This is a genomic window from Nesterenkonia aurantiaca (genome assembly GCF_004364585.1).
Taxonomy (GTDB): domain Bacteria; phylum Actinomycetota; class Actinomycetes; order Actinomycetales; family Micrococcaceae; genus Nesterenkonia; species Nesterenkonia aurantiaca.
This window is the reverse complement of the sequence record NZ_SOAN01000001.1, coordinates 547,040-659,529: the sequence shown is the minus strand read 5'-3', so window position 1 is coordinate 659,529 and position 112,490 is coordinate 547,040. Positions and strand designations below refer to the sequence as shown.

The following is a 112,490-nucleotide window of genomic DNA, read 5'->3' as shown; positions in this document are numbered from 1 at the left end:
CCACGCTGCCCAGCCGCAGCCAGGCCAGCGTGGTCAGCACGCCCAGGCCGAGCAGGCCCATGGACTGCGCCAGACGGGAATGGGGAAGCACCGTGCACAGCACCGAGGCGAGCAGCCCCACGCCGAGGACCAGGTCGGCCGCGGGCACCCCGCCGGTCACGAGGGAGTCTCCGGGGAGTCTGGGGATTCTCGAGTCGGTCGCGTCCGCGGGTCGTCCTGGCGCTCGCGGGAAGGCTCGGCGGCGTCCAGTCCGCCCAGCACATGCGCCGAGATCGATGCCGCGGCCAGGGCCAGCACCCAGGCCAGCGCCAACACCGCGGCGCCGGTCCAGCTGCCCAACAGCAGCGCGACCCCGGCGAGCACCAGGCCGAGGCCCAGATTGTCGGCCTTGGTGAGGGCATGCAGTCGGCTGCGCAGATCGGGGAAGCGGATCAGCCCCAGAGTGCCCACCGTGAAGAAGAAGGCGCCGGCGAGGATCAGCGTCAGCGCAAGCAGCGCGGGCAGCTGGCTCATGCCGCCGCCTCCGCGCCGGGCGGTGGGATGCGCCGGGGCAGTCCGGCGCGCACCGCGGCCGCGACGGCAGCCGTACCGGTGAGCACCAGCGCCACGTCCAGGTACCGGGAGCCGTCCTCGGAGAGGGCGGCGAGCACCGCGGCCAGGGCGGCACCGGTGGTGCCGGTGAGCAGGACCACCAGCAGCCAGTTCCCCGCCAGGCCGCGGCGGGCGAACACGCTCAGAGCCAGGACGTAGTTGGCGAGCAGCACTGCGAAGACGCCCAGCAGCACCACGTCGATCATCACCGCTCCTCATATGTCAGGAATGTGTCCGGGGTCGGGGGTGCGGCACCGGCCGTGCCGATCGTAGACCAGCCGGGCAGACCAGCCGCGCCGACCAGCCGCGCCGACCGCACCAGCCGAGCCGACCCCACCAGCCTAGCGATCTGATTCCGGCGGCCAGGACATACACTGTGCCTCTGTGACCTGTCTCTCAATTGGGGCGGGTTCATGTGGAGTTCACGTGCTGTCATCCTTGACTTCAGTGGTGTGGCTAACATGAGGGCAGTAAAGACTGGAAGGAAGCTGGATGAGCTCTGCTGTGCAGACTGAGCAGGAACGGACGCGTGTTCGCGCGCACCGAAGACGGCAATCGAAGAACTGGTCCCTGTTCCTGCTCTTCGCCGGGCCGAACATCCTGCTGATCCTCGCGTTCATCTATTACCCGCTGTTCTCCAACATGTACTACTCCACCCTGGACTGGCGGCTGGGCTCCTCCAGCGCCACCCAGATCGGGCTGGAGAACTATGCCGCCTTCTTCACCTCCGACTCCGGACTGGAGGTCTGGCGGGTCACGGCCATCTTCACCGCCGGAGCGGTGCTGGGATCCATGATCCTGGGGCTGTTGATCGCGCTGGTGCTGAACAAGAAGATCCCCGGCAAGACCGCGGCCCGCACCGCCGTGTTCTCTCCCTATGTGCTCTCCGGGGTCGGGGTGGCGATGGTCTGGAACTTCATCTTCGACCCCACCCGCGGTGGCCTCTCCCACATCCTGGGATTCTTCGGGGTCAGCTCCCCGGAGTGGTACCTCAACGAGGACTGGTCGCTGTTCATGGTGATCATCGTCTATGTGTGGAAGAACCTGGGCTACTGCGCCGTGGTCTTCCTGGCCGGACTGCAGTCCATCCCGAAGGACCTGATCGAGGCGGCGACCATCGACCGGGCCGGCCCGATCCGCCGGTTCGTCTCGGTCACGCTGCCGCTGCTGACCCCCACGGTGTTCTTCCTGCTGGTCACCAACATCCTGTTCTCGATGACCAACGCCTTCGACATCCTGCGCACCATGACCCCGACCGGTCACGGCACCAACACCATCATCTTTGAGATCTACCTGCAGTCCTTCGGCGCCTATCAGCGAGCCGGATACTCCGCGGCCATCGCCGTGGTGCTCTTCTTCACCCTGTTCTTCATCACCGCTGTCCAGCTGCGCTTCGTCGAGCGGAAGGTGCACTACTCATGAGCCTGACCCGATCGCGAACCCCCAAAGATGATGCGCAGCGCCGCGGCATCGCCCCCGAGGACAAGAAGAAGCTGACCAAGGCCGAGCGCAAGCAGATGCGCCGGGGCAGCTGGCTGGACGCGTTCAGCCGGCAGAACCTCGCCGACACCATCCTCACCGGATACCTGCCGATCTTCGTGGCGCTGATCGTGATCGTGCTGCCGCTGGCCTGGATGGTCTCCTCCAGCTTCAAGCCGCCGACCGAGATCGTCACGCTGAACCCGACGCTGCTGCCGCAGGACCCCACCCTGGACAACTTCGGCAATGTGGTGGATCGAGTGCCGCTGCTGACCATGTTCGGCAACAGCATCTACGTCACAGTGGTGGGCTCCAGCATCAAGGTCCTGCTGGCCGTGACCACCGCCTACGCGCTGGTCTTCATCAAGGTGCCCGGACGCAACTTCATCTTCCTGGGCATCCTGGTGGCCCTGATGGTCCCGCCCGAGGTCTCGATGCTGCCGAACTACCTCACCATCACCGGCCTCGGCGGCCGCGACACCCTCTGGGGGATCATCCTGCCGGGGCTGGGGACCGCCTTCGGCACGTTCCTGCTGCGTCAGCACTTCATGGCCCTGCCCAAGGAGATGTTTGAGGCCGCCGAGCTCGACGGCGCCGGACACTTCCGCAAGCTCTTCCAGATCGCGGCGCCGGTCTCCATCCCGGCCATCGCCACCGTCGGGCTGGTCACCGTGGTCAACGAGTGGAACAGCTTCCTGTGGCCGCTGGTCATCACCGGCAGCGCCGAGAAGATGACCCTGCCGGTGGGCCTGAACCTGCTGCAGTCGGTGGAGACCCAGGCGGGCAGCTACGGGATCCTGATGGCCGGCGCGGTGATCGTGATCGCCCCGATGCTCATCATCTTCGCCGCGCTGCAGAAGTACATCGTCGCCGGACTGACCCAGGGCTCCGTGAAATGACCCCATTCGAACTGCTCTGCGCCCTCGCTCGGCCGCGCGCCACCTAGACCTCCCTGTCACAGATCCGAATCATTCACCGCACCACAAGGAGCACCTGATGAAAAAGCTGAACAGCAGGACGACGACGGGCGTGGCCGCCCTGAGCATCGCCGTACTCGCGCTGAGCGCCTGCGGCCCGGACACCTCCGGCGAGGAACAGGAGGCCGGAGAGGGCGTGGACTGGACCGAGGTGGAACCGGCAGAGGAGATCGTCTTCTGGTCCAACCACCCCGGTGGGTCGGTGGATCAGGAGGAGGAGCTGATCGCCGCCTTCGAGGAGGAATCAGGGATCTCGGTCACCCTGGAGAACTCCGGCGCCACCTATGAGGAGACCTCCCAGGGGTTCCAGACCTCTCAAGGCACCGGGGCCACCCCCGACGTCGTCGTGCTCTCCGACGCGACCTGGTTCCCCAACTACCTCAATGACTCGCTGCTGGCGGTCGATGAGGTGCTGGAGGCTGCTGAGGTCGACACCGATGGCTATGTGGAGGCCCTCTACGAGGACTACGTCTACGAGGACGCCCACTACGGCGTGCCATATGCCCGGTCCACCCCGATCTTCTACTACAACGCCGACCACTACGAAGAGGCCGGCATCGACGCTCCCCCCGAGACCTGGGAAGAGGTCGGCGAGGTCTCCCAGCAGTTGATGGAGGCCGAGACTGCGAGCTCCGCGTTCTCCTTCCCGCCCCAGGAGGAGTACCCCGCCTGGTGGATGCAGAACCTGATCTGGGGCTATGGCGGATCCTGGTCTGACGAGTGGGACTTCTCCCCGGTCGCCTCCGAGCAGACCGTGGAAGCCATCGAGTTCGCGCAGGACGCCACCGGTGACTGGGCCTCGGTCTCCTCCGGGGACCCTGCCGATGACTTCGGCTCCGGCGCCACCAGCCAGATCGTGCAGTCCACCGGCTCGCTCGGCGGCATCCTGGACACCGCCGACTTCGAGGTCGGCGTGGCCTTCCTCCCCGGCGGTCCCGAGGCTGAGGGCGAGACCCCCACCGGCGGTGCAGGTCTGATGATCTCGGCCGACTCCGAGCCCGAGGAGCAGCTGGCCGCAGCGATGTTCATCGGCTTCATGACCAACACCGAGAACACTGCGATGTTCTCCGAGGCCACCGGGTACATGCCGGTCCAGCAGGACGCGGACATGTCCGCCGTCTACGAGGAGACCCCGCAGTTCCAGGTCGCCGTCGAGCAGCTGGAGCGCGCCCGCTCGCAGGACAACGCCCGGGTCTTCCTGCCCGGTGGTGACCTGGAGCTTTCCCAGGCGCTGCAGGGCATCCTGACCAACGATGTCGATGTGGCCGAAGAGATGGAGTCCGTACAGTCCTCACTGGAGGAGCTCTACGAGCGGGATCTGGCCTCTGAGCTGGAGTAATCACCGCAGCACCTGCCTCACACAGCACCGCCGCCCGACCCGCCGGGTCGGGCGGCGGCTCTGTGTGGTGGCTCTGTGTGATGGCGGTCTCTGTGGATTCGTTAGAGTCAGACCATGAGCGAACAGACCCCACACCAGAACACCAGCTTCTCCCTCAACAGTGCCGGCACCGGTGACCGGACCGGGGATCAGGCCAGTGATCAGACCGGTCACGGCTACCTGGCGCTGCCCGAGAGCGGCTCCGGGCCCGGGGTGATCGTGATCCAGGAGTGGTGGGGACTCACCGACCACATCAAGGAGGTCACCGACCGGCTCGCCGGAGCCGGCTTCGTCGCCCTGGCCCCGGACCTCTACGGCGGCTCGATCACCCACGACGGGGACGAGGCCGGAGAGATGATGTCGAAGCTTCCCGCCGAGGAGGGCGCCCGGCTGCTCGCCGGCGCCACCGATCACCTGCTGGGGCTGGATGCGGTCACCTCGGCCACGGTCGGGACCATTGGCTTCTGCATGGGCGGCGGGTTCGTGCTGGCCATGGCCGCTCAGCAGGGCGAGAAGGTCTCCGCCGCCGTGCCGTTCTACGGAGTTGGTCAAGGTGTCCCGGAGAGCTGCGCCGGGATCACCGCAGCCGTCCAGGGCCACTACGCGGAACACGACGAGAGCTACCCGGTGGAGCGCGCCCGCGAGCAGGAGGAACAGATCCGCGCCGAGTCCGGCGCGGAGGTCACCTACTTCTACTACGACGCCGGCCACGCCTTCCACAACGACACCAATGCTGTGGGCACCTACGATCCAGGCCTGGCGCGGCTCGCCTGGGACCGCGCAGTGGAGTTCCTCGGGGAGAAGGTGGCCTGATTCACTGCTGGGAGCGCCTCCAGTTTGTTCCGACCTTCTGCATATGCAACCGGGTGCGGTCAGCGCGGAAGAAGTCGTGGGCATACTCCACCGGGGTGTCACGTTTGTCGTAGGTGATCCGGTGGATCTCCAACAGCCCTGCTCCCTCGGCGATCTCCAAGACCGCTGACTGTTCTGCGGTCGCCGTCGTCGCCTCCACGGTCTCTTCGGCTCGGTCCACGACGAGCCCATGGTCCCGAGTCAGCAGTGCATAGAGGGATCCGGTGAGATCAGCGGCCAGCAGTCTGGGGAATCGGCGTGCCGGCAGCACCGAGGTGTCCAATGACCAGGTGGCGGCCCCGGCCCGGCGCACCCGCACGAGGCGCAGGACCGGGGCCGTCCCGGGCAGCTGCAGCGCACGCTGTTCCTCGGCGAAGGGCTGCGAGAGTTCGGCCCGGAGGACCTGGGTCTCGACGGTGAGCCCCTGGTGGCGGACCATGTCGGGGACTCCCTGAACCGTGTTCAGGTGACGTTGGATCTTACCGTCGTCGGCGAATACTCCGCCGGACTGGCCTATGGCCCGCCGGACCTGATGCTCGGTTTCAAGCTGGTCCAGCGCCCGGCGCAGGGCGCTGCGCGGCACCTGGAGCTGCTCCGCGAGGCCGCGCTCGGTGCCCAGGCGCTCGCCGGGACGGAATCGACCGTCTCGCAGAAGCCTGAGCAGCTGGAGATAGACCACCTCTGTGGGTGCCGGGATCTGGGGGGATCGGCTCATCAGCTCAGTTCGACAGACACGGGCGTACTCAGCTCAGAGCCTTCAGCGAGACGTCCAGCGCCTCCGAGGCCCAGTCGATGTCGGTGTGGGTGAATGGCAGCGGGGGGCGCAGCTTCAGCACATTGCCGTGCGGTCCGGCCACCGAGGTCAGGACGCCGCGCTGGCGCAGCTCCTCAAGCAGGTTGAGCGCGAGCTCGCGATCCGGTTCCTTGGTCGAGCGGTCCTTGACCAGCTCGAAGCCGATGAAGAGTCCTGCACCCCGAACATCTCCTACCGAGTCGTGGGCGTCGCCGAGCTGGGCGAACCGTGTGAGCGCCGCAGCTCCGAGCTCCTTGGCGTGTTCCTGCAGTCCCTCCGCGCGGATCACGTCCAGGACGGCCTGGGCGGCCGCCATGGACACAGGATTACCCCCGAAGGTGTTGAAATAGGGCACGGTGTCGCTGAAGGACGCCAGGACATCGGCCTTGGCGAACAGACCCGAGACGGGGATCCCGTTTCCCATGGGCTTGCCGGTGGTGATGATGTCTGGCGTCACTCCATGCGCTGCGAAACCCCAGAACTGGTCCCCGGTGCGAGCAAAGCCTGGTTGGACCTCGTCAGCGATGAACACCCCACCGGCGGAGTGGACCGCGTCGACAGCCTCCTTGAGGTAGCTGCCCGGCAGGACCCCGTCGGAGGAGAAGATCGAGTCGGCGATGAAGCCGGCGAACCTCACCCCCTTGGATTCCATATCGGCGATCGCGGCGCGGATCCTCTCCGCGAACCACGCGCCGATCTCCGCCACTCCGGTGCGGTACCTGTCCGGGGCCGGGAGCAGCCAGACGTGTTCGCCGATGGGCTGCCCGCTGCCCAGGGCGGGGGAGACCGACGAGCTGAGCTCAGAGTTGCCGTGATAGGCCTCGGTGGTCGCGATCAGTCCGGTGCCACCGGTATGAGCCTTGGCGACTCGCAGTGCCAGGTCGTTGGCCTCTGAGCCGGTGCACATGTACATGGCCTTGAAGTCCCCGGCGTCCAGGTACTGCGGCAGCGTGGCCAGGAGGTCATCGGTGTAGTCGAGGATCCGCTCATGCAGGTACCGGGTATGGGTGTTCAATCGCAGCATCTGGGAGTGGACGGCCTGGGCCACAGCAGGATGGGCGTGCCCGATCGACGCGACATTGTTGTACATGTCCAGGTACTTCTGCCCCTCAGCGTCCCAGAGGTACTGGCCCTCACCGCGGACCAGATGGACTGGCTTGCGGTAGAAGAGACGGTAGGAACCACCCAGGACGTCGTCCCGCCGCTCGGTGAGTCTGCGTGTCTGCGGATCCAGATCCGCGGCGTGCTCAGCGCGGAAGCTGTTGTTGTCCATGATCGTGGAACGCAGGGCCATGAGAGTCCTTCAAGGTTGAGACCGATACGGGAGGCACCCAGCCCTCCGATTCGTCGTGGTGCCTCCATCGTCTCAGCCCCTCCCGGCACCGACCGCGTCGGCAGGTTTCGAGGGCGTTAAAGAAACCCCGGCGTTGGTGAATGGTTCGTTACGCGCAGCCGGCTGCATGAAAGGCCTGTTAAACCTCTCCCGCAATCCGGCTTTCGCAGTGCTTCTTCAGGTGACGGCGTGGCACAGTGAGGGAGGCACCCAGCCCTCCTCGCCCGCATTCGAGGAGAATCCCTTGCAGAACAACACCACCATCAAATCCCCCGTCGCGATCGAGGCTCCCACCGCACCGGCGGTGCCCGTCGCGAACCAGGCAGTCGCCGTCGAGCCGTTCACCACCTTTGCCACGCTGAGCCGAGGTGAGCCAGCCCCGCAGTGGCTGAGCCATGAGGTCACCAGTGCCTGGGGCCTCGACCCGAGCCGGACCGAGCTCGTTTTGATCGCGGTCTCTGAGAATGCGACCTTCCGAGTCGATGTCGACGCCCGCCCGCATGCTGTGCTGCGGGTCCATCGACCCGGGTACGTGGATCCCGCCCAGATCCGGTCCGAGCTGCAGTGGGTGCGGTCCCTGGGCGAAGACGTGGACATCAGAGTCCCTGAGGTGGTCCCACGGGCCGACGGCGCGCTGCTGCACACTTTCAGCCGGGATTCTGCCGATGGCGCCCCGGCGGGGGAGGCCCCGTGGCATATGGTGGCGTTCGCCTTCGTACAGGGCGCGGTGCTCGAGGACATCGTCGGTGTCCTGCCCGATCCGTCCTCCTACTATCGACGCATCGGCCGAGCCACCGCGGAGTTCCACGGCCACGCGGAGAACTGGCAGCCGCCCTCGGGATTCGACCGCTTCCAGTGGAGGATCCAGGACATGATCGGGCGGTCCAGCCGCTGGGGTGACTGGCGGGGCGCCCCGATGCAGACCCAGCAGCATCAGATCCTTCACGCGGCAGAGGCGGCAGCCGTGAAGCAGGTGCAGCTCAGTGCCCCCACGCGCCAGGGGTGGGGTCTGATTCACGCGGACCTGCGGCCTTCGAACATCATGATGCACAACGACCGGCTCACCGTGATCGACTTCGACGACTGCGGCTACGGCTGGTTCCTCTACGACTTCGCCTCGGCGCTGTCCTTCATCGAACACGAGCCCTACGCCGGGCGGATCGCACGTGAATGGATCATCGGATACCGAAGCGTCCGTGAGCTCACCGCAGAGGATGTCCGCTTCGCCTGCGCGCTGAGCATGCTTCGCCGGCTGACGATGCTGGGCTGGACCACCACGCATCGCCGTGACGCCCTGCCTCCCGAGATCTGGGATGCACAGCTGCCGGGTGCCGTGGAGGTGGCGCAGCGCTACCTCGAGTCCCCCACCTGGCTGCTGGACTGACCCGAGCCGGCGCAGTCAGCCGGTGAAGGCTTCGATGATCTCTGGTATCTCCCGCAGATGCCGGCGGAGCACCTCGATGGCTCGGTCGGCGTCGTGGTCCTGCAAGGCTGCAAGCAGCTCGCGGTGCTCCTGCTCGATCAGCTCCAGGCGCTCAGTGGCCTCTACCAGGGTGCGCACTGACAGGCGGGTATGCCGGGGACCCAGGGACTCATACATCTCCGCGAGCACCGAATTGCCCTGATGGCGGACCAGGTTCAGGTGCAGCATCTGGTCCATCTGGGCGAAGCTGCGCCACTGTTCCTGGCGCCCCGCCTCCTCCATGTCGTCAAGTAGCTGGGCCATGCCCGGCGGCGGACCCTTGCGGCGGCGACAGATCTTCGCGATCGCGTCGGACTCGACGACGAACCGAGCCTGATAGATCTCGCGCAGTTCACGCGAGCTCATCACTCGCACCTGGGCGCCCCGGCGGGGCACGAGGTCGACGTACTTCTCGGCCTGGAGCCGATGCAGGGCCTCTCGGACCGGAGTTCTCGAGGTGCCGACCTCGCGGGCGAGCGTCACCTCATCGAGGAACTGCCCCTCGGCGACGTCGCCGGACAGGATGGCAGAGGCGATCCAGGCATATGCCCGATCCCGGGCACTCGGCAACGTTTTTGAGGAATCTGTGTCGTTTCTCTTGTGTGGTGGCACACACTCAGTCTAACGTAGTTCCACATGTTGCACTCTCTTTGTATACAAGAAACACACAAGAAACATGCACGTGGTGTATTAGAGCTTCAGGTCCACGAGAAACTCACTGCGGAAGGAACCGGATGAATCGACACACACAGGAGGCTGGGCTTCACGGGGTCTGGCTCTCCGAACCATCAGCCTCCACGGTGGAGGTGGCCGCGATGGCCGGATATGACACGGTTGTGCTCGACGTCGAGCACGGCTCCTTTGATCTCACGGCACTCAACTGGCTCCTCCCCTTTATTCGGGCCAAGGGCATGGAGGTGATCGTCAAGGTCCTGGGCCCTCAGCGTGAAGCCATTCAGCAGGCCCTCGATCTGGGAGCCAATGCTGTGGCCATTCCGCATGTGGAGTCCGTGGCACATGCCGAGCAGGTCTGCGGCTACGCCAAGTTCCCACCACTGGGTGATCGCTCCTTCGCCGGAGGCAGAGTCTCCAGCTACCGAGGCTTCGATGACGCCTGGGTCGCCGAGCAGGACGTCCGCACCCGGTGCTATCCCATGATCGAAGACGCCTCAGCCTTCGCGGACATCGAGCAGATCCTGACGCTGGACTCGGTGGACGGGATCTTCATCGGGCCCTCGGACCTCTCGCTGCGGCGCGATCGCGGTGCCTACACCGCCGGCGAAGGCGACTTAGCCGACATCGCATACCTGGCGGATGCCGCGAACGCGGCGGGCAAGCCGTGGATCCTCCCCGCCTGGAGCCCGGCAGAACAACAGCTGGCAGCAGAGAAGAACGCGCACCTGATCATCGCCACCATGCAGTACGGTGCCCTGCTGGCGGGACTCTCCGGCGCCAGCTCGGCGCTGCACGAGATCCAGGCCCAGGCCGGAAAGTGAGCACCATGTTGAAGACAGCCATCGCCCAGTTCACCCCTGGTGCGGACAAGGATGCGAACCTCGCCTCAATGGAGACGATGATCCGCCGAGCCGCCGACCAGGGCGCTGAACTGATCGTCCTTCCCGAGTACGCGATCTTCACCGTTCCCACGATGGACGACCGATTCGTCGACAGCGCGGAGTCACTTGACGGACCGGCAGTCACACGGCTCCGGGAGGTTTCTCGGCAGCTGAGGGTCACTCTGGTCGCCGGGATCAATGAGAGCGCCCAGGACGGCCGGATCTACAACACTCTGGTGGGCCTCCAGGAGGGTGAGATCGCCGCGGTCTATCGCAAGACCCACCTGTACGACGCCTTCGGCTATAAGGAGTCTGACCGGGTGCTCGCCGGTGCGCTGGAGGCTCCTCAGCTGATGTCCGTGGGCGGATTCACCGTGGGCATGCAGACCTGCTATGACCTGCGCTTCCCGGAGGTGACCAGGACCCTGGTGGACGCTGGGGCCGACGTTCTGGCGCTGCCCGCAGAATGGGTCCCCGGCCCGCTCAAGGAGTTCCATTGGAACACCTTGATCCGGGCTCGCGCGATCGAGAACACCATCTACGTGTTGGCTGCGGATCAGGCCGCGCCCACTGGTGCTGGAAACAGCGCCATCCTCGACCCGATGGGCAACACGCTCGCAGGCGTCGGGGAGTCCGAAGGTCTCGCGCTGGCGGAGCTCTCGCACCAGCGCCTGGAAGCTGTCCGTCTGTCCAATCCCGCACTGTCACTGCGCCGCTATCGCGTCGCACCGATGAATGGATGAGTCACATGAATATCACTCGCAATGGCACACGTCCCACCTCCAGCGTCCTATGGCGCAGCGCCGCGATCGGCGCGGTCGGCGTTCTGGGGCTCTCCGCCTGTGGCGGAGGTGATGGGGGTGGGGAGACCTCGACGGACGAGACCTTCACGCTGACCTACACGACCTACTCCAACGACACCTCCGATCAGTCGATCACGGTGCAGCGTTGGGCCGAAGAGGTTGAGGAGCTCACCGAAGGCGGCGTCACGGTCGACTTCCACTACTCCGAGAGCCTTGTGGGGGCGGAGGAGTCCCTTCAGGCCACTATCGATGGTCGCGCGGACATGGCTCAGGTCGGTTCGCTCTACGCCGCCTCGGATCTGCCGATGTACACCATCTCCGAGCTGCCCTTCGAGACCGACAATCCCGAGGCCCAGATGGTCGCCCTGGATCAGCTCTACCAGGAGAACGACGCCTACCGCGGGGACTTCGAGCAGCAGGGCGTCCAGCAGCTCTTCCCGCTGCCGATCGGCATCGCCGTGGTGGGACTCAACGAGGCAGCAGAGGCCCCCGATGACCTTGCGGGCCTGAGCATCCGCTCCGGCGGAGTGGTCTCTGAAGCCATGATCAGTGTGGGGGCGAATCCGGTAAGCATGACCGCCACGGATGTGTATGAGTCCATGGAACGAGGCGTCATCGACGGCTATACCTCTCTGGGCATCGCGAATCTCTCGACCTTCGGGCTTTCGGAGAGCACCTCACATGTCTTGGAGCCGGGGATCGGCTCGTACGCCTCCTCGGTCGTGGTGGTCAATGCCGAGCTGGTCGAATCCATGCCCGAGGCGTATCAGGAGGCACTGCGTACCGCGAGCGAGAACGCAGTGGGCTACGGGTTGGATGAACTCGACACTCTGGGCAACCAGGCCTGCGAGGAGCTGCAGAACTCCGGCACCGAGTTCTCCAGCTTCACTCAGGAAGACGTGACGGCGTGGCAGGACGAGGCCGGCATCGCCGAGGCCTGGGTATCTGATCAGGGCGGGGACGCAGAATCCGTGCTCGAGGACTACCGCCAGTTCATCGACGAGACCACGGAGAGTTCCGACTACTCGGATCCGCTGGTCGCCTGCATGGGCGAGTGACGTAGTCGATGAGCGCCTCACTGCCACGCCCAGCTCGCTGGGTGGCCTCTGCCTTCAGTGTCATCGCCGGTCTCTGCCTGCTGGCTCTCGTGCTGCTGACCGTCGCTGACGTCGTCAGCCGTAACGTCCAGGGTCGTTCCATCCTGGGCACAGTGGAGATCTCCACGGTGCTGTTGGTGGCCGTTGCCTTCCTGGGGCTCGGCGCTGCCGAGATCACAGGCAAGCACGTGTCAGTGAGCCTCATCGAAGCGCGACTTCCGCGCCTGGGCCGGCTGGTGTTCTCGGTGCTGCGCATTCTGCTGCTGGCGGCCGTCGGCTCGCTGCTGATCCTGGGGCTGACCGAGGTGTACCTCGGCGCGGTGCAGCGAGGGGAGACCACCAATGGTGTTCTTGGCCTTGTTACCGCGCCGTGGAAGTTGATCTTGGTGATCTCTTTCCTCGTGTTCTTCGTCCTCGCCCTCTGGCGAGAAGTTCACCAGTTCCTCGTGCTGCGTGGAGCCCGTTCCGTGAGTGGAGTGACGGCATGACAGCCGAAACGATCGTGGCACTGATCACCGTCCTGATCGTCTTCCTCGGCATGCTGGCGATCCGCCTCCACGTGGGGCTTTCCCTGATGATCGCCGGCGCGCTGGGCATCGTGATGCTGCTCAGCACCGATGCGGCGCTCAGCACGGTGGCGAATCAGCCATACTCCACCGCGGCCAGCTACACATTGACCGTGATTCCGCTGTTCATCCTGATGGGAGTCTTCGCGGTCAACGCGAGGCTCGCTGAGGCTGGGTTTGACGCGGCCTCCCGGGCGCTGGTGAAGGTCCCCGGCGGACCTGCCCTGGCATCCTTGACCGGGTCGGGGTTCTTCGCGGCCGTGACCGGGTCGAGCGTGGCCACTGTAGCGACGATGGCACGGGTCTCCACAGACGCGATCCTTAAGGCCGGATACGGGATCCGTCTTGCCGCAGGTGTGGTGTGCGCCGGCGGCACCCTGGGCGTGTTGATTCCACCGTCGATCATTCTGGTGCTCTACGCGGTGGTCACTGGTGTCAGCATCGGACCGATGCTACTGGCAGGCATCGGGCCGGGTCTGTTGACGATCCTGGCCTACGCGCTCACCATCGTGGTGCTCGTGCTCGTCGGTCGTCGCAAACAGGCCCCGACCCAGGCGTCCGTCTCAGCCTCGTCTGCTCCGGCCCCCGACCTCGGCAGCGACCCTGCCGAGGTCGGGGACTCGGGTGCTGCTGAAGTCCCGGCTTCCCCGGCAGCACGCCAGGAGAAGCCGCGGTTCGACGTCATGGGGCTCCTGTTCCTCGCGGTCATCTTCCTGGTCTCGATCGGCACCATCTATATGGGCGTCGCCACGCCCACCGAAGCGGCATCCTTCGGCGCCATGGCTGCCCTGCTGATCCTGCTGATCCGGACGCGGCCGCCCAGGTGGCTGAGTGTGATCCGAGAGTCACTCACCGAAGCAGTGGGGCTGACCGCGATGACCTTCCTGCTGATGGTAGGCGCAGGTGTCTTCACCTACTTCTTGGCCTTCTCCGGTGTCAGTCGTGCACTGGTGGACACTGTGGTGGACGCGGACATGTCACCCTACGTGGTCCTGATCTGCTGCTTGCTGCTCCTGCTGCCGCTCGGCATGTTCCTGGACGGGGTGTCGATGATCCTTATCGCAGCACCCTTGCTGCACCCCATCCTCAGCGCCTACGGCTTCGAGGAGATCTGGATCGGCATCCTGGTGGTCAAGGTGGCGGAGATGGCGCTGATCACTCCGCCGGTGGGGATGAACGCCTTCGTATACTCGGGCTCGGTGCCGGAGGCGGGACTGGGCAGGATCTTCCGTGGCATCGCCCCGTTCATCATCGCTGACGTGGTCGTGGTCGCAGTGCTGATCATGGTGCCGGAGATCGTGACCTTCCTGCCGGAGTATTCGGCTGCCAAATGATCGGCAGCTGAGTCCTCACCAGGAGCTCCTGACTCGGTCAGACCCGCGCAGCGCTTCCATCGCTGCGCGGGTCGAACCCTGCCTCGACGGAGCCGTCCGCGGCGATGCTGATCGCCTGAGCGTGCCCCATGATCTCCGAGAGTTCGCTGAGCACCTGCACGGAATGCCCCGCAGATCTGAGACGATCCGCAACGTCTTCGGGCATGGGCTCGAGCTGGACGGTGTCAGGATCATCCTCCAGGGAGAAACGCCCGTCGAGCATTCGGGGGGCACTGATCGCATCCTGCGGGGTGTCTCCTCGCAGCAGGTTCTGCAGCACCTGGAAGATGAACTGCGGCTGCCCATCGGCGCCCATGGAGCTCAGCACAAATCGCGGGACGCCATCCCGGAGGGCCAAAAGACACATGAGGGTGTGCATGGTGCGCTTCCCCGGCTCCAGCGAGTTGATACGACCGGGTTCGAGGGAGAAGTAGTGACCGCGATTGTGCAGCAGCACACCCGTGTCCGCGGGCATGAACAGCGAACCGAAGCCGTAGTAGATGCTCTGAATGACCGCGCAGGCATTGCCCTGCTCATCGCGGGTCACGAGCCCGACGGTGTCCCCCTGAGGCGGGTAGTCCGTCATCGCGAGTGCCGGCGTCTGCGGAACCTCTCCGGCCAACGCCGCATCGACGAATGCGAGAGTGTCAGGATGGAAGAGCGGATCGCCCAGGTATCGATCACGGAACTCGAAGGACTGGCGCTTTGCGCTGATGAACCTCTCGAAGTACTGCGCGTCGCGTGGGTCCGCGGCGTTGCCCGCAAGTCGCCGGAACTTCTCGAGCATGAGAAGTGCAGTGACGCCTTGGCTGTTCGGCGGAGGGACGAAGAGCTCATGACCATCGATCCAGGATGAGAGGGGCTCCACCCACTCCGGTGCATAGGCGTCCAGGTCTTCTGCGCGAAGTGGGCCGCCTTCAGCGGCGATCGAAGCACCAATGGCGGCGGCAAGGTCTCCGCGGTAGAAGGATGCACCTGCGTCGGCGGCGATGGAGCGAAGCGTGCGTGAGAGGTCGGGATTGCGCAGCGTGTCACCTTCCCGGAGCCATACGCCCCGAGGCTTCAGGATCGCGTGGAGCGGGGTTCCCTCGACGATCTCAGGTGCAGTCTTCTCGATCCACCGGGCGACTCCCGCCGAGACCGCGACGCCGGACTCGGCGACCTGTGCCGGGCGCTCCAGAGCGGCGGCAAGTCCATGGGCGCCGAATCTGTCGAGGGCCGCGGACCATCCGGCGACAGTGCCAGGAACCGTCACAGATCCAGGGCCTCGAGTCGGCACCGATTCGAGGCCCTGTTCCCGGTAGAACTCGGGAGTCGCCAGTGCTGGTGCCGGGCCGGTGGCATTGAGGCAGTGGACTGATCCCGTCGAGGCCTCGAAATAAAGCATGAACATGTCGCCACCGACCCCGCACATGTGAGGGTAGGCGACTGAGAGCATCGCGTTGGTGGCCACTGCGGCGTCCATGGCGGTGCCTCCGGCTGCCAGAGATGCCCGCCCTGCCTCGGTGGCCAGTGAATGGGGGGAAGAAACCGCAGCGTGGTGGCGCTCAGACATTCTGATCCTCCAGTGTCTTGCTGGCTTCGTGAATCATCTCTTCGACGAAGCTGACGTGATCGAGCATGGCCTGGCGCGCCTCTTCGGGCTTCTGATCCCGGATCGCCTCGAAGATTCGGCGGTGGTCCGCGATCGCGGACTCCGCAGCGATCACTGGTTCGAAGGACATCTCGCGACTCTCGTGAGTGATGTCCGAGAGCGTGGTGACCAGTTCGACGAGGGTGTGGTTATGCGTGGCGCGGGCAATGGAGACATGAAAGGCCTCGTCGAAGTCGATGACGCGTCCGTGGTTCTCGTGACAGCGCTGCATCGAGTCGATCCAGTGCTGGAGTTCCAACACGTCCTCCTGGGTGCGACGCTGCGCTGCCAGTGCGGCAGTGGAGGGTTCGACGATCCGGCGCACCTCGATGGGGTCAGAGGTCATCAGCTCGTCGACGGAGGCCCGCGTAGAGAAGGCCACGAGCTGGGCTCGAGCTCGACCGGTCTGCCCGAAGCGCTCGCGCTTGCGGACCGTGACGACCCCGAGGCCCTCCAGGAACGTGAGCGCCTCGCGCAGGACATTGCGGCCCACTTCGAACTGTTCTGTCAGTTCGCGCTCTGTCGGCAGCTTCAGTTCAGAGGATCCAGAAGAGGCGATGACCTTGACGAGCTGTTCGGCCACCAGGCGTGGGAGGGCCTGAGACTGGGCCGGCGTGATGCGGAAGTCCTGCGTTTCTGTCATGTAAATACTCCTTGTCGTCTCCGTAAAACCGCTGGGAATCGATTGTTTGAGTCACTGAGTCCCTTTATCCTACAAGAGGACGACCCGATAATCCATCACTCTCCGAAAGGTTCCGGCACCATGTCAGTACTGAAGAGATCAGCCCAGACCACCGTCCTGGCCGGCATATCGGCCTTGGTGCTCAGCGCCTGCGGACAGGGAGAAGCGACCTCGACCGATGTCGAAGTGGAAGTCGAGGTGTCTGAGGAGGCACTGGTCAGCGAGGGAAACCTCACCGTGTGTGCCGCCCTCTCGATGGGGCTGCCACCGAATTACCACTACGACGAGGCCAATGAGGCCACCGGCATGGAGGTCGAGCTGGCCGAGCAGCTTGCCGCACGAATGGGCCTGGAGACGGTCTGGGTCGATGTCCCCTTCGCCTCGATCATCCCGTCGCTCCAAGCGTCGCAATGCGACACGATCATCTCCTCGCTCTATATCCGTCCGGAGCGCGAAGAAGTCGTCGATTTCGTGCCGTACATGTGGCAGGGCCAAGGGATCGCCGTCTCCGCCGAGAACGAGGCTGGCATCACCGGACCGGATGACTCGCTCTGCGGTCACAGCGTGGCCACCACCATCGGCACTACCGCCGAGCAGAATATGGATGACCAGGCGGACGCCTGCGCCGAACTGGGCGCGGACTTGGAGGTCGTGAAGTTCGACAATGCCACCAACGCCGCTCAGAGCGTCACTTCGGGTCAGCAGGTGGCCCTGGCCTCCGAGACTCCCACGATCTCCTACCGGGAACAGCAGACCGATGGCGAGCTGGTGCTGACCGGAGATCCCTACGGGATGATCCAGGTCGGGGCCGCTACTCTGCCGGAGAACACGGAGCTCTCTGCTGCTCTGGAGACAGCGTTGGAGGCGCTTCAGGAGGACGGCACCTATGAGGAGCTGTTGGGTGACTACAACCAGGCTGATATGAACATCGCCGAAGACTTCTGAGGTCGACATGCAGTTTGATCCTGAGTTCTTCACAGAATCGCTCTTCAGCCCTTCCGCCCCCTTCCTGCGCGGCCTGATGATGACGGTGGCGGTGTCCGTGATCAGTATGACCCTGGCTCTCTTCGTGGGGCTGCTCGTCGCGATGATGGCCCGCTCGCGCTTCTTCGCTCTGCGCACAGTGGCGGGACTCTACGTGTGGATCCTCCGGGGGACTCCGCTGCTCGTGCAGCTCGTGCTCCTCTACATGGGCTTCTCCGCGGCAGGGATCTTCGCCTTCGAGACGGTGAGCATCGCAGGGATCTCGATTGCCGGAGCTGTTCAGGCCGCCGTCGTCGCGCTGACTCTCAATGAGAGCGCCTACGTCGCTGAGATCGTTCGATCGGGTCTCGAGACGATCCCCAAGGGACAGGTGGAGGCCTCCCAGATTCTGGGGATGACGGCGATCTCTACGATGCGGTGGGTGATCCTGCCGCAGGCGATCCGAACGATGGTGCCGCCGTTGGGCAACACCTTCAACCAGCTGATGAAGAACACCTCGATCTTGAGCGTCATCGGGGTCCAGGAGATGTTCCTGATGACCCAGTCGATCAGTTCAGCAACTTTTCGGACGTTCGAGATCTTCTGCGTGGCGGCACTGTACTACCTGCTGCTGACGACCATCTGGACCGTCATCCAGTGGTACATCGAAAGGCACTACAACCACAAGGTCGGACTCCCCTACGAGATTCCACTGGTCAGCTCCACGGTGCGCGTGCTGCGTTCCGGCAGGGCTGGCTTGGCCCGGTCACCCCGCGAAGAGACGCCCAAGGAGGTTCTCACCCCATGACCGCACTGCTGAGCGAAAAGACGATCTCCGGACCCGTGATGTACGCCAAGGAGATCACCAAGACCTATGGGGACAAGACCGTTCTGCACGGGGTCAGCGCCCAGGTCCTTGAAGGTCAGGTTCTCACCCTGGTCGGGCCCTCCGGATCAGGTAAGACGACGCTCCTGCGCACGTTCAACCGGCTCGAGGAGCCGACCTCGGGCGAGATCCTGCTCGACAGCAAGCCACTGGGGAAGCGCTCGCGCTCCGATGGCGGCTATGGCGATGATGTGCAGCAGCTCCGCTTGGATCAGCAGAGAATCGGCTTCGTGTTCCAGTCCTTCAATCTCTTCCCCCATATGAGCGCCGCGGAGAATGTCTGGCACGCGCCCGTGAGGGTGAAGCGGGAGAACAAGGCGGAGGCAGTGGGGCGCGCGCATGAGCTGCTTGGACGAGTGGGTCTCGCGGATCAGGCCGACCAGAAACCGGCGACGCTCTCGGGGGGTCAGCAGCAACGTGTCGCCATCGCACGGGCGTTGGCCATGAGGCCCCGGCTGCTGCTCTTCGATGAGCCCACAAGTGCGCTGGACCCCGAAATGACTTCCGAGGTGCTTCGAACGATCCAGGGGCTCGCCGAAGAGGGGGTCACCATGGTGATCGTCACCCACGAGATGGCCTTCGCGAGGCGAGTCTCCGATCGCGTGGTGGTCATGGAGGCCGGCCGGATCCTCGAAGAGGGAACCGCTGAGCAGATCTTTTCGCACCCCGAGCACGAGCGCACCAGGAGGTTCCTGTCCTCTTTGGAGTAACCAGGCGACGCCGCTGAGGGCCTTGTGTCGTGCACGTAAAGACTGTAGGGCAGAGGTGTAAAACCTCGCACGGAGGCTTCCCCGCGGACCAGGATCCATGCACAGTAAACAGTGATGACTGATCAGAAACTACGCCCCGTTGAGCTTGAGGAAGGACGCCCCATGAATCCACAGGCAGCCCAGACCGCAGTGAAGTCGCTGACGGCCACCCATCCCCTGGAGCCGCTGGCGCCCGAGGAGATCAGCAAGGCTTCGGCCATTCTGAAGCAGCACTCCGAGTTCACACCGGAGCAGCGTTTCGTCTTCATCGAGCTCAGGGAACCCTCCAAGGCGACGGTCCGGGCCTTCGAGGCTGAGGCCGGCCCCTGGGAGCGCGAGGCTTTCCTGCTGCTGCGCGATCATGACCGGCACCGCACCCTTGAGGCCATCGTGAATCTCAGCACCGACGCCGTGACCAGCTATCTCGAGATTGAGGATGCACAGCCGCCGATGACAGAGGAGGAGTTCTTCGCCTGCGAGGAGATGATCCGGCAGGATCCTCAGGTCCAACAGGCTCTGCGTCGACGCGGCGTGGAGGACTTCTCGAAGGCCATGGTGGACAAGTGGGCGGCCGGCTACGTGATGGCAGAGGATGCCCCCAGCCAGCGCCGGATCGCGCGGCCGATCGTGTTCATCCAGGGTGAGGATGACGCCAACGCCTATGCCCGCCCTGTGGAGAACCTGATCATCACGGTGGATCTGGACAGCAACGAGATCCTCGAGGTGAAAGATACCGGGGTGGTCCCGCTGCCCCAGCGGAAGGGGAACTACACCGCGGATCGGATCACCGACCCGGAGAACTCCCCGCATTTCGAGAAGGTCCGGGACCGGATGAAGCCGATCCACATCACCCAGCCGGAGGGGCCTTCGTTCACGATGCAGGGAAACGGGCTGGAGTGGGCGAACTGGAACCTCCGGGTAGGGTTCACCGCGCGCGAGGGGGTGGTGCTGCACAACATCACCTATGACGACCGCGGCACCGAGCGGCCCGTCCTGTACCGGGCGTCGCTGGCGGAGATGTATGTCCCCTACGGCGATCCGGGCGACACGCACTGGAACAAGAACGTCTTCGACGAGGGCGAATACGGGCTCGGCGGCCTGGCCAACTCCCTGGTGCTCGGCTGTGACTGTCTCGGTGAGATCACGTATCTGGACGCTCACCTGTGCGATCAAGACGGCGAGCCGACCAAGATCTCCAACGCGATCTGCATCCATGAGGAAGATTCCGGAATCGGCTGGAAGCACACGGATTTCCGCACCGGGCTGGGGGAGGTGCGCCGCAATCGCCGCCTGGTGGTCTCCTACTTCACCACGGTGGGCAACTACGACTATGGCTTCTACTGGTACCTCTATCTCGACGGCTCCATCGAATTCGAGTCCAAGCTGACCGGGATCCTGTCCACGGGAGCCTATGAGCAGGGCGATGAGCCCAAATACGGCAAGGTCATCGCTGAAGGCCTCTACGGCCCCAACCACCAGCACTTCTTCGCGGTGCGTCTCGACATGAACGTCGACGGGCCCAAGAACAACCTCTACGAGCTGCAGGCGGAGGCGGCAGCCCCGGAGGACAATCCCTGGGGCAACGCCTGGTATGAGTCCAAGACGCTGCTGAGATCAGAGGCTGAGGCCCAGCGGCTGGCGGATCCCACTCGTGGCCGGTCGTGGGTGGTGACCAATGCCGAGAAGAAGAACCGGCTTGGCGGAGATATCGGGTACAAGGTCGAGCTCGGCGGAAGCCTCGCGCTGCCGATGGCGCAGCCGGGGTCGCAGCAGTACGCCAGGGGCGCCTTCGCCCGACGACACCTCTGGGCCACGAAGTTCGCGGAACGTGAGCGCTACGCGGCCGGTGAGTATGTGCCGCAGAACCCGAGTTCAGGAGGGCTGCCCGAGTACGTCCAGCAGGACCGATCACTGGTGGGTGAGGATCTGGTGCTGTGGCCCGTCCTCTGCGCACACCATGTGGTGCGTCCAGAGGACTGGCCGGTGATGCCTGTGGCGACGGTTGGTCTACATCTGAAGCCCTCGGGCTTCTTCGACGGCAATCCGATGCTGGACCTCCCGGCGGAGCAGAGCTCAAGCTGCCACTAGGAGATGCGTGATGACGGTACAGACGGAGCCTCCGTCGCTGCAGTGGATCCGCTCGAGAGTGGGCGCCCGGTCCGTTCTGCAGGGGCGCCGCGCGCTCGCAGTCCTGGGAGTCTTCTCTGCAGGACTGCACCTGATGATGCTCAGCCATGGTCCGCTCCTGCTGAGCCTGCTGATGGCGGCTCTCGCGTTCGGGTGCCTGCTCTGTGCCGGTCGGCTTTGGCGCGGGCACTCGGAGCGCACGCTGACCATGATCGCAGGCATGAACCTCGGGATGCTGTTGGTGCACGCCGTGATGATGGCCGGCCCGGGTGCCCTCGCGGAAGCTGGTGCGGTGAGCCTCTCGACCCATCACGGCGTGTCCGAGGCCGTGTCCGGAACAGCTCTGCTGCCGACTCATCCCGCCCTCTTGATCTCTGCCACCGCCATCGCGGCGCTCGAGGTCCTCGGCGCACTCTGGCTGAAGCGGCTCAGGCTAGAGCGAGGTGTTGTCCGGGAAGGCGATGGCTGAGAGAAACCGGATCGGCAGCGTGACCAGCGCGGTCGGGCCGTGCGGCGCCTCGCCGTCGAACTGCAGCGAGTCCCCCGGGCAGAGGGTGTAGGTGGACATCCCGTGGCCGTACTGCATCTGCCCCTCGAGCATATAGATGAACTCGGTGCCGGGATGCTGGAACAGCGGATACGCGTCGCTGTCCTGGCTCAGCGTCACCAGAAGTGACTCCAGGCGCTTGTGCTGTCCTCGCAGCGAGCCCAGAAGCTCATAGGCGTGACCCGCCTTGGTGCCGTTGCGGGTGATGTTCGGACCGGCTCCAGCTTCGGTGAACACGGCTTCGCGCTCGGCGTCGGCGCCGCGAAAGAGCGAGGTGACCGGAACGTCGAGCCCCCGTGCCAGAAGGCCCAGGGTGGAGAGGCTGCAGGAGGTCTGCGCGTTCTCGATCTTGGAGAGCATCGCTTTGGACAATCCGATGTTCGCGGCCATGTCCGAGACCGAGAATCCGTGCTGTGTCCGCAGCGCCCGGACGTTGAATCCGATGACCTCGGCAAGGTTGTCCGCCGCGAGCGGTTCCGAATGTTCTCGGTCTCTGGCGCTCCCTGCAAGGTTGCGCAGCAGCTTCTCGGACTCCTGCGCCGGGTCGGCCGACGGGTCATCGAGCTTCCGGGAAGATGATTCAGGAGTCATGGACTCCATGATACTGATCGTTTCCTGACAGGAGACAGGGTGTCGCGCTGGGCCACGGTGAGTCAGCTGTGCAGCTCCTGACCCACGTCGCGAAGGACACGCAGGAACAGCTGCGCCGCGGGGGAGAGTTGACCCTGGGCGAAGGCCGCGTACATCCTGGTCCTCGGTCGTCCGGAAAGGCGTGCCAAGGAGACGGTGGACGGCGCGAAAGCCGTCACCGACTCAGGAAGCAACGTGATCCCCAGCCCGGCCGCCACAAAGCCCAGGGCGGTCTCCTGCTGGATGATGCGGGTATAGACCGGGGGGAAGTTCAGACCGTGGAAGATCGGCTGGATCTCCGAGGCGTACCCGGGCATCTCTCGCGGGGGGAAGAAGATCAGCGGTTCCTGGATGAGCTCCTGCGCGCATACTTCGGACCTTTCGGCGAGCGCGTGATCGCCGGGCAGGCAGACCATGATCTCTTCCGCGAGTATCTCCTCGGTGCGGAGCTCCGTCGCGCCCTCCTGTCCCCGGAGGATGCCGAGGTCCAGTCGTCCTTCGCGCAGCTGCTCGGCCTGTTCACTGCTGGTCAGCGGTTCCAGGTGCAGCGTCACGCCGGGCGCAGCGTCCCGGAACATTCGGATGGTGCGCGGAAGAAGCGCGTAGCTGGCAGAGCTTACGAATCCCAGGCGAACATGGCCGGCCTGCCCTTCGGAGACTCCTCCGAGGCCTGAAGCCAGCTCATCAGCACCGTGGAGCACCTCTGCCGCGCGGCGATGAAAGTCTCGACCGAATCCGGTCAGCGTGACCGCACGCGTGGTCCGGTTCAGCAGCTTGTGCCCCAGCTCGTGTTCCAGCTTCTGGATCTGCGCGCTCAACGGCGATTGTGAGATGTGCAGACGTCGAGCGGCCCGCCCGAAGTGGAGTTCCTCTGCCACTGCGACAAAGTACCTGAGCTGTCTGAGTTCCATGGACCCCCCCTCATTATCCTCTATAACAGTCTAATCATCTGATAATTGGTATTGGACCGGCACTGAGTGGGCTCGTACCGTGGAACTATGCACACCTCACGCTACGCAGTGATCGGGGCTGGTCTCGCCGGCGCCTCTGCGGCCTGGCAGCTCGCGACCGCCGGGCATGACGTCACGATCCTCGAACAGCAGGGCTCCCCCGCGGGGAGCATGGGAAGCTCGCATGGTTCGGCGCGGATCTTCCGGTATCCCTATCCGGATCAGCACTACGTGGCACTGGTCAGGCGGTCGGCGTCCCTCTGGGCGGAGCTGGAGACTCAGCTGGGTCAGAAGCTGATCACGCCCACCGGAGGCGTGGACTTCGGGGAGAGGCGCAACCCGGAGCTGCTTGCCAGGATCTTGGAGAAGGAGGGCATCGAGAACGAGGTGCTCTCCTGCAGTCAGGCCGAAGAGCGGTGGCCACAGCTGGCGTTCGACTCGTCGGTGCTCTGGCAGCCACAGGCCGGGGTGATCGACGCGGAACGCACCGTCGAGGGAATGGTCCAGCTGGCCGTCGCCGCGGGGGCAGAGGTGAAGCTCTCCTGGAAGGTGCAGGCTGTCACCCGGTCCACGCAGGGGTATAGGATCCGGAGCGGCTCGGGCGAGACGGTGGAGGCTGAACGGGTGGTCGTCGCCGCCGGCGGCTGGCTGCCTGAGCTGCTGGCCGCAGTGGACCTGCCGGAGGCCTTCCTCAAGTCGCTTCCACAGTTCCAGGTCCGGCAGGAGCAGGCCTATCACTTCCCCTACCGTGATCCCACCGTGAGCTGGCCGGTTCTGGTGCACAAGACCGACGCCATTCAGACGTATGGACTGCCCGGAGGGCGCGACGCCGACTTCCGCGGTCATAAGCTGGCGGAGTACAACGGAGGCAAGGTCCTCCCCTCTGCCGCGCAGCAGGATGGGGTCGTCGACGAGGCCAACCGTCGGCGCGTGATCGCCTACGCCGCGCGCCATCTCCCCGGGGTCGTGCCCGAACCCTACGCCGAGACGACCTGCCTCTTCACCAGCACCCCGACGGATGACTTCGTCTTCGACCGCTGCGAAGGCATCACCGTGGTCTCCCCCTGTTCTGGACACGGCGCCAAGTTCGCTCCGCTGATCGGGGTGCTCGCCGCCGCCGCCGCCTCGGCAGCCAGCGACGACGCCGGCCGCGCCGTTCTCCCCGAGCGTTTCCTGACGCCCTGGTCGACCCATTGAGGAAAGGACATCCCCTATGACAGCAGTGCAGATGCTCGCAGCGATCTCCGAGATCGGCCGAGACCAGCAGCGCGGCGGATACAGCCGCCCGGTCTTCTCCGAGGCCGAGCTCGAGCTCCGTGCCTGGTTCACCCGAGAGGCCGCATCTCGGGGCCTGGACGTCGAGGTGGACCGCAACGGCGCTCTCTGGGCATGGCTGGATGCCCCGCACGGGAAGCGCCAGGACGTCGTGATCACCGGCAGCCACCTAGATTCGGTGCCGGGGGGAGGGGCCTATGACGGTCCTCTCGGAGTGGTCTCCGGCGTGGACGCCTTGGCGCGGATCAAGGAGCGGGGCCACCCTCAGCGGCGAGCGCTCGCCGTCGTCGTCTTCCCGGAGGAGGAGGGGTCGCGGTACAACCAGGCCTGCCTGGGCTCCCGGCTCATGGTCGGGGAGCTGGATCCGCAGAAGGCCCGGGCTCTGACCGATGCGGAGGGTGTGACCTTCGCGGAGCTCGCCGCTCGCCATGGACTGGACCCGGAACACCTCGGGGCGGACCCCGAGCGAATGCAGTCCATCGCCGCTTTCGTGGAGCTCCACGTGGAGCAGGGCAAGGGTCTGGTCCACATGAATGCGCCCGTGGCGGTGGCCACCAGCATCCTTGGCCACGGACGCTGGCACCTGCGACTCGAAGGTGAGGGTAACCACGCGGGGACCACTCCGATGGACGACCGCCGCGATCCCATGGTGGCCGCGGCGCAGATCATCCTGGCCGTCCGTGAAGAGGCGGCAAAGATCCCAGACGCTCGCGCCACCATCGGCAACCTGATCCCAGTCCCGGGCGGGACCAACGTGATCGCCTCGGCGGTAGACCTGTGGATGGACGTGCGTCACCTCGACGACGCGGTGGTCCGCCGCCTGGTGCGGGCGATCGAGGCGCGCACCCAGGCGATCGCAGCCGGGGAAGGCTGCAGCGCCGTGATGAGCGAGAACTCCTATTCACCCACGGTGACCTTCGATCGGCAGCTGCAGCAGCGGATGCAGGAGCTGCTGCCCGGGGCGCCGCTGCTGCCCACGGGAGCAGGACACGATGCTGGTGTGCTCTCTGCCTATGTGCCATCGGCCATGCTGTTCGTCCGCAACCCTGGAGGCGTCTCTCACGCCCCGGCGGAGCACGCGGGCGATGCGGACATCGAGGAGGGCGTCCTGGCGCTGGTCACCGTGCTGGAGGACCTGAGCCGATAGCCCGCGCTGTGCGGGGAAGCACCTGGACAGCTGCCACGGTGACCGAGCCGGCGCCGGCAGCGTGGACAGATCCGAGGTGGTGCGCCAGGCCGTCGCGAGCCTGGACTCCGGAGCGGGCGCGCGTGGTGGGAAGGATCGCCTCCATCTCGCGCACCGTTCTGCCATCCTGCAACACCAGTGATCCCTCGAGGACCAGCACCGCCACCAGGTGATGCCGGGGAAGGGTGAGGCTCCCCGCGGCACTCAGGATCTGAACCTCGCCGCGAGCCTGCCCGCGGGCGACCATCAGGTTCAGCGCCTTCTCCGGTCTGCCTTCGCTGAGCGTGGCGGAGACCTCCGCCTCCCCGGGGAACCGCCGCGACACACCCCGGGTGACCCACGTGGTCTCGCCCTCGACGGAGAGCGTGATGGGCCCGGTGGACATCAGCGTGAAGACCCTCTCCACCCCGGGGAAGGCAGAGAAGTCTGCGTCGCCCTGCAGATCCGCCTGACTCAGCCGCCAGCAGAGCGTGTCACCGTCCTCCGCGTGCCCCACCGCGATCTGACGGGTCAGTCCCTGGTCATTGCGCCACGGGGTCGCCGGCAGGCTGGCGACCCCGTGGATCTCGTAGTGCGACACGGTCCGGATCAGTACCCTGTGGCGGCACCGGGAATCCAGCTGGTCCCGGCAAGCGGAACTCGCGCCATGGCCGAGCTCTCCACAGTCAAGGCCACCAGGTCCTCCGGCTCCAGGTGCTGGATATGTGATTTGCCGCAGGCGCGGGCGATGGTCTGCGCCTCCATGGTGATCACGCCCAGGAAGTTCGCCAGCCGCCGGCCTCCGGCTTCGGGGTCCAGCCGCATCTGCAGCTCCGGATCCTGCGTGGTGACGCCGGAGGGGTCGGTGCCGTCCTGGTAGTCGTCGAAGTACCCGGCCGCGGAGCCGAGCGCCTCATAGTCCTTCGCGTAGCGGGGATCGTTGTCACCGAGCGCGACCAGAGCCGCCGTGCCGATGGAGACCGCATCAGCGCCCAGCGCCATCGCTTTGGCCACATCGGCGCCGTGCCGGATTCCGCCCGAGACGATCAACTGCACCTCACGCTCCATGCCGAGTTCACGCAGCGCCTCCGCGGCCTGCGGGATGGCGGCCAGCGTAGGGATGCCCACGTGTTCGATGAACACCTCCTGCGTGGCTGCCGTGGAGCCCTGCATGCCGTCGACGACGACGACGTCGGCTCCGGCGTGGACCGCGAGCTTGGTGTCGTAATAGGTGCGTGAGGCTCCGACCTTCACGTAGATGGGCACCTGCCAGTCGGTGATCTCGCGGAGCTCCTGGATCTTGATGGTCAGGTCATCCGGCCCGGTCCAGTCGGGGTGGCGGGAGGCGGATCGCTGATCGATCCCCTCGGGGAGGGTGCGCATCTTCGCCACCCGGCTGGTGATCTTCTGACCGAGAAGCATCCCACCGCCGCCGGGCTTGGCGCCCTGACCGAGCACCACCTCGATCGCGTCGGCCATGCGCAGATGATCCGGATTCATCCCGTAGCGCGAGGGCAGGTATTGGTAGACCAGGTGCTTGGACTGACCGCGCTCCTCATCGGTCATGCCTCCGTCCCCGGTGGTGGTGGAGGTCCCCACCGCGGAAGCGCCGCGCCCCAGGGCGTCCTTGGCGCGTCCTGAGAGGGCGCCGAAGCTCATTCCGGCGATCGTGACCGGGATGTCGAGGTGCATGGGCCTCACCCCCTGTTCCGCGAAGCGGGTGCCGAGCAGGACGTCGGTTCCGCAGCGCTCACGGTAGCCCTCCAGCGGGTAGCGCGACATGGAGGCGCCCAGGAAGAGCAGATCATCGAAGTGGGGGAGCCGGCGCTTGGAGCCGCCGCCGCGGATGTCATAGACACCGGTGGACGCCGCCCTGCGGATCTCGGCCATCGTGGTGCGGTCAAAGGTGGCGGATTCGCGGAGTCCGTGAGCCGTGGCCTGTTCAGTCATGTCGTGGTTCTTCCTTCCAAGGGGACTGCAGGAAGCTCAGTAGCTGTCCGCATTGTCGACGGTGAAGTGATAGAGCTGACGCGCAGAGCCGTAGCGGGTGTACGCACTGGTGTCGTCCTCCGGGTAGCCGGCGCTGGCCAGCAGCTCAGCCAGCTCCTGGTGGTGCTCGGGGCGCATCTCCTTCGAGGTGCAGTCCGCACCCAGTGAGGTCACGCTGCCTCGCACATAGATCCGGGTCTCATAGATCGAGTCCCCCAGGGCCTCGCCCGCGTCGCCTCTGACCACGAGCCGGCCCGCCTGGGCCATGAAGGCGCTCATATGCCCCACGCTGCCGCCGACCACGATGTCCACGCCCTTCATGGAGATCCCGCAGCGCGCCGCGGCGTCCCCCTCGATCACCAGCAGCCCGCCGTGCGCCGTGGCGCCGGCTGACTGGGAGGCGTTGCCGCTGACCCGCACGGAGCCGCTCATCATGTTCTCAGCCACTCCGACCCCGGCGTTGCCGGCGATCGTGATGGCGGCCTGCTGGTTCATCCCTGCGGCGTAGTAGCCCACATGACCTTCGATCGTGATCTGCAGCTCGGCGTTCACGCCTGCGGCGAGGGCGTGGGCCCCCCTGGGGTGCAGGATGGTCTTCGCGCCGGAGACTCCCGGAGCATGCAGCGCACGGTTGACCTCGCGCAGCGAGGAGCTCTCGAGATCGAAGGTGGTGTTGTCAGTCAAGGTGTTCATGCCGGGGAGACCTCCTTGCGGGACCAGGCGTAGATCTTGTTGGGTTCTGGTTCATAGAGCCGGGCAGAGTCGATGCCGGGGAGGTCGGTGAGCGCCCTGTACTCACTGGCCATGGCCACCCAGCCGTCGGTCTCGGCGATCACCGCGGGTTTGCACGCGATGGCGTCGCGGACCACGGCGAAGGAGTCGCGATTGGAGACCAGCAAGGTGTAGAAGCCGTCGAACTCCTCGCTCAGCGAGTGCACGGCCGCTTCAACCGTGGAGCCCTGACGCATCTGCTCGGCGATGAAGCGGGCGCCGACCTCAGTGTCGTTCTGTGAGTCGAACTGGACCCCTTTGCGCTGGAGCTCCCGCCGAAGCGTGGCGTGGTTGGAGAACGATCCGTTGTGCACCAGGCACTGGCCGTCTCCCACGGCATAGGGGTGGCATCCGCCGGGGGTCACGGCTGACTCCGTGGCCATCCGGGTATGACCCACACCCTGCCACCCCTGGGCACCCCTGAGTCCGAACTCCGCGGCGAGGTCACGGGGATGACCCACGCCCTTGAGTACAGCGAGGTCCTGCCCGAATCCTGCGATGAGGCAGCCGGGGGCGACGTCGAGGATCGCCTGCTTCAACAGCTCGACATCGATGGGCGCACTGACCAGCTGTGTGGCGCCTGCCTGCTTCACGCTGACCCGGGTTCCGAGATGCTCAGACACGGCGCTGATCAAGTCCTCGGCGGTCTGATCGGCTTCCAGCACTGAGACCGTCACTGTTCCCGGCGGAGACCACGTCGGGTCCCCGTAGACAGCAACCCCCGCGGAGTCGGCCCCGCGCTCCTCCATCTCACAGAGCATCGAGGTGAGCAGCTCGCCCAGCCGCGGGTACAGCTCCGGATTTCGTAGATGAAGTCCGACGATTCCACACATGGCGGTTCCCTTCTTGTAGCAGTGGCAGGCTAGATGGCGGTGAGGTAGCGCTGGATCTCCCAGTCGGTGACCTGCGCATGGTATTGGTAGAACTCTTCACGCTTGAGGTTGTTGTAGTACCTGCCGACGCCGGGATCTACGGTGTTGAGCACGTCCAGGATGGTCTGGTCGGCTTCCAAGGCTTCGACGGCGTCCACCAGCGTCAGCGGCAGGCAGGGTGAAGATTCGCGCTCGTCTCCCGGGGTGCCCGGGTCCTTCTTCTTCTCGATCCCATCCAGGCCGGCTCCGATCAGAGCGGAGGCTGCGAGGTAGGGGTTCGCTGCCCCGTCGCCGCCGCGCAGCTCCACGCGCTGGTCATCGGGCACTCTGATGTAGTGGGTGCGGTCATTGCCGCCGTAGGTTGCCGTCCGCGGCGCCCAGGAGGCCCCCGAGGTGGTGGCCACCGCGCCGGTCCGCTTATAGGAGTTCACAGTCGGGGCCAGCAGCGCCTGCAGGGCGTTGGCGTGTTCCAGCAGGCCCCCCACGAAGTGGTAGGCGTCCTCCGAGAGGCCGAGTCCGTGGGCATCCTGGGCGGAGTGAGTCTCACGCGGAAAGACTGGGGTTCCCTCCGAGGTCAACGAGATGTGGAAGTGCAATCCGGAACCGGTGCGGTCGGCGAAGGGCTTCGGCATGAACGTGGCGATCATGCCGCGCTTCTCGGCGATCATGGTGATCAGGTAGCGCAGGGTCACTACCCGGTCAGCAGTGATCAGAGCTTCGTCGTAGTGGAAGTTCTGCTCGAACTGGCCGTTGCCGTCTTCGTGATCATTGGCGTAGTTGCCCCACCCCAGGGCGTTCATCGCCTCGGAGATCTCCGAGAGGTGACCGAACATCCGGGTGACCCCACGAGCGTCGTAGCAGGGCTGGGCGTGGTTGTCGCCGTCGTCCGCAGTCACCAGCTGACCCTCGGCATCCCGCTTCAGCAGGAAATACTCGACCTCGGCGCCCAGGTGGGGTTCGTACCCCTCGCGGCGGCTTTGGCAACCATGTCTTTGAGGATCACGCGCGGCGCGTAGCCCCAGGGTTTGCCCTCCACGTGCGGATCGCAGTGCACGATGGCCAGGCCCTCACGGATGAATGGGACCGGGGTGAAGGAGGAGGAATCGGGCATGGCCATGATGTCCGGGTCCTTGGGTTCCTGTCCCATGGCTCCGGCGGCGTAGCCGGCGAAGCCGACTCCCTCGTTGATCAGCTGATCGACCGCTTCCACCGGCACGAGCTTGGCGCAGGGCTTGCCGTTGAGGTCGACGAAGAGCGCGAGGATGAACCGGGTCTGGTGCTGCTCGGTGAGCTCCTTCAAGGACGGGGAGGCCATGGAGGGTCCTTTCACTGTTAGGAATCAACGTACACCCAGAGTAAACACCCTGATTGTTTCGGTCAGATGAATCACTGATCTCGGGCGTGAAAAAGGTGGGGGTGCGTGCAGGGCGCACACACCCCCACCTCTGGAGGGACCCTCCCTGACAGTGTCTGAGAGGGAGGTCTTCTTGGGGGTGGGCCTAGATCGCGTCCGGGCCGTGTTCACCGGTGCGAACTCGCACGAGGCCGGTGAGCGGAGACGCCCAGACCTTGCCGTCCCCGATGGAGCCGGTCTTGGCTGCGGCGACGATCGTGTCGATGACGGCCTCAGCCTCCTCCGCCGGGACGATCACGTCGATTCGCGTCTTCGGCAGGAAGGTGGTCTCGTAGGTCTTGCCGCGGAAGACCTCCTTGCGACCCTTCTGTGAGCCGTACCCCTGGACATCCATCACGGTCAGCCCGCCGACCCCCCTCTCCGCGAGGGCTTTGGTGACCGGCTCAAGCTTGTTCCGCTGGATGACTGCGGTGATCAGTTTCATGGAGCGGCTCCTCAGTTGTAGTCGTAGGCGGTCTGGCCGTGCAGCTTGAAGTCGAGATCTTCCTCGTCCTCGTTGCTCACCCGGATGTTCATGGTCTTGTCCATGACCTTGGCGATGATCCACGTGACTCCGAAGGCGTAGATGCAGGTCACGCCGATAGCGATGAGTTCGCCCCAGAGCAGGGAGATGTCGCCGCCGAAGAAGATGCCGCGGATCGGTTCGTCGTTGGTGTAGGTGGCCCATCCGAAGAAGACCACGAACATGGCGCCGACGATACCGCCGACTCCATGCACGGCGAAGGCGTCCAGCGACTCGTCCACGCCCAACTTGGCCTTCCAGGTGCAGGCCCAGGCGACGAAGGCGCCTGCGATGAAGCCCAGTACCAGGGCGCCGAAGGGGTCCACCGCGTCGGCGGCCGGGGTGATGGCCACCAGGCCCGCGATGATCCCGGAGCACATTCCCAGCACGGTGGCCTTGCCGTCGCGGAACTTCTCGAAGGCCATGAAGCCGAGCATGCCGGTGCCGCCGGCGAAGAGCGTGGTCATGATGGTGTACTGCGCGACGTAGTTCGCACCGCCTGCGGTGCCCCCGTTGAAGCCCATCCACCCCATCCACAGGATGCCGGCTCCGAGGAGCACCAGGGGAAGGCTGTGGGGTCGAGTCTGGAGGTTCCTCCGGGGCCCCAGTGCGACAGCGAGGCCCAGCGCTCCGAAGCCTGAGGCCATGTGGACTGCGGTGCCGCCTGCATAGTCATGGAAGTTCACGTTCGCACTGAGCCAGCCATCTCCGAAGACCCAGTGGCCCAGCGGGAAGTAGACCAGGGTGGCCCAGATGACCGAGAAGACCATCCACGCGGAGAACTTCATCCGACCCATGGCCCCCGACGCGATGATCGAGACCGTGATGCAGGCGAAGAGGGTGAAGAACGCGAGATCCAGCGTCTCTGCGAATCCACCGTCGACTCCGACCTCCTCATGCCCCACCATGCCGAAGTAGTCCAAAGGGTTTCCGATGATTCCACCAAGTGATTCACCCACGACCATCCCGTGGCCGAAAAGAACATAGATGATGGTGACAGTTCCCAATGTGGTCATCACCATTGCAAACATGTTCAGCACGTTTTTAGTACCTGACATTCCCCCGTAGAAGAGGGCAAGACCTGGGAACATCAGAAGAACAACTGTGAGAGCGGTCAATATCCACGCTACATCTGCGAGTTCCTGCATTTCAGCCATCAGTGCGGATCTCCATTCAAGGGCGAGTGGGTGCGAGGGTGAGAACGGCGTGTCGTCGCATTAAGCAACGTATTACGACAGTAAACAGTGGCGTGTTTCGTTCAGGTGACAGCTGAGGAAGCTTTGAGTAAAAGGCGCATTTTGAGCTTTAACGAGATGCTCGCCCGTCTGTCATGCGCTTGAAACCTGGAGGGGTCCACCATGGGAAGACGCCGTTTCTGCTTGGGAATCACCGCTGTCCCCGTCTGGAGGTTCGATGCCGCAGGTCCTGGATCACACCAGCATTCCGGCCTGGGCTCTGGAGCCCACGGTGCAGTCGGTGGACGCCCGTGCCGCTCAGTGCACGATTCTGTCCTACGACGCGGCCCGGGTGGCTGGGGAGTGGGGCAGCAGTCTCGATGCCCAGGGTGTCCGACACCGGGTTCTGCCGTTCACCCCGGCCGGCTCGTTCGCAGCGGGATCTCAGCGAGAGCGTGATGTCGCCCTCGCCGAGGAGCGGCGGACCCTGGCGGTCGAAGTGGAGCGCGCCGTCGTCGGTTGGAGGCTGTTGATCGCAGGTGCGCTGGCAGACGTCCTTCGTGTTCGTGCGCTCGCCCTGCAGTCGGGCCTGATGGACGCGGAGATCGTCATCGGGACCACCAGCGTGAAGGTCATCCCGGTGACCTGTGCTCACTGTGAGGCCACCACGGTCACCCAGGCAGCAGCTGCACAGGTGATCACCTGCGGGGGCTGTCAGCTCCCCCTGCTGGTGCACCATCACGTGTCTCGCCTGAAGGGCGCCTTCCTGGGGTACAAGAACGACGCTGAGGTCTCGGTGTCGGACAGTGAGGGCCCACGATGACCACGCTGCAGCTTGAGGTCACGGCGATATCCGATGCCTCTGCGCAGGTGCGGACCCTGACCTTGGCCCGACCGAACCGCTCGTGGCTGCCCTCCTTCACGCCGGGGAGCCACCTGGTGCTCGAGTGTGGGCCCTCCGTCAATGCCTATTCGCTGATCGGCGACTCTCAGATGCCGGTCAGCTACACCGTGTCGGTGCTCAGGCTGCCCACTGGCCGAGGAGGGTCCAGCTGGCTGCACGAGCGCCGGCCGGGGGACTTCGTCACCGCCCGGCCTCCGCGTTCGATGTTCCCACCGATGCAGAACGCCCGCAGACACCTGCTGATCGCCGGTGGCATCGGTGTGACCCCGATCCTGTCCCACCTGCGGGCAGCCGCCCGTTGGGGACACCAGGCGGAGGTCCTCTACTCGCACAGGCCCGGCGTCGGCGCCCATCTCGAGGAGCTGCGTGAGCTCGCCCCAGGATCTCTCCGGTGCTTCACCCGGCGTGGAGAGTTCCTCACCGCCCTGCAGGAGAGCCTCGGGCGGCAGCCGATGGGAACCCATCTGTACTGCTGCGGACCGGAGGCCTTCATGGATGCGGTCTGTCGTGGGGCTGAGGAGTTGGGGTGGCCGGAGGGACGCATCCACACCGAGCGCTTCGGCTCGGATGCCCTGGATCCCGGGGCACCCTTCGAGGTGGTCCTCCGCGACTCACAGCGCACCGTCACCGTAGCGCCGGGACGAAGCATGCTCGAGGCGCTCGAAGAGACCGGCATCCCGGTTCCGAATCTGTGTCGACAGGGCTTCTGCGGGGAGTGCCGCATCCCGGTCACCGCCGGCACGCCGCTGCACCGAGATCACTACCTCGAAGACCAGGAGAAGGCGGCCAACGACTCCCTGATGTGCTGCGTCTCTCGGGCGCAAACGGATGTTCTGGAGGTTCCGCTATGAACACCGTCGTGGCATCTGACCTGGTGAGCACGTTTCCCTTCCCCTTTCCCCAGGACACCTATCGATACTCCACCAACGTCGAGCGCGCCGCTGCTGCGGTGGAGACCTCTGCCGGGCAGTGGGGTGAGGGCGTCGTCCACATCGACAGCGAGTATGCCCGCGAGCTCGCTGAACGTCAGGCCGTCCTCGCCAGGGACCCCTCCCGACTCCAGGTCCTGCCGCATATGCGCCCCGCCGCCTGGGACGCGATGCTCACGATCATGCGGGAACTGGCGTTCGCCCACCCGGAGCAGATGACGCTCGGGCGCGAGGGTGAGGCCTTCGTCTGGACCAACCGCCTGCTGGGCATCGAAGAACGGTTCACCTACGGAGACGACGCGACCCTCCCCGCGGAGCCGCTGAAGTTCATCGGCGCCCAGGTACAGGAGGACATCGCTCTGCTCGATCAGCGCGAAGGTCAGCTGTACGTGGACGCGGGGCTGGTCACCTTCGCCGCCGACTGGTCCTTCGGCTTCGACGTGGGCATGAGCTTCCTCGAGATCCACGGACCGGTGCCACGCGTGCATCAGGCCGGTGTGATCGCACGCGCGCAGAAGTTCCTGATGCGCCTGCAGGCAGATGAGCCCTACCGTCGGACGAACTGGTCACTGACGGTAGGACGCCGACTGGACGTCTCCACAGAGACCTATCCCGAGTGGGGGCCGGATCGGACCCGGATCCTCACCGTGGACGACGACGCCTTCGGGGCTGAAGTCCATCTGCGGGTGGAGGTCCAGCATCTGGTGCGCCTGCCCGAATCCGGCTCTGTCATGTTCCTGATCCGCACGTACCTGCTGCCCCTGGAGGCCATTGCAGAGGTCGAGCCTTGGCGAGCTCGACTCCGTGCGGTGCTGGCGGAGCTCCCTGAGGACATGGCTGACTATAAGGGTTTCATCGGCTACCGCGACCGTGCCGTGCAGTGGCTCTCCGACCGGGTGCTGGACAAGGACTGAGGCGCGGTATGCAGGTCTCGATCCTCTGCCGATCGGAGTTGTTCGCCGCCCGGCGCGAGGGTGAGGCATGCCGGCCAGAGGATGTCTTCCAAGGCTGGACCCGCCACGACCGACTCGGGGTCGTGATGACCGCCCCCGTGGGCGCCGGCATCCTGATTCAGCTCGGGGCGGCCCTGTCCTGCGAGGCGGCTCCCAGTCCCCGGCGTGATCCGTATCCACCTCTGTTCCTCTTCCATCTCGGGCGAGCCTCGGGGACTTCTGCGCCATGGAGGCCTGGCCTCCGAGGCGCGAGGTCTTCCTGCCGGCAGATCCCTAGGAGTTGCTCGGCGCGCTCGCCGATCGCGGAATCACCCGCGTGCTGCTTCCTGAGGCTCCCGAACCCCGAGTCGTGCTCGCGGCGCCGTCGGCGGCGCGAGAGCTGCCTTGGGTCCAGCTTTCACCCAGCGGCTGGACCGATGCATCTCATCTTCGAGAGCAGCTGGAGTCTGCCTACCTCTACTCGCCCGAGGGACGGACCGACCGCACGGACACCACCCTGAGCAGCGACGACGCAGATGGCGAAGTCATGGTGGAAGACGTCCCGGAGCCCACCGGTGCCACCACGGGTTCGCCAGCCGTGATGATGAGGCGCTGCTGGAGGTCGGGGCAGGTCTGAGCTCAGGGGCACCACCGCGATCCAGGCCTACCGGTGACTCTCACCGGACCAGGTGTTGGCCCTTTTCGTCAGCCAGGCGGACACCCGCTGAGACCTTTTGGCACTCACAAAGAAGCAATCCACTCAGGAGGAACCATGGAACAGCAGCTGTTAGGCGACATGACCAAGACCGGATCCATCCACAAGGTGACCGGGGCCAAGGCGAACATCCCCTCGATGCAGGAGCCCGGAGTCGAGGCGTTCATCGGTGATGCCCTGATGAACCCAGCGGGTGCCCGGATGTGCAGCGGGTTCTTCGAGCTCAAGGCCGGGGAGCCGCTTGAGTACGAGTACACCTATGACGAGATGAAATACGTCGTCAAGGGCCAGTTCAAGCTGACCGACTTGAAGACCGGCGAGCAGGTGGTGGCCAACGAGGGTGAGATCCTCTTCTTCCCCAAGGGCACCCCTGTCCTGTTTGAGACGGACGACTATGCCTTGGGATTCTTCACCGGTGACCGTGACTTCGCGGCGTAGGCCGCGAGGCCGCTGAGGAGTTCCCAGCGACATTGCGCATAGCAGTGATCGGCGCCCGTCCGAGCGGTAAGGCACAGCTCCGCGCTTTCGCCTCGGCCGCGGCAGAGGGCCTCGAGATCCCCGAAGTGGTCTGTTTTCGGGCGGGGGTCAGGGACTGGGTGCGATTCTCCACCGTCGTGCGCAGCGTTGTCCCGCAGAACCCGGGAGGGGTTCCTCGTCACGTCGGAGCACCTCCCCACTCAGGTGGAGTCGGCAGAACACTTCGACGACGCCGTCGTCGCCACGGGGCACTTCTGATTCCCCAATGTGACGCTCTTCGTGGGGATCGAGTCCTTCCCCGGATCGGTGGTCCACGCGCATGTCTTCCGCGGGGCGGAGGGCCTGGACGGGAAGGACGTGCTCGTCGTGGGGTCCAGCCACCGGACCGAGTCGCTGGGCTTCGGCGCGGCCGCCCTCCCTCGAGGAGGGGCCTCTGCTGGAGCGCTTCCAGGGGCGCACTGCGCAGTTCCGCGACGGGAGAACGCGTGGCTTCGACGCCGTCATCCTGGCCACGGGCTACCGGCGTCACTTTCCGTTCCTGGAGCGGGAGATCAGGCTGCAGAAACCGAACACCCAGGCTCTACAAGGGTGTGCTCTCTGAGGAGGTCCCGCACATCCATTACCTGGAGATGCAGGATCAGTGGTTCACCTTCAACATGTTCGACGCCCAGGCATGGCTGGTCCGGGACCTCGTCCGGGACCGTCTGGAGCTGCCCGGGTCCCAGGAGCGTCGTCGGGACGTCGAACGCTGGCTGGCCCGGCTGGACCGGATCCAGACGGTGCGCGAAAACGTCGAATTCCAGGCGGACTAGATTCGGGGCCTGATCGAACTCACGGACTATCCGATGTTCGATCTCGCTGCTCTCGTCGAGATCTTCCTGGAATGGAAGCACGACAAGACGGAGAACATCCTCACCTACCGAGATCGATGTCATCGCTCCGTCATGACGCAGACTCAGGCGGTCCCGCACCACACTGCGTGGGTGGATGCGTTGGATGACAGCTCGGCCGAATATCTCTGGGCAGCCGAGGTTCCGTCCTCCCTATGATCCGTAGACTGGCCCGATGAGACTGGGAGCCATACCGGGTGCGACGCCGGACAAATGGGTGACGCGCTGGCGCGAGCGGTACCCGGACTTCGCGCTGAGCGTGGACCGCTTCGACGAGGCGGGTCAGCTGGAGCGGCTGCGTGCCGGCACCGTGGACGTCGGCTACATTCGGTTTCCCGAGGACACGCCGGCTCCCACCGGTGAGGACCTGCACAGGGTCTGGCTCTACCGCGAGGCCCCAGTGGTCTGCGCCTCCCGCGATCATTGGGTGGCCGCCGCCGAGAGCTCAGTGACCTGGGAGGAGATCGCCGCGGAGCCGTTCTTCGACCCGGAAGAGATGCGCCCCGCAGCAGAGCCGGAGCAGACCACCGCCGCCGAGGACGTCCACACACCCAAGCAGGGAGCCGATCTCGCGGCGGGTGAGCGGATGGCACTGGAGGTTGTCGCCTCAGGTGCCGGACTGGTGCTCCTGCCGAACTCGGTGGCCCGGATGCTGGCCCGCCGGGACATCGTGATCCGCGAGATCGAGGGCATTCCCGGCTACGACGTGGGCCTGGCCTGGCTCCGCGAGGCCGACGGTCCGGTGATCCAAGAGTTCATCGGGGTGGCGCGCGGGCGGAAGCCCGGCAGCGGCCGCAGCGAGATCAGCAGCGGCGTCGAGCCGAAGTCCGCGTCGAAGTCCGACTCGAAGTCCGGGTCGGCCTCTGGTGCGAAGCCCGAGTCGAAGCAGAAGCCCAGCCCTAAGCGGGCAGCTGCTCGCGCAGCGCCCGGGCGCTCGCGGCCGGGTCAGAAGCCTGGGTCACGGCGCGGACAACCACCACGCGGTCGGCGCCGGCCGCGGTGACCTCGCCGATGTTGGTCTCATCGATCCCGCCGATCGCGAAGAAGACCTTCGAGCTCTCCAGGCTCGCCGCCTGGGCGGGCAGCTCGAGTCCGACGGCGGCGCGGCCCGGCTTCGTCGGGGTCTCCCAGATCGGCCCGGTGCAGTAGTAGTCCAGGCCGATGTCGGAATCGGCCTCCTGGACCTGCTCGATGCTCTGGCAGGAGCGGCCGATGACCACATCGTCGCCCAGGACCATTCTGGCCTCTTCCGTGGTCAGGTCATCCTGGCCGACGTGGAAGACGTCGACCCCGGTGATCAACGCGACGTCGGCGCGATCGTTCGCCGCAGAGAGCCCGCCGTATTCATTGGCGACCTGGCGCAGCAGGGTCAGCGCGGCGATCTCGGTCTGCACCGCCACACCCTTATCGCGAATCTGGATGATGTCCACGCCGCCGGTGTAGGACGCGACGAAGAACTCGCGCATCGCGTCGAAGTCCAGCTCATCCACCGGCCCGGCCTCCGGGCGGGTGATGAAGCGTTGCAGGTCGGTGCAGACGTAGAGCCGGGCCGAGACCAGGCGATCACGGCGCAGGTGGCCCATGTGGGAGGGGTGCGGAGTGTGTGCCATGGCCTCAGTGTCCTTCATGTCTCCACAGTAGGGCACCCCTGGGGGCTGTGCAGCGACTCAGATCCGAGATCGCGGGGCAGGCCAGGACTCAGAGCTCCGGCCAGGACCCATGTCAGGTCCTGGCCGCAGCGTTTATTCGCCTTCAGCTCGTCGGCCGAGGCCGGGTGTTCAGGCCTTGGAGACCAGGGTCAGGAACGCCTGGTTGAAGTCATCAAGATCATCGGGGGTCCGGGAGGTGACCAAGCGATCGCTGACCACGGCTGACTCGTCCACCCATTCGGCGCCAGCATTGGTGAGGTCAGTCTTCAGGGATGGGTAGCTCGTGACCCGGCGGCCCTTGACCTGCTTGATGTCGGTGAGGATCCAAGATCCGTGGCAGATCGCAGCCACGGGCTTCTCGGCGGCGAAGAACGCGGAGACGAAGGTCTTGGCGTCCTCGTTGATCCGCAGGCTGTCAGCGTTCAGGGTGCCGCCGGGCAGGACCAGCCCGTCGTAGTCGGCTGCTGAGGCGGAGCCCAGCTGGACGTCGACGTCGAAATGGTCCGAGTGGTTCCAGTCCCCCTCCATCGCCTGCAGGGACTTCTGGTTGGGGGAGACGATCTTGGCGGTCCCGCCGGCGGCCTTGATGGCGGCGATGGGCTCCGTGAGCTCCGGCAGCTCGACGCCGTCGGTGACCAGCAGTGCGATGGTCTTGCCGGTGATCTGTGGTGAATTCTCAGCCATTATGATGCTCCTTGGAATCGGTGGTCAGGTCCATGAGGGCCCGCTGCACCTGTGGAATCTAACCGGTGGCGCTGGTCGATGGCAACGCGCCTCCTGCACGCGAGCTGAAGGTGATGCGCGCTCGCGCGAGCCTGGGTGCTCGCCTGAGCTGGCGTGACGAGGGTCAGAGGACCTGGGAGATCTGTGCGAAGTCGAAGCGCTCTCCGCGCGGGTACTGGGCGTCTTCGTCGGTGCTGGGGCCGTGGCCCACGTTGAGCACCATCAAGGTCTTCCAACCCGTGTCCGCGTGGACCTCGGCGTCGACCCCTGGGGCGTCGAGTCCGGCCATCGGCCCGACGTCGAGGCCGAGGGCGCGCAGTGCCACGATGAAGTACCCGGCCTGCATGAAGGCGTTGTCGCGGCCCATCTTCTCGCGGAACTCGAGGCGCCCGGCGAACTTCTCGCGCAGCCCCTCGGCCTGGGGGTAGAGCGTGGGCATGTGCTCATGCCAGTTCGGGTCATAGGCGAGGACCACGGTCAGCGGTGCCGCGTAGGTCTTCTTGCCGTTGTCGCCCTTGAAGTGCTCGACGACGGCGTCGCGCCGTTCTCCGGGGTTCAGCACGGTCAGGCGCATCGGCTGGCAGTTCATGGAGGTCGGAGCCCAGCGGGCATCCTGGTAGGCCTGCTGGATCAGCGCCAGGTCCACCGCGCCCTCGGAGAAGAGGTTCGTGGTGTGGCGGCCTTCGAAGAGTTGATGCATGGTCTCGCGGTCCACTGCTGCAGTCGCCGTGGGCATGTGGGCTCCTCGTGCTCGTCGATGTGCGGTTGAAGATGCCGGTTGCGGCACTATCAACACCAACGCCGAAGGCTTGGGAGTTCTTCCCTCCGCCGCTCCATCCCGCCTCTTCCTCATCTATCGCATGCCTATGCCATGTCCCATCGCTATTCGCGGAAATAACGATGGGACATGGCATAGCGATGCGACAGACGGGCGGGGCCCGGTTGAGGGACGGGCGGGCGTCGGGTTTGGGTGCGGGTTTGGAGCGTGGCCCGGGAGGGCGGCGCGCGTGACCCCGGCGCACCTGGTAATCTCGAACCCTGGCCGCAACCGGCCAGAATGCGGGCGTAGCTTAATGGCAAAGCTTCTGCTTCCCAAGCAGACGACGCGGGTTCGATTCCCGTCGCCCGCTCTGTGAACACCAGGGCGAACACCGCAGTCGTCGGCGCTGGCGTGATCGGGCTTCTGACCGCCTGGCAGCTGCGTCTGACCGGACATGACGTCACCGTCATCGCCCCTTCCATCGCCCAGGACGCCTCCTACGCCGCCGCCGGAATGCTGGCTCCGATCAGCGAGGTCCAATACGGCCAGGATGATCTCTGGCCGATCATGAGCGCCTCCCGCGCGGAGTATCCCCAGTTCCTCGCCACGCTCTCCCGCGCCACCGATGTGCCCACCGGATATCGCGAGAACGGCACGCTGCTCATCGCTGCCGACCGCTCCGACCGGGACGCGGTCGCCGAGCTCGCGGTGGTCCAGCGAGAGCACGGCATGGAGGTCATCGCGCTGACCAGCTCCGCGCTGCGCCGCCGCGAGCCGGGCCTGGCGCCTGGACTCTCCAAGGGCTGGGACGTCCCCAGTGATCATCAGATCGACCCGCGCCAACTGGTGAGCGCCACCCAGGCCGCGCTGGAGGCCGAGCTGGACCCGAGTCAGTTCCCCGGCGCCGGGGCCCCCGCCCGCTGGCTCACCGGCACGGTCACCGCCATCGACGAGTCAGCGGCCGCAGCTCCCGCCGCACCCAACGAACCAAACGCCCCGGCTCCGCGCTTCACCCTCACCATCCAGGACGGCGCGGCGCACCCGTTCCGCGCAGTGATGCTGGTGCCTGGCCTCGGCTACTCCGAGATCACCGGCCTGACCGAGGACTGCCCGCTGGACCTGCGCCCGATCCTCGGCGACGTGCTGCGCCTGCAGGTCAACCCGGCGCAGCTCATGCGCGGGGAATCCCACATCCTGGAGGCCACCGTGCGGGCGAAGGTCAACGGCCGCTCGGTCTACCTGGTCCCGCGCGCCGACGGGGGACTGGTGATCGGAGCCTCCACCCGCGAAGACAGCCTCACCGGCACCCACGCCGGATCCGTCCAGGAGCTGCTCAGCGACGCCGTCGCCGTGCTGCCCGCGGTCAAGGACATGGAGCTGACCGAGATCACCACCCGCGCCCGCCCAGGCACCCCGGACGAGCGGCCCTTCCTCGGGGAGCTGCGCCCCGGACTGGTGGTCTCCACCGGTTACTCCCGCCACGGGATCCTGCTCGCCCCGCTGGCCGCCCGGCTCGGCGCATCCCTGCTGGGTCCGGGATGGCTGGGCCCGGAGCCGGAGCCGGAGCCGGAGTCGGAGCCGGAGCTGGAGCCGGAGCCGCGGGAGCCGGCGTCGCCGGAATCCGCGGGGGAGCTCAGCGCAGCGGACCAGCAGCTCCTTGCGAGCATGCGGCTCACCCGGCACCGGGGCTGACTCACTAGACTGGACCAGGCCCGCGTCGCACCGGCGGCGCGTCCCTGGATCGGACCAGGAACACACCCGGCCCGGGCTGTGTTGTGCCAAGACCACCCGCACCTGATGACATGGAGAACCATGCTCACCGTCCGCATCAATGAAGAACCCGTGACGCTGCCCGAGGATGCCACCGTGGTGGACGCCGTCGCCGCGACCACCGGGCGCAGCCTCAACCCCGACGGCACCCCCGCCGACGGCGGAAGGCTCGGCGTCGCCGTCGCCCTCGACGCCGCCGTCGTCCCGCGCAGCCGCTGGTCCGCCACCACCCTGACCGGCGGCGAAGACCTCGAGATCGTCACCGCCGTCCAGGGCGGGTGAGAAGAGAGCCTATGAACACCCCACTCGCCACAGCAGACCTGCCCACCGTTCAGGTCGGTGACTACACGCTGAACAACCGCCTGATCATGGGCACCGGCGGCATCACCGACCTCGACGCGCTCGAACGCGCCCTGCTCGCCTCGGGCACCACGCTGACCACCGTGGCCATGCGCCGATACAGCCCCGAGACCAAGACCTCGGTGTTCTCGATGTTGGAGCGACTCGGCATCGACATCCTGCCCAACACCGCAGGCTGCTACACGGTCAAGGACACGGTGCTCACCGCCGAGCTGGCCCGCGAGGCGCTGGAGACGAACCTGATCAAGGTCGAGGTCATCGCCGATGAGCACACCCTGCTCCCGGACGTGATCGAGACCCTCGAAGCCACCGAACAGCTCGCCGACCGCGGATTCATCCCGATGGTCTACACCTCCGACGACCCCGCCGTCGCGCTGCGCCTGGAACAGGCCGGCGCCGCCGCGGTGATGCCGCTGGGGGCCCCGATCGGCACCGGCCTGGGCATCCTGAACCGGCACAACATCGAGCTGATCACCTCCCGTGCCAGCATCCCGGTGGTCCTCGACGCAGGCATCGGCAGCGCCTCCGAGGCCGCCCTGGCCATGGAGCTCGGCTGCGACGCGGTGCTGGTCGCCTCCGCGGTGACCCGCGCCCAGCGCCCCACCGAGATGGCCACCGCGATGCGGATGGCCGTGCACGCCGGATACCTCTCCGCGCGTGCGGGCCGGATCCCGCGACGCGAACACGCCCTGGCCTCCTCCGGCATGGACGGCCGGATTTCCCCGATCGACGAACTCACCTGAGGACCCTGCCCCACGATGAATGATCTCTCCCAGTTCTCCCGCTCCCAGATGGAGCGGTTCCAGCGGCACTTCTCCCTGGACGGCTTCGGTATCGAGGCCCAGGCGAAACTGCTGAACTCCCGCGTGGTGGTCATCGGCGCCGGGGGTCTGGGTGCCCCGATCCTGACCTACCTGGCCGCCGCCGGGGTGGGCACCATCGAGGTGATCGATCACGATGTGGTGGACCGCTCCAACCTGCACCGTCAGGTGATCCACTCCGAGGGCAGCATCGGGGAGCCCAAGACCGCCTCCGCCGCGGCGGTGATGCGCGGGCTGCACCCCGAGATCGTCATCCATGAGCACCGGGAGCCGATCACGGCCGCCAATGCGCTGGAGCTGATCAACGAGGCCGATATCGTGGTGGACGGCTCGGACAACTTCACGACCCGCTATGTGGTCGCCGATGCCTGTGAGATCGCCGATAAGCCGATGGTCTCCGGGTCGATCCTGCGCTTCGCCGGCCAGGTCAGTCTCTTCTGGGCCGGTCACGGTCCCGCCTACCGTGATCTCTACCCCGAGGCTCCCGACGCCGGGGAGGTCCCCACCTGTGCTCAGGCCGGGGTGCTCGGCGTGCTGCCCGGGGTGATCGGCTCGATCATGGCCACCGAGACGATCAAGTTCCTCACCGGCATCGGTGAGACCCTGCTGGGCCGGGTGTTGATCTATGACGCGCTGGATGCCAGCTTCCGCGAGATCAGCCTGCACCCGGATCCTGAGCGGGTGCCGGTGACCAGCATCGGCGCCGACGTCGCGGGACTCGGCGGGTTCAGCGAGGATGCCCCCGCCGCGGCAGCCGCCCCAGCCGCCCCAGTCGCCCAGGCTCCTGCCGCCCCAGCCCCGGACGCCGTCGAGCAGCCTGAATCGGAGCCCGCAGCAGATCAGCCCGCCGACGTCGAGGACCTCGACTTCAACCCCTTCACCGGGGATCCCAAGCTCGCGGACGAGCTCACCCCGAAGGAGCTGCGTGAGCTCATCGACGCCGGAGCGATCGGTGGGATCGTTGATGTCCGGGAGCCCTGGGAGCACCAGATGGGCACCATCGAGGGCGCGGTGAACGTCCCGCTGCGCGATCTCTGGGCCGACGACGCCGGAGTCTCGGGCCTCGAGGATGACGCCGGAAGACCTGTGGTGCTCTACTGCAAGATCGGGGTCCGCTCCCGTCAGGCGCTGGAAGTGCTGCGCCAGCGCCACCCGCAGGCGCAGCTGCGCAACCTCATCGGGGGCTATGAGCTTTACAGACAGCTCTAAGCCTTCCCCGGTGCGGTACTTTAGTAGCGTGAGTGCATACCTGGCGGTCATCGGAGAATGCCTGGTAGATGTCGTCCATTCGGAGACATCTGCCCCTAAAGCGCACGTCGGGGGCTCGCCGTTCAATGTCGCGGTGGGACTCGCCCGGCTGGAGCACGACGTGGTCTTCGCCGGTCGCCGCGGCGACGACGACTACGGCCGGATGATCGCGCGCAGCCTGCGAGCCCAGGGCATCACCGCCCTGCTCGACGCCGACGCCTCCCCGACCTCGGTGGCTCGGGCCACCTTGGACCCCACCGGGCAGGCCAGCTACGAATTCACCCTGGACTGGACGCTTCCCAGCGCCGAGGAGCTGGAGAACAAGTTCTGCGCCCTGGCCCGGGAGACCAAGCCTGCCGCCGCAGGCCCGGAACACGCAGGCCCGGAACACGCAGACTCGGAACACGCAGGCCCGGAGCGCGGTGACCCGGTCCAGGCCGGTCCGCTGGAGCACCTCCATGCCGGCTCGATCGGGGCGATGCTCCAGCCTGGCGCGGAGACGGTCAAGGGGGTGCTGGATCGGGCGCGGGTCGTCGCGACCATCTCCTATGACCCGAACTACCGCCCCACCCTGGTGCCCAACCGCGAAGAGGCCCGGCGGCAGGCCGAGGAGTTCATCGCCCGCGCCGACGTCATCCAGGCCTCCACCGATGATCTCGATCTGCTCTACCCCGAGCGCAGCCACCGCGAGACCATGGAGGCCTGGATGCAGCTGGGGCCCGCCCTGGTCACCGTCACCCGCGGGCCTTCCGGGGCGATGGGGCTGACCCGAGCCGGCTTCGCCGAGCAGGAGGCCTTCTCCATCGAGGTGGCCGACACGGTCGGCGCCGGGGACTCCTTCATGGCCGCCACGCTCTCCACGCTGCGCGGAATGCATCTGCTCGGCGCCTCCCGGCGTGAAGCGCTGCGGGAGATCAGCACCGACCAGCTGGCCACCGTGCTGCGCACCGCCGCCCGTGCCGCGGCGATCAACTCCTCCCGCTTCGGTGCCCAGCCGCCCACCGCGGACGAGCTTGCCCAGGCGCTCGAGAGCTGAGCCGATGACCGAGCTCTCCTTCCCCGCCTCCGTTCCGACGCTCACCGGCGGACCGGTGCACCTGATCGCCAGCGACATCGATGGGACCATCCTCAGCTACACCCACACCCACTCCGGCACGGTCTCGATGCGCACCGTCGAGGCGTTTCAGGCCGCCCAGTCGGCAGGGGTCCGGGTGGTGCTCGTCACCGGACGCCCGGTGCGCTGGCTCAAGCACATCAGCCAGACCCTCGGGGCGCCGGGGACCGTGATCGCCTCCAACGGAGCGGTCATCTACGACCTCGCCGCCGACCGGCTGATCCACGAGTCCGCGCTGGACGCCGAGGCGCTGTTCAGCGTCAAGGACATGATCAGCCAGATTGATCCCCGCGCCTCCTTCGCGGCCGAGACCCTCCAGCACCTGCACATGGAGGAGCCCTTCATCGCCGGCTCGCTGTTCTTCGAAGCCGACCGCCGCCGCGCCGCCGGCGTCACCGAGGAGGACCTGCGGCTCGGACCGCTGGACGAGACCCTGGAGCGCGACGGGCTCAGCAACGCGGCCCAGACCCCGGGAAGTGACGTCACCAGCGCCCACGTGACCGACCGGGTCGTGAAGCTGCTCTGCAAGACCGACACCATGGCCCCGGATGAGTTCCTGGGCCGGGTCCAGGGGATGGTCGGGGACCTGCTCACCGTCACCCATTCCGCTCCCGGGGTGAGCCTGCTGGAGCTCTCCGCCCCCGGGGTGAACAAGGCAGCCGGCCTGGCCCGCTACGCCGCCTCCCAGCAGATCGATCAGGAACGTGTCGTCGCCTTCGGGGACATGCCCAATGACATCGAGATGCTCCGCTGGGCCGGCACCTCGTGGGCCGTCGGCTCGGCCCACCCGGAGGCGCGCTCTGCTGCGAACCACACCGCAGCCTCCTGTGACGAGGACGGCGTGGCGCAGGTGATCGAGAAGCTGCTCGCCGGAGAGCTCTAGATGCCCAGGCTCTACCGCCGGCCCGCCTACCGGGATGTTCCGTACCTGTTGAACTCCCGGCCCGGCCCGCTGCACCATCGGCCGCTGGCCTTCGCGCACCGCGGCGCCGATCCGCGCCGGGAGAACACCATGGGCGCGTTTCGCCACGCGGTCGAACTCGGCTATCGCTACCTGGAGATCGACGTCCGCACGGCCGCCGACGGCACCCTGGTGGTCTTCCACGACGAGGAGCTGGACCGCGCTACCACCGGAAGTGGCCGGCTGAGCGAGAAGACCTGGGCGGAGCTCGCCGAGCTGCGGGTAGGCACCGGAGACGACGTCAGCGAACCTCTGGTGCGCTTTGAGGAGCTGCTGGACGCCTGGGACGACGTCCATCTCAACGTCGACCTCAAGGACGCCGCCGCGGTCACCGAGTTCGTGCGTCTCGTGGAGGAGCACCAGGCTCACGACCGGGTGCTCGTCGCCAGCTTCAACGATGCTCGACGCCACCGTGTCCGACGTCGGCTGACCCGGCCGGTCACCGCCTCCGGTGGCTGGGCGGCCACCGCGCTGATCGTGCTGCTGGGCCCGCTGGGGCTGATCGGCCGGCTCGGCGGTCGCATCGCCGAGATCGACTGCGTACAGGTCCCGGTCTCCCAGGGCCGGGTCCGGGTCGTGACCCCGCGCTTCGTGCAGCGCTGCCACCGGGCGGGCCTTCAGGTCCACGTCTGGGTGGTCGATGAGCCTGCCGAGATGCGCGAGCTCTTGGACATGGGCGTGGACGGACTGATCACCGACGACGCCGAGGCGCTCGCCGAGGTCATGCGGGAGCGCTCCGTCTGGCCGCAGCGCTGATCCACTCCGGAGGGCAGGTCAGCGCAGGTCGGTGCAAGCCTCACTCCCAGGTCGGGTCGTGTGTGTCGATGCCTTCGATGACGGACTGGATCTCATCCAGCTGCGCCTGGCTGCGCTCATGGCCCGGAAGCACCTGCGCCCAGCCGTCCACCGCGACGTCGCCGAAGTTGTGACCGTGGCTGGGCGGCACCGCCTCGCTGACCAGCATGTCCGCCACCAGATGCATGAACGTGACACCGGGGATCCAGCGCATCGAATCGCTGACATCGGCGCCGCGTCCACCGGAGTCCGCTGGCCCGCTCAGCCATTCGGGGGAGCGATAGATCACCGCTGGATCCAGCCAGGTGATCGGGTCGGTGGCGTGCTGGAGATAGCCAAGGCGAGGCTCTCGCCATGAACCCTCCGGCGCGGCGAAGTCGCCGGGCTTGGACTGCCAGCGCACCCGCTCTCCGTCCCGATAGATCGGCTGCCAGACGGGACTCCCGGGATCCCGGTTCGCCTGCAGGGTTCGCCACGGCTCGGAGGTCGCCGGCGGACCGGTGAACAGCGCCGCGTCGGTGCGCGCCAGCAGGTCCTCCAGACTCTCGAAGCTGCCAGACATGCCCAGGGCGCCCAGACTCAGCCCGTAGACCACCAGCCGGGGCCGCTCCGCCTCGGGCAGCGCCTGCCACCGCGCGTGGACCGCGTCGAACAGCGCCTGGCTCGAATTCTGGGGAAGTTCGGGGTCGAACAGGAACGAGACCCAGCTGGGCTGCACCGAGTACTGCATCGACGCGGCGGCGGTGTCCCCGGCATAGAGGTACTCCAGAGCCGCGATCGCCTGCGGCTCGAGCCAGCCGGAACCGGTGGGCGTGGCGACGAGCAGCACCTCACGGTCGAACCCGCCGTGGCGCTCGAGCTCCTCGACGACCAGCTCCGCCCGGGCCTGCATGTCTGCTCCCTGCGACAGTCCGGCGTAGGCCCGGACCGGTTCCTCTGCCGAAGTGCCGGTGACCTGCGCGATATGCGCCGCGCTGGGACCGCCACCGGTGAAGGCGCGGCCCTGTCGGCCCAGCCCGTCCCAGTCCGCGGCCGATCCAGGTCCGCCGGAGCGGCCGGGCAGCACCGGGGGCGAGCTGCCCTCAAGCGTGCCGGCATCGCGGTCCTGATAGATCCGCCCGACGACGCCGAGCCCACCGCCGATCAGGCCCAGGACCAGGGCGAGCACCGCGGCGACGGCCGTGGTCCGCGAGGCCCAGCGGGTCCGTCGCGCGGAACCCCCTCGGCGTGCCACCCAGCGTCCCACCGCGTCGCGCAGCGCGGTGATCGCCTTGGCGATCCCGAAGACCAGGAGCATCGTCGTGGCCATGCTCACCAGGAACGCGGCGTGCCCGGGGCCGTCGACCGGTTCCATCTCCACCAGTTCGCGGACCTCGTTCTGCCAAGAGACCACCAGCGCCCCGTAGCCCATCACGTAGATGAACAGCCCCACGCCGATGGCAGCGGCGAGGCCCCCCGCGCGAAGCGGTGAGCGCCCTTCCCGCCCGCCGCGAGTGGAGTCGGCAGGAGCGTCCGGGCCTGCCATCGACCTGGGCCATCTGCCGGAGAGACGCCGAGCCAGAGCCCGGACCGCGGCGCGCACCGCGAACCCGAGCTGGAAGCCGACCATGAACCACAGCCCGGCCATGACGCCCTGGAAGACCGTCGGGCGGGGCACCAGCGATGGAGTCAGCGCGAGGGAGGCCAGTGCCAGGGCGCAGATCAGGTGGATCAGGTGTGCTCGCAGGAAGGCGGCACCGCGTGCAGAGAGCTTCGCCATGCCGTCCACCTCTCGGTTCCCGATCCACCACGGCGCGGCCCTGGACCGGGCTGTGCCGGCCCACCACGTCGATCCGTGAGCGAAGTCTAAGCGTGCCAGGGTCCATTGCGGCAGAGCCGGGTCTGACCTGGCGAGGCATTGCCTCACCGGCGCTGATCTGGTCCCGCAGGAGGAGGCCCTGCCCAGGCGCGGCTTCTAGACTGAGACTGTGAATCCCTTCAACTCCGCGGTCGCGCTCCGCCTCCTGACCGAGAGCAACCCCGTCTGGGCCTGGGCGATTGCGGTCACCGCAGTAGGGCTGCTGGTGGCGGCACTGATGGTGCTGGTCCAGGACTCGGGCAAGACCGGCAGACACACCACGATCTGGGGCGCGGTGATCTTCCTGCTGCCGATCATCGGGCCTGCGATCTACCTGGTCTCGGAGACCGTGCGCTACCGCCGCGAACATGGCCGCCCGGAGAAGGGCATGGTGGAGAAGTACGCGCCCGAGGAGGTGGCGCAGCGCCGTGAGGAGGCCCGGCGAGCAGCCGGGCAGGAAGCAGCCCGGCAGGAAGAAACCGGGCGGGAAGAAGCCGGGCAGGAAGAAGCCGGGCCGGCGGAACGGGGCAGAGGCCGCGATGCCGCCGCTGACTGATCCCCAGGGGGCCAGGACCCGCACCCGGCAGCGGTTGATCGATGCCCTGGTCAAGGTCTTGCCGCTGCTGGTGCTGATGCTGTTCTCGCACTCCGGCGGCAGGCGCTCCTTCAGCGAGATCGGGATCGAGGTCCCCTGGTATGCGGGGATCATCGTCGAGACCCTGTGCATCCTGCCGCTCGCCTTCTCACGCACCAACCCCGGAGCGGCCGCCGGGTTCATGGCGGTCTTCTGCGCCGGGCAGCTGGTGATCGGCGCGGCGCCGGGAGTCTCCGCACTCGCCGTGCCGCTGGCGGTCTATGCGTGCGCGAAATACGGCACACCGCGCGTCTCTTGGAGCTATCTCGCCGTGGCGCTGCTCGGGGCCGCGGCACTGGGCGCCTATTTCGTGTACCTGGACCTGTACTACATGCAGCAGTACGACTATGGCGGCGAGTGGACAGACTCGCTGGGCGGAGCCGGACTCACCGGCGGCTTCGCCGGCGCCATCGCTCTGGTCTTCTGGCTCGCCGGGCACCTGGCCGGCCGTCGTCGTCGAGAGCTCGAGGCCATCTCGGAGCGCAACCAGCTGCTCATCCGTGAGCGGGACCAGGAGGCGCGGCTGGCCGTCGACGCCGAGCGGATGCGCATCGCCCGGGAGCTCCACGATGTGGTCTCGCATTCGATGTCGGTGATGATCGCCCAGGCAGACGGCGGAAGGTACGTGCTGCAGCAGCACCCGGACCGCGCCGAGGCCGCCTTCGCAACGATCAGCGATACCGGACGCGAGGCGCTGACCGAGATGCGCCGGATGCTCGGAGTGCTGCGCGAGGAGGAGGGTGCCCTCCAGAAGCGCCCCGCGCCGGGAGTCGACGACCTGCCCCAGCTCATCGACGATGTCACCGCCTCGGGCCTCCCGGTCCGACTGCACATGCTCAGCGAGTCCATCCCCCGGCTGCCCGAGGGTGTGGGCCTCGCGGCCTACCGGATCGTCCAGGAGGCGCTGACCAACACGCTCAAGCACGCTGGCCCGCAGGCCCAGGCCGAGGTCTGGGTCGCCACGGCGGCGGAGTCCGAGCCGGCACTGATGCTGGAGATCCGCGATTCCGGCCTGGGTGAGGCGACGGCGGACGACGGCGCCGGCTCCGGACTGCTCGGCATGGCCGAACGGGCCCGGCTCTATGGCGGCACTGTGACGACCCGGGCGCACGCGGGCGGCTTCGACGTGCTGGCCCGCTTCCCGCTGCGCACTGCGGCAGCCGCATCGCCTGGAGGGTCCGCCGCTGAGGCGAATCCTTCGAACCATGGCCGGGAGAACCCATGATCACCGCTCAGAATGCCTCCTCGAACCCCGAGGAGAACCCCTCCTCCAACTCTAAGCAGAACCCAGGGCAGAACACCGGATGGGGCGCTGCAGCGGAGACCGGACCGGCGAAGATCCGGATCCTGCTCGCCGATGATCAGGCGCTGCTGCGCGCCGGGTTCGCGATGGTGATCGACTCGCAGCCGGACCTGCAGGTGGTGGAACAGGCCGCCAACGGCCAGGACGCGCTCACCGCAGCCGGCGTGCACCTTCCCGATGTCGTGCTCATGGACATCCGGATGCCGATCATGGACGGACTCGAGGCCACCCGGAGGATCACCGAGGATGCTGCACTGTCGAAGACCCGGGTGATTGTGCTGACCACCTTCGACACCGACGAATACGCCCTGGAGGCGCTGCGCGCGGGGGCCTCCGGCTTCCTGCTCAAGGACGTGAAGCCCGAGGCGCTGCTGGACTCCATCCGCACGGTCACCACCGGCGGAGCGGTGATCGCCCCGACCACCACCCGCAGGCTGCTGGACTCCACTCTGCGCGAGGGTGGCCGACGGCGCAGCCCCGATGCCGGGCAGCAGCAGCGGCTGGATCGGCTGACCAATCGGGAGCGGGAGATCCTGCTGGAGCTCGCCACAGGAGATTCCAACACCGAGATCGCCGCCCGGCTATTCGTTTCCGAGGCCACCGTGAAGACCCATGTGGGGCAGGTGCTCGCGAAGCTGGAGGTGCGCGACCGGGTCCAGGCCGTGGTCTTCGCCTACGAGACCGGGCTGGTGGCCTGAACCGGCGCTGCCGCCGAACTCCCGCACCGCCGCAGCTCATCCTGCAGGATGAGGTCCGGACCGGCCTGTGGTCCGATGTGGGAGCACCCCGCCCGTTCGTAGTGTGAAGTCCATGATCACCACACTGACTCCCGCGCTGCGCGCCAGGGCGCTGAACAAGACCTACGGCGCCGAGGACGCGGCGGTCCACCCGCTGCGCGACCTCTCGATCGAGTTCCCCGCCGCGAGGTTCACCGCGGTGATGGGGCCCTCCGGCTCCGGGAAATCCACCCTGCTCCATGTGCTCGCCGGACTGGACACCGCCGACGACGGCGAGGTGATCCTGTCCTCGGAGCGCGGCGAGACCACCTTGACCGGGCTCAACGAGAAGCAGCTCACCCGGGTCCGCCGCGAGAGCATCGGGTTCATCTTCCAGGCGTACAACCTGGTCCCGGCGATGACCGCCGAGGAGAACATCCTGCTCCCGACCAACCTGGGCGGCGGATCCGTGGACCGTACCTTCTACGAGCAGGTCATCGACCGGCTCGGGCTCGCCGACCGGTTGAAGCACCGTCCCTTCGAGCTCTCCGGTGGTCAGCAGCAGCGCGTGGCGGTGGCCAGGGCGCTGGTGGGTCGGCCCGCGGTGATCTTCGCCGACGAGCCCACCGGCAACCTGGACCAGACCACCGGCGCCGAGGTGCTTGGCCTGCTGCGCACCGCGGTGGACGAATTCGCCCAGACCGTCATCATGGTCACCCACGACGCCAATGCCGCCGCCCAGGCCGACCGCACCGTGCTGCTGGCCGACGGGCGAGTGGCCGGGACACTCGAGAGTCCGACCGCGGCACAGCTCGCCGCCGCGCTGATCGAGGCTGGCCGATGAGCCGCAACCCGGTGCTGCGGGTCAACCTGCGTTCGGCGGGCAGGAAGCTCTTCGCCGCCGGCGCCGCCGTCGCCATCTCCGTGGCGTTCATCGTGGCAGGAATCCTGATGCTGGACTCCTTCACCCGCGGCCTCACCCAGCAGATCGAGGCCGAGGCCGCCGGCAGCGACCTGATCATCGAGACCCACTGGGTCTCCGGCTGGGACGAGGAGACCCAGGAGCCGCTGCGCGAGGACGTGGCGCTCGCCGAAGCGATCCAGGAGCTTGATGGCGTGGCCGTGGCCGACGCCATCGGATCCGGCTACCTCAGCGAGCTGGCCGAGGACGGGAGCTCCACGATCGGCTTCCAGGTGGGCGAACAGTCGGCGACCCGGGCCGGTGAGATCGCTCAGGGGCGTGAGGCTCAGGCCGCGGACGAGGTCGTGATCAGCTCGGCGGCGCTCGAGGGCCGAGGTCTCGAGCTCGGCGACACCTTGACCGCCCAGGAGTTCGTCTACGCCGAGGGCGCGGAGGAGGGCGCCCCGGAGGATGCGGAGCCCACCGTGGTGGAGCAGGACTACACCGTCGTAGGCGTGCTGGACACCCAGGGTGCACCACGCGGCTACCTCACCGGCGCAGGGATGGAGCGGATGCCCGCCAGCCCCTCGCCGGAAGAGATCCGGGTGCAGCTCGCTGCCGAGGGGGAGGCCACTGCGGTGCAGTCTCAGATCCAGGAGCTGATCACCGAACAGGCCGCGGGCATGGATGAGGATCGGGCCACCAGCCTCACCACGCTGCAGGTGCAGACCACCGAGGAGATCGTCGATGCCCGCATGGCCCAGCAGTCGGGAAGCGCGAACGGGCTGGCCTACCTGGCCATCGGCTTTGGCAGCATCTCGGTCTTCGTCTCCGGGCTCGTCATCTCCAACACGTTCCAGGTGCTCGTCGCCTCGCGAGCGCGCACCCTGGCGCTGCTGCGCGCCATCGGTGCCACCTCTGTGCAGCTCAAGCGCGCGACCCTGCTCGAAGGCGGCCTGCTGGGGCTGATCGGCGGCGCGGCCGGCGTCGTGCTGGGCGCCGGCGCGGCGCTGGGCTTCTCGGCCATCGCCCGAGCAACCTTCGCCCCGGACCTCCCGCTGGCCACCCCGACGGTGCTCGCCGTCGCGGTGGGGCTCGGACTGGGTCTGGTGGTCACGGTGCTCTCCGCCCTGCTCCCGGCGATCAAGGCTGGACGCGTCTCACCGATGGCCGCGCTGCGCCCGGTCGGGCTGACCCCGGCAGCGGGGCGGCCGTCGAGGGCGCGCATCGTCATCGGACTGGTCCTGACGCTGGGCGGGTTCGCCGCGGTGCTGACCGCCGCGCTGCTCGCCGCAGGGGAGAACGTTCCACTGGGCCTGCCGGCGCCGCTGGTCGGGGTGGCCGGCGCCATGCTCGGCTTCTGCGGAGTCCTCGTGCTGGCCCGCCTGGTGGTGCCGCCACTGGTGGCGCATGGTGGCGCACTCCTGAGCAGGCTGCCCGGTCTGCGGGTCAACGCCCGGCTCGCCGGACGCAACGCCCAGCAGGTGCCGGGACGCACGACGGCGACCGCCTCGGCCCTGCTGGTCGGGGTCACCCTGGTGGGCACCATGATGGTGGGGGCCTCCACGGCGCAGACGGTGCTCTACGACGAGCTGGCCGAGCGCTACCCGGTGGAGGCTTCGGCGTCTGCGGTGGGTGAGGAGCTGGAGGCAGACCTCGCCGAGAGCGACCTCGTCGAATCCTTCAGCAGCGCCGCGGGCACTCCCGCCACGGTGGCGGGCGAGCTGGGCAGCACCGAGGGTCGAGTGATCCTTGTCGATGACGAGACCTTCGCAGAGGTGGCCCGCACGGAGGGCCTCGCTCCGGGCTCCGGTGAGGCGGTCCTCGCCCAACAGTTCAACGGTCAGGTCTTCTCCGGTGACGGTGCCGAGGTGGAACTCACGCCGTATGGGACGGCCTCCTCCGGTGCCAAGGACCAGGCGATCACCGTGGAGGCCTCCATCGCCTCATGGCTTCCGGCAGAGACGGTGCTGATCACCGCGGGATCCCTGCCCGGTGACGATCCGGCCCAGGCGGCATCTCCCTGGGCCTTCAGCGATGCGCAGGGCATCACGCTGATCCGTCTCGCCCAGGGCGTCGGCCCCGAGGAGTCCTACGGTCTGGCGGGGCTGCTGGAGGATCACACGGAGGAGTTCAACGACGTCGGGGCACTCATGCGTGCCAGCTACTCACAGACCATCGACATGGTGCTGCTGATCGTGCTGGTCCTGCTGGGAGCCTCAGTGCTGGTGGCGGTGATCGGGGTGAGCAACACGCTCTCGCTCTCGGTGCTCGAGCGTCGCCGTGAGGCAGCCCTGCTCCGGGCCGTCGGCATGAACCGCCGCTCGGTGGGGCAGATGATCACCATCGAGGCGCTGCTGCTGGCTTCAGCGGCGCTGTTGATCGGCACCATCCTCGCGGTGTTCCTTGGCTGGGCCGGTGTCGCCTCCATGGTGGCGCGCGAGGACTGGGCCGTTGCGGTGGAGATTCCGTGGCTGCGGCTGGTGATGCTGTGGGGGATCACGCTGCTCGCCGCCGCGCTCGCGGCGCTGCTCCCGGCTCGGGCGCTGTCGAAGGTGGAACCGGCCGCGGGACTCAGCGAGGACTGAGCTTCGATCCGGTGCACTGCGGCGGCGCTGGGGAGTCGCCGGGCACAGCAAGAGGGCGGGACCCGAATACTCGGATCCCGCCCTCTCAGGTGTTGCTAGATTCAGCGGATCACGTCACCAGGATCACGATGATCACGATGAGGAGGATGGCGGTCAAGCTGATCGGGAGGATACGTCCCATGTTTTTCTGCCTTTCGATAATGATGTGTCTGGTCGATCATAAGGTGTTTCGCTAACGTCTGCTGACGGCCCGGATGATGAAGAAGATTCCCACCACCACTAGGATCGCCAGAACGATGTTGAAGAACAGGTTTAGAACGATGCCAAACAGCCAGAGGGCGATCCGAAGGACCACCAGCATCAGCACGATGGAAATGACAATAGACAGTGCTCTATTGGCCATGAGTCCCACCCTACGGGGTTTTACCTGTGCAGTTGCTGGATGCCAGGGCGTCGACCCCCGGCTCAAGGGCGGTCAATCCTTTTTGACCTGGGGTGATGCTGGGTTCAATCAGTCTTCAGCGTCTGCCAGGGCTTCCACGTCGGAGAGTGATGCGTGGGGTGTGTGGTCAGGGACATAGCCGTTGAGGCGCAGTCCGTTCTCGATATCGAACAGGTGCACATGGTTCGGGTTCGGTTTGATCGTGACCCGCTCGCCGCGCATCGGGGGACGGCGTCCGTCCACCCGGACGATGAAGGGCTGGAAGGTCTTGATGCCGTCGGGAGTGCCAAAGATGAAGGCGTCGGCGCCGAGCTCCTCGACCAGGTCCACGGTCATCTGCAGGCCGGTCCCGTCGGTGCTGAGCTCCATGTCCTCGGGACGCACGCCCAGGGTGACCTGATCGCCGTGAGCCTTGTCCAGGTGGCCGTCGGGGATCGGGATGACGTCCTGGCCCACCACAACGCCCTGGCCCTGGATCTTGACCTGGAACAGGTTCATCGCGGGGGATCCGATGAAGCCGGCCACGAAGACGTTGGCCGGGTTGTCGTAGAGGTTGCGCGGGGAGTCCACCTGCTGCAGCACCCCGTCCTTGAGCACGCACACCCGGTCGCCCATGGTCATGGCCTCGACCTGGTCGTGGGTGACGTAGACGGTGGTGGTCTGCAGCTCGCGGGTCAGTGCGGCGATCTGCGTACGGGTCTGCACGCGCAGCTTGGCGTCGAGGTTGGACAGCGGCTCATCCATCAGGAACACCTTGGGGGAGCGCACGATCGCGCGGCCCATGGCCACGCGCTGACGCTGGCCACCGGAGAGAGCCTTGGGCTTGCGCTCCAGGTAGGGGACCAGGTCCAGGATCTCAGCGGCCTTCATCACCCGATCGGCCCGCTCCTCCTTGGAGACCCCGGCGATCTTCAGCGCGAAGCCCATGTTCTCGGCCACGGACATGTGCGGGTAGAGCGCGTAGTTCTGGAAGACCATCGCGATGTCGCGATCCTTGGGTGAGACGTGTGAGACGTCCTCACCCCCGATCATGATGGCTCCCTCGTTGACCTCTTCGAGGCCGGCGAGCATGCGCAGCGCGGTGGACTTGCCACAGCCGGAGGGTCCCACCAGGACCAGGAACTCGCCGTCGGCGATCTCGAGCTGAAGCTGATTGATGGCCGGTCGCGCGCCCGGAGTATAGATCCGGCTGGCGGAGGCATAGGTCACAGAAGCCATGATGATATGTCCCTTTCACGGGCAGGTACGTGCCCGACGATCCGTAGTGAAGGTGATTGTGGTGACACAAGACTCACGTGTGATGGGTCACATGTCTTGTGCATCACATCACAGCTCCCGGCAGAAGTCCAAAACCGGATCTTCGCCTTCCACCTTCCAACCCTCCAGCCGTCCTGGTCGGCCCGCAGAGCGTCACGGCCTCCCAGGTGGATCACCCCACACACGACGACGGCGCCGGTCCGCCTCATCCACGTCAGTTCTGCGTGGTTCAGGTGGGCCGGCGCCGTCGTGCGCAGCGACTCGGCGCAGCGAAGAGCTCAGCTGTTCAGCAGATCAGGCGTTCTCGTCCTCGAGGATCAGCGGGTAGACGCCGTTCTCGTCGTGGACCTCGCGCCCGGTGACCGGGGGGTTGAAGACGCAGACCACGCGGATCTCCTCCTCCACCTCGACCCGGTGCTTCTCCTGGCCGTCGAGCATGTAGAGGAAGCCATCGGTGATGGTGTACTTCTCTCCGGTCTCCAGGTCGGTCAGCGTGCCCTTGCCGCCCACGCAGTAGACGGCTTCCACGTGATTGGCGTACCAGAACTCATTGGTGGTGCCGGCGTAGAGCGTGGTCTCATGCAGTGAGAAGCCGACCTTCTCCTTGGCCAGCACCATGCGCCGGGAGCGCCAGTTCTCCTGCTGGATGTCGCGGTCGGTGCCGTTGAGGGCGTCGATGTTCAAGGTGTACACGCAGATCTCCGATCAGTGGCGGCTCAGGTTGCGGGGGTGAAGGGTTTACCGGGGTGCTCGCAGGCGGGAGGGCTCTCCGAGGTTGCCGGTGGCCGCGAGGAGTGACTCCTCGATGATGGCCAGGCCCTTCTGCAGATCTTCGGACTCGATGTTCAACGCGGGCATCAGTTTGACGACCTCGTCCTGCGGTCCGGAGGTCTCCACCAGCAGATTACGCTTATACGCCTCGGCTGCGACCTTGCCGGCCGTGTCGGGGTTGGGGAAGTGGATGCCGGTGAGGAATCCGCGGCCCCGGATCGAGGAGCCGGGAACGTGTTCGGCGATCCGCTTCAGTCCCTCGTTGAGCTCGGTGATGCGCTCGGCGAGCTGGTTCTGGAAGCTGTCGTCGGCCCAGAAGAGCTCCAGCGCGCGGGCGGCGGTGATGAAGGCGAGGTTGTTGCCGCGGAAGGTGCCGTTGTGCTCCCCGCCCTCCCAGACGTCGAGCTCGGGCTTGAACAGGGTCAGCGCCATGGCCAGACCGTAGCCGGAGATCGACTTGGACACGCAGACGATGTCCGGGTAGAGGCCAGCCTCCTCGAAGGAGAAGAACTTTCCGGTGCGTCCGCAGCCAGCCTGGACGTCATCGACGATCAGCAGGATCTTGTGCCGGCGCAGCAGGTCGGCCAGCGACTTCAGCCAGTCCATCCGCGCGGCGTTGAGGCCACCCTCGCCCTGGACCGTCTCCACGATCACCGCGGCGGGCTTGTCCACGCCGGAGCCGGAATCCTCAAGGATCTTCTCCAGCCACAGGAAGTCCGGCATGTCGCCGTCGAAGTAATCGTCATAGGGGATCTTCGAGGAGTTCGTCAGCGGGATGCCGGCGCCGCGGCGCTTCATCGAGTTGCCGGTCACCGAGAGTGCACCCAGGGTCATGCCGTGGAAGGCGTTGGTGAAGGACAGGATGTGCTGGCGGCCGGTGACCTTGCGGGCCAGCTTCAGTGCCGCCTCCACCGTGTTGGTGCCTGTCGGGCCGGGGAACATGACCTTGTAGTCCATGTTGCGCGGTTCCAGGATGACCCGCTCGAATGTCTCCAGGAAGCGCCGCTTGGCCGGGGTCTTCATGTCCATGGAGTGGGTGACGCCGTCGTTGGCGACATAGTCCACCACCAGGTCGCGCAGCTCGGGGTGGTTGTGCCCGTAGTTCAGGGCACCGGCACCGGAGAAGAAGTCCAGGTAGCGGGTGCCGTCCTCGGTCCACTGGTAGGGGCCGGAGGCCTTCGCAAAGGTGGCGGGCCAGTTCATGCAGTAGCTGCGGACCTGGGATTCGCGTGTGTCAAAGATGTCTGTAGCCATGGTGCTCATCTGTCCTTACGTTCCGGGGAAGTCGGGCGGGATAGTCACTCGGAGCGACGGCGTGGCCGCCTGAGGCGGCGCAGCGAAGCGAGCGTGCTCAATAGATGTCTGTCGGTCAGCCGGTCAGTTCAGCGGAGCCACCGTGTAGAGGTCCTCGGCGGCATGGACCTCGCCAGACTCGTCGGCTGAGGGGAAGTCGGCTTCGGTGAAGAGCGCAGCAGTGGTGATCTCGGCTCCCTTGTCTCGTGCCAGGCCGGTGAACAACGCGATCGAGGCCGCGTTGTCGGAGGTGATGGTCGTCTCCAGTCGGCGCGGGGCGACCGAGTCCACCAGGGTGCCCAGCATCCGGGAGGCCAGTCGGCGGCCGCGGAAGCGGGAGTCGACGGCGACCTGCCAGATGAACAGGGTCTCTGGGTCGCTCGGACGTCGGTATCCGGAGATGAATCCCGCGGGCACTCCGTCGACCTCGGCGATCACCGAGGTCTCGGCGAAGTCCCGCACCCACAGGATGTAGGCGTAGGGGGTGTTCACATCCAGCACGCCGGTTCCGGCGGCGAGCCTCCACAGGGAGGTGCCGTCAGCCACGGTGGGCGTGCGAATTTCAACTCGTTCCGAGCCCGTGGAGGCGTCGGTGGAGTTCTGGGCAGGGGTATCTGCGGTCTCAGGCATCGACCTCCACAGTAGTGAGCCAACATTGAGATTCAACCGAGAACTTCGTGAATACGTGGTGAAATCCCCACCCAGCGGGCTCGGAGAAGTTTAGTCCGAGGGTTATCCGTGCCGTTGCATCCCAGGCGTACCAAGGGCACTGGAACATGGCCGACTTCTTCACGATGAAATACTGCGAATGTAATTATCATGTGATCCAATTTATGAATGTCTAAATACTGGAACGTGATGTGCCCCATGCTCAGGACCTGCGCTGACGGTGCTCAGGTGAAGCTAAGGTGGCTGTGATGACTACGCAGAAGAAGAGCCGCCTGCCAGGTTTCGGCTGGACGCTCCACGGTGACGGCAAGACGGTCCGACCCGGCGCGGTGGTGACCCCCGACGAGCGGCTGGGCTGGCTGCAGACCACCGGCGTGGGCATGCAGCACGTGGTGGCGATGTTCGGGGCCACCTTCCTGGTGCCGCTGATCACCGGATTTCCGCCCTCGACCACGCTGTTCTTCTCCGGCATCGGGACCGTGCTGTTCCTGATCATCACGGCCGGTCGCATCCCCAGCTACCTCGGATCCTCCTTCGCCTTCCTCGCCCCGGTCGGCGCCGCCACGGCGCAGTACGGGATGTCGGGAGCCCTCGGCGGGATCTTCCTGACCGGACTCGGACTGACGGTAGTGGGCCTGATCGTGCACTTCGCCGGGAGCCACTGGATCCAGCGGTTGATGCCTCCGGTGGTCACCGGCGCGATCGTGGCGCTGATCGGGCTGAACCTGGCGCCGGCCGCCTGGAACAACGTCAACGAGGCGCCGGTGACCGCGACGATCACCATCGTGTCGATGCTGCTGGCCGGCGTGCTCTTCCGTGGGCTGCTCGGTCGGCTCTCCATCCTGCTCGGCGTGGTCATCGGCTACCTGGTGGCTGTGTTGCGCGGCGAGGTGGACTTCTCCGGCATCGGCTCCGCCGGTTGGATCGGCCTGCCAGAGTTCACCACTCCGACCTTTCACATCGGCGTGCTGGGCCTCTTCATCCCAGTGGTCCTGGTGCTGGTGGCCGAGAATGTCGGGCACGTGAAGTCCGTGGCGCTGATGACCAAGCGAGACCTCGATCCTGTCACCGGACGCGCCCTGATGGCCGATGGTGCCGCGACCATGCTGGCCGGCACCGGCGGCGGTTCCGGCACCACGACCTACGCCGAGAACATCGGCGTCATGGCCTCCTCCCGGGTCTACTCCACCGCCGCCTACTGGGTGGCTGGTCTCTTCGCGATTGCCCTGGCCCTGTTGCCGAAGGTCGGCGCAGTCATCGCCACCGTGCCGGTCGGGGTGCTCGGCGGGGCCGGCACCGTGCTCTACGGCATGATCGGAGTGCTTGGGGTGCGTATCTGGGTGCAGAACCGGGTGGACTTCGCGAACCCGATCAACCTCGCCGTCGCCGGTGTGCCGCTGATCATCGCGATCGCGAACTTCACCATGGTCTTCGGCGAGATCGTCTTTGAGGGGATCGCGCTGGGCAGCTTCGCCGCCCTGGCCATCCATCACGTGATGAGCGCGATCGCGCGTTGGCGAGGCACCGACGTCGGCTTCGCCACGGAGGACGAGGACGCCCTGGCCACTCCCTTCAACGCCGAGGACCTCGCCGCCCAGGCCGATCGCCACCCACCCGCCGCCGAGCCGGAGCGGCGCGACGGTTAGATTTCGACGCGGCATCGGTTGGCTGTGAATTCCCTGGAAAGTGTCTAATCGGAGTGACAGTCCTGAGCACGGTCGGTAGCGTGACCAGAGACCTGTCCGCCGACGAAAGGAGTCACCCATGGGACTCGATGACAAGACGAGCAACAAGACCGAAGAAGCTACCGGCTCCGCCAAAGAAGGCTTCGGCAAGCTGACCGGCGATCGGGAGACCGAGGCCGAAGGCAAGGGCCAGAAGAACCAGGCGAAGGCGAAGGATGTCGCTCAGGACGCGAAGGACAGCGTCAAGGGCTTCGCTGAAGGTCTGAAGAAGAACAACTGAATCTGACCTCACCGCCGCGCTCACTGCGGAGTTGAGAGATTCCCAGCGCCGGGTTCGATGCATCGAACCCGGCGCTGTTGTATGCGCTGGCGCCCCTGAGGGCCGGCCCCCGGCGAGGTCCCTGGCCCTTCAGCCTTGCGTCATGGTGCCGGCCAGAGCCAGCAGCTGCTCTTCCGACCCGGTGCGTCCGATCAGCTGAATCGACCAGCTCAGCCCTTCGGCGTCGGTGTGGGTCGGGACGTTGATCGCCGGGAGTCCCATCACGTTGACCACCGAGCTGTACGGGGTGAACCTGCACTGCTCCCGGTAGTTCTCCTCCGGTTCGAGGCTGGCGAACCAGCCGATCTCAGGCGGCGCGTAGGCCAGCATCGGCGTGGCCAGAATGTCCCAAGGGCCCATGAAGGCCTCGGCGTCGGTGGAGAAGTCCTCCAGGGCGGCGATCGATTCCCGGGTCTGCTCCTCCGGGCGATCCTTGGCGAGCTCGATGAAGTAGCGCGTCAGCGGGGCCATCGCCTCCAGCTGTTCGACCGACGGATCCAGCTCGCCCAGCGGCGTGGTCCACAGCGCCTGGAAGTGCCGGTGGTAGCCGTCGGGCCAGAAGGTCTCCGCGCCGGTGCAGTGGCTGCTCCCCTCCACGATGTGTCCGCGCTGTTCCAGTGCTGCCAGACCCTGTTCCAGGGCAAGGACTGCCGATTCGGCGAGGACGATGTCCAGGTCGGGGGAGAACGGCGATTCTGTGGTCACTCCGATGCTCAGCTGGTCCATCCCATGGTTCAGCGCATGGCGCACCCGGCGCAGCGCCGGGCCTGCCGGGAGGCCGTCCGCCTCGGCGGAGGGGCGGAAGCGGTGACCGGCCATCACGTCGAAGAGCAGGGCTGCATCTTCTGCGGTGTGGGCGATCGGTCCGGACACCGCCAGGTTGCGCACGCTGCGGACCTGCTTATCGTCAGGCAGCCGTCCGCGCCCGGGCTTCAGCCCGATCAGGCCGCAGGCGGCTGCGGGAATGCGCACCGAACCGCCGCCGTCGCTGCCGGGCGCCAGTGGGAGCATGCCCGCGGCGACCGCGGCGGCTCCGCCTCCGGTGGATCCGCCCGCAGTACGCTCCGGCGCCAGCGGGTTCCGTGCCGCAGGGGCGAGTTCATTCTCCGAATAGCAGGGCAGCCCGAACTCGGGGACCTGGGTCTTGCCGATGCTGATCGCCCCCGCGGCGTGGACCCGCCGGGGGAGGGGGTCGTCATGGGCGGGGGTCCGTGCGGGAAGGGCCGCTGTGCCACGGGTGGTGGGCATCCCGGCCACGTCGAGAAGATCCTTGAAGGCAGTGGGCATCCCCAAGAGCGGCGCGCGCGCAGCGAGCTCCTCCATGGCGGCGCTCCGAGCCGAACTCGACCGGGAGTCGAGCACGGCGCAGCGGACCTGATCGATCTCGGCGGCACGCAGCAGGGCCGATTCCGGATCCAGGTGGAGGTATGCGCCGAGCTGGTTCTGGGCCGCAGCGGCGGTGATCGCGGTGCGGGTGAGCTCCACGGCGGTGACCTCACCGGCGACGAGGTCCTGGCGCCACGCGAGGGCGCTGGCGGCGCGGAAGTCGGTCAACACAGGCGCGGGGAGCCGAGAGGGTGCTCGGCGGTGTGGGGCGGGATCGGCTGGATGCACCATGGGCTCACTCTATGCGGACGGAACTTGGCAGGCGCTAGTCTTGACAGCGCAGCAGAGAAGATCGTTCCGCACTGAAGGAGGCCGCAGATGGCAGATTTCGAGACCGTCCGCGCCGCAGAGGTTCCCGCCGATGCCGCGCTGCTGGATGTGCGCGAGGACTATGAGTTCGCCGAGGGTCACGCCCCGGGGGCCCTGCACATGCCGGTCGATGAAGTCCCGGCACGGTTCGAGGCGGAACTCGACCCGGATGAGGACTACTACGTCATCTGCCGCACCGGTGGACGTTCGGTGCAGATCACGGCCTGGCTGACCGCTCAGGGTTACTCCGCGGTGTTCGTCGCCGAGGGCATGGGAGGTTGGCTCGAGGCCGGGCGTCCGATGGAGTCCTCCACCGGCGAAGCGCCTCAGGTTCGATGAGCCGCTCTAATGACCCCGCCGCGATCGTCGCCGCGCAGTCCGTGGTCAGCGCGTCGAGGTACTCCTTCCTCGGGCCCGCTGGCACCTTCACCGAGGCCGCCCTGCTGCAGGTGCCCGGTGCGGACCAGGCGGAGCGCGTGCCGGCCGGCTCGGTGCTGACCGCTCTGAACCTGGTCGAATCCGGTGAGGTCGACGCCGCGATGGTGCCGATCGAGAATTCGGTGGAGGGTGGGGTCACGGCGACCCTGGATGCCATATCCGTGGCGCACGAGCTGCATATCCTGCGCGAAGAGCTGGTCGAGATCAGCTTCGTGCTGGCGGCCGCGGCTCCTCTGGCCTTGGAGCAGATCCGCACCGTCTCCACCCATACTCATGGCTGGGCCCAGGTGCGGCGCTGGGCCGACTCTGCGATCCCGGAAGCCGAGTTCGTGCCCGCCTCATCCACCGCCGCTGCGGCCCGTGGGCTGTTGGAAGAGACTCCCGTGGCCGACGCCGCGGTCTGCTCGCCGCTGGTGGCCCAGCAGCTGGGCCTGAGTGTGGTGCAGCGCGGCATCGAAGATGTGACCGGCGCGGTGACCAGGTTCGTGCTGGTCTCCCGGCCCGGTGCCATCCCACCGATGACCGGGGCGGACAAGACGACGATCATGATTCCGCTGCCACAGGACCGGGCGGGAGCCCTGATGGAGCTGCTCGAGCACTTCGCGACCCGGGGTGTGAACCTCTGTCGCATCGAATCCCGACCCACCGGTGACGGTCTGGGGCTCTACTACTTCTCGATCGATATTGAGGGTCATATCGAAGAGGCGCGCGTGGCCGACGCGCTGGCCGGGATCCACCGGATCGCGCCCGGAATTCGATTCCTCGGGTCCTACCCCCGAGCGGATCGCAAGACTCAGCTGCTCACAGCAGAAGTCTCCGACGAAGCCTTCACCGCCGCCGCCGCGTGGATCAGCTCGCTGAGACACGCGTAAGCGAGCCCGGCGCGGGCCCCGCGCTCGGCGAAGCCGAGGGCGGGAGCCGGGGGAGTGGGATCAGCTCGCTGAGACACGCGTAAGCGAGCCCGGCGCGGGCCCCGCGCTCGGCGAAGCCGAGGGTGGGAGCCGGGGGAGTGGGATCAGCTCGCTTCAGATACGCGTAAGCGCGCCCAGACCCGTGACTGGAAGCCGTGTGAGCCTTGACACAGCTGTGATCTTTTTTTAGTCTTCTCGTGATACAAAATGGTGTCCTGACTCACATTTCCGATATCTCGTGGTGTAGAAGTCTTGCTCAGCGGGTTCTTGGGACCGAGGGGTCCGGGCCGCCCTCTTGTATCGCGGCACACGCCGCCGTCCATGCAAGTCAATGGCGACAACGAGGAGAATGCATGTTCACCCGATCGAACCGACGAACGTTGGCCGCCGCGGTGGTCTGTGCGGGCGCACTCGCGCTCGGCACGCCCGCCATGGCAGGCGCTGTCCCGGCACACCAGGCCAGCAGCCAGACAGCAGATGAAGGAATCGCCGCCAAGGCCGCGGACAAGCAGGGACAGAAGTCCCAGGGGCGCCCCGATCACGCGGGCCAGCCCGGCAAGCCCGATCATGCGGGTCAGCCCGGACCTCCGGATCACGCCAAGGGCAACGGAAAGGGACCCGGCCACGGCGGGGGAACGGACGCGCCCGGGCAGACCCAGTGTCAGTTCACGCCGGAGGGTGGTGCCGTCGAGGGCGCCTGGGAGCGCGACTCCCTGGCCGGCGTCGCTCCGGAGGATCTGCGGATCGGCAACATCGCGGCTGGCGGCGGACACCACTCCGACGCCGACTACCCCGATCCGTTCCCCTCGGACCCGGAGTACCGGGATCATGTCGCCCAGGAGTATTCGTCGGTGACCCACGAGAACTACCTGAAGTGGGAGTTCGTCCAGCCGGAGCAGGGGGTCTACGACTTCGAGCAGGCCGACGCCGTCGTCGCCTTCGCGGAGGTCAACGGTATGGATCTGCGCGGCCATGCCCTGTCCTGGCACTCGCAGAACCCGGACTGGCTCGAGGAGGGTGACTTCTCCGAGGCTGAGCTGCGCGAGATCCTCGAAGACCATGTCCGCACCGTGGTCTCGCGCTATGCCGGCTGCATCGACCAGTGGGACGTGGCCAATGAGATCTTCCAGGACGACGAGGCCGCGAGCATCCGCGACAGCGAGAACATCTGGATCCGCGAGCTGGGGCCCGAGATCCTTGACGACATCTTCACCTGGGCGCATGAGGAGGATCCTGACGCGCTGCTGTTCTACAACGACTACAACGTGGATGGCCTCAACGCCAAGGCCGATCGGTACTACGACCTGATCAGCGAGCAGCTCGAACGTGGAGTCCCGGTGCACGGCTTCGGCGCCCAGACCCATCTGTCCATGCAGTACGGGTTCGACGACAGCTACCAGGAGAATCTCCAGCGCTTCGACGACCTGGGCATCCACACCGCGGTGACCGAGATCGACGTGCGCGGCGAGGTCGATGAGAACGACATGATGTCGCCGGAGGATCGCGCGGGCGCCGCAGAGCGCTACGCCACGGTGCTGCAGGCCTGCCTGGACGTGAGCCTGTGCAACTCCTTCACCATCTGGGGAACCCTGGATGCGCAGAGCTGGGTGCCCAACACCTTCCCCGGTGAGGGCGACGCGACCCTGCATGAGGGTGACTACGAGCGCAAGCCCACCTACTGCATCCTTCAGCGCACGCTGGTGGAGCATGAAGAAGGTGCGTCCGCCTGGGAGGATGACGCCAGCTTCGAGGAGTGCCGCGGCATCCTTGAAGAAGCAGGCGTCTGATCCCCTCTGGTCAGCGGAGCTGAACGACCATCTGGTGCCCCGGGGAGCTGTTCAGGCTCCCTGGGGCGCCTTGGTGATCCGCCCCTTCGTGAGCTTCGGCTCGTCCCCCTGATCCGGAGCCTCGTCTGACTCGGTGTCTTCGTTCGCGGCTTCCAGCTCCTGGATGCCGCGGACGGAGACGCCGTTGACCACCAGAGCATGCGGGCGGACCCGCGCTGAGACGCTGATGACCTCACCCACGGCGTCACCGTCGATCTGGAACGGCATCGGCTCGTCCATCGTGACGGTGACGCGCCTGGCCTGCCGCACGGTCATCACCGGAATGTCCGCTGCGAAGCGGGTCACGGTCTTGGCCATGATCCTTGCCCAGTCCCACGCATGGCGCGGAGTGAACAGCACTGCATCCATATGCCCGTCGTCGAACTTGGCCGAAGGCACCAGCAGCATGCCGGCCTGCAGGGAGCCGCAGTTGGCGAGCAGGACCGAGCGCACCCGGTGAGTCTGCGCCTCGCCGTCGTCGACCGAGATGGTGACGCTGGAACGCGAACCCATGATGTGGCGCAGCCCGGCCTCGCCGTAGGCCAGCCAGCCGGCGCGCTGCTTCAACGCCTCGCGGGTGTCACCCATGACCTCGGCATCCAGCCCGCCGCCGGCGATGACCAGCGAGTTCTCCTCCTCGACGTTGCCGTCTGGTCGTTCCAGGCTCAGGTCAAGGGTGTCCACCCGGTGGCTGCGGCCGTGGAGGGCTTCATCCACGCAGGCCCGCAGATCCTGGAACGGCAGCCCGATATTGCGGGCGAAGAGGTTGCCGGTCCCCAGCGGCACGATGCCCAGCGCGGTCTCGGTTCCGGCCAGCTCGGCGGCCACGGCACGCACGGTGCCGTCACCTCCGGCGGCGATGACGGTGACTGCGCCGGCCTCCATGGCTCGCCGGGTCATCTCATGTCCGGGATCCTCTGCGCTCGATGCCATCACCAGCGGGGCGGGCATGCCTGCCCGGGAGCAGGCCGAGTGGATCTGGCGCACCACGTCGTCGGCGGAGTCCTTGATGGTGTTCACGACCACCGCGACCAGTCGCCCCGGGGCCTGGGCCGCCGCGGTGCCCTCCGCCGGGGCGTCCTGAAGCTGCCGGGTGAGTCGGCCCGTGCTGCGGCGCAGCCGGTGGTGGGCGACGCCCAGCCAGACCACGGCGACGAGCAGGATCGCAGCAAGGACGAGCGTGGACCAGAAGAGGGTGCTGAGCGTGGCGGTAGTCATCATCAGCAGTCTACTGCGGTGAGTTCCCGGCGGAGCTGGATCTCAGCCCGGGCCTGCTGAGCTGCCGGTGGGCGTCAGCCCAGCCTCGCGCGCCCACCAGCCTCCGGTGGCGATAAGCTGGGGGACGTGATCGACATCAAGGACCTCATCGAGAATCCCGAGAAGTACCGGGCCAGCCAGCGCGCGCGTCAGGCGCAGGAGTCCGCCGTGGACGCGCTGATCGCCGCGCAGCAGTCGCGAAGCGCCGCCATCACGCGCTTCGAGACCCTGCGCGCGGAGCAGAAGTCCTTCGGCAAGCGGGTCGCACAGGCCGCGGGGGAGCAGAAGCAGCAGCTCCTGGCTGAGGTCAAGGAGCTCTCGAACCAGGTGAAGGCCGCCGAGGCGCAGTCCCAGGAGGCTGAGGAGCAGCTGCGCAGACTCCAGGGCGCCTTCCCGAACCTGATCCATCAGGGGGTCCCCGCCGGCGGAGAGGACGACTTCGTGGTGCTGCGCGAGGAGGGCGCGGCCCGCGACTTCGCCGCAGAGGGCTTCACGCCCAAGGATCACCTGGAGCTCGCCGAGTCCTTCGCCGCACTGGACATGGAGCGCGGTGCGAAGGTCTCGGGCTCCCGGTTCTACTTCCTCAAGGGCATCGGCGCACGTCTTGAGCTGGCCATGATGCAGATGGGCATGGATCAGGCGGTCGAGGCCGGCTTCACCCCGATGATCACCCCCACCCTGGTCCGCCCGGAGACCATGGCAGGCACCGGGTTCGACGTGGAGCACGACGACGAGATCTACCGGCTCGAGCGCGATGACCTCTATCTGGTGGGCACCTCCGAGGTGGCCATCGCCGGATATCATTCCGACGAGATCCTCGACCTCGACAAGGGGCCGGAGCGGATCGCCGGCTGGTCCACGTGTTACCGCCGCGAAGCCGGCTCCCACGGACGCGACACTCGTGGAATTTTGCGCGTGCATCAGTTCAACAAGCTGGAGATGTTCATCTTCTGCACCGCCGAGGAGTCCGCCGCGGAGCATGCAAAGCTCCTGGCCTGGGAAGAGCAGATGCTTCAGAAGATGGAGCTGCCCTACCGGGTGGTCGATATCGCCGCTGGAGACCTCGGCCTCTCGGCCGCGCGAAAATTCGACTGCGAGGCATGGGTGCCCTCGCAGCAGACCTACCGTGAGCTGACGTCGACCTCCGACTGCACCACCTTCCAGGCGCGCCGGCTCAACATCCGCGAGCGCACGCTCAAGGAAGACGGATCCAAGGGGCCCACCAGGCCGCTGGCCACGCTGAATGGAACCCTGGCGACCACGCGCTGGCTGGTGGCCATCCTGGAGAACCACCAGCAGGCCGACGGCACGGTCCGGGTTCCCGAGGCGCTGCGCCGCTACCTCGGAGGCCTGGAGGTCATCGAGCCGGTGGCGTGAGCGAACTCAACTGAGGATAGGCTCATCTGCCTAGCCAGCGCTTTTCTGAATCATTAGTATCAAGAGGGTCGGCGCCGAACAGCGCCAATTGCCTCAACAGCACAAGGAGTGTCACATGACTCAGAAGTACTCCGACTACACCGCTCCAGGTCTCGCGCAGGAGAACGGCCACGAGATCGCCGGCCTGCTGCAGAGCCGCCTGTACGCCCTGAATGATCTCCACCTCGTGCTCAAGCACGTGCACTGGAACGTCGTGGGCCCGAACTTCATCGCGATCCACGAGATGCTCGACCCGCAGACCGAGGTCGTCCGCGGCTTCGCGGACGAGGTCGCAGAGCGCATCGCGACCCTCGGCGGATCTCCCTCGGGCCTCAGCGGCGAGCTGGTCTCCAAGCGTCACTGGGAGGACTACCCGCTGTTCAAGGCCGACGGAGCCACCCACCTGGCCGAGCTCGAGAAGGTCTACGACGGCGTCATCGGCGATCACCGCGATGTGCTCAACAAGGTCGGCGAGCTCGACCCGATCACTGAAGACCTGCTCGTCGGGCAGGTCAGGGAGCTCGAGCTCTTCCAGTGGTTCATCCGCTCGCACCTGGACAAGGCAGGCACCGCCTCCTGATCGACTAGATCCTGAGCCGGCTCGAAGAGCCCCCCGTCCGCACCTCATCGGTGCCGATGGGGGGCTCTTTCGCGTCCAGGGCTCGGATCGTGAACAGATGTATTTGACGTTTGTTCGACTCCACGTAGCATGGACTCAGAGCCCCGGCACCAGTGGAGGAGACACCATGAAGAGTCAGTTTCGTATCGTCATCGGCAGCGATGAGGCCGGTCACTCCTATAAGCAGGCGCTGAAGGCAGACCTCGAAGCCCATCCACGGGTGGCGGAAGTGGTCGATGTCGGCGTCGGCGACGCCTCCGACAAGACGGCCTATCCGAACATCGCCGTGGCCGCGGCAGAGCGGGTCGCCTCAGACCAGGCCGACCGCGCGGTGCTGATCTGCGGCACCGGACTCGGCGTGGCGATCTCCGCCAACAAGGTCAGGGGAGTGCGCGCCGTGACCGCTCATGACGCCTACTCGGTCGAGCGCGCGGTGCTCTCGAACAACGCGCAGATCCTCTGCATGGGTGAACGCGTGATCGGCAAGGAGCTCGCCCGCAAGCTCGTGGACGAGTGGCTCAAGCATGAGTTTGATCCGGCCAGCTCCTCGGCGGAGAAGGTCGGCGCGATCACCCGCTACGAGGACACCGGCAGCTGCAGCTAGAGCTGACGATCCACGGCGCGAGCCGTTGATTCATCGGTCACCAAGATGTTGAACCACCCGGCGCTGGCTGCGGCGATGATGCTCGGTGCCTTATGCGCGCCCACCGCGGCGGCGATCCGCGTGGGCACCGCGCGCAGCGTGGATCCCGGGACCCGGACCATGCGCTCGCTGCCTGGGAAGGTGACCTCATCGCCCTTCGGGTCATAGAAGGCCAGGCAGACATCACCGATCGACTTCGCCAGGTTCGGGTGATTCCTCGGCACCGACTGGGCGATGGAGTTTCGCGACAGCGGTGCGGCTCCGATGCCCACCAGCGCCACCTTTGCCGAGTTCCAGTCGGCGACCACCTGGCGATACCCGGGGTCGTCCTGCAGCGCCGAGAGCAGCGCCTCCGAGGGCATCGAGGGTGCGAAGAGGTAGTGCGGGTAGCCGCCTGAGGTGGCGGCGAAGGCGCGGACCACCTCGTTGGTCTGGTGCCAGGGGTCCGGCTCGGCCTGGCCTCCGACGGTGGGTGCCACCACCACCCCGGAGAAGTTTCCCAACCGCTGCTGGGCCAGTGCGTAGGTGGTCTCTCCCGAGGCCAGCAGCAGCACGTCGCCGGCGCGCAGGTTCGTCTCGGCCAGGGCCTGGCGAGTCACCGGTCCCAGGCCCAGTCCCACGCGCTGGGACTGATCCCCCGGCGCCAGATGCACGCCGTCGAGGCCGAGCTTCAGTGCGAGCCGCTCGCCGAGCTCATCCATGCCGGTCGAGGCGGGTCGGTGCACCCGGATCTCGACGATCCCTTGGGCGCGCGCCTCGGCCAGCATGCGACTCACCGAGGGGCGTGAGATCTTCAGCTGCTCGGCCACCTCAGCCTGCGTGGCGCCCTGCTCGTAGTAGAGCTGGGCGGCGCGGTACAGGCGCTCCAGCTCGGATGTGCCCGCGGCTGCCTCCTTCGTGACCTCAGTTGCCTCCATCGGGCCATCGTATCTGGGATGGCCCACCGACTCTGCCGCAGAAGTGGTGCCGATCACGTCTCCTGCTCTAGTGTGGCCTCAGCACATATGTCACAGAACATCTGTACTGCCGATCTCGGGAGTACAGATCCCGGACCCCGAGGACAGTCATGACCTACTTGCTCAACGACGCATCCGCATTCGCCCAGGAGGCCGTGCTCGGCTTCGCGGCGGCCAACCCCCAGTACGTGACGGCGGTCCACGGCGGTGTGGTCCGATCCACCGAGACCCCTGCCGGCCAGCCGGCACTGGTCATCGGCGGCGGCTCCGGACACTACCCGGCCTTCGCCGGCTGGGTCGGGCCCGGCATGGGACACGGAGCCCCTTGCGGGAACATCTTCTCCTCACCCTCGGCCTCCCAGGTCTACTCCGTGGCGCGCAACGCCGAGAACGGCGGCGGCGTGATCATGGGCTTCGGCAACTACGCCGGTGATGTCCTGCACTTCGGCGCCGCGGCGGAGAAGCTGCGCGCGGAGGGCGTGGACGTGCGGATCATCCGAGTCAGCGACGACGTCGCCTCCAACACCCGGGAGAACCACCGAGACCGCCGAGGCATCGCCGGAGACCTCCCGGTGTTCAAGATCGCCGGAGCCGCCATCGAGGCCGGAGCCGGACTCGACGAGGCGGAGCGCATCGCCTGGAAGGCCAATGACGCGACCCGCTCCTTCGGAGTGGCCTTCGACGGCTGCACGCTGCCCGGAGCCGAGGAGCCGCTGTTCCACGTGCCCGCAGCCACCATGGGGGTCGGGCTCGGCATCCACGGCGAGCCCGGGATCCGCGACATTCCGATGGGAACCGCGCAAGAGGTCGCAGATCTGCTCTTCGAAGGCCTCATGGAGGAGGCGCCGGCGGGCCGGTCCGGCCGCGTCGCTGTGCTGCTCAACGGGCTCGGCCGGGTGAAGTACGAGGAGCTCTTCGTGGTCTACCACCGCGTGGCCGAGCGACTCTCCGAGGCCGGACTCACCGCCGTCGCGCCCGAGGTCGGAGAGTTCGTCACCAGCCTGGACATGGCAGGACTCTCCCTGACCCTGGTCTTCCTCGATGAGGAGCTCGAGCAGCACTGGACCGCCGCCGTGGACACCCCCGCCTATCGTCGCGGCGATCTGCGCAGCCTTGATGCCCACGCCGAGCGGGTGCCGCGCAAAGAGTTCTATACCCCCGGTGAGGAGCAGGTGCCGGAGGCCTCCAGCGAGTCCCAGACCGCCGCCGCCTCGGTCCAAGGTCTCCTGGAACGCTTCGCCGAGGTCTGCGCCACCCACGAGACTGAGCTTGGTCGTCTCGACGCCGTCGCCGGCGACGGCGACCACGGTCAGGGCATGGTGCTCGGCACCCGAGGGGCCGTGGAGGCGGGTCTGAAGGCCCTGGAGCGTGGAGCCGGCGCCCGCACGCTGCTGGTCCATGCCGGCACCGCCTGGGCCGAATCTGCCGGTGGCACCTCCGGCGCTCTCTGGGGCTCGGCGCTGACCGCCGCATCCCGGGCGCTCTCGGACACCTCTGCCCCCGAGGAGGCCGAAGGTGTGAGGGCGCTGCACAATGCCGTGGAGGCGGTGCAGCGACTCGGTGGTGCCCAGCCCGGGGACAAGACCATGATCGACGCCGCCGTCCCCTTCGCGCGGGCGCTGCAGGATCGATTCCAGGCCGGGGAAGGCTTCTCGGCCGCCCTGGAATCCGCGGCCGCAGTGGCCACCGAGGCTGCGGCCTCGACCTCCGAGCTCAAGGCCCGGCTCGGGCGCTCCCGTGTGCTGGGGGAGAAGTCCCTGGGGACCCCAGACCCGGGTGCCACCTCCTTCGCGCTGCTGATGACCGCGCTCGCCGAGCATCTGGGGTCGTTGAGCCGATGACGCGCTGGATCGGCACGAGCTTCAAGATGAACAAGACGCTCAGCGAGGCGCGCGCCTATGCCGCCGGGCTGAGCTCGGCCCTCCAGGAGCGCCCTGAGCTGCTGCACGGGGTGCAGCCCTTCATCATTCCGCCGCACACCGCGCTGGCTGCGGTGGCCGCGGAGCTGACGGCGCAGAGTGCGCCTGGGGAGCCTGATGTGCCTGGGCGGGGCAGCGTCGTGCGGCTCGGGGCGCAGAACGCCCACTGGGAGGACGACGGCGCCTGGACCGGGGAGATCTCCGTGCCTCAGGTCGCCGACGCCGGGGCCGAGCTGGTGGAGATCGGCCACTCCGAGCGCCGCGAGCACTTCGGCGAGACCATCGAGACCACCCGGCTGAAGGTGGCGAGCGTGCTGCGCCACGGCCTGGTGCCGCTGCTGTGCATCGGTGAACCCGCGCAGGTCCAGGAGCGTGGCGAGACCGCCGCGTACATCCTGGAGCAGGCGCGTGGGGCGCTGCGCGGTCTCCCCGCAGACCAGCTGAGCCGGGTGCTCATCGCCTACGAACCCATCTGGGCCATCGGTGCCCAGGGTCGCCCGGCCACCGCTGCGGAGCTGCGCGAACCCTTCGAGGTGCTTAGCCGCGAATACGCCGGGAAGGTCCAGGCGCTGCTCTACGGCGGATCCGTCTCTCCCGAGAACGCCCTCGAGATGCTGCTGATCCCCGGGGTCCAGGGGCTCTTCGTCGGTCGTGCCGCCTGGACCCTGCAGGGCTATCTCGAGATTCTCAGAATCGCCTCCACCGCCGAGAAGCCCCACGTCAGCGGGCTCGGGTAGCCCTTCATGCACGCCCACCCCGAGGTGTGATGCTTGACACAGATCGCCAACTGTCCCAGGATGAACCCGCACGCACGTTTGAAGGGAACAAATGTTCACAGCAGCCTCATGGCCCATCGCCGGCAATATGCTCGCCTTCGGAGGCAAGACCTCCGAGGGTGTTCCGGTCTGGCAGGCATCGACGACCTACTGGTCCGACTGCCTGCGTCAGATGCGCGAACTCGGGTTCGATCACATCGACCCCACCGACGCATGGTTGCCCCTGCAGAAGCTCTCCCCGGCCCGCCTGGAGGAGTTCAAGCAGGTCCTCTCCGACGAGGGACTCAAGATCTCGTCCATCTCGATGACCCGAAACTCCGTGGTCGACCGCGAACACGGCGAGGCGAATCTCGCCGACGCCCATCGGCTCATCGATATCGCCCCCGAGTTCGGCGCCACCATCGTCAACACCGGCTTCATGCAGGCGCTGACCCCCGCTCAGGAGCAGGCGCTGTGGTTCTGGCTGGCCGAGGGGCACCACGACGACCCGGCCCTGCGGCCTCTTGCGGTGCAGCGGATCCGTGAACTGGGCGACCACGCCCAGGCCAACGGCATCGAACTGAGCCTGGAGATGTACGAGGACACGTTCCTCGGAACCGCCGACGAGGCGGTCGCCTTCCACGCCGAGGTGAACCATCCCGCCGTCGGGCTCAACCCGGACCTCGGCAACTTCATCCGGCTGCACCGCCCGATGCCCGACTACGAAGAGATGTTCGAGAAGGTCCTGCCCCACGCCAACTTCTGGCATATCAAGAACTACACCCGCGACGAGGACCCGGCGGTGGGCGGCTACTCCTCCACGCCGATGCCGCTGAAGTACGGGCTGATCAACTACCGCAAGATCATCCTTCGCGCCCTGGAGCTCGGCTACAGCGGCCCGTTCTGCTGCGAGCACTACGGCTCCGACTCCATCGGAGTCTGCGCCGAGAACAGCAGCTACATCCGGCAGGTCCTGACCTCATACCAGGACAGTCCGCTGCGCACCGCAGCCGCCGAGAGCCCCTGAGCTCCGCGGGCCTCGCGTCCGCAGATCAGCTGATCCACCACCGCACCACGGTGGTGCCCGAACCTCCCCCTCACGAAAGAGACTCCAGACCCATGACTAGAACCATCAACACTGTCACCGTCGTCGGCGCGGGCTACATGGGCGGCGGCATCGCCCAGTCCCTCGCGCTGGCAGACCTGCAGGTCGAGATCGTCGACGTCGACGTCGAGGCCGCCCGCAAGGGCCTCGCCCGGCTGCTCATCGAGGCCCAGGAGTTCGAGGACCAGGGGCTCTACGCCGCCGGCTCCACCGAACGGATCAAGGCCAACCTCACCGCCGGGCGCACCCTGGAGGAGGCCGTCGCGCAGGCGGACTTCATCGAGGAGGCCGTGTTCGAATCCCCAGAGGTCAAGCGGGAGGTGCTGGGCAAGATCTCCGCCCACGCCCGTCCCGACGCGATCATCGGCACCAACACCTCGACCATCCCGGTGCATGTCCTGGTCTCCGCGGTGAAGCATCCCGAGCGGTTCCTCACCGTGCACTTCTCCAACCCCGCCCCCTTCATCCCCGGCGTCGAGCTGGTCTCCGGCGAGGCGACCACCCCCGATGTCGTGGACGCGGTGAAGGAGCTGCTGGCCCGCGCCGGCCGCGAGGGCGCCGAGGTCGCGGACACCCCCGGTATGGTGCTCAACCGACTGCAGTACGCGCTGCTCAAGGAGGCCGCCTCCGTGGTGGAGGAGGGCATCGCCACCGCCGAGGACGTCGACACCGTCGTGCGCACGACCTTCGGCTTCCGGCTGGGCTTCTTCGGCCCGTTCGCGATCGCAGACCAGGCAGGCCTGGACGTCTATGGGCTCGGATTCAACACCCTCGCCGAGGCCTATGGCGAGCGTCTCGCCGCACCGGAGCTGCTCAAGCACAACGTCGACGCCGGACGCCACGGTCTGAAGAACGGCAAGGGCTGGACCGGGGACTTCGACGATGAGACCAAGGCGGAGCTCATCGCGTACCGCAACAAGGCCTACGCCCGCATGGGTGAGCTGGTGCGCGAGCTCGGACCCGCCCCCAAGGGCAAGAAATGAACGAAGAACTGACGCTCGCCTTCGAGCTGCCGACCCCGGCCCTGCTGGCCCTGGCGCTGGGCTCCATCCTCCTGCTCCTGGTGCTGATCGTGAAGGTCAAGCTGCATGCCTTCTTCTCACTCATCATCGTCTCGCTGATCACCGCCCTGGCGGCCGGGATCGCCGTGGAGGACGTGCTCTCCGTGGTCGTCGGCGGCTTCTCCACCACCGTGGGCAATGTGGCGCTGCTGATCGGCTTCGGCGCCGTGCTCGGACGACTCGTCGAGGTCTCCGGCGGCGCCCAGGTCCTGGCGGACAAGATGCTCGACACCTTCGGGGAGAAGCGGGCCCCGCTGGCACTCGCCGTGGCCTCGCTGTTCTACGCGTTCCCGATCTTCCTCGACGCCGGCTTCATCGTGATGCTGCCGGTGATCTACACCGTCGCGCGGCGGCTCGGGGGCAGCTTCATGCTCTACGTGCTGCCCTCCATCGGCGCCTTCCTGATGATGCATGCACTGACCCCGCCGCATCCCGGTCCCACGGCGGCCGCCACGGTCATGGGCGCCGACGTCGGCCTGGTGCTGATCGTCGCGCTGATGGTCGGACTCCCGACCTGGTACCTGGCCGGCTACCGGCTCGGCCTGGTGATGGCCAAGGGATACCCGAACTTCCCGGTCCCGAACCTCTTCGGCGAATCCAGGGTCACCGAGGAGCATGAGCGTCCGGCCTTCGGCACGGTCATCTTCGTGCTCCTGCTGCCGCTGGCGCTGATCTTCTACAACGCGCTCTCCAACACGCTGGCCGCCGACGGTCGAATCAGCGAGGACAGCTTCGGCTACGCGCTCTCCCAGCTCATCGGCCCCACCCCGGTGGCGCTGCTGATCTCCACGCTGATCGCGATGTACCTGCTCTTCCTCAAGCCCCGCAAGGGCACGGGCAAGCTCGGTGACGCGATGTCGGATCTGGTGGACAACGCACTCGCCCCGGTCTGCTCGATCATCCTGATCACCGGCGCCGGCGGCGCCTTCGGCGCCGTGCTCACCGCCACCGGCATCGGCGGATCCATCGCCGAAGGACTCGACGCGATGGGACTGCCGGTCATCCTGGCCGGCTTCCTGGTCGCCGTGGTCATCCGCGTGGCGCAGGGCTCGGCCACCGTGGCCGCCACCACCGCCGGCGGCATCATGGCCCCCGGCGTCATGGAGCTGGGGCTCGACGGCTTCGCCCTGGCCTCCCTGGTGGTCGCCATCGTGGCGGGCTCGATCACCTTCTCGCACTTCAACGACTCCGGGTTCTGGCTGGTGGGTCGCTTCTGCGGCTTCGACACGATCACCACGCTGAAGACCTGGTCGGTCATGGCCACCGCCATCGGATTCATGGCCTTCTTCCTCAGCTGGGGCGTCTACGCCCTCGCCGCCTGAGGATGCGCGCCTCGGCGAAGCCGCCGAGGCGCGCACGGCCTGCGGCATGCACCACGCCGCACGCACCATGCTGCACGCACCGAATGATCACTCGCGCTGGATGAGACAAGGGGAACGATTTCTATGTGGGGAAGAAAAGCACGGCTGAGCACCGCAGTTCTGGCAGCGGGGTCCCTCCTGGGACTCTCCGCCTGTGGCGGGGGAGGCGACGCTGAGACCGCCGAGCCCGATGCCTGGGTGCTCAACGGCGGCGTGTGGACCGTGGTGGAAGAGGACTTCGAGGCCTGGAACGAGGAGAACCCCGAGCAGTCCTTCACCGTGGAGAGCTTCGCCAACGACATCTACAAGGACCGGATCCGCACCGCGGTCGGCTCCGGTGAGGCCCCCACGCTGATCGTCGGGTGGACCGGCGGCGGCCTGCTGGAGTACGTCGAAGGTGACTACGTCACCGACATCACCGAGGAGACCGCGGAGCTGCGCGAGCGACTCATCGATTCCGTGGTGGCCAACGGCGAGGTCGACGGCACCACCTACGCAGTGCCGATGAACAACGTGCAGCCCGTGATGATGTATTACAACCAGGAGGTCTTCGACGAGGCCGGCATCGAGGTGCCCACCGACTGGGACGAGCTGCTCGAGGCTGTGGAGGTCTTCCAGGACCAGGGTGTCCACCCGTTCTCGCTGGCGGGCGGCTCGCTCTGGCCGATGCTGATGTGGGCCTCCTACCTCACCGATCGCATCGGCGGCCCCGAGGCCTTCGAAGCCGTGGTGGCGGGGGAGCCGGAGGCCTGGTCGCACCCGGCGATCATCGAGGCCATGGAACGGATCCAGGAGCTCGTCGACGCCGGGGCCTTCGACCCGGGCTTCGCCTCCGTGGTGGCCGACAACAACGAGGACGCTCACCTGGTGGCCGACGGCCTCTCGGCCATGGTGCTCCAGGGGTCCTGGGTCTACTCGCGACTGCTGGAGGAGAGCCCCGACTTCATGGAGTCCGGCAATCTCGGGGTGACCACCTTCCCGTCCATCCCGGGCGGTGCGGGTGATCCGGAGAGCATCGTGGGCAACCCGGCGAACTTCTGGTCGGTCTCGGCCAACGCCACGCAGGAGGAGCAGCAGGCCGGCATCGACTATCTCTCCGAGTGGCTCTTCAACGACGACTACGTCGACGGCATGCTCGCCACGGGCAACATTCCGCCGCTGACCGGGCTCGAGGACAAGATCGCCGAGACCGAGGATCCGGAGTTCCTGGACTTCGCCTACGGCATGGTCCAGGACGCGCCGAACTTCCAGCTCTCCTGGGACCAGGCCGTGGACCCGAGCCAGGAGCGCGCGCTGCTGGAGAACCTGGGGCAGGTCTTCGAAGGAAGCATCACCCCCGAGGAGTTCGCGGAGAACATGAACGCGACCCAGCCCAGCGACTGAGGCCCGGATCCCCTCGGCTCTGCTGGCCTGGCCGCCCGCGCAGGCAGCGTGGACGGCCAGGCTCGCGGGCTGGCGATCCGCCGACCTGGAGCAGCGCCGAGGACCCGGTGAACCATGTTGCGCCAGTGTGACAGCGGTCATGTGCTGTGTCTTGACACACACCTGCAGGCTATTTAGTCTTACGGCAAGACAAAATCCAGATCGCAGTCTGCACCAGGCCCCGTTCCTGGCCTCAGGAGCGATCTGGTTCGGACTTTGGCGCTGTGCTGCTGAGTCACCGGTCCGGCCGATCCGGAGTGCTGGGAAGACCTCGGCGATGTACCGGTACAGAGCTGGGGCTCGCACTGATGAGAAAAGGACGCAACGATGCGCAGAACAACTCGAGTGGCCGCTGCAGGCCTCGGCGTGACATCCCTCCTGGCGCTCTCGGCCTGTGGCGGGGGAGGCGAGAACGGCGGCGACGCCGACGCTGACGCGTGGATCCTCACCGGCGGCGGCTGGCCCGCCATCCAGGAAGACTTCGACCGCTGGAACGAAGCCAACGAAGATGCCCAGATCGACACCGAAGCCATCGAGAACGACTCCTATAAGGGTCAGATCCGCACCGCCGTCGGCTCCGGCGAGGCACCGACGCTGATCATGTCCTGGACCGGCGGCGCGCTGCTGGAGTACGCCGAGGAAGAACGCATCGTCGACCTCAGCGAGCACACCGGGGAGCTGGAGTCCCGGGTCTTCGACTCGGTCTGGCAGAACGGTCAGATCGACGACAGCACCTACGCGGTGCCCCTGAACGACGTGCAGCCAGTGGTCATGTACTACAACCAGGCGGTCTTCGACGAGGCCGGCGTCGAGATCCCCGAGACCTGGGAAGACGTCGAAGCTGCGATCGACACGTTCAACGAGAACGACGTCGCGCCCTTCTCGCTGGCCGGAGGCTCCGTCTGGCCCGCCCTGATGTGGCTGCAGTACCTCACCGATCGCCACGGCGGCGAAGAGGTCTTCGCAGCCGTGGTCGAAGGCGAAGAGGGGGCGTGGGACAACGAGTCCATCCTCTACGCGCTGGAGACCATGCAGGACCTGGGGGAGAACGGCGGCTACATCGACACCTTCAACTCGGTGACCGCTGACCAGAACGAGGATGCCCAGCTGCTGGCCGACGGACAGGCCGCGATGCTGCTGCAGGGCTCCTGGGTCTATTCCACGATCCACCAGGACTTCCCGGAGTTCGCCGAATCCGGTGACTTCGGCTTCACCTCCTTCCCGACCCTGGAAGACGGTGCCGGTGATCCCTCGAACATCGTCGGCAACCCCGCCAACTTCTGGTCGGTCTCAGCGGACGCCTCGGAGGAGGAGCAGCAGATCGCCTTCGACTACATCAGCGAGAACCTCTACAACGAGGAGACCGTGACCGCCATGTTGGAGGCAGGTTCGCTGCCGCCGCTGGGTGACATCGAGGACCAGATCGCCGAGACCGAGGATGCTGAGTTCCTCGAGTTCTCCTCCAACCTGGTCGGCGAGGCCAATCACTTCCAGCTCTCCTGGGATCAGGCAGTCGCTCCTGAGGTGGCCCAGCCGCTGACGGACAACCTGTCACAGATCCTCCGCGGGGACATGACCCCCGAGCAGTTCGTCGAAGCGATGAACTCCCTCTGATACACCCCTGAAATCGGTTCGGGGCGGCTGATGAAGCCGCCCCGAACCGATTGCCTTGCACCGACAACAAGAATCTGAATCGAGCTCATGACTGAAACCGCTGCTCGAAGCAGGACGACCGGATTGGGCCATAAGGGACCTTCATTCCTGATGGCGCTGCCCGCTGTTCTGTTCTTCGGAATATTCGCCCTGATACCGCTCTTCGGGGTGGTCGTGATCTCCTTCATGGAGTGGAACGTTCTGGGCTCGCCCTCCTGGGTGGGTCTGAGCAACTGGCAGGCGGTGCTCTTCGACAGGCCCTTCACCTGGACCGCACTGGGCCTGACGATCACCTTCGTCATCGGCTCCTACCTCTTCCAGGCCCCCGTGGCCCTGCTGCTGGGCGTCTTCATGGCGGGCCAGCAGCGCTACCGCGCACTACTCGCGGTCCTGTACTTCCTGCCGCTGCTGTTCTCCTCGGTGGCTGTGGGCCTGACCTTCCAGTCGCTGTTCTCCCCGAACTACGGGCTCTCCGCGGCGCTGCCCTTCGACTGGCTGCCCAATGACTGGCTGTCGAACTCGGACCTGGTCATGTGGGTGATGATCTTCGTGGTCGGCTGGTGCTTCGTGCCCTTCCACGGTCTGCTCTACCAGGCCGGCGTGCGCCAGATCCCGCAGTCCATGTATGAGGCCGCCACCATCGACGGCGCCGGCCGGGTCCGGCAGTTCTTCTCGATCACGATCCCGCAGCTGCGCTACACGATCATCACCTCCTCCACGCTGATGCTGGTCGGTTCGCTGACCTACTTCGACCTGATCTTCGTGCTCACCGGCGGCCAGCCCGCCAACGCGGTGCGCATCCTGCCGCTGGACATGTACGTGACCGGCTTCAGCTCATACAACCTCGGCTACGCCTCTGTCATCGCGGTGATCCTGGTAGCCATCGGACTGACCCTCTCCCTCTTGCTGAACATCATCTCCGGTTCATCCAAGATGGAGAGCGACAAGGCAGGCGCATGATGACTCACACCGCAAGCACCCAATCCGCGACCCCCGACGCCGGCAAGGCCCTGAACCCTGAGGTGCCCGGCTTCGAACACCGCGACGTGAAGCAGAACAAGGTCCGCCGCACCGGCGCCCCGGGGGAGAAGCCGAACCTCCTCGGCGGTCTCGGCGGCTGGCTCTGGCTGGCCATCATCATCCTGCCGATCTACTACATCGTCATCACCTCCTTCCGCACCAGCGAGGACCTGCGCTCCTCCAACCAGCTGCTGCCCACGACCAACCCGACGCTGGCGCCGTTCATCAAGGTGATCCAGAACGACTTCCTGCACTACTTCACCAACTCGCTGATCGTGACGCTCTCCACGGTCGCCGTCGTGCTCGCGGTCTCGGTGATGGCGGCCTATTACATCGCCCGGTCCACCACCCTGGGCGGTCGGCGGCTGTTCCAGATCATCCTGCTGGGCATCGCGATCCCGGTGCAGGCCACGATCATCCCGGTGTACTACCTGATTCAGCAGCTGGGTCTCTATGACACCCTCTGGGCGCTGATCCTGCCGCAGATCGCGTTCGCGATCCCGCTGAGCGTGCTGATCATCGTGAACTTCGTCCGCGACATCCCTGCCGAGCTCTTCGAGTCGATGAAGGTCGACGGTGCCGGGGAGTGGAAGATCCTCACCGCGCTGGTGCTTCCGATGGCGAAGCCGGCGCTGATGACCGTGGGCATCTACCAGGCGCTGCAGGTCTGGAACGGATTCCTGTTCCCGCTGGTGCTCACCCAGAGCAGCGACGTCCGGGTGCTGCCGCTCTCGCTCTGGGAGTACAGCGGCCAGTTCGGCATCGACGTGCCGGCCACCCTGGCCGCCGTGGTGCTCTCCGCGCTGCCGCTGCTGGTGGTCTACATGCTCGCCCGCCGTCACATCGTGGCGGGGCTGACCGCAGGCTTCGGCAAATGAGCCTCGGCGCCAAACCCTGATCCCCTCGGCGAAGCTGCCGGTCCTCCATGACCGGCAGCTTCGCTGTTCCCGAACCGACCGCGACAGCTGTGCTGCGCCGTAAACCCTAGGAGTTCCCACGTGAGCAACCAGAACCCAGAACGGACCACCGGCCCCTGGAACGACACCTCGCTCTCCGCCTCGGCGCGCGCCGAGGCGCTGCTGGCCGAGATGACCCTCGAAGAGAAGGTCTCCCAGCTCGGTTCGCATTGGGAGATGCGCGAGGACCCCGACACCCAGGGCGAGGTGGCCCCGATGGAGGACGCCATGTCCTCGGGCAAGCTGCCCTTCGAGTCCGAGATCCTCGACGGCGAGGGGCACCTGACCCGCACCTATGGCACCGTGGCGCTCTCGGTGCCCGAAGGTGCTGCGGATCTGCGTCAGCGACAGGCCGCAGTGGTCGCCGCCAACCGGTTCGGGATCCCCGCGATCGCCCACGAGGAATGCCTCACCGGCTACACCGCATATCAGGCCACCGTCTACCCGACCTCACTGGCCTGGGGCGCAACCTTCGATCCGGAGCTCATCGAGGAGATGGCCGCCGCGATCGGCGCCGATATGGCCGCCACCGGGGTCCAGCAGGGGCTCTCGCCGGTGCTCGACGTGGTCCGCGACGCCCGCTGGGGCCGCGTGGAGGAGACCATCGGCGAGGACCCCTATGTGATCGGCACGCTGGCCACGGCCTACGTCAAGGGACTGCAGTCGGCCGGCATCATCGCCACACTGAAGCACTTCGCCGGCTACGCCGCCTCCCGGGCCGCCCGGAACCACGCCCCCGTGCACATGGGCAGGCGTGAACTCATCGACATGATCTTCTACCCCTTCGAGCTCGCCGTGCGCGAGGGCAAGGTCGGCTCGGTGATGAACTCCTACGCCGACATCGACGGCGAGGCGCCCGCCGCCTCGCACTGGCTGCTCACCGAGGTGCTGCGCGAGCAGTGGGGCTTCGAGGGCACCGTGGTCGCGGACTACTGGTCGGTGGCGTTCTTGGAGAAGATGCACCATGTGGCTGCCGACCAGGCCGAGGCCGCCCGGCTCGCGATCTCCGCCGGACTCGACGTGGAGCTGCCGCACACCGGCGGCTACCGCACGCTGGCCCAGCAGGTCCGTGATGGACTGCTCGAGGAATCCGTGCTGGACGCCTCGGTGCGTCGGGTGCTTCGGCAGAAGGCCGAGCTCGGGCTGCTCGACCGTCGCGCCGATGACACCGACTGGGAGCCGATCATCGACGAGACGGTGGATCTGGACTCCGAGAGCAACCGGAGCCTGGCCCGCAAGGTGGCCGCGAAGTCCCTGGTGCTGCTCAAGAACGACGGCGTCCTGCCGGCCTCCGCAGAGTCGCTGGCGGGCAAGCGGATCGCCGTGGTCGGACCCTCCGCCGATGAGCCGCGCACCATGATGGGCTGCTACTCCTTCCCCAACCACGTGCTGGCCAAGTACCCCGCAGGGACCTTCCCGCACAGGGGGATCGGGGTGCCGATGCCTTCGGTGCTGGAATCCCTGCGCGAGACCTACTCCGAGGCCGAGGTCACCTACAGCTACGGCTCGCCCATCGTGAGCTATGACGACTCCGAGATCGCCGCGGCCGCCGAAGCCGCCGCCGCGGCAGACCTGGCCGTGGTGACCGTCGGTGACCTGGCCGGCATGTTCGGTGCCGGCACCTCCGGGGAAGGCTGTGACGTCGAAGACCTCAAGCTCCCCGGAGCCCAGCACGAGCTGGTCGAGGCCGTGCTGGCCACCGGAACCCCGGTGGTGCTCGTGGTCATCTCCGGCCGGCCCTATGCGCTGGGCGGCCTGGCGCAGCGTTGCGCCGCGATCGTGCAGGGCTTCTTCCCCGGAGAGGAAGGCGGACCCGCCATCGTGGACCTGCTCAGCGGCGCCATCGAGCCCACCGGCCGGCTGCCCATCGGCGTGCCGGTGCATTCCGGCGGACAGCCCTCGGGCTATATCGCGGCGCCGCTCGGGCTCAACAGCCAGGGCGTGTCCAACCTCGATCCCACCCCGCTCTACCCCTTCGGCCACGGCCTGAGCTACACCACCGTGGAGTACTCGGACCTCAACGTCTCCGAGGCCCAGGTCCCGGTGGACGGCGCCGTGGAGGTCTCGGTGACGCTGAGAAACACCGGAGAGCGGCCCACCGAGGAGGTCGCTCAGCTCTACTTCGGTGACCGGGTGGCCTCGGTGGCCCGTCCGGTGCGTCAGCTGCTCGGCTACTCCAAGGTGGAGCTGGCTCCGGGGCAGAGCCGCACCGTGACCTTCGAGGTCCACGCCGACCGGTTCTCCTTCACCGGGGTGCACTACCGCCGGATCGTGGAGCCCGGCGCGATCGACCTCTACGCCGGTCCCTCCGTCGGGGAGCTGCCGCTGCAGGCCGAGGTGACCCTGGTCGGCGAGGTCCGAGAGATCAGCGGCCAGCGCGTGCTGCGAACCCCGGTCCGCGTGAGCTGAGCCCAGGCTGCGCCGCCCCCGCGGCGCAGCCGGCCTTGCCTGCTCGATCTGCTCAGCCTCCGGCAATTTGTCGCATGCCTATGCCATGTCCCATCGCTATTTCCGTTCAAAGCGATGGGACATGGCATAGGCATGCGACAGATCTGGGCAGGGGTCGGGCGGAGACCCACTGCGGCCGGAGGCGGCTTGAGGCGAGGTGGCTTGAGGTGAGGTGGCTTGAGCCGCTGTGATTCAGTTCTGCGTGACCACCAGGTCCGACTGGATCTGGTGCAGCATCGGGGTCACCGTCCGGGCGAGCAGCAGCAGCAGGAACGAGGCCAGGAACACCGGCAGCCAGTCGGAGACCACCACGATCAGACCGCCCGTGAGCACGATCATCGAGATGATCCCCAGTGCCGCGAGTGGGGCGGAGGCGGCACCGTAGAGCGCGACCTTGAACAGGTCCCGGCTGCGGAAGGAGAAGTTCGCGATCACCACCAGGGCGGTGACAGCGGCGATCACCCCGGAGACGCCGAGGACGATGCCAGCGACGATGAAGCCGATCCCCACCTGGGCATAGGCGGCGTTGAAGGCGGCCAGGCCGAGCAGCGCCACGGCCGGCACCCAGATCAGCAGGGACTGGCCCAGGCCGTCGACCCAGCCCTTCCAGAAGCGCAGCCAGGGCACGACGTCGTGGTCGGTGCGCCAGGCGTAGACCCCGGCGGTGATGGCAGGACCGAAGAGCAGCGCGCACGCCGCATAGAGCGGGATGTTGCTGGCATCGGGTTCGAGCAGAAAGATCCCGATCAGCGCCGGGGCGGTGGCCAGCACGAACCCGAGCTCGATGATGAGCAGCCGGTACACGAAGTTCGTGACCCGACTCAGCGGGCCGTTGCGATCGATGTCCATAGAGCTCCAAGATAGTGCGCCCCGGCCCGTGAGGGGCCGGGGCGCAGCGGTGGGTCGTCAGAAGCGGTCCTGCAGCACCTCAGGCTCAGTCCTCGAGGACGTCACTGTCGATGTTCTCCTGCGCGCGCTGGTAGGCCTCATTGTGCAGGTCTACGAACTCGGCCATGCCGGAGGACTCCAGCTCTGCGACGAAGGCGTCCCAGTCCTCGATGTCGCGCTGTCCCAGGATGAACTGGGCGGTGGCGGTGCGGACCTGGTCGGTCAGCTGGGTCTGACTGATCGAGGCGCGCTCGCGCTCGAGCTCGTCCAGCGGGCGGGCGGGGTCCGGGGGCAGCAGCTCCTTGTCATCCATGGAGTCGCGGAACTCGATGACCTCGTCACGCAGCATGGACTGGACCAGCTCGGTGGAGGAGCCATGGGCGAGCAGGAAGACGCCGTTGTGGTATCCATAATCGACGTTGAGCTCTTCCTCGGCCTCGGGGTTCAGCCCGTGCATGTTCACGTTCTCGGCAAGCGAGCGGGTGCCTTCGTCATCGACGGTGTAGGTCTCATCCTCCACGCCCCACTTCGCGAACTCCATGCCCTCATCGGAGTAGTAGAGCCAGTCGAGGAACTGCATCAGGGCGACGAAGTCGTCTTCCTCTGCGGTGGAGGCGGACAGCGCGATCCCTGATTCGAAGCGGCTTCCCTCGACCATGTCTCCGGCCGGCCCGGAGGGAACCCTGATCTGGCGGACCTCCATGTCCTCGTCGCCGACCTCCTCGACCGAGGTGCGGTATTCCAGCACCGTCTGGTCATTGGCCCCGATGACCGCAGACCGGCCCGAGGCGAACTTCTGGACCGCCTGATCATCATCCTGGGTCAGTGACTCGGAGTCCATGAGTCCCTCGTCGACCAGTTCGGCGAAGTAGCCGAGCAGGTCGCGATACTCATCCATCGCGCCGGCGTAGACGAACTCATCGGCCTCGGCGTCGTAGTGCATGCCATCGCCGTAGCCCCAGCCGGCGCTGGTGCCGAAGTTGGGAGCCGCTGTGGTCAGCGTGGCTTCCAGCGGACCGTTCTCCGACCACCGGTCGGAGAGCGGAATCATGTCCGGGTAGGCCTCCTTGACCTCGCGCAGCTGATCGGCGAACTCGTCGAAGCTCTCCGGCTCACCGAGGCCGAGCTCGTCCCAGATGTCGCCGCGCACCGCGAAGGAGTACTGGTGCTGAGGCGACTCATGCAAGCCGGGGAGCACATAGAACTTGCCGTCCTCCTGGTACAGCGAGGCGAGGTCTTCCTCGAGGCCCCACTCCTCGACCTTCTCCAGGAAGTTCGGCATCAGGTCCACGTAGTCGCTCACCGGCAGCAGCGCTCCGCCGGCGATGAACTGGGTCTCGTCTCCCGGGTAGGTGATCGGGATGAAATCTGGGGCGTCGCCGGCGCCGATGACCAGCGCGCGGCGCTCCGCCCAGTCCGAGAGCGGAGCGTTGCTGGTCTCCAGGCTCACCCCGTGCTCCTCCTCAAGCTGGGTGAAGAAGTCCCAGTCACCCTGGATCGGGTAGTTCGGGTGGTCGCGGTAGAGCAGCGAGAACTCCACCGGTTCGGTGGCCACGAAGGTCTCGCCGGCGGCGAAGTCTTCCATCGCACCGGCTCCGGAGGCTTCCATATCGATCTCTGCGGCCTCTGCCTCGCTCTCGGTGTCGCCGCCGCAGGAGGCCAGCAGCAGCGCCGAGGCGGCGAAGATCGAGGTGATCGGCCAGGCGTGCCGCATGCGTCGACGTCGTCCCTGGGCTGACCGGGTGACTGGAGTTTTCATGTGCGAGTGTTCCTTTCGTGCCTGACCGGATCGATCATTGATCCGGTGCGAGGTCTGGGGCCGCCTGGGCTGCGCGGCGGGTTCGGTGAGGGATCAGGCCTTGACGGACCCGAGCATGATGCCGCGGACGAAGTACTTCTGCAGGAAGGGGTAGAGACAGATGATCGGGAGCGTGGTCAGCAGCATCGTGACCGACTGGACGTTGGAGGCGATCTGCGTGCCCTCACCGGCGGCTCCGCCCATCTGCTCGGTGCCGGTGGCGCCGGCGAGCAGGTTGCGCAGGTAGACCGTCACCGGGTAGAGCTCACGACGGTCGAGGTAGAGGAAGGCCTGGAACCAGGCGTTCCAGAAGCTCACCGCGTAGAACAGGATCATCGTCGCCATGACGGCCTTCGAGAGCGGGATCACGATCCGCCACAGGATGCCGTAGGTGGTCAGGCCGTCGATCTCGGCCGCCTCCTCGAGCTCCTGGGAGAAGTTTTCGAAGAACGCCTTCATCACCAGCAGGTTGAACACGCTGATCGCGTTGGGCAGCACGATCGCCCAGATCGTGTTCGTGAAGCCCATCGCGTTGATCAGCACGTAGTTCGGGATCAGGCCGCCGTTGAAGAACATCGTGAACACGGCGAGCCCGATGAAGAAGCTGCGTCCCTTCAGGTGTCGTTTGCTCAGCGCATAGGCGAAGCAGGTGGTCAGCACCATGGCGATCGCGGTGGCCACCACCGTGTAGATCACGGTGTTGGCGTAGTTGCGCCAGAACATCGAATCGCTCATCACCACCTCGAAGGTGGTGACGTTGAAGCCGCGCGGGATCAGGTTGACCTGTCCGGCGTTGATGTAGCCCTCCGAGGAGAACGACTGGGCGATGATGTTCAGGAAGGGGTACAGGGTCACCGCGCAGATCACGATGATCGCGATGCCGTTGAAGACCCGGAACGCCGAGTAGGATCTCGAGTCCTTGATCTTGATGGTCTGGGTCGGGCGGGAACCCAGGCGCGGGTCCTTCTCGATCGTGGTGCCGGGTTCGGCGGGGATTGTCACCACAGCGAATTACCTCCGAGCTTGCGGGCGATGCCGTTGGCGGACAGGATCAGGACCAGGCCGATGAGCGCCTCGAAGAGACCGATGGCGGCGGCGTAGGAGAAGTTCGACGAGGTGATGCCCACCCGGTAGACGTAGGTGGCGATGATGTCGGCTGTCTCGTAGATCAGCGGGTTGTAGAGCAGCAGCACCTTCTCGAAGCCCACGGCCATGAAGGTGCCGACGTTGAGGATCAGCAGCACGATCATGGTCGGGGTGATGCCCGGGATGGTCACGTGCCACATCTGCTTCCAGCGGTTGGCGCCGTCGATCCGGGCCGCCTCGTAGAGCTGGGGGTCGATAGTGGTCAGCGCCGCCAGGTAGAGGATGGTTCCCCAGCCCACGGTCTGCCAGACCTCGGAGGTGACGTAGATCGTGCGGAACCACTCAGGCAGCTGCATGAACGGCATGGACTCCCCGCCCAAGGAGCTGATCAGCTGGTTGATCGTGCCGTTCACGCTGGTCAGCTGCAGGACCATGCCTGCGACGATCACAATGGACATGAAGTGCGGCAGGTAGGAGATGGACTGGGCGATCCGTTTGAACTTGTTGCTGCGCAGCTCGTTGAACATCAGCGCGAGCACGATCGGCAGCGGGAAGCAGATCGCCAGGGTCAGCACACCCAGGATGATCGTGTTCCAGAAGACCCGCCAGAAGGTGGGGTCCTGGATGAACATCTCGATGTAGTGCATCCCGACCCACTCGTCGCCGAAGATCGAGGATCCGGGGCGGAATCGGCGGAACGCGATGACGTTGCCGGCCATGGGCAGGTAGCGGAAGACCAGCAGGAACAGCAGCGGAAGGATCAACAGCGTGTAGAGCCGCCAGTCGGTCTTGAACGCATGCTTCCAGGTGTTGGTGTTGTTGGTCCCGGCATAGCCCTTGCGGTCCGCGCGGCGCTTCTTCTTCGGCGTGGAATTCGGGTCCTTGAACTCAGGCACGACGCCGGCTTCGCGCAGCGCCGGCTGGCTGCTCCCCTCGGTGACACCGATGGCGCTCATGCAGCTCCCCTCAGAGTGACTCAGCTACCCTGCGGCGAGGAGATGCACCGTGATCCAGGTCACAAGGTAAGCGTTTTCCTAGAACTTAGTTGCATCACACGCCTTAAGTCAAGAAACTGCGTGGCTCAGATCACATTGGGTCACCAAAGTCGCCATCGGCGGCGGATCCAGGACGGGGTTGAGCAGGGCGGGGCTGGGCAGGGCAGGGCAGGGCTGAGCAGGGCAGGGGCAGGGCAGTGCGGGGGAGAGTCTCCCAGAAGTCTGCTCAGCGCTGCGGGGTGCTCGCGCGCAGCACCACGTGGGTCTGGACTGCCAGGTGCGCCGGTTCCGTGCCGGATCCCAGCGCCATCCGCACCGCGCTGCGCCCCACCTCATGCAGCGGGATCTCCACCGAGGTCATCGCCGGGGTCACGTCCTGGGTCAGCCCGACGTTGTCGAAGCCGGCCAGCGAGATGTCGGCTCCGACGCTGAGCCCATGGTCTCGGATGGCGGTGGCGGCGCCGAAGGCCATCATGTCGGAGGTGACGAAGACGGTGTCCAGCGGGGCGCCGAGGTCTTCGCGCCGCGCAAGGAGCTCCTGCATGCCCACATAGCCGCCGTCGCGGGTGAACTCCGCCTCCACGATCGCGTCATCGGCCAGGGTGTGGCCGCGCTCGGCCAGGCCCGTGCGGAAGCCGTTGATCCGGTCGGCGTTGGTGTGCAGGGTGACCCTTCCGGAGACCACCCCGAAGTGCGCCCCGCCGCGATCGAGCAGCGCGTGCGCGAGCTTCCGGGCGCCGTCGTGGTTCTGGATGTCCACCAGATCGAAGGGTGAGGGCCCCTGGGAGATCACGACGACGCGCCCGCCGGTCTCGGCGTAGGCGCGCAGCGCGGCGGTGACCTCCGGTGAATGGGTGTTCTCCTCATCCCGGGAGCCCGCGACGATGATGGCCCGGGGATGCTGGCTGCGGAAGGTGCGCAGCATCTGCAGCTCCCGAGCACCGCTGCGCTCCGAGGCGGCCATGGTCACCATCAGCGCCGCCTCGCTGGCTCCGGCCATGATGCCCGAGGCGATGGCGCTGAAGTAGGGGTCGGCGATGTCGCTGAGCAGCACCGCCACCGTGGGGGAGGCGCCCTTGGCGACCGTCTGGGCGGAGAGGTTCGGCAGATAGCCCAGCTCTTCGGCGGTGCGCTTGACCCGCGCCGCGATGTCTTCGCTCACGCGTCGAGAGCTGCCGTTGATCGCCCGCGAGGCCGTGGCCGTGGAGACTCCGGCGGCTCGCGCCACCTCGGTCAGGGTCACCTGGCGCTGTTGGGCTGCCATGCAGCTCCTTCCTGGCTCAGCGCGTCGGCTGAGCGCCCTGCGCCGGGCAGTGCCGTGCTGCGATGCGGCCCCGACCTGCGTGAACACCACCCTGGGCGGGGCGGATCACAGACAGTGTGCCATGGCTCCGTGATTCAAGCCAGAGTGTGATCACACCCGGGCCTGATCACATCCGGGCAGCGCCTCAGTGCTTCTCGGCGATCAGGTCGCGACGGGCTGCATAGGCGTGGCGGACCTCCGGGGTCGGGGTGCCGGTGATGGTCTGGGTCTCTACCGTGGACCAGGCCGGCGGCTGGGCCGCGCCGGAGAGCACCCAGGCGGCCTGACGCGCAGCGCCGTCGGCCACGTACTCGCCCGGGGCCGGGACGCTGACCTCGCGGCCCAGGATCGCCGGGGCGATCTGCTGCACGGCCGCGGAGCGGGCGGCGCCGCCGATCAGCGTGATGGATTCCACCGGGACGCCCTGGGAGGTCATCGCCTCCAGGCCGTCGGCGAGCCCGCAGAGCAGGCCCTCCACGGCCGCACGGGCCACGTCCTGGGGGTTCATCGAGGCCAGGGTCAGGCCGATGAAGGAGCCGGTGGCGTGAGGGAGGTTCGGGGTGCGCTCGCCCTCGAGATAGGGCACCAGGGTCAGCCCGTTCGCACCGGGCGCCGCGGCCAGGGCGAGGTCTGCCAGACCGGCATGGTCCACCCCGAGCATCTTCGCGGCACCGTCGAGGACCCGGGATCCGTTGAGGGTCACCGCGAGCGGCAGGAACTCGCCGGTGGCATCGGCGAATCCGGTGACCATGCCTGAAGGGTCCTGGATCGGCTTCGGCGAGACCGCAGACACCACTCCGGAGGTGCCGATGGAGATCGCCACGTCGCCGGTGCGCATGCCCAGCCCCAGGGCTGCGGCGGCGTTGTCTCCGGCGCCGGGGCCCAGGAGCAGGTGCGCCCAGTCGCGGGCTGCGTCGCCGGTGCCCACCTGCTCCTGCGGACCGGCGACCCGGGGCAGGATGATCGCCCGGGCGGCATCCTCGCTGATCCGCAGCGCGCGGGCCAGAAGGTCGTAGCGGTAGCTGCCGGTGGCGGCGTCGAAGTAGCCGGTGCCTGAGGCGTCGGAGCGGTCGGTGACCAGGTCCGCCAGCTCAGTGGAGCCCGAAAGCTTCCAGGTCAGCCAGTCATGGGGGAGTGCGACGGCGGCCACGCGGCCGGCGTTCTCCGGTTCAGCATCAGCGAGCCAGCGCAGCTTGGTCACGGTCAATGAGGCCACCGGCACCGACCCGGTCATCGAGGTCCAGGCCGCCGCGCCCTCGGCGCCGCCGCCGAATTCGGCGATCAGCTGGGCGGCGGCATCGGCGGAGCGGGTGTCGTTCCAGAGCAGCGCGTCACGGATCACCTCGCCCTCGGCGTCCAGGGCGACCATGCCGTGCTGCTGCCCGCCCACCGAGGCGGCCGCGACGTCGGCGAGCCCGCCGGCGGCCGCTATGGCGTCCAGCAGGGCATCCCACCAGGCGGCCGGGGCGACCTCGGTCCCCTCAGGGTGCTTCGCGGAGCCGGTGCGCACCAGCTCCCCGGTGTGCGCGTCACGGATGACGACCTTGCAGGACTGGGTGGAGGAGTCGATACCTGCGACCAGAGTAGGCATGCAGTGTCCTTTCGTGACACCCGCCCGGGCCCGCCGCCCGGTCGGGGGCGGCCGTGGAGACCGGAGGGAGGAGCTGGCGGGATGGTCGGAAACGTCGTGTCGAGGGTCTCACAGCAGTGGCCGGCCGCCCCAGTGTCCTGGTGCGACCGGCCACGCGATGGGGCTCGGCGGAACAGCCGAGCCTCGGCAGAACTGCTGAGGGTCAGCCGATCAGGTGCTTCATGGCCAGCTGGTTGAGGTTCACGAAGCCGTAGTTGCGCTCGGCCGCCTTGTCCACGTCGAAGTTCTCGTAGGTGGAGGTGTCAGCCAGGAAGTCGGTGAGCGATTCGCCGGCGGCCAGGGTGGTCTCGCCGAGCTCGTAGACCCCGGAGGCCTTCAGGGCGGCCTGGACCTCGGGGTCCGCGCGGAAGGCCTTGGACTTGTCCGCGAGCATGGTGACCATCTCGACGTTGGCCTTCGCTGAGTCCCAGATGCCCTGCACGTAGTCGGTGCGGGAGGGCTTGTAGTCGAAGTGCATCCAGCCGTCGTAGCTGGGGCCGCCGCCGGGGAAGCCGTTGACCAGCAGGTCGATGGTGAAGAACGCCGAGGCCAGCTCGCCGTGGCCGAAGACCAGGTCCTGGTCGTACTTGATCGAGCGCTGACCGTTGAGGTCGATGTGGAAGAGCTTGCCGGCCCACAGCGCCTGGGCGATGCCGTGGGTGAAGTTCAGCCCGGCCATCTGCTCGTGGCCGGTCTCCGGGTTCAGCCCGACGATGTCGCCGTGCTCGAGCTGGGCGATGAAGCCCAGCGCGTGACCGATGGTGGGCAGGAAGATGTCGCCGCGCGGCTCGTTGGGCTTGGGCTCCAGGGCGATGCGCAGGTCATAGCCCTTGTCCTTGATGTAGCTGGCGATGGTGTCCACGCCTTCGGCGTAGCGCTCGTGGGCGGCGAAGAGGTCCTTCGAGCCGTCATACTCCGCACCTTCACGCCCGCCCCACATCACGAAGGTCTCGGCGCCGAACTCGGCGGCGCGGTCGACGTTGCGCAGCAGCTTGCGCAGCCCGAAGCGGCGCACCGAGCGATCGTTCGAGGTGAGCCCGCCGTCCTTGAAGACCGGGTGGGAGAAGGTGTTGGTGGTGACCATCTCGACCTTCAGGCCGACCTCATCGGCGACCTCCTTGAAACGGGTGAAGTACTTCTCCCGCGCCGAGTCATCGGTGCCGAAGGGGGCGACGTCGTCGTCATGGAAGGTGACGCCGGACGCGCCGGCCTCCTTCAGCTTCGGCAGGTACTCCCAGGGCTCGAACTCGGGACGGGAGGCCGACCCGAACTGGTCCTGCGCGGTCCATCCGACGGTCCAGAGACCGAAGGAGAGCTTGTAGTCAGATGCTGGCGTCGATGCCATGGGGGCCTCCTGCAAGGAAAAGGTGTGGTTCCGGGGTGCACCGGGAAGGCTGTGACCCGGCACTCATTTTGTTTCTAGATGTAACCTAAATCCTATTGGGGCTAAGATCAAGTCCGTGACCCAAGACACTACCCGCAGGACCGCAGGACCCAGGCCCAGCACCGCCTTCGGCGTGACCTCGCGCGGCTCGCTGGCCCGTCTGGGCCGCAGCTCCGGAGACGACCGCGGCGACTTCTCCCGCGCCCCGCGCGCGGAGGGCGGCCCGAGTGACCAGTCCTCGCGTCCCGGCGCGCGTCAAGAGACCCTGCGCGAATCGAACCTGCTGCTGCTCACCGAGGAGATCTTCTCCGCCGTGGAGCCGCTCTCCCGGGCCGACCTGGCGACGCGCACCGGGATGACCCGCTCCACGGTCTCCCGGCTGGTCGATGACCTGCTCGCCGCCGGGATCATCCGCGAGGGCTCCCCGGCAGTGGGGGGCGGCTCCCGTGGCCGTCCCGCCGTGCCGCTGTATCCGGCGCGGGCGACCCTGGCCGGGCTCGGCGTGGAGATCAGCGTGGACTTCATGGCCGCGCGTGCGCTGGACCTGACCGGGGAGACCCTGGCCGAGGAGATCATCGACGGAGACTTCCGCGGCTCGGATCCTTCGGCGGTGCTGCCCCAGGCCGGGGCGATGGCGCTGCGCGTGGCCCAGCAGGCCACCGCCCGCGGGGCGCGCGTGGTCGGCACCGTCCTGGCGCTGCCCGGGCTGATCGGCGCCGATGAGCACTCGCTGGTGCTGGCCCCGAACCTCGGCTGGCGCGGCGTGGACGCCGTGCCGCTGCTGGTGGGGGAGCACCGTGATGCCTTCGGCGGCTTCATCCACGCCGCGAACGAGGCCAAGCTGGCCGCGCTCGCGGTGGCGCAGGAGCTCGCGGCGAAAGATCAGCAGGAGCAGACCTTCCTCTACGTCTCCGCGCAGATGGGCATCGGCGCCGCCGTGGTCATCGAATCAGTGGTCGACGTCGGCCAGCACGGCTGGGCCGGGGAGATCGGGCACATCTCGGTGGAGCCCGAGGGCCCGCAGTGTAGCTGCGGGGCGCTGGGCTGTCTGGAGACCTACGCCGGGAAGCGTTCGCTGCTCGCGGCCGCCGGGATGGAGCGCACCGCCACCGCGCAGGACCTCGTGGAGCTCAGTCAGCGCGACGACGAGGCCGGCCGGATCGCCTGCGACGCGATCGACCGCGCCGGATGGGCGCTCGGCGTGGCCTTGGCCGGCGCGATGAACCTGCTCGACGTCCACGACATCGTGCTCGGCGGGGTCTACGGCCCGCTGGCGGACATGCTGCGTCCCCGGATCGAGAAGGAGCTCAACTCCCGGGTGCTCTCGGCACAATGGAGCACCTTCAGGGTGCGCACGGCCTCGGCCCAGGCCGCCCCCGCCGCCACCGGCGGAGCACTGCGCGCGATGCGATGCGTGGTGGACGCGCCGCTGCAGTGGGTCCCGCAGCCCGGGTGAACCGGATCAGGCGGCGCGGATCGCTTCGATGCTGTAGCCCATGCGGAACCATTTCCCGGGTTCCAGGTGGATCAGATCCTCGCCGCTGTTGAGTGCATTCGGCGGGCAGGTCATCGGTTCGACGGCGACGCCGGCGCGGTCGATCCGCTCGCCGGTGTAGACCTGGACCCAGGGAGAATCAGCGATCATGCGCACCACGAACCCCGAGGGGCCGTGGATGAGTTCCGCGGTCCAGCCCTCCTCGGGCAGGTCGGTGAAGGCGTGATCGATGGTGCGCCCTGACAGCAGCGGACCGTTGGTGAGGTCGAAGTCCTGAGCTACGGTCTTGCGACCGGTCACGGTGCCATCGGCCTTGGTCTTGAGCATGGTCCGCGCGGGGAGCCGCAGTCGGCATTCCCGCAGCGAGGCCCCGCCGGCCGTCAGGTAGGGATGGAAGCCGGCGCCGAAGGGCGCGGTCTGTGGAACCGGCGTGGGGGACGGATCGGTCTCGGTCGACTCGGACGCAGTGGATGCATCGGTCTCGGTGGGCTCAGCCTCGGAGCCCTCGGACGGCCCGGATGAATCGCGCTCAGACGCCTCAGCCTCTGGGTCCTCGGGCACCTCGGCATCGGGCACTTCAGCATCGGGCACTTCAGCATCTGGGGCTGCAGCCTCAGAGCCCGCAGGCTCTGAACCCTCGGCGCTCGGGTCCTCGCTCGCAGAGGCTGCGAACTCGTGCTCCACGCCCTCACCCTCGGCTGCCTCGGCCTGGTCTGTGCCGGCCTGGTCTGCCTCGGCCGGCTCTGCGCCGGTGTCCTCGTTGCTCTCGTCTTCCGGCGTCTCAGGGGCCGCGGCTTCGAGGCCTTCCGAAGGCTCGACGGTGTCCTCCGGCTCGGCCGGCAGCTCATCCTGGCCCGGGGTGGCATCCTCGGTCAGCTCCTCGGGGCGGTAGCGCGCCATCAGCGTCGCGGCAAGGCCGAGGTCCGCGGAGACCCGGTAGGTCAGGGCGATGTCCAGGCCGAAGGGGTACCCCTCCGAGCTCTCGAGCCAGCCCGCCAGCTGCACCTCTGACTCCTTCTGCGAGATCACGCGCAGCGGAAGGTCCATGAGCAGTCCGTGCAGCGCGGCCCCGGTGGCCTCCTCGCTGACCGGGAGCAGATGCTCCACCCCGTTGAAGGTGTAGCGCCCACCCTTGGTCCGGTTGGGCCAGGGCGCCAGCACGGCACCGGCGAAGGCGCCCTCTGTCTTGGCAGCGGGCACGATGAGCTCGTCCTCGTGATGCGTGAGGTTCAGCAGCTGACCGCCGAGGAGGCTGATCTGCGCCGAGTATCCGCCGCCGGTAATGGATACCGGGTTCGTCGCGTCCATTGTGGTGCCTCCTACGAAGGTCGCAATCCTTCGCGTTCCCCTGGCACTGCCCCGACCCGGCTGAGGGCCGGGCGGGCCGCGGCAGTGAAACGTGAAGTTACATGTGGGGCAACAGTACCCAAAAGGCCATAGTTCGGCCTATTCGTGCCGAACCAGGGGGTGCGACGGTGCGAGACTGGCCGATGAGGCATAATGACCGGTTACCCCTTCTGAGCGAGTGTGATGACAATGAATACATCGGCAATGACAACTTCTGAAGAGTTCTCGATCCCGCCGGCAGGTGCGGGCGGCAGCTTCTCCCATACGCCGGGCAAGAAGATGGTGTGCCTCGACGTGGACGGCACCATCGTCTTCCATGACGGGCGGATGTCCGAGGCCGTGAAGCAGGCCGGTCGCGCCCTGGTGGCCGAGGGTCACACGGTCGTGGTCTCCACCGGGCGGTCCCTGCCGGCCACGCTGCCGGTGGTCGAGACCTTCGGCATCGAGCAGGGCTACGCGGTGTGCAGCAACGGTGGAGTCACCGTGCGGATCGACGTGTCCCTGGAAGATGGCTACGAGGTCCTGGACCGGAGGGTCTTCGATCCCGCCCCCGCGCTCGACGCGCTGATGGACCGGCTGCCGAACGCGCGCTACGCCATCGAGACCTCCGTCGGGGACTTCCTCTCCACCGAGCGCTTCGAAGACATGTCCTTCGGCCTCGATGCCCGCGGCGTGAGCTTCCAGGAGATGAAGGAAGCCGAGGCAGTCCGGCTGGTGGTCAACTCCACCGAGGCCACCGCCGAGGAGTTCGCCACCGCGGTGCAGAGCATCGGGCTGCATGGAGTCACCTACTCGGTGGGCTGGTCGGCTTGGCTGGACATCGCCGCCGCCGGCGTCACCAAGGGCTCCTCGCTCGAGGCGCTGCGCGAACGGCTTGCGGTGCCGGCTGAGGACACCGTGGCCGTCGGAGACGGGCGCAATGACATCGAGATGCTCGGCTGGGCGGCTCGCGGAGTGGCCATGGGGCAGGCTCCCCAGGAGGTCATCGACGTCGCCGATGAGCTCACCGCCCCGGTGGAGGAGGACGGACTGGTGCCGGTTCTGCGGAGTCTGCTGGAGCAGGACTGACGCCTGAGACCAGGCGTCTGCACAGCTGAGTCGCAGCGGACCTGTGCGCCGGGGTCTCGGCATATCGCCAGAAACGCATCGAGTGGGCGATTCGAGGGGATTCCGCGGGCATTCTGGCCCGGAGAATCACTCAAATCGCCCACTCGATGAGGATGGAGCTCTGAGTCGCTGGCTCAGCGCAGCGGCAGCTTCTCCTCTGCGGTGAGCGCGACGTCGTCCTCGGGCTCCTTCTCCCCGCTCCAGGCCCGCTTCATCGACATGATGGACTCCGCCAACACCCAGACCGCGGCGAAGATGATGACCACGTTGATGGAGAACAACAGCCACTCGCCATCGTTGAAGAAGCTGAACACCTGGACCACTGCCGCCCAGGAGCTCATCACGAGCACGAATGCCATCGGGATCAGCACCGGCAGGAATGGGCGCCTCTTGCGGATCAGCATCACCACGATGATTCCCATGGTCAGCGCGGCCAGCAGCTGGTTGGTGGTGCCGAACAGCGGCCAGATCAGCATGCCGCCGGAGCCGTCGGCGCCCTGTGAGAAGGTCAGGCCGCCGCCGATGACGATCACCACGATGGTCGCGGTGATGACGCCGATGCGGATCTTCGCCAGTTCGCCGATCTCCTGGACCACGAAGCGCATCAGGCGGACACCGGTGTCCATGGTGGTCGCCGCGAAGAGCACGGCCATGGTGGCCAGGATGGTGGCTGAGAGGCCAACCGGGATCCCGAGGCCGGCGTTGACGATGGCGCCGCCGCCCTGGACGAAGTTCCCGACCGGGTTGTCGTTGAAGGTGGCGTAGACCTCTTCCCACTGGGTCAGGGTCTGGAAGCCGGCGGTGGTGGCGATGATCGCACCCAGGGCCAGCAGTCCCTCGCCGACGGCGCCGAAGTAGCCCACGAAGCGGGCATCGGTCTCACGGTCCAGCTGCTTGGATGTGGTGCCGCTGGCCACGGTGCCGTGGAAGCCGGAGATCGCGCCGCAGGCGATGGTGACGAACAGCAGCGGAACCATCGAGGGAGTGCCCTCGGGCAGGTTGGTGTTGATCGCCGGTGCCACGATGGTCGGGGTGGCGAACATGGTGGCACCGTAGAGGATGCCCAGACCGATGAAGAGCTGAACGCCGTTGATGTAGTCACGCGGCTGCAGCAGCACCCACACCGGCAGCAGCGAGGCGATTCCCGCGTAGACGAAGAGCACGATGATCCAGACGCCGTTGGGCGCCAGGCCGAAGGTGCTCTCCGGCAGCTCGATGGGGTACGCGTTGCCCAGGATGATCAGGCTGTAGAGCGCGATGACGCCGACGGCGGTGACCGCCAACAGGTTCCAGCGGAATCGGTAGATCGCCTGGCCCACCAGCAGTGCGACGATCAGCGCACCCCAGGTGGGTATGACTGCGCCAGGCTGGGAGACCAGCAGGTTCGAGATCACCACGGCGAAGGCTGCGACCACCATGAGCAGCAGCAGGAAGACCACGACCAGGAACAGGTTGCGGCCGCGGGCGCTGATATAGCGGCCCGAGAGTGTGCCGATGGACTGGCCGCGGTTGCGCTGCGAGGCCCAGAGCGCGCCCAGGTCATGCATGCCGGCGATGAACACGGTGCCGACGGTGACCCAGATGAATGCCGGGAGCCAGCCCCAGATGACGGCGACGGCGGGACCCACGATGGGAGCTGCGCCTGCCACCGAGGTGAAATGGTGACCCCAGAGCACGTAACGGTTGGTGGGGACGTAGTCCACGCCGTCGTTGAACTGGTGTGCCGGAGTCTTGAACTCCGCATTGAGCTTGTAGACCTTCTTCGCGAGGAACCGCGAATACAGAAAATAGCCGCTGAGCATCATGGCGACGCCTATAGCGGCGATGACCAGAGAATTGACCCCGTCCATCGTGTCCTCCTCATTGAGGGGCGCCTGCGTGCGGGCAGGCGCCGGTTACGGTGCGATTGATGTGATGCCAGACATAGTACGCGCCATCGTGTGAGCGGGGACACTGCGGGATTACGCGCCGAGGTTAGGATCGTGGGATGCCTCAGCCCAGCGAGCCCTCGGTGACCCCCGCGAGAACCTTGGAGGAGCTCTGGCCGCCCTTCGGTCTGCGCATCGCATCCCCACGGCTTGAGCTGAGGGTCGTGCGCGAGACCGACTTCCCCGCCTACGCGGCCGCCGCGGCCTCCGGGGTCACGCAGACCAGCAGGAACCCCTTCCGCTTCGCCTGGAACGAGAAGGGCCCGGAGGAGCTGGTCAAGGCCTCGCTGCCGTTTCTCTGGTCCACCCGCTCCGCGATCGGCCCGGATCGCTGGTACCTGCCTCTGGGCGTCTTCCTCAAGCCTCCGGGCGGCTCCGGGAGCCCCGAGGATGCAGCCCCCGGGGAGCTGATCGGGATGCAGGACTGCCAGGCCGAAGACTGGTCGATCCTGCGCACGGTCAGCTCCGGAAGCTGGCTGCGCGCGGACCGGCAGGGCCAGGGGCTGGGCACCGAGGCCCGGGCCGCGATGCTGCTCTGGGCCTTCGATCACTTCGGCGCCGAATACGCCGAATCCGGGGCCTACACCTGGAACGAACGCTCCCGGCGGGTCTCCGAATCCCTGGGCTACTTCACCTCCGGCACCCGGCGGGTCCCCGACGCCCACGGAGTCGAGCCTGAGTGGGAGCACCTGTTCCGGCTGCCGAAGAATGACCTGCTCCGCCCGCCCTTCCAGGTCCAGGTCTCCGGCACCGAGAAGCTCAGGACGTTCTTCGGCCATGACTGAGTCAGAGAAAAGCCCCGCACCCGCCAGAACTCCGGCGGTCAGGAGGACACCGAGCATCTCGGCGAGCCCGACGGCGACACCGACAGCGAAGAGCCCGACGGCGACGGCGACACCGAAAGCGTCCGCGCTGCCCGTGAGCATCGACTGGGTCCGCGCCGTCGTCACCGGTGCTCAGCGCATCCCCGCCCCCGCCGGACCCGGGCCCTACGCCGATGCGGCCGAGGTGCTGCGCGGCATCGGGCTGATCCAGCTGGACCCGCTCACCCGGGTCTCCACCGCCCAGCGGCTCACCACGCTGACCCGTCTGCCGCGCAGCGCCCGGGCCGAGGAGATCGACTCCTCGCTGTGGCCCGCAGGAGCCCCGCTGCATGGGACACCGGTCTCCTTCGAGGCCTTCACCAAGGTGGCCTGTCTGTTCCCGATCGAGGACTGGCCGCTGCTGCAGCTGCGCCGAGAACGCGTCCGCGAGACCTACGCGCAGCGACTCGATCCGAGGATGCGCGCGCAGATCCGCGAGGTGGTCGCCGCAGCGCGCAACGGCGTCCAGATCGGCGGGATCGAAGCCGCGATGGGCGCCACGCGCACCACCGGTTGGAACTGGTCGGAGATCAAGCACGCCGCGGAGCTGATGGTCCGCACCGGGGAGCTGGTGATCACCGCGCGCAACGGCATCATCCGGCTCTTCGACCTGCCCGAACGCGCGCTGCCCGCCCCGATCCTGGAGGCCGCCCAGCTGCCGCCGGAACAGCTGCGCGGGGACCTTGCGCGCCGCGCCGCAGGCACCCTGGCGGTGATGACCGTGGCCGACTTCGCCCACCATTACCACCTCTCCACCGCCGACGCCGCCCGCGGGATCGAGCTGGCCGGACTCACCGCGCTGCAGGTCCCCGGGTGGAAGGACCTCGGCTACTGTCTTCCGGAGCTGCCCGAGCAGGCCGTCGCTGCGGCTGGCACCGCCCCGGCGGGCCAGTCTCGGCTCATCGGCCCCTTCGATCCCTTGCTGCGCGATCGCGGCCGGGCGCGGCGGATCTTCGACTTCGACTACACCTTCGAGGCCTACGTGCCCAAGGATAAACGGCGCTATGGACACTATGTGATGGCGGTGCTCTCCGGGACCGAACTGGTGGGCCGGGTGGACCTCCAGCGCGTGGGCTCGGTGCTGCAGATCAACCGGGTCTTCCCCGAACCCGGACACAGCACCCGCTCCGTCACCGCCCGCGTCCGCGCCGCGGCCAGGACGCTGAGCACCCAGCTCGGCACCGAGATGCAGATCCCCGACGGCATCGAGGACCGGTGACCGGTGACCGTGCGCCACGAGGATCGGTGACCGGGCGCAATGTGTACGCTTGGCCGTGGAAGCGGACGCGCACCGGGAGGCCCCCCGCGGGCCCCGACGCGGCCGCGCAACAGTGCTCTTGACGCTCAACACTAGGAGAACCCGTGACCCTGACTCACGACGTCACCATCGAAATTCCCGAAGGCTCTCGCGTGAAGTATGAGATCGACCATGAGACCCACCGTCTCCGGCTCGACCGCGTGCTCTTCACCCCCATGCAGTACCCGACCCACTATGGGTACTTCGATGACACCCTCGGTGAGGACGGTGACCCGCTGGACGCGATGGTCTGGATCCCAGGCGTTGACCTGGTCCCCGGCGTCGTCGTGGAGTCCCGCCCCGTGGGCGTGCTGAACATGACCGACGACGGCGGCGGCGACGCCAAGCTGCTCTGCGTGCCCAAGGACAAGCGGTTCGACCACATCCAGGAGCTCGAGGATGTGGATCAGTGGACGCGCCAGGAGATCGAGCACTTCTTCACCCGCTACAAGGACCTCGAGCCCGGCAAGTGGGTCAAGATCGAGGGCTGGGCCGGCCGTACCGAGGCTGAGGCCGAGCTGACCCGCTCCATCGAGCGCTTCAAGGGCTGATCCAGCCCCACTTTTCATCGAGTGGGCGTTTTGCGGGGCTCTCCCACCGTTCTGGACCGGGAATCCACCTCAGAACGCCCACTCGATGTGTGTCCGCGGTCCTTCCCGCGCCCGAGCGCCCCGTGCTCGACTTCCTCATCCCGCGCGCTCGCAGACCGCTCCGCCACTTCACGCAAAGGCCTACCGCATGACCTCCCCACAGCCCGTCGCCCTGGTCACCGGAGCCTCCTCCGGGATCGGTGCCGCGACCGCGCGCAGGCTCGCCGCCGCCGGGTACCACGTCTACGGCGCCGCGCGCCGAGCTGAACGCCTCGAGGAGCTGCGCGGCGACGGCGTCGTGCCGCTGGTTCTGGATCTGCTCGACGAAGGTTCGCTGAACACCGCGCTCAAGCAGATCCACGAGGACACCGGACGCCTCGACCTGCTGGTCAACAACGCCGGCTACGGCGCCTTCGGAGCGGTGGAGGACGTCCCGATCGAGGAGGCTCGCCGCCAGTTCGAGGTCAACCTCTTCGGCCTGGCCCGACTGGTGCAGCTGAGTCTGCCGCTGATGCGTTCCCACGGTACCGGCACCATCATCAACGTCTCCTCGGTCGCTGGGCGGGTCGCCGGACCGATGGGCGGCTGGTATCACGCGACGAAGTTCGCGCTGGAGGGTTTCAGCGACTCGCTGCGCCAAGAGGTGGCCCCCTTCGGGATCCGCGTGGTCGTGGTCCAGCCCGGCGCGATCAAGACCGAGTGGGGCGCCAATGCGCTCCTCGCGGCGCGCAGCGCCTCGGGAGAAGGGCATTACGCGCACCGGGTCGAGCGCCTGGCCCGCGGCATCCTCAACCCCGACGGCGTGCAGCGCCGCGCCTCCGGGCCCGATCTGATCGCTCGGGTCATCGAGCGCGCCGCGCGCTCCTCACGTCCTCGCACCCGCTACGCGCTGGGCCACCTGGCCTGGGCCGGACTCTTCGGCCGCCGGATGCTCAGCGACAAGCTGCTGGACCAGATCACCGGGCGAGTGATGGGCTGACTCTCGAGGTGCGCGCTCCAGCGTCAGCCTGCCGGTGTGATGCCCGACACCACGGGCCCGGTGCTTCGCGGCCGCGGCCGGCGAGACGCTCACGCGGCCGCGGTTGTTGTGGTGTGATGGACCGATGAACAGCATCTCCGCGGCCCGAGCCAGTGACCTGATGATCAACTGGGAGCTCGCCACCACAACAGCGGCACGGGTGGCCCCGGCAGGACCCCGGTTCAGCGCCGCCGAGGTCAGCCAGGAGGTGGCCGCGCTGCGCAGCGCGGCCGCAGAGGCCGTGGACCACGTGCACCGGATCACCGGGCTCGATGCCGCCCGGAACCTCGGCGCCGATCCCGCCGAGACCCTCGTGGTGGACCGCGCCACCTGGTCCAAGGCCAATGTGGAGAGCTTCAGAGAGCTGCTGGGCCCGGCGCTGAAGATCGCCCTGGAGCAGAAGCCCGAGCTGGGCAAGGAGGGCTCCAGTGCGCAGGTCTACGGCTCCTCCTTCGCCGGTGCAGAGCTCGGCGCGGTGCTGGCCTTCCTCTCCGCCCATGTGCTCGGCCAGTTCGATCCGTTCACCCAGAACCGGCTGATCCTGGTGGCCCCGAACATCGCGGAGATCACCACCGAGCTCAACGTGGTGGCGGAGGACTTCCGGCTCTGGGTGTGCCTGCATGAACAGACCCACCGGGTGCAGTTTGCCGCCGCCCCCTGGCTTGCCGATCACCTCAAGTCCAAGATCACCGAGCTGAGCTCCTCCACCATGGGCATGGCCTCTGGGCTGGGGGACCGGCTCGGGGAGGTCATCGAGCAGGTCCGCGCGGGCCGCGGACTCATCGAGGTCATCCAGACTCCGCAGGACCGCGAGACCATGTCCCACCTGACCGCCGTGATGAGCCTGCTCGAGGGTCACGCCAACGTCATCATGGACGGGGTCGACGCCTCGATCGTGCCCACCGTGAAGACGATCCGACGCCGCTTCGAGGCTCGCGGCAAGACGCGCACCCCGCTGGAGAAGTTCATCCGCAAGCTGCTCCAGCTCGATGTGAAGGCCGCGCAGTACCGCGACGGGCAGAAGTTCGTGGGCCACATCGTGGACACCATCGGCATGGACTCGTTCAACATCATCTGGGAGTCCCCAGCGCATCTGCCCACCGAGCAGGAGCTGCACCACCCGCAGGAATGGATCGAGCGCATGGGGCTCGCGTGAGCCCCCGCTTCCCCGACTCGGTGAACCGGGCGCGCCGCGCAGTGGAAGCCGCCCTCGACCCTGCGGGGCTGAACCTGGTGGCCTGCTCCGGTGGGGCAGACTCCCTCGCCCTGGCCGCAGCCGCCGCCTTCCACCAGCGGCGCCTCGCGGGGGAGAACCCCGTCAAGCGCCCCGACGAGGACGGCCCCAGCGCCCAGGCCTCGAGCGAGGACGTCCCCGAGGGCGAGGGTGCCGGTGCAACGGCCCGAGTTGGCGCCGTCGTGATCGACCATCAGCTGCACCCGGGCAGCGAGGCAGTCACCGCCACGGCGGCCGCCCAGCTGCGCGGTCTGGGACTGGATCCGGTGCTCTCGGTGCAGGCCTCCGTGGACCCCGCCTCCGGGGAGGGCCCGGAGGCGGCGGCGCGCACCGCCCGCTACCGGGCCTTCGCCGAGGCGCTGGCGCAGACCGGAGCCACCCGGATCCTGCTGGCCCACACCCGCGACGACCAGGCCGAACAGGTGCTGCTCGGCCTCGCCCGCGGCTCCGGGACCCGCAGTCTGGCCGGGATTCCGGCGGTGCGCGGGCCGTTCAGGCGTCCGCTGCTGGGCCTGACCCGGGAGGAGACCGAGGAGATCTGCGCCCACGCGCAGCTGCGCCCGTGGCAGGACCCGGCCAACTCCGACCCCCGGTTCCTGCGCTCGAAGGTCCGCACCGAGATCCTGCCCTACCTGGAGGCGCAGCTCAGCGGCTCCATCCGCGAGTCCTTGGCGCGCACCGCGCAGATCGCGGCCGAGGACGCCGACTACCTGGATCAGCAGGCCAAGGACCGCTTCGCGCAGCTGCTCCACGACCCGGGACCGGAGAGTCAGCTGCGCATGGAGCTCTCGGCGCTGCTGGCTGTGCCGCCAGCGATCCGCCGCCGGGTGATCGCGCTCGCCGTGGTCGCCGCCGGTGGGGCCAATCCCTCCTTCGAGCGGCTCATGGCCGTGGAGAAGCTGCTGGGCAAGACCGGATCGGCGGGCCCGATCGAGCTGGAGGGCGGGGTTCGCGCCCACCGTGGAACGCGGGGGAGTCCGGACTATGCGAAACTTGTCATCGTTCCACGCCTGAACTGAGGAACGCGAGACTTATCTATTAGGAGCTGGACACCACCCATGGATGCTCAGGATGTCAAAGCAGATCTCACCGAGGTGCTCTACACCAAGGACGAGATCGACGCGAAGATCAGAGAACTTGCAGCCGTCATCGACCGTGACTACGCGGATAAGGACGTCTTGTTAGTCGGTGTCCTCAAGGGCGCGGTCATGGTCATGGCCGATCTGGCCCGCGCGCTGCGCTCACACGTGACCATGGACTGGATGGCGGTGTCCTCCTACGGCTCCGGCACCAAGTCCTCCGGGGTGGTGCGCATCCTCAAAGATCTCGATGCCGACCTGATGAACCGCCACGTGCTCATCGTCGAAGACATCATCGACTCCGGACTGACGCTCTCCTGGCTGAAGACCAACCTGGAATCCCGCGGCCCGGCCTCGCTGGAGATCTGCACGCTCTTCCGCAAGCCCGACGCCGTGAAGGTCGACATCGACGTGAAGTACGTCGGCATGGACATCCCGAACAAGTTCGTCGTCGGCTACGGCCTGGACTTCGCCGAGAAGTACCGCAACCTCGACTGCGTCGGGATCCTCGCTCCACACGTCTACCAGTGAGCTGACCGCGCGAAGCGGCAGAGGCGGGGAGGAGCCGGGCTGTGCAGGAGAACCTACCGGTGCGACCGGTGAGCAAGGCCGCTGCCGCCTACTCCAGCCTGCGCAGCAGCATCCAGGTCGGCGAGCTCGCCCCCGGTGAGCGGATCACGCTCAAACACCTGAGTGAGACGCTGGGCATGAGCCTGACTCCGGTGCGCGAAGCGCTGAACCGGCTGCAGTCCGAAGGCTTCGTGGTCCACGACCCGCACGGCAGCACCTTCATCGCCGAGCTGACCCCGGAACGCATCGATCAGGTCTACCGGCTGCGCACCGTGCTCGAGCCGCTCGCGGTGCGCGAGGCCGGGCAGCAGCTGAGCCCGGGGGACCTCGAAGTGTTGCGCGGACTCCTGCGCGCCTGCGATCAGGCCCAGACCCCGCTGGAGGTCGTGCAGCGCAACGAGGCGTTCCACTATGGGCTCTACCGGCTCAGCAGGGACGCCCTCCTGATGGGCTTCATCGACCAGCTCTGGGCCGGCATGCCCTACCCTTCGCTGGGCCTCTACGCCGATCAGGACCGAGTGGCCCAATCCAGCCGTGAGCACCACGCGATCCTCGATGCCCTGGTGGCCCAGGACCTCGACGCCGCAGCCGCCATGACCGCGCAGCACATCGAACACGGCCGCGACGCCGCGCTGAACAACCTCTGAGCCTGCTCTTCCGGCGACCTCGCCACCCGGTCCGGGCTCCATTCAGTTGATACTTTATAAAATGCAAAGTAGCGTAACCCTGGTCACACCGGTGACGTGCCACACACAGGCAGTGCGCCCGCGTGGTCAGGCATCCGAGACTTTCGAGGAGACACGTGCGCGGCGAGACCGAATCGCGGGCAATGAAGCCCGCAGAATCTCCCTCTGAGACGCTTCCAGGCGGGATCCCCTCCCGCGAGAACCCCGGGAACGCGGCCTCGGTTCCCCCGGCTGCCCCGGAGCCCGGTGCGGAGTTCGACCGCCCAGAGAGCTGGACCCGCATCATGGGCCTGCCCATCGGCTGGTTCGCGCTGCTCTTCGGCGTGATCCTGCTCTGCGCAGGCCTGGGCGTGCTGCCGAACACGATGCTTGCCGGCTTCGCCGTCGTCATCCTGGTCGGCGCGGCGCTGAACTGGATCGGCGGACGGGTGCCGGGCCTGCGCAACTACGGCCTGCCCACCGTGCTGTGCATCCTGACCCCTGCCATCCTGCTGCACCTCGGCTGGTTCCCGGCGGCGCTGGCGGAGAACATGGAGATCTTCACCGACGGATCCGAGATCGGCTTCATCGACTTCTACGTCGCCAGCCTGATCGCCGGCTCCATCCTGGGGATGCCGCGGGCGCTGCTGCTCAAGGCCGGCGCAAGGATCGCGGTGCCGCTGATCGGCACCATCATCACGGTCTTCCTGGTGGTCGGCGCGGTGGGAGCCGCGCTGGGCTTCGGGCTGCGTGATGCGGTGCTCTTCGTGGCGGCCCCGATCATGGGCGGCGGCGTGGGGGCCGGCATCGTGCCGATGTCCGGGATCTACTCCGAGCAGATGGGCGGCGACGCCGGCGCCTATGTGGCCCAGCTGATCCCCGCGGTGATCATCGCCAATGTGCTGACCATCTTCTGTGCCGGCATCTTCAACGGCATCACCTATAAGGGCCAGCAGTTCTTCGTCGGCTTCAACGGCAACGGACAGATCGTCCGAGTCGAAGGCAGCACGGATCAGTTCAAGGCGAAGGCCAAGCCCACCAGCGGCTCGTTCAACGTGCTCGTCGTCGGCCTGACCCTTGCCGCCACGCTCTTCCTGGCCGGCAGCATCATCGCCGAGTTCGTCCCGGGCCTGCATGCCTACGCCTGGACCATCCTGCTGGCCGCCGCGATCAAGATCTTCGGCCTGATGCCGGCCTCCTTCGAGGATGCGGTCTCGAGCTGGTTCGGGTTCGTCTCCTCCACGCTGACCCCGGCGCTGCTGGTGGGCATCTCGATCACGTTCTTCGAGTTCGACGAGCTCGGCCGGCTGCTCTCCGACTGGCGCTACCCGGTGCTCGTCGCCCTGGCAGTGGTGGTGGCGATCCTGGTCTCCGGTGCGCTGGGCTGGCTGGTGAAGATGTACTACGCCGAGACATCGATCGCCATCGGCATGGGCATGACCGATATGGGCGGCACCGGGGACGTCGCCGTGGTCTCCGCGGCCAACCGGCTCGAGCTGATGCCGTTCCTGCAGGTCTCCTCCCGGATCGGCGGGGCCCTGGTGCTGCTCACGGTCTCACTGCTGATCCCGATCATCGGCTGACCCGGGGGTTTCGAACCCCGCTGCTCGCCGGAGGCCTGGCAGGCCAAGTTCTCCCGGAGGCGAACTTGGTCACTCCGGGTTAGCCCCATCACCTCGAGCCCGAGTACCTTTAGATGCTAGGTATATCTGCGTCTGACGGAGCTGCATGAACTTCAAGAAGATCTTCACCGGGCCACTGTTCTGGATCGTCCTGGCAGTGGTGCTGCTGCTGCTGGTCGTGCCGATGATGTTCTCCTCCTCGGCCAACGGCCAGCGGGTGGACACCAACGTGGGCATGGAGCTCCTCGCCGAGGGTGAGGTCGTGGAGGCCTCCCTGGAGGACGGCGACCAGCGCGTCGACCTGAACCTGAGCTCTCCCTATGAGCAGGACGGGCAGGAAGTCGGCGACGTCGTCCACTTCTTCTACTCCTCGGCTCGCGCCGAGACCGTGGTCGAGGCCATCGCCGATGCTGACCTCGAGGGCTACACCGATGAGCCGGAGCAGTCGAACTGGCTGCTCTCGATGCTCGGCTTCATGATCCCCTTCCTGATCATCGCGCTGCTCTTCATCTGGCTGCTGACCCGCATGTCCGGAGGCAACTCCCGGGTGATGCAGTTCGGCAAGTCCAAGGCCAAGATGTTCGACAAGGACATGCCCCAGGTCGCCTTCGGCGACGTCGCCGGCGCCGAGGAGGCCGTGGAGGAGCTCCACGAGATCAAGGAGTTCCTCTCCGAGCCCGAGAAGTTCCAGCGCCTCGGGGCCAAGATCCCCAAGGGCGTGCTGCTCTACGGCGCCCCCGGCACCGGCAAGACGCTGCTGGCCAAGGCCGTGGCCGGCGAGGCCGGCGGCGCCTTCTACTCCATCTCGGGCTCGGACTTCGTCGAGATGTTCGTCGGCGTCGGCGCCTCCCGGGTGCGTGACCTCTTCAAACAGGCCAAGGAGAACGCCCCGGCCATCATCTTCGTCGACGAGATCGACGCCGTGGGCCGCCAGCGCGGCGCCGGCGTGGGCGGCGGCAACGACGAGCGCGAGCAGACGCTGAACCAGCTGCTGGTGGAGATGGACGGCTTCGACGCCAACACCAACATCATCGTCATCGCCGCCACCAACCGTCCCGACGTGCTGGATCCGGCGCTGCTGCGCCCCGGGCGCTTCGACCGGCAGATCCCGGTGGAGGCTCCCGACTTCGCCGGACGCCGCGCGATCCTCGAGGTCCACGCCAAGGGCAAGCCGATGGTCGAAGACGTCGACCTCAAGGCCGTGGCCCGCAAGACCCCCGGCTACACCGGCGCGGATCTGGCCAACGTGCTCAACGAGGCAGCGCTGCTCACCGCGCGCTCCAACGCCGACCTGATCGATGACCGCGCGATCGACGAGGCCATCGACCGGGTCATGGCCGGACCGCAGAAGCGGACCCGGATGATGAAGGACCACGAGCGCCGGGTCACCGCCTATCACGAGGGCGGACACGCGCTGGTCGCGGCCGCGCTGAACTACTCCGCGCCGGTCACCAAGATCACCATCCTGCCGCGCGGACGCGCCCTGGGCTACACCATGGTCGTGCCGGAAGAGGACAAGTACTCCACCACCCGCAACGAGCTGCTGGACACCATCGCCTACGCGATGGGCGGCCGGGTCGCCGAGGAGATCGTCTTCCACGACCCCTCCACCGGGGCCGCTAATGACATCCAGAAGGCCACCGAGACCGCGCGCCGCATGGTCACCGAATACGGCATGAGCGCCCGCGTCGGGTCGGTGAAGCTCGGCTCCGGGGACTCCAGCCCGTTCCTGGGCCGCGAGATGGCCCAGAGCAAGGAGTACTCCGAGGACCTCGCCGCCATCATCGACTCCGAGATCCGCGCCATCATCGACGAGGCCCACGATGAGGCTTATCACGCGCTGCACGAGAATCGCCATGTGCTGGACCGCCTCGCCGAGGAGCTGCTCCGCGTGGAGACGCTCAACGCGAAGGAGGTCGCCGCGATCTTCCATGACGTGATCAAGCGCCCGGTCCGCCAGGTCTGGGAGTCTTCACCGGGGCGCCCGGTCACCATCACCTCCGAGGTGGTGCCGGAGAACGAGCGGGACCCGGAGTACCATTTCGGCGGCGAGAACTCCGATGCCTGAGCACCCCGGACCACCCCTGACCGAGCCGGTGGACCTGCCGCGGATCGAGGCGGCGGTGCGCGAGATCCTGCTCGCCGTCGGCGAGGATCCGGAGCGCGAGGGGCTCAAGGGCACGCCCGCCCGGGTGGCCCGGGCCTATGAGGAGGCCTTCCTGGGGCTGCGCGAGGATCCTGCGGAGCTGATGTCGACCACCTTCGACATCGGGCACGAGGAGCTTGTGCTGGTCCGCGACGTCCCGTTCTACTCCACCTGTGAGCACCACCTGGTGCCCTTCTTCGGCCACGCCCATATCGGCTACATCCCCTCCCCGGAGGGCAGGGTCACCGGCCTGAGCAAGCTGGCCCGGCTGGTCGACATCTTCGCCAAGCGCCCGCAGGTCCAGGAGCAGCTCACCACCCAGGTGGTCGACGCCCTGGTCCAGCACCTGACCCCGGGCGGTGCCATGGTCGTCGTCGAGGCCGAGCATCTGTGCATGTCCATGCGCGGAGTCTCCAAGCCCGGGGCCCGGACCATCACCTCCGCGGTGCGCGGACAGCTCCGCGACCCCGCCACCCGCGCCGAGGCGATGAGCCTGATGCTCCACGGACGACCCCGCTAACAACCCGCCTGATTGAATCGGAGAGCCAGATGAGCACTTCCATCATGGGGATTCTGAACCTCACCCCGGACTCCTTCTCCGACGGCGGCCGGTTCGACGACGGCGCCGGCAGCCCCGATGTGGCGGCTGCGGTCACCGAGGCGCTGCGCATGACCCAGACCGGGGCCGACCTGATCGACGTCGGCGGGGAATCCACCCGACCGGGCGCGGTGCCCACCCCCGTGGCCGAGGAGCAGCGCAGGATCCTGCCGGTGCTCGAGGAGCTGCTGGGCTGCGGGATCACGGTCTCGGTGGACACCAGACGAGCGGCCACCGCGCTGGCCGCACTGGAATGCGCGGATCGCTGCGGCCTGGATCCGCGGACACTGACCATCAACGACGTCTCTGGCGCGCTCACCGATCCTGCGATGC

107 protein-coding genes and 1 tRNA gene (2 of these 108 running past the window's edge) are annotated in these 112,490 nt (G+C 67.0%); 69 read left to right on the top strand and 39 right to left on the bottom strand.

Going from position 1 to position 112,490, the window contains the following annotated elements:
* The 3 genes in view from EV640_RS02945 to EV640_RS13540 are tightly spaced (each overlapping or abutting the next) and all read right to left on the bottom strand, a layout consistent with a single transcriptional unit that may run on beyond the window.
* Positions 1 to 160 carry the 5' portion of a hydrogenase subunit MbhD domain-containing protein gene (locus EV640_RS02945; protein WP_166645855.1) on the bottom strand. 785 nt of this gene lie to the left of the window's left edge, so 160 of the gene's 945 nt are visible here — the first part of the coding sequence; its start codon is at positions 158 to 160; the stop codon falls past the left edge of the window.
* The gene (locus EV640_RS13545) at positions 157 to 513 is read right to left on the bottom strand and encodes a monovalent cation/H(+) antiporter subunit G (RefSeq protein ID WP_166645854.1); all 357 of its coding nucleotides are present in this window, start codon (positions 511 to 513) and stop codon (positions 157 to 159) included. The genes EV640_RS02945 and EV640_RS13545 overlap by 4 nt, the downstream gene beginning before the upstream one ends.
* Positions 510 to 797 carry a hypothetical protein gene (locus tag EV640_RS13540; RefSeq protein ID WP_051501196.1) on the bottom strand — a complete coding sequence of 96 codons (288 nt, stop codon included), beginning with the start codon at positions 795 to 797 and terminating at the stop codon, positions 510 to 512. The genes EV640_RS13545 and EV640_RS13540 overlap by 4 nt, the downstream gene beginning before the upstream one ends.
* Before the next feature lie 286 nt (positions 798 to 1,083).
* Between EV640_RS13540 and EV640_RS02940 the strand changes: the two genes are divergently transcribed.
* From EV640_RS02940 to EV640_RS02925, 4 genes are all read left to right on the top strand, one after another.
* Positions 1,084 to 2,013, top strand: coding sequence for a carbohydrate ABC transporter permease (locus EV640_RS02940; RefSeq protein WP_133725754.1), 930 nt, complete (start codon positions 1,084 to 1,086; stop codon positions 2,011 to 2,013).
* A 95-nt stretch (positions 2,014 to 2,108) separates the two neighbouring features.
* Entirely contained in the window at positions 2,109 to 2,969 is an 861-nt protein-coding gene (locus EV640_RS02935) for a carbohydrate ABC transporter permease (protein WP_208292178.1), read from the top strand.
* Between the two features lie 97 nt (positions 2,970 to 3,066).
* Positions 3,067 to 4,386 (top strand): ABC transporter substrate-binding protein, encoded by a 1,320-nt coding sequence (locus EV640_RS02930; RefSeq protein ID WP_036475692.1) that lies wholly within the window; start codon positions 3,067 to 3,069, stop codon positions 4,384 to 4,386.
* 114 nt (positions 4,387 to 4,500) lie between these two features.
* Positions 4,501 to 5,238 (top strand): dienelactone hydrolase family protein, encoded by a 738-nt coding sequence (locus EV640_RS02925; protein WP_133725752.1) that lies wholly within the window; start codon positions 4,501 to 4,503, stop codon positions 5,236 to 5,238.
* A gap of 1 nt (position 5,239) precedes the next feature.
* Here EV640_RS02925 and EV640_RS02920 read toward each other — a convergent pair whose 3' ends face one another.
* Positions 5,240 to 5,992 (bottom strand): GntR family transcriptional regulator, encoded by a 753-nt coding sequence (locus EV640_RS02920; RefSeq protein ID WP_133725751.1) that lies wholly within the window; start codon positions 5,990 to 5,992, stop codon positions 5,240 to 5,242.
* A gap of 28 nt (positions 5,993 to 6,020) precedes the next feature.
* A complete protein-coding gene (locus EV640_RS02915) occupies positions 6,021 to 7,364 on the bottom strand; it encodes an aspartate aminotransferase family protein (protein ID WP_133725750.1) in 1,344 nt (447 codons plus the stop codon).
* Positions 7,365 to 7,647: 283 nt separating this feature from the next.
* Here EV640_RS02915 and EV640_RS02910 point away from each other — a divergent pair, with 283 nt between their 5' ends.
* Positions 7,648 to 8,787, top strand: coding sequence for a phosphotransferase enzyme family protein (locus EV640_RS02910; protein ID WP_166645853.1), 1,140 nt, complete (start codon positions 7,648 to 7,650; stop codon positions 8,785 to 8,787).
* A gap of 15 nt (positions 8,788 to 8,802) precedes the next feature.
* Here EV640_RS02910 and EV640_RS02905 read toward each other — a convergent pair whose 3' ends face one another.
* Entirely contained in the window at positions 8,803 to 9,435 is a 633-nt protein-coding gene (locus EV640_RS02905; RefSeq protein WP_208292165.1) for a GntR family transcriptional regulator, read from the bottom strand.
* 164 nt (positions 9,436 to 9,599) lie between these two features.
* On the opposite strand from EV640_RS02905, the gene EV640_RS02900 reads away from it, so the two are divergent.
* The 5 genes from EV640_RS02900 to EV640_RS02880 are packed head-to-tail and all read left to right on the top strand — an operon-like array spanning position 9,600 to position 14,221.
* Positions 9,600 to 10,361 carry an HpcH/HpaI aldolase family protein gene (locus EV640_RS02900; RefSeq protein WP_133725747.1) on the top strand — a complete coding sequence of 254 codons (762 nt, stop codon included), beginning with the start codon at positions 9,600 to 9,602 and terminating at the stop codon, positions 10,359 to 10,361.
* Between the two features lie 5 nt (positions 10,362 to 10,366).
* Positions 10,367 to 11,164, top strand: a complete 798-nt coding sequence (locus EV640_RS02895) for a carbon-nitrogen hydrolase family protein (RefSeq protein ID WP_133725746.1) — start codon at positions 10,367 to 10,369, stop codon at positions 11,162 to 11,164.
* A 5-nt stretch (positions 11,165 to 11,169) separates the two neighbouring features.
* Positions 11,170 to 12,282 carry a TRAP transporter substrate-binding protein DctP gene (gene dctP / locus EV640_RS02890; protein ID WP_133725745.1) on the top strand — a complete coding sequence of 371 codons (1,113 nt, stop codon included), beginning with the start codon at positions 11,170 to 11,172 and terminating at the stop codon, positions 12,280 to 12,282.
* Positions 12,283 to 12,323: 41 nt separating this feature from the next.
* Positions 12,324 to 12,809, top strand: a complete 486-nt coding sequence (locus EV640_RS02885; RefSeq protein WP_208292164.1) for a TRAP transporter small permease subunit — start codon at positions 12,324 to 12,326, stop codon at positions 12,807 to 12,809.
* Complete coding sequence (locus EV640_RS02880; protein ID WP_133725743.1) at positions 12,806 to 14,221, top strand: TRAP transporter large permease; 1,416 nt, start codon at positions 12,806 to 12,808, stop codon at positions 14,219 to 14,221. The genes EV640_RS02885 and EV640_RS02880 overlap by 4 nt, the downstream gene beginning before the upstream one ends.
* A gap of 37 nt (positions 14,222 to 14,258) precedes the next feature.
* On the opposite strand, the gene EV640_RS02875 is transcribed toward EV640_RS02880, so the two are convergent.
* Positions 14,259 to 15,815, bottom strand: coding sequence for a gamma-glutamyltransferase family protein (locus EV640_RS02875; protein ID WP_133725742.1), 1,557 nt, complete (start codon positions 15,813 to 15,815; stop codon positions 14,259 to 14,261).
* Complete coding sequence (locus tag EV640_RS02870) at positions 15,808 to 16,536, bottom strand: FadR/GntR family transcriptional regulator (protein ID WP_133725741.1); 729 nt, start codon at positions 16,534 to 16,536, stop codon at positions 15,808 to 15,810. Before EV640_RS02870 ends, EV640_RS02875 begins: the two co-directional genes overlap by 8 nt.
* Positions 16,537 to 16,656: 120 nt before the next feature.
* On the opposite strand from EV640_RS02870, the gene EV640_RS02865 reads away from it, so the two are divergent.
* From EV640_RS02865 to EV640_RS02845, 5 genes are all read left to right on the top strand, one after another.
* Positions 16,657 to 17,520 (top strand): ABC transporter substrate-binding protein, encoded by an 864-nt coding sequence (locus tag EV640_RS02865; protein ID WP_133725740.1) that lies wholly within the window; start codon positions 16,657 to 16,659, stop codon positions 17,518 to 17,520.
* Positions 17,521 to 17,527: 7 nt separating this feature from the next.
* Positions 17,528 to 18,346: an amino acid ABC transporter permease gene (locus EV640_RS02860; RefSeq protein WP_133725739.1), complete on the top strand. Its 819-nt coding sequence runs from the start codon at positions 17,528 to 17,530 to the stop codon at positions 18,344 to 18,346.
* Positions 18,343 to 19,134, top strand: a complete 792-nt coding sequence (locus tag EV640_RS02855) for an amino acid ABC transporter ATP-binding protein (RefSeq protein WP_133725738.1) — start codon at positions 18,343 to 18,345, stop codon at positions 19,132 to 19,134. Before EV640_RS02860 ends, EV640_RS02855 begins: the two co-directional genes overlap by 4 nt.
* A 162-nt stretch (positions 19,135 to 19,296) precedes the next feature.
* The gene (locus EV640_RS02850) at positions 19,297 to 21,261 is read left to right on the top strand and encodes a primary-amine oxidase (RefSeq protein ID WP_133725737.1); all 1,965 of its coding nucleotides are present in this window, start codon (positions 19,297 to 19,299) and stop codon (positions 21,259 to 21,261) included.
* 10 nt (positions 21,262 to 21,271) lie between these two features.
* Entirely contained in the window at positions 21,272 to 21,769 is a 498-nt protein-coding gene (locus tag EV640_RS02845) for a hypothetical protein (RefSeq protein ID WP_133725736.1), read from the top strand.
* On the opposite strand, the gene EV640_RS02840 is transcribed toward EV640_RS02845, so the two are convergent.
* Both EV640_RS02840 and EV640_RS02835 read right to left on the bottom strand, forming a co-directional pair.
* The gene (locus EV640_RS02840) at positions 21,734 to 22,438 is read right to left on the bottom strand and encodes a helix-turn-helix domain-containing protein (protein ID WP_133725735.1); all 705 of its coding nucleotides are present in this window, start codon (positions 22,436 to 22,438) and stop codon (positions 21,734 to 21,736) included. The genes EV640_RS02845 and EV640_RS02840 overlap by 36 nt on opposite strands.
* Positions 22,439 to 22,500: 62 nt before the next feature.
* Complete coding sequence (locus EV640_RS02835; RefSeq protein WP_166645852.1) at positions 22,501 to 23,355, bottom strand: LysR family transcriptional regulator; 855 nt, start codon at positions 23,353 to 23,355, stop codon at positions 22,501 to 22,503.
* 120 nt (positions 23,356 to 23,475) lie between these two features.
* Between EV640_RS02835 and EV640_RS02830 the strand changes: the two genes are divergently transcribed.
* Both EV640_RS02830 and EV640_RS02825 read left to right on the top strand, forming a co-directional pair.
* The gene (locus tag EV640_RS02830; RefSeq protein ID WP_133725733.1) at positions 23,476 to 24,624 is read left to right on the top strand and encodes an FAD-dependent oxidoreductase; all 1,149 of its coding nucleotides are present in this window, start codon (positions 23,476 to 23,478) and stop codon (positions 24,622 to 24,624) included.
* Between the two features lie 16 nt (positions 24,625 to 24,640).
* Complete coding sequence (locus tag EV640_RS02825; RefSeq protein ID WP_133725732.1) at positions 24,641 to 25,849, top strand: allantoate amidohydrolase; 1,209 nt, start codon at positions 24,641 to 24,643, stop codon at positions 25,847 to 25,849.
* Here EV640_RS02825 and EV640_RS02820 read toward each other — a convergent pair.
* The 8 genes from EV640_RS02820 to EV640_RS02790 form a co-directional block, all read right to left on the bottom strand.
* Positions 25,821 to 26,468, bottom strand: a complete 648-nt coding sequence (locus EV640_RS02820; RefSeq protein ID WP_166645851.1) for a HutD/Ves family protein — start codon at positions 26,466 to 26,468, stop codon at positions 25,821 to 25,823. The genes EV640_RS02825 and EV640_RS02820 overlap by 29 nt on opposite strands.
* A gap of 8 nt (positions 26,469 to 26,476) precedes the next feature.
* Positions 26,477 to 27,817, bottom strand: a complete 1,341-nt coding sequence (locus EV640_RS02815; protein WP_133725730.1) for an FMN-binding glutamate synthase family protein — start codon at positions 27,815 to 27,817, stop codon at positions 26,477 to 26,479.
* A 36-nt stretch (positions 27,818 to 27,853) separates the two neighbouring features.
* Positions 27,854 to 28,549 carry a GltB/FmdC/FwdC-like GXGXG domain-containing protein gene (locus EV640_RS02810; protein ID WP_133725729.1) on the bottom strand — a complete coding sequence of 232 codons (696 nt, stop codon included), beginning with the start codon at positions 28,547 to 28,549 and terminating at the stop codon, positions 27,854 to 27,856.
* Positions 28,546 to 29,460: a class II glutamine amidotransferase domain-containing protein gene (locus EV640_RS02805; RefSeq protein WP_133725728.1), complete on the bottom strand. Its 915-nt coding sequence runs from the start codon at positions 29,458 to 29,460 to the stop codon at positions 28,546 to 28,548. The genes EV640_RS02810 and EV640_RS02805 overlap by 4 nt, the downstream gene beginning before the upstream one ends.
* A gap of 29 nt (positions 29,461 to 29,489) precedes the next feature.
* Positions 29,490 to 30,422: a hypothetical protein gene (locus tag EV640_RS02800; RefSeq protein ID WP_243832211.1), complete on the bottom strand. Its 933-nt coding sequence runs from the start codon at positions 30,420 to 30,422 to the stop codon at positions 29,490 to 29,492.
* Complete coding sequence (locus tag EV640_RS13795) at positions 30,419 to 30,814, bottom strand: type I glutamate--ammonia ligase (protein ID WP_243832199.1); 396 nt, start codon at positions 30,812 to 30,814, stop codon at positions 30,419 to 30,421. Before EV640_RS13795 ends, EV640_RS02800 begins: the two co-directional genes overlap by 4 nt.
* 184 nt (positions 30,815 to 30,998) lie before the next feature.
* Positions 30,999 to 31,337, bottom strand: a complete 339-nt coding sequence (locus EV640_RS02795) for a P-II family nitrogen regulator (RefSeq protein ID WP_133725727.1) — start codon at positions 31,335 to 31,337, stop codon at positions 30,999 to 31,001.
* An 11-nt stretch (positions 31,338 to 31,348) separates the two neighbouring features.
* Positions 31,349 to 32,563: an ammonium transporter gene (locus EV640_RS02790; RefSeq protein WP_208292175.1), complete on the bottom strand. Its 1,215-nt coding sequence runs from the start codon at positions 32,561 to 32,563 to the stop codon at positions 31,349 to 31,351.
* A gap of 265 nt (positions 32,564 to 32,828) precedes the next feature.
* Here EV640_RS02790 and EV640_RS02785 point away from each other — a divergent pair, with 265 nt between their 5' ends.
* The 7 genes from EV640_RS02785 to EV640_RS02760 all read left to right on the top strand — a co-directional run bounded on the left by EV640_RS02785 (position 32,829) and on the right by EV640_RS02760 (position 38,440).
* Positions 32,829 to 33,413, top strand: a complete 585-nt coding sequence (locus tag EV640_RS02785) for a dimethylamine monooxygenase subunit DmmA family protein (protein ID WP_133725725.1) — start codon at positions 32,829 to 32,831, stop codon at positions 33,411 to 33,413.
* On the top strand, positions 33,410 to 34,345 hold the full coding sequence (locus tag EV640_RS02780; protein ID WP_133725724.1) for a PDR/VanB family oxidoreductase: 936 nt from the start codon (positions 33,410 to 33,412) through the stop codon (positions 34,343 to 34,345). The genes EV640_RS02785 and EV640_RS02780 overlap by 4 nt, the downstream gene beginning before the upstream one ends.
* Positions 34,342 to 35,337 carry a heme-dependent oxidative N-demethylase family protein gene (locus EV640_RS02775; RefSeq protein ID WP_133725723.1) on the top strand — a complete coding sequence of 332 codons (996 nt, stop codon included), beginning with the start codon at positions 34,342 to 34,344 and terminating at the stop codon, positions 35,335 to 35,337. The genes EV640_RS02780 and EV640_RS02775 overlap by 4 nt, the downstream gene beginning before the upstream one ends.
* A gap of 790 nt (positions 35,338 to 36,127) precedes the next feature.
* Positions 36,128 to 36,508 (top strand): cupin domain-containing protein, encoded by a 381-nt coding sequence (locus EV640_RS02770; protein WP_133725722.1) that lies wholly within the window; start codon positions 36,128 to 36,130, stop codon positions 36,506 to 36,508.
* A 629-nt stretch (positions 36,509 to 37,137) separates the two neighbouring features.
* Positions 37,138 to 37,359: a hypothetical protein gene (locus EV640_RS13670; RefSeq protein ID WP_208292163.1), complete on the top strand. Its 222-nt coding sequence runs from the start codon at positions 37,138 to 37,140 to the stop codon at positions 37,357 to 37,359.
* 33 nt (positions 37,360 to 37,392) lie between these two features.
* Complete coding sequence (locus EV640_RS13665; RefSeq protein WP_208292162.1) at positions 37,393 to 37,596, top strand: hypothetical protein; 204 nt, start codon at positions 37,393 to 37,395, stop codon at positions 37,594 to 37,596.
* A gap of 16 nt (positions 37,597 to 37,612) precedes the next feature.
* On the top strand, positions 37,613 to 38,440 hold the full coding sequence (locus EV640_RS02760; protein WP_133725721.1) for a LysR family substrate-binding domain-containing protein: 828 nt from the start codon (positions 37,613 to 37,615) through the stop codon (positions 38,438 to 38,440).
* Here the strand turns inward: EV640_RS02760 and thiE are convergent.
* The 3 genes from thiE to EV640_RS02745 all read right to left on the bottom strand — a co-directional run bounded on the left by thiE (position 38,337) and on the right by EV640_RS02745 (position 40,545).
* Positions 38,337 to 39,047: a thiamine phosphate synthase gene (thiE, locus tag EV640_RS02755; RefSeq protein WP_208292161.1), complete on the bottom strand. Its 711-nt coding sequence runs from the start codon at positions 39,045 to 39,047 to the stop codon at positions 38,337 to 38,339. The two genes, EV640_RS02760 and thiE, sit on opposite strands and share 104 nt — an antisense overlap.
* 168 nt (positions 39,048 to 39,215) lie before the next feature.
* Complete coding sequence (locus EV640_RS02750) at positions 39,216 to 39,770, bottom strand: type 1 glutamine amidotransferase domain-containing protein (RefSeq protein WP_133725719.1); 555 nt, start codon at positions 39,768 to 39,770, stop codon at positions 39,216 to 39,218.
* A 163-nt stretch (positions 39,771 to 39,933) separates the two neighbouring features.
* Complete coding sequence (locus tag EV640_RS02745; RefSeq protein WP_133725718.1) at positions 39,934 to 40,545, bottom strand: malonic semialdehyde reductase; 612 nt, start codon at positions 40,543 to 40,545, stop codon at positions 39,934 to 39,936.
* Positions 40,546 to 40,868: 323 nt separating this feature from the next.
* Between EV640_RS02745 and EV640_RS02740 the strand changes: the two genes are divergently transcribed.
* The 8 genes from EV640_RS02740 to EV640_RS02705 all read left to right on the top strand — a co-directional run bounded on the left by EV640_RS02740 (position 40,869) and on the right by EV640_RS02705 (position 47,599).
* Positions 40,869 to 40,939: transfer RNA gene (locus EV640_RS02740), tRNA-Gly, on the top strand.
* 2 nt (positions 40,940 to 40,941) lie between these two features.
* Positions 40,942 to 42,261 carry an FAD-dependent oxidoreductase gene (locus tag EV640_RS02735; RefSeq protein ID WP_208292160.1) on the top strand — a complete coding sequence of 440 codons (1,320 nt, stop codon included), beginning with the start codon at positions 40,942 to 40,944 and terminating at the stop codon, positions 42,259 to 42,261.
* Between the two features lie 120 nt (positions 42,262 to 42,381).
* Positions 42,382 to 42,621, top strand: coding sequence for a sulfur carrier protein ThiS (gene thiS / locus EV640_RS02730; RefSeq protein WP_133725717.1), 240 nt, complete (start codon positions 42,382 to 42,384; stop codon positions 42,619 to 42,621).
* Between the two features lie 11 nt (positions 42,622 to 42,632).
* A complete protein-coding gene (locus EV640_RS02725; RefSeq protein ID WP_133725716.1) occupies positions 42,633 to 43,442 on the top strand; it encodes a thiazole synthase in 810 nt (269 codons plus the stop codon).
* Positions 43,443 to 43,457: 15 nt separating this feature from the next.
* The gene (moeB, locus tag EV640_RS02720; RefSeq protein WP_133725715.1) at positions 43,458 to 44,729 is read left to right on the top strand and encodes a molybdopterin-synthase adenylyltransferase MoeB; all 1,272 of its coding nucleotides are present in this window, start codon (positions 43,458 to 43,460) and stop codon (positions 44,727 to 44,729) included.
* 28 nt (positions 44,730 to 44,757) lie between these two features.
* Positions 44,758 to 45,804, top strand: a complete 1,047-nt coding sequence (locus EV640_RS02715; protein ID WP_208292159.1) for a carbohydrate kinase family protein — start codon at positions 44,758 to 44,760, stop codon at positions 45,802 to 45,804.
* A gap of 4 nt (positions 45,805 to 45,808) precedes the next feature.
* Positions 45,809 to 46,765 (top strand): HAD family hydrolase, encoded by a 957-nt coding sequence (locus EV640_RS02710; RefSeq protein ID WP_166645850.1) that lies wholly within the window; start codon positions 45,809 to 45,811, stop codon positions 46,763 to 46,765.
* Positions 46,766 to 47,599 (top strand): glycerophosphodiester phosphodiesterase family protein, encoded by an 834-nt coding sequence (locus tag EV640_RS02705; RefSeq protein ID WP_133725713.1) that lies wholly within the window; start codon positions 46,766 to 46,768, stop codon positions 47,597 to 47,599.
* A gap of 40 nt (positions 47,600 to 47,639) precedes the next feature.
* Here EV640_RS02705 and EV640_RS02700 read toward each other — a convergent pair whose 3' ends face one another.
* Entirely contained in the window at positions 47,640 to 49,397 is a 1,758-nt protein-coding gene (locus EV640_RS02700; protein ID WP_133725712.1) for an alpha/beta-hydrolase family protein, read from the bottom strand.
* Between the two features lie 208 nt (positions 49,398 to 49,605).
* Between EV640_RS02700 and EV640_RS02695 the strand changes: the two genes are divergently transcribed.
* The 5 genes from EV640_RS02695 to EV640_RS02675 all read left to right on the top strand — a co-directional run bounded on the left by EV640_RS02695 (position 49,606) and on the right by EV640_RS02675 (position 55,617).
* Complete coding sequence (locus EV640_RS02695) at positions 49,606 to 50,031, top strand: PLD nuclease N-terminal domain-containing protein (protein WP_133725711.1); 426 nt, start codon at positions 49,606 to 49,608, stop codon at positions 50,029 to 50,031.
* The gene (locus EV640_RS02690; RefSeq protein ID WP_166645849.1) at positions 50,015 to 51,334 is read left to right on the top strand and encodes a sensor histidine kinase; all 1,320 of its coding nucleotides are present in this window, start codon (positions 50,015 to 50,017) and stop codon (positions 51,332 to 51,334) included. Before EV640_RS02695 ends, EV640_RS02690 begins: the two co-directional genes overlap by 17 nt.
* Positions 51,335 to 51,453: 119 nt before the next feature.
* Positions 51,454 to 52,110: a response regulator gene (locus tag EV640_RS02685; RefSeq protein WP_166645861.1), complete on the top strand. Its 657-nt coding sequence runs from the start codon at positions 51,454 to 51,456 to the stop codon at positions 52,108 to 52,110.
* Between the two features lie 112 nt (positions 52,111 to 52,222).
* A complete protein-coding gene (locus tag EV640_RS02680; protein ID WP_133725708.1) occupies positions 52,223 to 52,972 on the top strand; it encodes an ABC transporter ATP-binding protein in 750 nt (249 codons plus the stop codon).
* Positions 52,969 to 55,617: an FtsX-like permease family protein gene (locus EV640_RS02675; protein WP_133725707.1), complete on the top strand. Its 2,649-nt coding sequence runs from the start codon at positions 52,969 to 52,971 to the stop codon at positions 55,615 to 55,617. Before EV640_RS02680 ends, EV640_RS02675 begins: the two co-directional genes overlap by 4 nt.
* 232 nt (positions 55,618 to 55,849) lie before the next feature.
* Here EV640_RS02675 and EV640_RS13530 read toward each other — a convergent pair whose 3' ends face one another.
* The 5 genes from EV640_RS13530 to ectA form a co-directional block, all read right to left on the bottom strand.
* The gene (locus EV640_RS13530; RefSeq protein ID WP_166645848.1) at positions 55,850 to 56,020 is read right to left on the bottom strand and encodes a hypothetical protein; all 171 of its coding nucleotides are present in this window, start codon (positions 56,018 to 56,020) and stop codon (positions 55,850 to 55,852) included.
* Positions 56,021 to 56,128: 108 nt separating this feature from the next.
* Positions 56,129 to 57,277, bottom strand: a complete 1,149-nt coding sequence (locus EV640_RS02670) for an ABC transporter ATP-binding protein (protein WP_036475671.1) — start codon at positions 57,275 to 57,277, stop codon at positions 56,129 to 56,131.
* 333 nt (positions 57,278 to 57,610) lie between these two features.
* Positions 57,611 to 58,009, bottom strand: coding sequence for an ectoine synthase (locus EV640_RS02665; RefSeq protein WP_036475670.1), 399 nt, complete (start codon positions 58,007 to 58,009; stop codon positions 57,611 to 57,613).
* 45 nt (positions 58,010 to 58,054) lie between these two features.
* Positions 58,055 to 59,341: a diaminobutyrate--2-oxoglutarate transaminase gene (gene ectB, locus EV640_RS02660; RefSeq protein ID WP_036475834.1), complete on the bottom strand. Its 1,287-nt coding sequence runs from the start codon at positions 59,339 to 59,341 to the stop codon at positions 58,055 to 58,057.
* A 123-nt stretch (positions 59,342 to 59,464) separates the two neighbouring features.
* Positions 59,465 to 60,010: a diaminobutyrate acetyltransferase gene (gene ectA, locus EV640_RS02655; RefSeq protein ID WP_036475669.1), complete on the bottom strand. Its 546-nt coding sequence runs from the start codon at positions 60,008 to 60,010 to the stop codon at positions 59,465 to 59,467.
* Positions 60,011 to 60,297: 287 nt separating this feature from the next.
* Here ectA and EV640_RS02650 point away from each other — a divergent pair, with 287 nt between their 5' ends.
* Both EV640_RS02650 and EV640_RS02645 read left to right on the top strand, forming a co-directional pair.
* The gene (locus EV640_RS02650; RefSeq protein WP_133725706.1) at positions 60,298 to 61,695 is read left to right on the top strand and encodes a uracil-xanthine permease family protein; all 1,398 of its coding nucleotides are present in this window, start codon (positions 60,298 to 60,300) and stop codon (positions 61,693 to 61,695) included.
* A gap of 118 nt (positions 61,696 to 61,813) precedes the next feature.
* Positions 61,814 to 62,014 carry a CsbD family protein gene (locus EV640_RS02645; protein ID WP_036475668.1) on the top strand — a complete coding sequence of 67 codons (201 nt, stop codon included), beginning with the start codon at positions 61,814 to 61,816 and terminating at the stop codon, positions 62,012 to 62,014.
* 129 nt (positions 62,015 to 62,143) lie between these two features.
* On the opposite strand, the gene EV640_RS02640 is transcribed toward EV640_RS02645, so the two are convergent.
* Positions 62,144 to 63,670: an amidase gene (locus EV640_RS02640; protein ID WP_133725705.1), complete on the bottom strand. Its 1,527-nt coding sequence runs from the start codon at positions 63,668 to 63,670 to the stop codon at positions 62,144 to 62,146.
* Between the two features lie 87 nt (positions 63,671 to 63,757).
* Here EV640_RS02640 and EV640_RS02635 point away from each other — a divergent pair, with 87 nt between their 5' ends.
* The 3 genes from EV640_RS02635 (at position 63,758) to EV640_RS02625 (ending at position 66,884) form a co-directional block, all read left to right on the top strand.
* On the top strand, positions 63,758 to 64,087 hold the full coding sequence (locus tag EV640_RS02635) for a rhodanese-like domain-containing protein (protein WP_133725704.1): 330 nt from the start codon (positions 63,758 to 63,760) through the stop codon (positions 64,085 to 64,087).
* Positions 64,084 to 65,058, top strand: coding sequence for a prephenate dehydratase (pheA, locus tag EV640_RS02630; RefSeq protein WP_133725703.1), 975 nt, complete (start codon positions 64,084 to 64,086; stop codon positions 65,056 to 65,058). The genes EV640_RS02635 and pheA overlap by 4 nt, the downstream gene beginning before the upstream one ends.
* Positions 65,059 to 65,450: 392 nt before the next feature.
* Positions 65,451 to 66,884 carry an endo-1,4-beta-xylanase gene (locus tag EV640_RS02625; RefSeq protein ID WP_243832197.1) on the top strand — a complete coding sequence of 478 codons (1,434 nt, stop codon included), beginning with the start codon at positions 65,451 to 65,453 and terminating at the stop codon, positions 66,882 to 66,884.
* Between the two features lie 51 nt (positions 66,885 to 66,935).
* On the opposite strand, the gene EV640_RS02620 is transcribed toward EV640_RS02625, so the two are convergent.
* Positions 66,936 to 68,141, bottom strand: coding sequence for a diacylglycerol/lipid kinase family protein (locus EV640_RS02620; protein WP_166645847.1), 1,206 nt, complete (start codon positions 68,139 to 68,141; stop codon positions 66,936 to 66,938).
* Between the two features lie 126 nt (positions 68,142 to 68,267).
* On the opposite strand from EV640_RS02620, the gene serS reads away from it, so the two are divergent.
* The 3 genes from serS to EV640_RS02605 all read left to right on the top strand — a co-directional run bounded on the left by serS (position 68,268) and on the right by EV640_RS02605 (position 70,819).
* Positions 68,268 to 69,557 carry a serine--tRNA ligase gene (gene serS, locus EV640_RS02615; RefSeq protein ID WP_133725701.1) on the top strand — a complete coding sequence of 430 codons (1,290 nt, stop codon included), beginning with the start codon at positions 68,268 to 68,270 and terminating at the stop codon, positions 69,555 to 69,557.
* 115 nt (positions 69,558 to 69,672) lie between these two features.
* Positions 69,673 to 70,176: a Dps family protein gene (locus tag EV640_RS02610; RefSeq protein WP_133725700.1), complete on the top strand. Its 504-nt coding sequence runs from the start codon at positions 69,673 to 69,675 to the stop codon at positions 70,174 to 70,176.
* Positions 70,177 to 70,342: 166 nt separating this feature from the next.
* Positions 70,343 to 70,819 carry a ribose-5-phosphate isomerase gene (locus EV640_RS02605; RefSeq protein WP_133725699.1) on the top strand — a complete coding sequence of 159 codons (477 nt, stop codon included), beginning with the start codon at positions 70,343 to 70,345 and terminating at the stop codon, positions 70,817 to 70,819.
* Here EV640_RS02605 and EV640_RS02600 read toward each other — a convergent pair.
* On the bottom strand, positions 70,816 to 71,775 hold the full coding sequence (locus tag EV640_RS02600) for a sugar-binding transcriptional regulator (RefSeq protein ID WP_133725698.1): 960 nt from the start codon (positions 71,773 to 71,775) through the stop codon (positions 70,816 to 70,818). The two genes, EV640_RS02605 and EV640_RS02600, sit on opposite strands and share 4 nt — an antisense overlap.
* 149 nt (positions 71,776 to 71,924) lie before the next feature.
* Between EV640_RS02600 and EV640_RS02595 the strand changes: the two genes are divergently transcribed.
* From EV640_RS02595 to EV640_RS02550, 10 genes are all read left to right on the top strand, one after another.
* Complete coding sequence (locus EV640_RS02595) at positions 71,925 to 73,655, top strand: dihydroxyacetone kinase family protein (RefSeq protein ID WP_133725697.1); 1,731 nt, start codon at positions 71,925 to 71,927, stop codon at positions 73,653 to 73,655.
* Positions 73,652 to 74,470 carry a triose-phosphate isomerase gene (locus tag EV640_RS02590; protein ID WP_133725696.1) on the top strand — a complete coding sequence of 273 codons (819 nt, stop codon included), beginning with the start codon at positions 73,652 to 73,654 and terminating at the stop codon, positions 74,468 to 74,470. The genes EV640_RS02595 and EV640_RS02590 overlap by 4 nt, the downstream gene beginning before the upstream one ends.
* A gap of 91 nt (positions 74,471 to 74,561) precedes the next feature.
* Positions 74,562 to 75,515, top strand: a complete 954-nt coding sequence (locus EV640_RS02585; protein ID WP_133725695.1) for a sugar phosphate isomerase/epimerase family protein — start codon at positions 74,562 to 74,564, stop codon at positions 75,513 to 75,515.
* Positions 75,516 to 75,607: 92 nt separating this feature from the next.
* A complete protein-coding gene (locus tag EV640_RS02580; RefSeq protein WP_133725694.1) occupies positions 75,608 to 76,576 on the top strand; it encodes a 3-hydroxyacyl-CoA dehydrogenase family protein in 969 nt (322 codons plus the stop codon).
* Positions 76,573 to 77,976: a GntP family permease gene (locus EV640_RS02575; RefSeq protein WP_133725693.1), complete on the top strand. Its 1,404-nt coding sequence runs from the start codon at positions 76,573 to 76,575 to the stop codon at positions 77,974 to 77,976. Before EV640_RS02580 ends, EV640_RS02575 begins: the two co-directional genes overlap by 4 nt.
* Positions 77,977 to 78,099: 123 nt before the next feature.
* The gene (locus tag EV640_RS02570; protein WP_133725692.1) at positions 78,100 to 79,398 is read left to right on the top strand and encodes an ABC transporter substrate-binding protein; all 1,299 of its coding nucleotides are present in this window, start codon (positions 78,100 to 78,102) and stop codon (positions 79,396 to 79,398) included.
* 366 nt (positions 79,399 to 79,764) lie between these two features.
* The gene (locus EV640_RS02565; RefSeq protein WP_133725691.1) at positions 79,765 to 81,051 is read left to right on the top strand and encodes an ABC transporter substrate-binding protein; all 1,287 of its coding nucleotides are present in this window, start codon (positions 79,765 to 79,767) and stop codon (positions 81,049 to 81,051) included.
* Positions 81,052 to 81,201: 150 nt separating this feature from the next.
* Positions 81,202 to 82,050, top strand: a complete 849-nt coding sequence (locus EV640_RS02560) for a carbohydrate ABC transporter permease (RefSeq protein ID WP_133725690.1) — start codon at positions 81,202 to 81,204, stop codon at positions 82,048 to 82,050.
* On the top strand, positions 82,047 to 82,988 hold the full coding sequence (locus EV640_RS02555; RefSeq protein WP_235181037.1) for a carbohydrate ABC transporter permease: 942 nt from the start codon (positions 82,047 to 82,049) through the stop codon (positions 82,986 to 82,988). Before EV640_RS02560 ends, EV640_RS02555 begins: the two co-directional genes overlap by 4 nt.
* Positions 82,989 to 83,108: 120 nt before the next feature.
* Positions 83,109 to 85,475, top strand: a complete 2,367-nt coding sequence (locus EV640_RS02550) for a glycoside hydrolase family 3 N-terminal domain-containing protein (RefSeq protein ID WP_133725689.1) — start codon at positions 83,109 to 83,111, stop codon at positions 85,473 to 85,475.
* 231 nt (positions 85,476 to 85,706) lie between these two features.
* On the opposite strand, the gene EV640_RS02545 is transcribed toward EV640_RS02550, so the two are convergent.
* From EV640_RS02545 to xylA, 7 genes are all read right to left on the bottom strand, one after another.
* Complete coding sequence (locus EV640_RS02545) at positions 85,707 to 86,363, bottom strand: hypothetical protein (RefSeq protein WP_133725688.1); 657 nt, start codon at positions 86,361 to 86,363, stop codon at positions 85,707 to 85,709.
* A gap of 85 nt (positions 86,364 to 86,448) precedes the next feature.
* Positions 86,449 to 88,161, bottom strand: a complete 1,713-nt coding sequence (locus EV640_RS02540; RefSeq protein ID WP_235181035.1) for an ABC transporter substrate-binding protein — start codon at positions 88,159 to 88,161, stop codon at positions 86,449 to 86,451.
* 93 nt (positions 88,162 to 88,254) lie between these two features.
* Positions 88,255 to 89,154 carry a carbohydrate ABC transporter permease gene (locus EV640_RS02535; RefSeq protein WP_243832209.1) on the bottom strand — a complete coding sequence of 300 codons (900 nt, stop codon included), beginning with the start codon at positions 89,152 to 89,154 and terminating at the stop codon, positions 88,255 to 88,257.
* Positions 89,155 to 89,198: 44 nt separating this feature from the next.
* The gene (locus EV640_RS02530; protein WP_133725687.1) at positions 89,199 to 90,242 is read right to left on the bottom strand and encodes an ABC transporter permease; all 1,044 of its coding nucleotides are present in this window, start codon (positions 90,240 to 90,242) and stop codon (positions 89,199 to 89,201) included.
* A 265-nt stretch (positions 90,243 to 90,507) separates the two neighbouring features.
* Positions 90,508 to 91,545, bottom strand: a complete 1,038-nt coding sequence (locus EV640_RS02525) for a LacI family DNA-binding transcriptional regulator (RefSeq protein ID WP_133725686.1) — start codon at positions 91,543 to 91,545, stop codon at positions 90,508 to 90,510.
* Positions 91,546 to 91,729: 184 nt separating this feature from the next.
* Positions 91,730 to 93,175 (bottom strand): xylulokinase, encoded by a 1,446-nt coding sequence (xylB, locus tag EV640_RS02520; protein WP_133725685.1) that lies wholly within the window; start codon positions 93,173 to 93,175, stop codon positions 91,730 to 91,732.
* 202 nt (positions 93,176 to 93,377) lie between these two features.
* Complete coding sequence (xylA, locus tag EV640_RS02515) at positions 93,378 to 94,559, bottom strand: xylose isomerase (protein ID WP_133725684.1); 1,182 nt, start codon at positions 94,557 to 94,559, stop codon at positions 93,378 to 93,380.
* 115 nt (positions 94,560 to 94,674) lie between these two features.
* Between xylA and EV640_RS02510 the strand changes: the two genes are divergently transcribed.
* The gene (locus EV640_RS02510) at positions 94,675 to 96,054 is read left to right on the top strand and encodes an ROK family transcriptional regulator (protein ID WP_133725683.1); all 1,380 of its coding nucleotides are present in this window, start codon (positions 94,675 to 94,677) and stop codon (positions 96,052 to 96,054) included.
* Positions 96,055 to 96,060: 6 nt separating this feature from the next.
* Here the strand turns inward: EV640_RS02510 and EV640_RS02505 are convergent, their stop codons facing one another.
* A complete protein-coding gene (locus tag EV640_RS02505) occupies positions 96,061 to 97,401 on the bottom strand; it encodes an aldose epimerase family protein (protein WP_133725682.1) in 1,341 nt (446 codons plus the stop codon).
* A 243-nt stretch (positions 97,402 to 97,644) separates the two neighbouring features.
* Here EV640_RS02505 and EV640_RS02500 point away from each other — a divergent pair, with 243 nt between their 5' ends.
* Complete coding sequence (locus EV640_RS02500) at positions 97,645 to 98,508, top strand: HAD family hydrolase (protein ID WP_036475651.1); 864 nt, start codon at positions 97,645 to 97,647, stop codon at positions 98,506 to 98,508.
* Positions 98,509 to 98,681: 173 nt separating this feature from the next.
* Here EV640_RS02500 and EV640_RS02495 read toward each other — a convergent pair whose 3' ends face one another.
* Entirely contained in the window at positions 98,682 to 100,397 is a 1,716-nt protein-coding gene (locus tag EV640_RS02495) for a carbon starvation CstA family protein (RefSeq protein WP_036475649.1), read from the bottom strand.
* 137 nt (positions 100,398 to 100,534) lie between these two features.
* Between EV640_RS02495 and EV640_RS02490 the strand changes: the two genes are divergently transcribed.
* From EV640_RS02490 to folP, 12 genes are all read left to right on the top strand, one after another.
* Positions 100,535 to 101,260: a GNAT family N-acetyltransferase gene (locus EV640_RS02490; protein ID WP_133725681.1), complete on the top strand. Its 726-nt coding sequence runs from the start codon at positions 100,535 to 100,537 to the stop codon at positions 101,258 to 101,260.
* Positions 101,261 to 101,393: 133 nt separating this feature from the next.
* Positions 101,394 to 102,557, top strand: a complete 1,164-nt coding sequence (locus EV640_RS02485; protein ID WP_166645846.1) for a DNA glycosylase AlkZ-like family protein — start codon at positions 101,394 to 101,396, stop codon at positions 102,555 to 102,557.
* A 149-nt stretch (positions 102,558 to 102,706) separates the two neighbouring features.
* Positions 102,707 to 103,186, top strand: a complete 480-nt coding sequence (locus EV640_RS02480) for an inorganic diphosphatase (RefSeq protein ID WP_036475813.1) — start codon at positions 102,707 to 102,709, stop codon at positions 103,184 to 103,186.
* Positions 103,187 to 103,373: 187 nt separating this feature from the next.
* Positions 103,374 to 104,204, top strand: a complete 831-nt coding sequence (locus tag EV640_RS02475) for an oxidoreductase (protein WP_036475646.1) — start codon at positions 103,374 to 103,376, stop codon at positions 104,202 to 104,204.
* A 124-nt stretch (positions 104,205 to 104,328) separates the two neighbouring features.
* Positions 104,329 to 105,399 (top strand): zinc-dependent metalloprotease, encoded by a 1,071-nt coding sequence (locus EV640_RS02470; protein ID WP_133725679.1) that lies wholly within the window; start codon positions 104,329 to 104,331, stop codon positions 105,397 to 105,399.
* The gene (gene tilS / locus EV640_RS02465; protein WP_243832196.1) at positions 105,396 to 106,496 is read left to right on the top strand and encodes a tRNA lysidine(34) synthetase TilS; all 1,101 of its coding nucleotides are present in this window, start codon (positions 105,396 to 105,398) and stop codon (positions 106,494 to 106,496) included. The genes EV640_RS02470 and tilS overlap by 4 nt, the downstream gene beginning before the upstream one ends.
* A 39-nt stretch (positions 106,497 to 106,535) precedes the next feature.
* Positions 106,536 to 107,087: a hypoxanthine phosphoribosyltransferase gene (gene hpt, locus EV640_RS02460; RefSeq protein WP_036474755.1), complete on the top strand. Its 552-nt coding sequence runs from the start codon at positions 106,536 to 106,538 to the stop codon at positions 107,085 to 107,087.
* Positions 107,088 to 107,128: 41 nt separating this feature from the next.
* Entirely contained in the window at positions 107,129 to 107,773 is a 645-nt protein-coding gene (locus EV640_RS02455; protein WP_051501054.1) for a GntR family transcriptional regulator, read from the top strand.
* A gap of 182 nt (positions 107,774 to 107,955) precedes the next feature.
* A complete protein-coding gene (locus tag EV640_RS02450) occupies positions 107,956 to 109,374 on the top strand; it encodes a 2-hydroxycarboxylate transporter family protein (protein WP_133725677.1) in 1,419 nt (472 codons plus the stop codon).
* 145 nt (positions 109,375 to 109,519) lie between these two features.
* The gene (gene ftsH / locus EV640_RS02445) at positions 109,520 to 111,481 is read left to right on the top strand and encodes an ATP-dependent zinc metalloprotease FtsH (protein WP_133725676.1); all 1,962 of its coding nucleotides are present in this window, start codon (positions 109,520 to 109,522) and stop codon (positions 111,479 to 111,481) included.
* Complete coding sequence (gene folE, locus EV640_RS02440) at positions 111,474 to 112,079, top strand: GTP cyclohydrolase I FolE (protein WP_036474753.1); 606 nt, start codon at positions 111,474 to 111,476, stop codon at positions 112,077 to 112,079. Before ftsH ends, folE begins: the two co-directional genes overlap by 8 nt.
* A gap of 29 nt (positions 112,080 to 112,108) precedes the next feature.
* On the top strand, positions 112,109 to 112,490 hold the beginning of the coding sequence (folP, locus tag EV640_RS02435) for a dihydropteroate synthase (protein ID WP_133725675.1). The gene runs 443 nt beyond the window's last position; only the first 382 of its 825 coding nucleotides appear in the window; it begins with the start codon at positions 112,109 to 112,111; the stop codon falls past the right edge of the window.

What these genes read in the sequence shown, in the direction of transcription:
- EV640_RS02795 (WP_133725727.1), bottom strand. Translation starts at nt 31,337, where the DNA reads ATGAAACTGATCACCGCAGTCATCCAGCGGAACAAGCTTGAGCCGGTC.
- moeB (WP_133725715.1), top strand. Translation starts at nt 43,458, where the DNA reads ATGAATGATCTCTCCCAGTTCTCCCGCTCCCAGATGGAGCGGTTCCAG.
- ftsH (WP_133725676.1), top strand. Translation starts at nt 109,520, where the DNA reads ATGAACTTCAAGAAGATCTTCACCGGGCCACTGTTCTGGATCGTCCTG.
- EV640_RS02585 (WP_133725695.1), top strand. Translation starts at nt 74,562, where the DNA reads ATGTTCACAGCAGCCTCATGGCCCATCGCCGGCAATATGCTCGCCTTC.
- EV640_RS02840 (WP_133725735.1), bottom strand. Translation starts at nt 22,438, where the DNA reads ATGACTCCTGAATCATCTTCCCGGAAGCTCGATGACCCGTCGGCCGAC.
- EV640_RS02780 (WP_133725724.1), top strand. Translation starts at nt 33,410, where the DNA reads ATGACCACGCTGCAGCTTGAGGTCACGGCGATATCCGATGCCTCTGCG.
- EV640_RS02645 (WP_036475668.1), top strand. Translation starts at nt 61,814, where the DNA reads ATGGGACTCGATGACAAGACGAGCAACAAGACCGAAGAAGCTACCGGC.
- xylA (WP_133725684.1), bottom strand. Translation starts at nt 94,559, where the DNA reads ATGGCATCGACGCCAGCATCTGACTACAAGCTCTCCTTCGGTCTCTGG.
- EV640_RS02770 (WP_133725722.1), top strand. Translation starts at nt 36,128, where the DNA reads ATGGAACAGCAGCTGTTAGGCGACATGACCAAGACCGGATCCATCCAC.
- EV640_RS02540 (WP_235181035.1), bottom strand. Translation starts at nt 88,161, where the DNA reads ATGAAAACTCCAGTCACCCGGTCAGCCCAGGGACGACGTCGACGCATG.
- EV640_RS02690 (WP_166645849.1), top strand. Translation starts at nt 50,015, where the DNA reads ATGCCGCCGCTGACTGATCCCCAGGGGGCCAGGACCCGCACCCGGCAG.
- EV640_RS02930 (WP_036475692.1), top strand. Translation starts at nt 3,067, where the DNA reads ATGAAAAAGCTGAACAGCAGGACGACGACGGGCGTGGCCGCCCTGAGC.
- EV640_RS02815 (WP_133725730.1), bottom strand. Translation starts at nt 27,817, where the DNA reads ATGACTGAACAGGCCACGGCTCACGGACTCCGCGAATCCGCCACCTTT.
- EV640_RS02475 (WP_036475646.1), top strand. Translation starts at nt 103,374, where the DNA reads ATGACCTCCCCACAGCCCGTCGCCCTGGTCACCGGAGCCTCCTCCGGG.
- ectB (WP_036475834.1), bottom strand. Translation starts at nt 59,341, where the DNA reads ATGGCTACAGACATCTTTGACACACGCGAATCCCAGGTCCGCAGCTAC.
- EV640_RS02790 (WP_208292175.1), bottom strand. Translation starts at nt 32,563, where the DNA reads ATGCAGGAACTCGCAGATGTAGCGTGGATATTGACCGCTCTCACAGTT.
- hpt (WP_036474755.1), top strand. Translation starts at nt 106,536, where the DNA reads ATGGATGCTCAGGATGTCAAAGCAGATCTCACCGAGGTGCTCTACACC.
- EV640_RS02530 (WP_133725687.1), bottom strand. Translation starts at nt 90,242, where the DNA reads ATGAGCGCCATCGGTGTCACCGAGGGGAGCAGCCAGCCGGCGCTGCGC.
- EV640_RS02850 (WP_133725737.1), top strand. Translation starts at nt 19,297, where the DNA reads ATGAATCCACAGGCAGCCCAGACCGCAGTGAAGTCGCTGACGGCCACC.
- EV640_RS02880 (WP_133725743.1), top strand. Translation starts at nt 12,806, where the DNA reads ATGACAGCCGAAACGATCGTGGCACTGATCACCGTCCTGATCGTCTTC.
- EV640_RS02640 (WP_133725705.1), bottom strand. Translation starts at nt 63,670, where the DNA reads ATGGTGCATCCAGCCGATCCCGCCCCACACCGCCGAGCACCCTCTCGG.
- EV640_RS02775 (WP_133725723.1), top strand. Translation starts at nt 34,342, where the DNA reads ATGAACACCGTCGTGGCATCTGACCTGGTGAGCACGTTTCCCTTCCCC.
- EV640_RS02670 (WP_036475671.1), bottom strand. Translation starts at nt 57,277, where the DNA reads ATGGCTTCTGTGACCTATGCCTCCGCCAGCCGGATCTATACTCCGGGC.
- EV640_RS02450 (WP_133725677.1), top strand. Translation starts at nt 107,956, where the DNA reads ATGAAGCCCGCAGAATCTCCCTCTGAGACGCTTCCAGGCGGGATCCCC.
- EV640_RS02900 (WP_133725747.1), top strand. Translation starts at nt 9,600, where the DNA reads ATGAATCGACACACACAGGAGGCTGGGCTTCACGGGGTCTGGCTCTCC.
- thiE (WP_208292161.1), bottom strand. Translation starts at nt 39,047, where the DNA reads ATGGCACACACTCCGCACCCCTCCCACATGGGCCACCTGCGCCGTGAT.
- EV640_RS02680 (WP_133725708.1), top strand. Translation starts at nt 52,223, where the DNA reads ATGATCACCACACTGACTCCCGCGCTGCGCGCCAGGGCGCTGAACAAG.
- EV640_RS02555 (WP_235181037.1), top strand. Translation starts at nt 82,047, where the DNA reads ATGATGACTCACACCGCAAGCACCCAATCCGCGACCCCCGACGCCGGC.
- EV640_RS02545 (WP_133725688.1), bottom strand. Translation starts at nt 86,363, where the DNA reads ATGGACATCGATCGCAACGGCCCGCTGAGTCGGGTCACGAACTTCGTG.
- EV640_RS02895 (WP_133725746.1), top strand. Translation starts at nt 10,367, where the DNA reads ATGTTGAAGACAGCCATCGCCCAGTTCACCCCTGGTGCGGACAAGGAT.
- EV640_RS02860 (WP_133725739.1), top strand. Translation starts at nt 17,528, where the DNA reads ATGCAGTTTGATCCTGAGTTCTTCACAGAATCGCTCTTCAGCCCTTCC.
- EV640_RS02500 (WP_036475651.1), top strand. Translation starts at nt 97,645, where the DNA reads ATGACAACTTCTGAAGAGTTCTCGATCCCGCCGGCAGGTGCGGGCGGC.
- EV640_RS02875 (WP_133725742.1), bottom strand. Translation starts at nt 15,815, where the DNA reads ATGTCTGAGCGCCACCACGCTGCGGTTTCTTCCCCCCATTCACTGGCC.
- EV640_RS02865 (WP_133725740.1), top strand. Translation starts at nt 16,657, where the DNA reads ATGTCAGTACTGAAGAGATCAGCCCAGACCACCGTCCTGGCCGGCATA.
- EV640_RS02940 (WP_133725754.1), top strand. Translation starts at nt 1,084, where the DNA reads ATGAGCTCTGCTGTGCAGACTGAGCAGGAACGGACGCGTGTTCGCGCG.
- xylB (WP_133725685.1), bottom strand. Translation starts at nt 93,175, where the DNA reads ATGCCTACTCTGGTCGCAGGTATCGACTCCTCCACCCAGTCCTGCAAG.
- EV640_RS02870 (WP_133725741.1), bottom strand. Translation starts at nt 16,536, where the DNA reads ATGACAGAAACGCAGGACTTCCGCATCACGCCGGCCCAGTCTCAGGCC.
- EV640_RS02600 (WP_133725698.1), bottom strand. Translation starts at nt 71,775, where the DNA reads ATGGAGGCAACTGAGGTCACGAAGGAGGCAGCCGCGGGCACATCCGAG.
- EV640_RS02490 (WP_133725681.1), top strand. Translation starts at nt 100,535, where the DNA reads ATGCCTCAGCCCAGCGAGCCCTCGGTGACCCCCGCGAGAACCTTGGAG.
- EV640_RS02915 (WP_133725750.1), bottom strand. Translation starts at nt 7,364, where the DNA reads ATGGCCCTGCGTTCCACGATCATGGACAACAACAGCTTCCGCGCTGAG.
- EV640_RS02590 (WP_133725696.1), top strand. Translation starts at nt 73,652, where the DNA reads ATGACGCGCTGGATCGGCACGAGCTTCAAGATGAACAAGACGCTCAGC.
- EV640_RS13665 (WP_208292162.1), top strand. Translation starts at nt 37,393, where the DNA reads ATGTTCGATCTCGCTGCTCTCGTCGAGATCTTCCTGGAATGGAAGCAC.
- EV640_RS02620 (WP_166645847.1), bottom strand. Translation starts at nt 68,141, where the DNA reads ATGACTACCGCCACGCTCAGCACCCTCTTCTGGTCCACGCTCGTCCTT.
- EV640_RS13530 (WP_166645848.1), bottom strand. Translation starts at nt 56,020, where the DNA reads ATGGCCAATAGAGCACTGTCTATTGTCATTTCCATCGTGCTGATGCTG.
- folE (WP_036474753.1), top strand. Translation starts at nt 111,474, where the DNA reads ATGCCTGAGCACCCCGGACCACCCCTGACCGAGCCGGTGGACCTGCCG.
- EV640_RS02700 (WP_133725712.1), bottom strand. Translation starts at nt 49,397, where the DNA reads ATGGCGAAGCTCTCTGCACGCGGTGCCGCCTTCCTGCGAGCACACCTG.
- EV640_RS02495 (WP_036475649.1), bottom strand. Translation starts at nt 100,397, where the DNA reads ATGGACGGGGTCAATTCTCTGGTCATCGCCGCTATAGGCGTCGCCATG.
- EV640_RS02810 (WP_133725729.1), bottom strand. Translation starts at nt 28,549, where the DNA reads ATGAACACCTTGACTGACAACACCACCTTCGATCTCGAGAGCTCCTCG.
- EV640_RS02625 (WP_243832197.1), top strand. Translation starts at nt 65,451, where the DNA reads ATGTTCACCCGATCGAACCGACGAACGTTGGCCGCCGCGGTGGTCTGT.
- EV640_RS13795 (WP_243832199.1), bottom strand. Translation starts at nt 30,814, where the DNA reads ATGGCCTCCCCGTCCTTGAAGGAGCTCACCGAGCAGCACCAGACCCGG.
- ectA (WP_036475669.1), bottom strand. Translation starts at nt 60,010, where the DNA reads ATGCCTGAGACCGCAGATACCCCTGCCCAGAACTCCACCGACGCCTCC.
- EV640_RS13545 (WP_166645854.1), bottom strand. Translation starts at nt 513, where the DNA reads ATGAGCCAGCTGCCCGCGCTGCTTGCGCTGACGCTGATCCTCGCCGGC.
- EV640_RS02675 (WP_133725707.1), top strand. Translation starts at nt 52,969, where the DNA reads ATGAGCCGCAACCCGGTGCTGCGGGTCAACCTGCGTTCGGCGGGCAGG.
- EV640_RS02825 (WP_133725732.1), top strand. Translation starts at nt 24,641, where the DNA reads ATGACAGCAGTGCAGATGCTCGCAGCGATCTCCGAGATCGGCCGAGAC.
- thiS (WP_133725717.1), top strand. Translation starts at nt 42,382, where the DNA reads ATGCTCACCGTCCGCATCAATGAAGAACCCGTGACGCTGCCCGAGGAT.
- EV640_RS02605 (WP_133725699.1), top strand. Translation starts at nt 70,343, where the DNA reads ATGAAGAGTCAGTTTCGTATCGTCATCGGCAGCGATGAGGCCGGTCAC.
- EV640_RS02580 (WP_133725694.1), top strand. Translation starts at nt 75,608, where the DNA reads ATGACTAGAACCATCAACACTGTCACCGTCGTCGGCGCGGGCTACATG.
- EV640_RS02750 (WP_133725719.1), bottom strand. Translation starts at nt 39,770, where the DNA reads ATGGCTGAGAATTCACCACAGATCACCGGCAAGACCATCGCACTGCTG.
- pheA (WP_133725703.1), top strand. Translation starts at nt 64,084, where the DNA reads ATGAGCCGCTCTAATGACCCCGCCGCGATCGTCGCCGCGCAGTCCGTG.
- EV640_RS02470 (WP_133725679.1), top strand. Translation starts at nt 104,329, where the DNA reads ATGAACAGCATCTCCGCGGCCCGAGCCAGTGACCTGATGATCAACTGG.
- EV640_RS02855 (WP_133725738.1), top strand. Translation starts at nt 18,343, where the DNA reads ATGACCGCACTGCTGAGCGAAAAGACGATCTCCGGACCCGTGATGTAC.
- dctP (WP_133725745.1), top strand. Translation starts at nt 11,170, where the DNA reads ATGAATATCACTCGCAATGGCACACGTCCCACCTCCAGCGTCCTATGG.
- EV640_RS02925 (WP_133725752.1), top strand. Translation starts at nt 4,501, where the DNA reads ATGAGCGAACAGACCCCACACCAGAACACCAGCTTCTCCCTCAACAGT.
- EV640_RS02830 (WP_133725733.1), top strand. Translation starts at nt 23,476, where the DNA reads ATGCACACCTCACGCTACGCAGTGATCGGGGCTGGTCTCGCCGGCGCC.
- EV640_RS02575 (WP_133725693.1), top strand. Translation starts at nt 76,573, where the DNA reads ATGAACGAAGAACTGACGCTCGCCTTCGAGCTGCCGACCCCGGCCCTG.
- EV640_RS02920 (WP_133725751.1), bottom strand. Translation starts at nt 5,992, where the DNA reads ATGAGCCGATCCCCCCAGATCCCGGCACCCACAGAGGTGGTCTATCTC.
- EV640_RS02560 (WP_133725690.1), top strand. Translation starts at nt 81,202, where the DNA reads ATGGCGCTGCCCGCTGTTCTGTTCTTCGGAATATTCGCCCTGATACCG.
- EV640_RS02635 (WP_133725704.1), top strand. Translation starts at nt 63,758, where the DNA reads ATGGCAGATTTCGAGACCGTCCGCGCCGCAGAGGTTCCCGCCGATGCC.
- EV640_RS02595 (WP_133725697.1), top strand. Translation starts at nt 71,925, where the DNA reads ATGACCTACTTGCTCAACGACGCATCCGCATTCGCCCAGGAGGCCGTG.
- EV640_RS02610 (WP_133725700.1), top strand. Translation starts at nt 69,673, where the DNA reads ATGACTCAGAAGTACTCCGACTACACCGCTCCAGGTCTCGCGCAGGAG.
- EV640_RS02725 (WP_133725716.1), top strand. Translation starts at nt 42,633, where the DNA reads ATGAACACCCCACTCGCCACAGCAGACCTGCCCACCGTTCAGGTCGGT.
- EV640_RS02845 (WP_133725736.1), top strand. Translation starts at nt 21,272, where the DNA reads ATGACGGTACAGACGGAGCCTCCGTCGCTGCAGTGGATCCGCTCGAGA.
- EV640_RS02570 (WP_133725692.1), top strand. Translation starts at nt 78,100, where the DNA reads ATGTGGGGAAGAAAAGCACGGCTGAGCACCGCAGTTCTGGCAGCGGGG.
- EV640_RS13540 (WP_051501196.1), bottom strand. Translation starts at nt 797, where the DNA reads ATGATCGACGTGGTGCTGCTGGGCGTCTTCGCAGTGCTGCTCGCCAAC.
- EV640_RS02650 (WP_133725706.1), top strand. Translation starts at nt 60,298, where the DNA reads ATGACTACGCAGAAGAAGAGCCGCCTGCCAGGTTTCGGCTGGACGCTC.
- EV640_RS02505 (WP_133725682.1), bottom strand. Translation starts at nt 97,401, where the DNA reads ATGGACGCGACGAACCCGGTATCCATTACCGGCGGCGGATACTCGGCG.
- EV640_RS02705 (WP_133725713.1), top strand. Translation starts at nt 46,766, where the DNA reads ATGCCCAGGCTCTACCGCCGGCCCGCCTACCGGGATGTTCCGTACCTG.
- EV640_RS02785 (WP_133725725.1), top strand. Translation starts at nt 32,829, where the DNA reads ATGCCGCAGGTCCTGGATCACACCAGCATTCCGGCCTGGGCTCTGGAG.
- EV640_RS02525 (WP_133725686.1), bottom strand. Translation starts at nt 91,545, where the DNA reads ATGGCAGCCCAACAGCGCCAGGTGACCCTGACCGAGGTGGCGCGAGCC.
- EV640_RS02710 (WP_166645850.1), top strand. Translation starts at nt 45,809, where the DNA reads ATGACCGAGCTCTCCTTCCCCGCCTCCGTTCCGACGCTCACCGGCGGA.
- EV640_RS02760 (WP_133725721.1), top strand. Translation starts at nt 37,613, where the DNA reads ATGAGACTGGGAGCCATACCGGGTGCGACGCCGGACAAATGGGTGACG.
- EV640_RS02565 (WP_133725691.1), top strand. Translation starts at nt 79,765, where the DNA reads ATGCGCAGAACAACTCGAGTGGCCGCTGCAGGCCTCGGCGTGACATCC.
- EV640_RS02745 (WP_133725718.1), bottom strand. Translation starts at nt 40,545, where the DNA reads ATGCCCACGGCGACTGCAGCAGTGGACCGCGAGACCATGCATCAACTC.
- EV640_RS02805 (WP_133725728.1), bottom strand. Translation starts at nt 29,460, where the DNA reads ATGTGTGGAATCGTCGGACTTCATCTACGAAATCCGGAGCTGTACCCG.
- EV640_RS02935 (WP_208292178.1), top strand. Translation starts at nt 2,109, where the DNA reads ATGCGCCGGGGCAGCTGGCTGGACGCGTTCAGCCGGCAGAACCTCGCC.